Consider the following 115,343-nt stretch of genomic DNA (forward strand, 5'->3'; position numbering starts at 1 on the left):
CACAACAAGCGATCATAAATAACTCCCTCCCTTTACCAATGAAAAATACTTGGTATCAAGGTTTACAGCCAAGGGAGGGCGGGGGAGGGTTGATGCGAATAATTTATTGTTGCCTCAAAGTTGTTTAGTGTAATCAACCCCATCCAACTTCCCCTTATATCGACTTCTACTGCCAAGTGGCTTCATCTTTCAAGGGGAAGAGCTGATCTTTGGCGATTGTAGCTGTAATGCCTACTCAAAATTCACCGTTCATTATTAGATCGTCATTCCAGCCGAGCCTAAGCGAGAGCAGGAATCTACTTATCACGCGCTGAATATTTGAAGTGTATTTCTTTAGGCAGATACCATTAAACAACAAGCGATCACAAATTACTCCCTCCCTTTACCAACAAAAAATACTTGGCATCAAGATTTACAGCCAAGGGAGGGCGGGGGAGGGTTGATGCCGAAAAGCTAAGTTATCCAGAAACCTTACAACTTCTACAACGGTTATCTTTTATCATGTTAAATATTACCAATGCTGCATAGTTTGAAATTAGAGTCATTGGATTTTTAGTTAGAAAATTAGTTATGTATTAGAGATATAGTTTCGGTTTTTGATAAATATGAGGTGAATTCATACTTTATTAATAAATTTAGTTATTTAGCTTGCTGTTAAAAAAAGTGGCTGAGAAGATAGATGGAAAGACTATACAGATTTTTTCCACCTATTAAATTGTTATATTTTTTCAACTTTTGAGGTAATAATGAAAATAAGTGAAATACAAATATCAAATTGGCGTTCTATCAAAGATGTTAGCATTAATTTTCAAGACTTGATGATTCTCATTGGTCAAAATAATCACGGCAAGTCGAATGTTTTAAATGCAATCTTATTCTTCTTTGGTGAGATAAAGCCTCAAGATTTGGACTTCAATGATGGTTCAGATGAACTTTATGTGGAAGTGACTTTTGATGACTTGGTTGCAAGCGAATTATCTACATTTACGAAGTATGTGACCGCAGACCAAAAAATTAAAGTTAGAAGAACTGCAACAAAAGGTGGTTCATTAACTTACCAAGGTTACACACAATCACCAGTCTTTGAGTGGTTAAAGGATGAAAATGCTTCTTCATATACGACGCGCAGCGTTGCCGAAGGGCTAGAGTTTTATAATTTACTCCCTCCAAGTGGAAGAATTACTAAAGCTAATATACAAGACGCTCAAGCACAGTATATAGAAGCAAATCAGGCAGATTTAGAGTTCAACTATGAATTAGAATCTACTAACTTTATGGGTGCTAAGAATGTTGCAAAGGGCATATTTGGAGATGTTTTCTATATACCTGCAGTAAAAGTTGCATCAGATGATTACTCAAACAATAGCAGTAGTCTATTTAGCAAATTATACGGTAGGATCATTTCTGATATTTCAGCTAATAGTACTGGGTGGGTTGAGGCTAAGGAAACCGTTGCTTCATTGTTTAGTTTACTAAATAAACAGGATACCGATGGTAATCCAAATACTCAGAGACCAACACAGTTAGGAGAATTTGAAACCAAGTTAAATGAACAATTGGCTAGCTGGGGTTCTGAAGTAGAGCTAGAAGTATTGCCACCAAACGTAGAAGATGTTTTCAAAGCAAACACGCAGGTCTGGGTTAATGATGGTTGCAAGACGGACGTTTCCAGAAAGGGTAATGGTTTACAGAGAGCTTTAAGTTTCGCACTAATTAAGATGTTAGCCGATATCTTGAGAAATGAACAAGAGAATGGTGAAACAACTAGCCGCTCTTCTTCGCTGTCGATGTTCTTTATCCTTGAAGAACCAGAACTCTATTTACATCCACAGGCGCAGAGAGCGCTGTTAGAATCACTAACCTTATTGTCTAACTCAACAGGAGTGCAAGTTGTTCTTTGCACACATTCTGCTTCGTTAATAGATCTAAGCAAATACAAATCGATTTGTATTATACGTAAAGAAAGTGTGGAAGTAGGCACTAAGGCATGCCAATGCGAAGAGGAATTATTCATTGGCAATGGTAAAAAAGATTTTAATCTTAGTTACTGGATAAACCCGGATCGTAGTGAGTTGTTTTTTGCAAAGAAAGTTATTCTCGCTGAAGGTGCAACTGAAAAGACGGTAATTCCATTTGTTGCTCAAACTTTGGGTTATTTTAAACATGATTATTCGGTTATCGATTGTGGTTCTAAGAACAATATCCCAATGTACTGTAACCTATTGAATAAGTTTAAAATCCCGTATGTTGCAGTCTATGATGTTGACCATCAGGCTCATAAAGATGCTAATGCAAGAGCAACGTCCGATGCTGCTTCTCAAGCAATTGAAGATGCAATTAATGTTACTTATGGCTCCTCAGTAACATTTGTAAATGATATTGAAGAAGAATTAGGTATGCCTAGAGGTTTTGGCGGTAAGCCTTATGCTGCATTAGAGCATATATCAACTGAAACATATTCACTTCCAGACCAAATTAGAGATAAGGTCATTAATATATACGAATAAAAATATAACAAGCGTATAAGACTTCAAGATACTTTTACTAATCTGCTATAAGTGACTTAGCATGACTTTACTAAGTGTTCTCTGCCCACAAAACCAGCCAACATGCACGCATTACCCACCAACATCAAACACAAAAACGCCCTGAACTTCAAAGCTCAGGGCGTTGTTTCATATACGGATTTACCAACTAACAATTAATAGTGATACGGGAACTTAGAGAAGTCCTTTGGACGTTTTTCTAAGAATGAATCACGGCCTTCGCGCGCTTCATCAGTACCGTAGGCGAGGCGAGTGGCTTCACCGGCGAAGAGTTGTTGCCCTACCATGCCATCGTCAGTCATGTTTAAACCAAATTTCATCATGCGTAGTGCGGTTGGTGATTTTTGGCAAATGATCTTACCCCACTCAAGTGCTTCTTTTTCAAGATCAGCATGTGGAACCACTTTGTTAACCATGCCCATTTCAAAAGCATCTTGTGCGCTGTAGTCTAAACCTAGGAAGAAGATTTCACGGGCTTTCTTTTGGCCAACCATTTTCGCTAGGTAAGCTGAACCGTAGCCAGAGTCAAAGCTCGCCACATCGAGATCAGTTTGTTTAAATACCGCGTGTTCTTCTGAGGCCATTGTCATATCACATACGACATGCAATGAGTGACCACCACCAGCAGCCCAACCCGGTACGACTGCGATCACGGCTTTTGGCATAAAGCGGATCAAACGTTGTACTTCTAGAATGTGTAGTCTGCCTAGTTTTGCAGGGTCGATTTGGTCTTGTGGCATGCCTTCGTATTTGTAGCCATCTTTGCCACGAATACGTTGATCGCCACCTGAACAGAATGCCCAGCCGCCATCGCGAGGACTAGGGCCGTTACCGGTCAGCAATACACAACCTACATCGCTCCACATGCGTGCATGTTCAAGTGCGCAAAAAAGCTCATCGACGGTTTTTGGACGAAATGCGTTGCGACATTCTGGGCGGTTAAAGGCGATACGGACTACTCCGGCATCTACTGCACGGTGGTAGGTAATATCTTCAAATGAAAAACCTTCAACTTCTTGCCAATCTTCAGGGTTAAAAATATCTGAAACTTTATTCATGCTGACAGACCTTTATTTGGTTTAGTTCGATGCGAGACATTAAGCCTCGCACTATTAATCTTGTGTTATCTCAGTGGCTAATGTTTGTTTCTTTAACGCGACCAGTGTGATTAGCATAGAAACCACAGCCATGATCGCCATTAATAAGTAAATTGCAGTAAAGCCAGAAGCTAAGGCTTGAGGGCTATATTCCGCAAGGCTATTTTGTTTGGCGATGCCATCATGATTTAGGCTCAATTGGAATACGGTTGAACATGCGGCAACGCCGATAGCTCCGCCTAATTCACGACCAAAGTTAAATAATGACATGCCAATACCGCGATCTTTTGCTGGTAATACGTTTTGCACCATTACGCCAATCGCGGGCAGGGTAAAGCCGATACCTAGACCTGCTAAACCGAGCGCTACCGCTGGATAAAAATGTTGTTGGATCATCGCAAAGCTAATTGCCGCCAGTAAAAAGCCAAACAATGCATAGCGTTTGGTTTCACCCGATTTATTGACTAGCTTGCCACCAATATAAGCGCCAATAGTGATGCTAAACATGAAGATCACCATGATTTCGCCACTGGCCGAAGCGGATAAACCACGTTGCCACTGCATTTGCATTGGTAGGTACACCAAAATGGCAAACATTAATAACTGTGAGCATAAAATCAGTAAGATGCAAACCAAATAGTTGGGCAGCTTAGCTAAGCGAGCTGGCAGCATAGGATCGGAAACGCGTCGTTCAACCAAAATTAATATTAAGATTGAGGCAATAAACGCACCACCGGTCCAGCTAATAGGGAGTTCGGCTTCGGGAGAGAGTAAAAGCAGTAAGCTGGTGGAGCAGATCATCAGCATCATTGCGCCTAACCAATCAAATTTCGAATCACGCTTTTTATTTAAATGTGAAAGGTTGCGACGAATCAAAAATACCGCCAGTAAACCGAGCGGGATATTTATCCAGAATACCCAACGCCAAGATAAGTGCTCGGCAAAATAGCCACCAAGTAATGGGCCTGCGATACTGGAAACCGCGTAGACCATCGAGATGAAGCCTTGGTATTTACCTACTTCACGTGCCGGAATACAGTCGGCAATCACGGTAAAGGCGAGGGCAATTAAGCCACCACCACCGATGCCTTGAATGACACGAGCAATGATTAAGGTTGGTAAATCTTGCGCGAAGCCACAAGCTGCCGAGCCAAGAATAAAGAGCGTAATGCCGATATACAGCATTTTTACTCGGCCCAAGATATCACTGAGTTTGCCATAAACCGGTAACACAGCGGTCGCCGCTAATAGATAGGCAGTGACTACCCAAGTGAGTGCATTACCTGCATTGAGTTGCTCACCAATGATAGGCAGTGGGGTGGTGACGATACTCTTTTCTAGCGAGCCTAGCGCGATAACGAGTGCAACACTCATGAATATTTTTTGTGGTGAAACCGATTTTTGTTCAGTCACAATTTTTCCTCAACACAACGCTTATCAAAATTATTTTTTATTAAAGATATGCTTGTTCAAAATTGATATTAGCCTGGTGCTTAATAAACCTGAGCCACGGTATTGAGAGTTTAGTCTGTTATCCGCAGATCAGGCTGATTGATTACACCTTTAGCCATTAACCAATAAACGATAAGTAACCTTGAATAATGATTAAGTTAACAATATCAATGAAAAATGCGCCGACAATTGGCACGACCATAAAGGCTTGAGGAGAAGGGCCATAATGTGTCACGATTGAACCCATGTTCATTACCGCTGTTGGTGTGGCACCAAGACCAAAGCCACAATGACCACCGGTGATCACTGCAGCATCATAGTTTGAGCCCATCACACGGAAAGTTATATTGTAAGCAAATACCGACAAAATAATGGTTTGCACACATAAAATGATCAGTAGTGGAATCGCGAGTGAAAAGATTTCCCACAGCTGTAAACTCATCAAGGCCATGGCTAAGAATAGAGATAAGGATACGGTTCCGAGAATATCAACCGTATCTGTATTGAGTTTGTATGTGCCTGACACTTCAAAAACATTAGTGATGATCACACCTAAGAATAGGGCATATACAAAGTCTGGGATCTTTAGCCAACTGATTTCAAAGGTATTTACCCATTGCTCAACATAGACCGCACCCACCACACAGATCAGCATAGTAAATAAGGTTTCAATCACCCGGTAAGCTGAGACTTTATCTTCTTCACGGTCGTTGTAAGTTACGACATCTGGGAAGTTATCGTGGTGTTTATCGCCTGCGCCGTATTCCGATACTAGGTTGTGCTTTTGAATGCGTCGTTGTGCAACGGGTCCGCCAATAATACCACCGACAATTAAGCCAAAGGTCGCGGCAGCCATCGCAAATTCAAGTGTATTAATGCCATAGGTATTTTGGAAAGTGCTTGCCCAAGCCGCACCAGTACCGTGTCCGCCAGATAGCGTAATAGAGCCGGCTACTAAACCAAGTAGTGGGTTGATCCCCAAGGCTTCCGCTAAGCCAACGCCTACCGCATTTTGAATAATGATATAGACCGATGCGACCCCAAGGAAAATGAAGACTTTCTTGCCGCCTTTTAGCAGCTGAGTGTAGCTTGCGGATAGACCCACCGTAGTAAAGAACAGCAACATCAAGGTGTGTTCAAGCGGTAAGTCGAATTCTAAAGTGATATTTTGAAAATGTAGAATCGTACTAATAATGGCTACGATCAAGCCACCGACAATTGGCTCTGGTACTTTATATTTGGATAAAAAAGGTACTTTGGTATTGATGAAGTGACCGAGTAGCAACACGAAGATCGCGAGCAAAAAAGACTCGATAGAATCCACAGGATAAACTGTATTCATATACTGCCTCTAAAAAGTAAATCTTAAGGAGTGAAAATGTAGACCGCGTTATTGAGCATAGACAATCAATGATGCGGATATACATCATTTAGATCAATTAGGAAGAATGACCATATTGTCTGTCACTTGCTTTTGGAATTAGCAGGAGTTTTGCATCAATCACTTGCTCTAACACAAGTAAAGTTTGATCTTGATTGAATTATTGACATGGAGCTTTCAATTTTATGACGTCAGAACATAAGTAGGATTTAGTATGTTAAATAATTGTTTCGTATTTTGTTCTAGAGTCCGATTACTGGAGATTTTATGCCTGTTTTATTTTGCCAATCATGTTGCCGCGATACTCAACATAAAGCGGTATTACGCAAGCGAGCGGAAGATGATGTGTCATTAAAAAACAAATTCCAAAAATTCAATGAGTTGATCAATCAGCTTTTCAGCGGCGTACCTTACCACAAAATGGACCGTGTGTGTTTATGCCGTTATTGTAATAATCAAAATGCCGTATATTCGTTAGATTCTACTCATTGAAGACTTTAGTTATCCAGACGATTTTTTATATACCAATACTTTTCTTTCGCTAGCTCTTACTCGCAAGTAAAAACTCAAGTACAGTAAGTCATTGGTTCTATCGAATATGGAAGTGAACAATGACACGTTATTACGATCATGCTTTATCGATTTGGCAGTATTTAAAACTCGATCAATCTCTTCAAAAAACCGACGCTCTATTACTTCTTGGCAGTTCGGACTTACGCGTTGGTGAACGAGCCGCCGAACTGTACCACCAAGGCATTGCCCCGTTATTGATTATTTCTGGTGGAGAAGGGCGAATGACTTGTGACTTATTCGAGCATTCCGAAGCCGAAACATTTGCCAAAATAGCCATGGATTGCGGCGTTCCTCATCACGCCATTTTGCTAGAAGACCAATCGACTAATACCGGCGAAAACTTTCGTTTCACACTGCAATTATTAGAATCTAAAGGACTTACTCTCAGCAGTGTGACTTTAGTGCAAAAGCCTTATATGGAACGTCGTGCACTGGCGACTTGTCAGCAACTATGGCCACAGGTTCAAGCGCAAGTCAGTTCTCCTCAACTTGAATTCCTCGATTATTGCAGCGCGTTGCATCCTTCTTCCGAAGTGATAAACCTGATGGTAGGTGAAATTCAGCGTCTTAAAACCTATCCCAAACAAGGCTTCTTTGCCGCTCAAGATATTCCTGAATCGGTTGAACAAGCATTTTCTGCCTTATGCAATATTGGTTATGACGAGCATATCGGTGTGTAATATGAAAATGACGATCTCTACTCAATCATGGCCAATCAATGGTGCGTTTACCATTTCTCGCGGTTCGAAAACTCATGCTGATGTAGTGGTCGTCACTTTAGAACAACAAGGATATGTTGGGCGAGGGGAATGTGTTCCTTATGCGCGCTATGGCGAGTCGATTGAACAAGTGATGGCTGATTTGGAAACTATTTCTGAGCAGTTATCCCAAGTCGATTCAGCGCAAGATATTCAACAGTTACTACCCGCAGGCGCTGCACGTAATGCCCTAGATTGTGCTTGGTGGGATTTACACTGTAAACAGCAACAACAAACCATTTGGCAGTTGCTTGAGATTGAACCTCATGAATTAACCACCGCGTTTACTTTATCTTTAGCCAACCCTGAAAAAATGGCCGCGGATGCCAAAGCCAATCAAGATCGTCCAGTGTTGAAATTAAAATTAGCCGGAGAAGGCGATATTGAGCGTGTAACGGCAGTAAGGCGTCATTCACCTAATGCGAAGATTATTGTTGATGCCAATGAAGGTTGGGATGTTGAATTGTATAACGCGATGATCCCTCAGCTTAAAGCATTGAACGTGTCGATGATAGAACAACCGTTTCCTGCTGATAAAGACCACTGGCTTGATGGATTAGCGCGCCCAATCACCTTGTGTGCCGATGAGTCATGTCATGGCGTTTCAAGTTTAACTAAGCTGGTGGGGCGCTATGATATGGTCAATATCAAGCTCGATAAAACCGGTGGATTAACCGAAGCGCTTCAACTGAAACAAGCGGCTATAGAACAAGGCATGCAAGTTATGGTCGGTTGCATGGTCGGTTCTTCATTGGGTATGGCACCAGCTTTTGTAGTGGCTCAAGGCGCACAAATCGTTGATCTCGATGGCCCATTATTATTAGCTCAAGATCATCCGCAAGGCTTTGAATTTGATATCTCTACAATGAAGGTGATGAGCCCTGAGTTGTGGGGGTAGAGGTCAGCAACTCCATCAACATATCCAAATAATGCTCACAGGCATAGTCTGCAGAAACTGGCGGCAATTCTACTGTCACGCACAATAAATCACGTTCGGCACACCAAGAACCAAATGAACCTGGTGTGTCGTAGCCAACATCTTTCACCATCGGCAAATTCATTTTCTGAGATAACCAATGCGCTAAAGGTGAAAAGCTAGGATCGTCAATGCAGGCTAAAGGTTCATGAAATGAGGTTACCCATGCAGGGTTGAGCGCTTCAATTAGCTGGCATAATGCTGCGGTTTCTGGTTCTGAATTGCCTGTTTCACCTGTTCCTACTGCAACATCGCGCTCGGGCTCTTGAGTACTCCAACGATATACCGTGCCACCTGTTTGCCAATTTTGACTAGCAAAGTTGCGGTTTAAATCCACTCCATTGGCATTGGTGCGAGTCCCCAATTGATTACCATCTGGGTTCATACTAAGCACAACATGGTGACGAAGTTGGCCAGCTTCTATTGAACGAAGCGCGCAAGAAAGACTAACAATCGAAGCGGTCTCGTCACCGTGAGTACCGGCGATAATCAGTCCGGTATCTTCATCTTGAATTTGCGCAGGAAAATATACCAGTGGCGCACCGAGTACTGAATGACCATAGGTAGTGGGTTTGAATTGAAATTGAGCGCGTTGCTCACGAGGTCGAAGAGTGACAGCCATACGATCTTCCTAATCTAGATTTATAAATCCATTATTTAGAAGTATTACCGAATTAGGCTCACATAGAAAGTATAAAATCGTAATAAAAATATGGGTTAAAACGGTAGTTAACGTTATAGTTATTATTATCTTTTCTACCATTACTTCTTCATTAACAAGGAAGTCTCATGCTCTCTTTTAAACCTTCAGTTTTAGCGTTAACCCTTTCCGCGCTTCTTTTACCTACTTCAAGTTTTGCTGCTCAAGTACCTGATGATGTCACACTAGCCAAAAAACAAGAATTGGTGCGTGGTAACGATGCAGAATCGGCAACGTTAAATCCGTTAAAAGCAGAAGGCATTCCTGAGATGCATATTCTGCGTGACTTGTTTGAAGGGTTAGTGATTCAAAATCAAGATGGTAGTGTAGTTCCTGGTGTGGCAGAAAGCTGGGAAACCAAAGATAACCAAACTTACACTTTCCATTTACGCCAAGATGCCAAATGGTCGAATGGCGAACCAGTTACTGCGCAAGACTTTGTTTATAGCCTACATACTGCGGTCGATCCAAAATTTGCATCACCCAACGCTTGGTACTTAAAACTGACTGGCATTAACAATGCAGAAGCGATCATTGATGGTAAACAACCTGTTGAAAAGCTTGGCGTTAAAGCGCTAGACGAACATACATTACAATTTCAATTAGATAAGCCTGTCCCGTATTTTGTGGCTATGACAGCGCATACCGTGATGATGCCGATTAATCAAAAGTCGGTTGAAAAGTATGGTGATAATTGGACTAAGCCTGAAAATATGGTTTCCAATGGTGCTTATAAGCTGACCAATTGGGTGATCAATGAACGCTTGGAAATGGAACGTAATCCTAATTACTGGGATAACAAAGATACCGTTATTAACAAAGTGACTTACATTCCATTTGAAAGCCAAACTGCGGCGATGAACCGTTATATGACGGGTGAAGTGGATATCACGTCTGATGTTCCAGTCGCAATGGTAGACAAGTTAAAACAAGAACACCCAGATGCTTATAAAATCACACCGCTGTTGTGTACTTATTACTACGCTTTAAATACCAAGCGTAAGCCGTTTGATGATCCTCGAGTACGTAAAGCGATTTCATACACAATTATGCGTGATGTAATTGCTAACGGCGTGACCAAAGGCAATGTGCCCGCTTATACTTTTGCCCACCAAGATGTTGCGAATTTCAAAGCGACACAGCCGGAATACAGCCAGTGGACCCAACAACAACGCGATCAAGAAGCGGCTAAATTGTTAAAAGAAGCCGGCTATGACCACAATAATCCGCTAAAAGCCGACTTACTTTACAACACCAGTGAAAACCATAAAGCGATTGCGGTGGCGATTGCTTCTATGTTGAAAAAGAATTTAGGTATGGAAGTGACGCTCGATAACCAAGAGTGGAAATCTTACCTAGCCGCACGTCAAGAACGTAACTTCGATATCATGCGCGCTTCTTGGTGTGGGGATTACAATGAAGCTTCGACGTTCTTAACTTTATTAGGCTCTGATAATGATAAAAACTTCCCATCTTATGTGAACCCTAAATACGATGAAGCCTTGTCTAAAGCTCAATCTGCTGTTGATGTGAAAGAGCGAAATCAATACTACGATCAGGCGGAGCAAATGCTGGCGCAAGATATGCCGATTGCACCGATTTACTACTTTATGCAATCACGTTTAGTCGATCCAAAACTCGGTGGCTACCCAATGCATAATGCGGAAGGGCGTATCTACTCGAAGGATTTGTACTTCGCTCAGTAAGTACTCTCTAAGTTCAACAAGCTTTAATAAACCCGATCATGTATCGGGTTTATTTTTGGCCTTAAGATAGCTTTTGCCCTGAAATCGCAGGGTGATAAATAGGTTGAACCACGTTACCCGCCGGATCGGTACAGTGGAAACTACGAGCACCATCGGAGTGATCGTGAGGGGTATCGATCAACGGAACCCCTTGGGATTGTAAAAATTCATACCATTGTTGCAGCTCTTGTTTGCTGTCTACCACAAAGCCAAAGTGATCAAGGTTATGGTGACCGCTTTCTTGCTCTGAATGGGAGCGAGACAGTGATAAGTTATCGTTGCCACAGCTTAGGTAGACTAGGTTGTCATTCGCTCTACGGAGTATCTCCATTCCCATAATCTCATGATAAAAATGGACACATTCCTCAAAAGCGTAGACCTGTAAAGCCAAATGTCTTAATCCATTAAATGGTTTTGGTCGCTGCATATATCCTCCTTAAATGACTTTGTATTATTTATTGTATACAATTTTGGTGGTTTTGCTAATCATGGAGGAAAATATGTTTTGTATCATTGTGAAAAATGAAGTGAAGAATGGATGTCGTGAGCAGTATTTATCGATTATGCAAGAGAATGCAAAAGCCTCAGTTTTAAGCGAATCAGGCTGCCATGCTTTCGATGTGCTGGTGGATCAAACCAATGACCATCATTTTTATCTATATGAAATCTATCAAGATGAAAGTGCGTTAGCGGAGCATAAAAAGACCGAGCATTATTTAGAAAGCCGAAAATATCTGGCGGATATTGTTGAAAATGTCTCGGTCATTCGTTGTGATGTAGCTCAGCGAAATAAATAGTTTGAGAATAGAAAGGAGTAAATATATGAGTTGGAATGTCTACTTGTCAGGTGAAATTCACACCGATTGGCGTGAGCAGATCATTAAAGGTTGCGAAGCAAAAGGTCTAGATATTAACTTTAGTTCTGCGGTCACCGACCATGACAGTAGTGATGCGGCTGGCGATGGGCTAGGTGAGGAGCCCAATTCTTTTTGGCGCGACCATAAATCGGCCAAAGTGAACGCGATTCGAATTCAAAAGCAAATTAAGCAATGCGATCTAGCGATTATTCGTTTTGGTGATAAGTACAAACAATGGAATGCCGCCTTTGATGCGGGTTATTGTGCAGCGTTGGATAAGCCTTATATTACCTTGCACAGCGAAGATATTATCCATCCACTAAAAGAAGTCGATGCCAGCGCACAAGCCTGGGCGACGAACCCTCAACAAGTCGTGGATATTTTGGCGTATTTGTTATTGCAGAAGTAGATTGTTGTTTAAATAAAAAAACTCTCGCCGATACGAGAGTTTTTTATTTAGTAAGCTTGCCTTATCTACGGGTTAAGCTGCATTTGAGCTTTGCTCGAAGCTTTGATAATTGCCCAATAAAGCATTATAAAACTCGCTGTCGTTCAATACTCCAACTAGCTTGCCATGCTCAACCATTAAAACGGGGTGAGCGGTGCGATTTTTGAGTTCAATGGCATCACGCATACTAATTTCAGGGCTTGCCATGACCAGCATGTTGGGCTCAATTGCTGCTAAATCTTGAATTTTTTCCCACTCTACCAAGGTCAAAGACTCAGTACTGTTGATGACTAGATTATCTAAACTCGATGCAGAGGTCGGTTTTTCTATCCAGATCCCGGTATTCGCGCATAGCTGAATGCGATTATCATCTGATCTAAGATCGTGAGTCGGTTGCATTAAAGATCGACCTTTTAGTACGTTGAGTGGGTTTGTGTGCGCCACAAAATCTTTAACGTATTGGGTTTTAGGCGCGAGTACAATTTCTTCTGGCGTGCCGTGTTGGATCAAACGACCTGACTCCATAATCGCAATATTGTTACCGATTTTAAGCGCTTCATCTAAATCATGGCTGACAAACAAAATAGTCTTGTTCAATTTTTTCTGCAGTTCGAGTAACTCATCTTGCAGTTGAGCGCGGATTAATGGATCGAGCGCTGAAAACGGTTCATCCATCAGTAGGATATCGGTATCCATTGCGAAAGCACGTGCAAGACCGACACGTTGCTGCATACCACCAGACAACTCGTGTGGGTGTTTATCTGCCCATTCTGCTAGGCTCACCATTTCCAATTGTTCGAGTGCTTTTTTACGGCGATCGGATTTGCTCATTCCCTTCATTTCTAAGCCAAAGGCAACGTTATCAAGTACCGTCAGCCAAGGCATTAAGGCAAATTTTTGGAAAACCATGGATACTCGATGAGTTCGTAAATGGCGTAGAGTTGCGCTATCGCAGCTTGCAAGATCAACTAGGTTATCACCATCTTTGATTTCTAATGAACCACGAGAAATGGTATTCAGGCCATTGACCGCACGTAGTAAGCTTGATTTACCTGAGCCAGATAAACCCATCAGTACACAAATTTCCCCTTCTTTGACACTGATATTGACGCCATCAACCCCAACGACTTGACCAGTTTGGTCAATAATATTTTGGCGAGATTCACCTTTGTCGAGCAGTTCGATCGCTTTGTCTGGGTTGTCACCAAATACCACATCAAGGTTGTTAATTGTAATTGCGTCCATAATTATCCCTCTTTAGCTTGGTTTGGTGTTTTGCATAAACGATCAAGAATGATGGCGACCAGAACAATCGCGAGTCCTGCTTCGAATCCTTGAGAAATATTGACGGTGTTTAATGCTCGGATCACCGGTTTACCTAAGCCATCCGCACCAACGAGTGCCGCGACGACAACCATAGAAAGCGATAACATAATGCATTGAGTGACACCCGCCATAATGCTTGGTAGTGCCGCAGGTAACTCGACTTTAAACAATAGCTTCATTCGGCTGGCTCCAAATGCTTTACCGGCTTCAACCAGCTCGTCCGGTACTTTAATAATACCGAGATAGGTCAAACGGATCGGGGCGGCGATAGCAAAAATTATGGTCGAAATCAGTCCCGGTACGATCCCCAATCCAAACAATACTAAGGTTGGGATTAAGTAAACAAAGGTTGGTACGGTTTGCATTAAATCTAAAATAGGGCGCATTAAGGTATACAGCCAAGGGCGATGTGCCGCCATGATGCCTAGTGGGACGCCAATTAATACGGAAATCGTTGTCGCCGCGAAGACGAGAACAAAGGTTTCCAGCATTTCTTGCCAATAGCCCATATTTAAAATCAGTAGTAATGAGGCAATGATGAACACCACTAAAGATAATTTACGGTGTAAATACCAAGCCAGTGCGGCGGTAACGATGATAGGAACGGCTGGTGGTAGCCATTGAAACACACTGACTAGGCTCATTATGATGGTTTCAAGAAAGATAGAAATTGCATCGAAAAGTGTTGCTGCATTGATCGTGAGCCAATCGACAACAATTTCCATCCAATGTCCGAGTGGGATTTTATGATCGGTAATAAAATTCACAGTACTGCCTTATCTGGCGAGCTTACACCCGCCAGTCCAATTGAAAATATAAAAAAGAGTGTTGCGTTTGCTAATTACTTAACGGGTTGCTTGAGATAAGCAATTACTGCTGGTGCTGCAGCTTGACCATCAAGGGTTTTGACATTTTTGAGCCAAGTTTGGATTTGTTCAGGGTGTTGGTTTAACCATTCACGAGCCGCGATAGCAGGCTTTTTGTTTTGGTTTAAGATTGAATTCATGATCTGGTTTTCCATTTCCAGGCTGAATTTAAGATCGGTTAAAAGGTTGCCGACATTCGGACACTGGGTTAAATAATCTTGGCGTACGTTGGTGTGTACACTTGCCCCACCATAGTTAGGGCCAAAGAAGTCATCGCCACCGGCAAGGTACTTCATTTCAACTTTGCTGTTCATCGGGTGTGGAGCCCAACCTAGGTAAACAATCCATTGATTACGGCGTACCGCACGAGTGACTTGAGAAACCATGCCAGCTTCACTAGATTCGACTAGGCGGAAGTCTTTTAGGCCAAAGGCATCTTGATCAATCATACTTTGCAGTAGGCGGTTACCATCGTTACCTGGTTCGATACCGTAAATTCGGTCATTAAATTTGTCGGCATTTTTAGCGATATCCGCGAAGGTTTTCACTCCTGCGTCATACACATACTTAGGCACTGCCAATGTGTATTTAGCGCCTTCTAGATTGGCACGAACCGTTTCTACTTTGCCTGATTCGCGGTATTTTTTGATGTCATTTTCCATGGTTGGCATCCAGTTACCGAGAAAGACATCAATATCGCCATTGGCCATAGAAGAGTAGGTCACGGGAACCGAAAGTAATTCAGTTTCGGTTTGGTAACCCATGCCTTTTAATAGTTGGCTGGTCACCGCAGTCGTGGCGGTAATATCGGTCCAGCCAACATCCGAGAAACGAACGGTTTCACATTGATTCGCGTAGGCGTTAAAAGTGGCTAGGCTAGTAAGGCCTAACGTGAATAGCGCTGTTTTTTTAAGTGACATAATCATTCCTTGTAATCAGTGACTTGCTATTAATTATTCGGCCAGTGGTAACGCGCGTACTGGCTGTTGGCTGCGTTGGTTATGCTGCCAATTTGGGTCAATCCAAACTTCAACATTATCGGGAGTCAGTAAAGGTCGACCTAAGATCATATCGGCGGCACGTTCTGCCACCATGATGGTTGGTGCATTTAAGTTGCCATTTGGGATAACGGGGAAAACAGAGGAGTCGACGACTCGTAGGTTGTTAATGCCTAGTACGCGGCACTTTTCATCAACTACCGCCATAGGATCATTCTCTGCGCCCATTTTGCAGGTACAAGATGGGTGATAGGCACTTTCTACGTTCTCTTTCACCCATTGATCGATCGCCTGATCGGATTCAACCTCAATGCCGGGTTGGATCTCTGTGCCTCGGAAACTATCCATCGCAGGCTGAGCTAAAATTTCACGAGTAAGGCGAATACAGTCACGCCAGTCTTGGCGATCTTGCTCGGTTGAAATGTAATTAAATTCGATGCTGGGTTTAGCATGTGGATCGTTAGATTCAATCGCGACGCGACCACGGCTTTCTGGTTTATTTGGCCCAACATGAACTTGGAAACCATGACCATCAAATGCGGCTTGGCCATCATAACGCATGGCAGCCGGTAAGAAGTGGTATTGAATATTCGGCCATTTCAAGCCTTTACGTGAGCGGATAAAAGCGCAGGATTCAAAGTGATTGGTGGCACCTAATCCGGTACGTTTTAAGATCCACTCAGTGCCAATTAAGCCTTTGCTGACTAAACCAAGCTTGCTATTTAACGTAATGGGTTGTTTACACTCATATTGAAAGTAAACTTCTAAGTGGTCTTGCAGGTTTTCACCCACACCAGGTAAGTCATGTTTTAATTCTACGCCAGCTTGTTTTAATGTTTCGCGTTCGCCGATACCTGATAGCTGAAGCAGTTGCACCGAACCAATAGAGCCAGCGCTAGAAATCACTTCATGATCCGCATAAACCTGAACGATTTTCCCAGATTTTTCGAATTCAATCCCACGGGCGGTCTTGCCTTCAAGTAAGACTTTATGAGCGACGATGCCGGTTAATAACGTTAGATTAGAGCGTTTAAGGGCTCGACGTAGATAAGCGTTGGAAGTGGAAGCGCGCACGCCACCATCAACCGTCATGTGCATTGGGCCAAAGCCTTCTTGTTGGTAGGCGTTGTAGTCTTGGGTCTCTGGATAACCCGCTTCTTTTCCAGCATCAATAAAAGCTTGGTATAAAGGATTACGTTCCATGTTATTGCCGTTACAGGTACCAACTGGGCCGTTGCCACCACGATAATCATTAGCGCCTTCGAACCAGCTTTCCGCTTTACGAAAGTAAGGTAAACAGTTTTGATAATTCCAGCCTTGTGCGCCGGACTCTTCCCACTGGTCAAAATCACAAGCATGGCCACGTACATAAACCATACCGTTAATCGAGGAACTACCACCAAGCACTTTTCCGCGAGGGCAGTGTAATTGACGGCCATCAAGACCTGATTCTGCTTTGGTTTCAAATTGCCAAGCGTACTTATCACTGTTCATCGGATAAGAAAGTGCGGTGGGCATTTGAATGAAAATGCTTTTATCACTGCCGCCAGCTTCTAATAGTAAAACGTTATGTTCACCAGATTCGCTGAGTCGGTCGGCTAATACGCAGCCGGCCGAACCCGCGCCGACGATAATATAATCGTAGCGTTGTTGCATAAGATTGATTCTCCGCTTCCGTTTAAGAACGTATCGGTTTAAAGACTCGTGAGGGATTTCTCAACGATAGATAAATGATTCGCCTTTATTCATAAGGGCTTTCGAAGTCACCAAGATGGACAAATACACTTTTGGTTTGCGTATAGTGACGTAGGGTTTCGGTACCATTTTCGCGGCCAATACCGGAGTGCTTATAACCACCGACCGGCATTTCTGCGGGGGAATCTCCCCAGGTATTTATCCAACAAATACCGGCTTCTAGTTGATGAATAACGCGATGAGCGCGTGATAGGTTTTGTGTGAACACACCGGCGGCAAGCCCGTAGTCGGTTGCATTGGCGCGAGTGATCACTTCGTCTTCATCACTAAAGGGGAGAACGGACATAACAGGGCCGAAGATCTCTTGTTGAACATGCGCCATGTCGTCCTCACAATCGATAAACACTGTTGGTGCGACAAAGTTACCTTTATCTAATCCATTTTCGGTCACTTGGTGGCCGCCCGTGAGCAATTTAGCGCCACTGTGTTTGGCGGTTTCAATTGCGCCCAGTACTTTGTCTATATGCTGTTTAGAGATCAACGCACCAACTTGAGTATTGATGTCCATAGGATCACCAATGGTCATTTTCTCGGTGCGATGTTTTAATTGTGTAATGAAATCTTGGTAGATAGCTTGATGCACAAAGACTCGGGTACCATTGGTACACACTTCACCTTGAGTATAAAAGTTCGCCACCATGGCAGCGGATACCGCTTGATCAAGTTTGGCATCGTCAAAAACAACTAAAGGTGATTTGCCACCTAGCTCCATAGTGACCGATTTCAAAGTCTTGGCACTGTCACCCATAACGGCTTTACCTGTGCCAGATTCACCTGTGAAGGAAACTTTCGCGATATCTGGGTGAGCGGTTAGCATTTGACCTGCGCGGTAATCGCCTTGAATAACATTAAATACGCCATCCGGTACGCCTGCTTGGGTAAATATTTCAGCCAGCTTTAGAGCGGAAAGTGGTGTTTCTTCTGAAGGCTTGAAGACCATCGCGTTACCTGCGGCTAGTGCAGGAGCTGATTTCCACATGGCGATTTGAATTGGATAGTTCCAAGCGCCAATGCCAGCACAAATGCCTAAAGGTTCACGGCGAGTATAGAAAAATTGTTCATCACTAAGGGGCTGTTGTTCACCTTGTAAGCTTGGAACGAGGTTAGCGTAATATTCAATCACGTCAGCACCGGTGACAATATCGACTTCTAGTGCTTCTTGCAGCGGTTTACCAGTATCAGCTACTTCTAAAGCCGCCAATTCATCGTTTCGTGCTCTAAGGATTTCAACCGCTTTTAATAAAATTCGACTACGTTCCACGGCGCTCATTTTGGACCATACTTGAAAGCCTTGCTTTGCTGATGCTATCGCTTTATTGAGATCATCCTGTGAGGCTTGGCCGATTTCAGCGATCACTTCACCATTGGCAGGGTTAATACTGTGGAAGGTTTCACCAGATGTTGCGGCAGTCAATTGGCCGTGGATGTATAGAGTTTCTGTGGTCATATAAAAGCCTAATGATGTAATTTAAAGTGAAGATTGATTGTAAAAAGCGAGCTGTTTATCGAGGTAGTCATTGATGATTTCTCGCGCTTTTTCGGCATCAATACCCTCTGGGTTTAAGGTGCCACGCAGCCAAATACCATCGATGAGAGATGCAATACCATGTGCCACTAAGCTGGCTTGTTCATCGGGGAGTAGCGCTTTTAATTCAATTCTTAAATGTGAAAGTAAACGCTGTTCATTGACGCGTTGAAGCCTTTTTAATTGCGCGTCATGCATCGAATAAGACCAGAATGCCAACCATGTTTTGGCTACTTTGTTTTCAGCCTGAAAGCCTTCAAAGTTAGCGTTCACAATGCCAATAATGCGTTGTTGGTGAGCATCGCTTGGTAAACCATTGAGTTTGATTTTTACCGTGTCTGAGAGCTCTCTTAAAATCGCTCGCATTGTCTCTTCTAATAAACCGTGTTTACCGCCGAAATAATGGTTAATGATACCGGTGGATACGCCCGCTTCTTTACTGATGAGCGAAATGCTTGCGCCATGCAAACCTACTCTTTCAATGACCGCCATAGTGGCTTTTACAAGCTGCGGTTTTCTAATATCAGGCATTCCAACTTTTGGCATATTTCGAATCCATTTATTTTTTATTGAACGGTTAATTAACAATAATGCTACACACAAAATGTTTAGACCTCAAATCAATATTTAGGGTTTGATAGGGTTTTCGGTGGGAGGTTGTAAGTTATTTATTTAACTTTCATAGCTTTACGTGATGTTAAAAAAATTAACAAATAGAACATTTCATTATGGATGTAATGAGTTTTTGGGGGGAAGAATATAAAAAATGCCAACCTATTTTAAAAAGTAGGTTGGCATGATTTTATCTGTAAATAGTTTATCGCGGGTGGATTAGAACCCTACATTCATTCCTACCCAGTAACGACGTCCATCTTCTACATAACCATATTCATCATAAGTGACTTCTTGATCTAGTAGGTTATAAACCGCCGCATTCACTGACACATTGCTGGTTAAGTGATAGCTGACGCCCATATCCCAGAATGTATATGAAGGTGCTTCTAAGCTGCTTGATGAAGGACCGGAAACGGGTTCCATTTCTTCGCCGTGATAAGTCACTTGAGTCCATGCTTCTAAATCAGAGGTGGCTTGCCAAGAAAGATCGGTACTAAATAAGTGTTTTGGCAGTTGAACTAAAGGTTGGCCTTTGTAATCACCAGATTTTTGCTCAGAATCATTGAAGGTGTAGCTTGCATTCCAGAATAAGCTGTCACCCAATGGTGTCCCTAGAGCAAATTCAACCCCTTGTGTCGTTGCCTTATCGATATTGACACGTTTGGTTGCCACACTGCCACTGCTATTGACCGGGCCACAGCTTGGGCACTCTATACGCGAAATTTTATCTTTAAAGTCATTGTGGAAAACCGTAACAGAAGAACTTAACCCAAAGTCAGATTGGTAGTTTAAGCTGATTTCTTGGTTTACTGAGGTTTCAGGTTTTAGATCAGGATCGCCGTAAATATCACCGCCTCGGCTGCCTTGCGCCCAATCTGCCGATGTCTCCCTTAGCGTTGGTGCGCGGTAACCAGTTGATACCCCGCCTTTTAATACCCAGTTTGGTGTTAGGCTCCAAACACCATAAGCACGGGGGCTCACATGAGTGCCGTAGTTTTCATCGTCGTCCAAACGAGCACCAACCGTTAAGCTGAATGAGTCGACGATAGCCCACTCATCTTCTAAAAAGAACGCATAACGATAGCTATCTAATTCAGTTAAATTCGATGCGCTATTTGAGGTGTAATCTTCAAGTTTTTCATAAGTATATTCAAAGCCGGATGTCAAAGTATGAGAATAGATTGGTGTGACAAGGCTGGTTTTGAACACTGTGTTCATGCTTTCCATTTCTCGGGTTTTGTTTTCCGAGTCTTCATATTGTAGATAGGTATTGGATTGTCCAACGACGCCCCAATTACCGTCATGGGTGATGGCATAATTGGTGCGTTTATATTCATCTAAGCTATCGACACAAGCGCCACGACAACCAGATGTTGGTACCGATTTTCCTACTGTGCCAGCACGTGTTTGTTCGCTGATACCTGCTTCTAACGAAACATTATGATCGTCATTTAATTGATAAATGAGTTTAGAGTTAAAGCTATTTAAATCTTTATCTTCATAGCCATTGGTAATGTCATCTTCATCACGAACGGTAGTTTGACCATTAAATTGAGCGGTCAAGTTGTCAGTCAGCGGGCCAGTTAAGTAGAAGTTAGCACTGCGCTCATTGCCTGAATCACGGTTTTCTTGAATGGTGGTGCCGAGTTGAACATTACCATGCCATTGCTGAGCATCTTTACGGGTGATCACGTTGATAACACCACCAATTGCATCGGAGCCATAAAGGGTCGACATTGGCCCGCGAATCACTTCGATACGTTCAATCGCTTCTAAAGGTGGTAGCCAGCCTTGTTCGATACCTGGGCCATCACTGTTGGGACGTGTTTGACGCGAGGATTGACGTTTACCATCAACCAGAATCAAGGTATAGGCCGATCCCATGCCACGAATACTAATGTCTTTGTTATCGCCACCACCAGTAATGGTGACGCCAGGAACGGTTTTCAGCGCATCGGTCACATCGCGATAGTATTTGTTATCTAATTCATCCCGAGTGATCACACTGATACTTGCTGGAGCGGTGATTTCTGCTTGTTCATGACCCGATGCGGTCACAACCATAGTTTCAGTTGAAGACGTAGGTTGTGCTGCGTAAGCGTTAGTGGCCAGTAAAATTGATCCCGCTAAAGTGGAAAGCGGTAAACGATAGCTAGACATTATTATTCCTTTAAATGATAATGATTCTTAAATTCATTTGCGATTATTGCCATCTTGGCAGCTATTGAATAGATCAATGAGTGGAACAGGCTGTTCCAAATATGGGATATGAGTTGGGGAGTTATGAAAACTGAATTACAAGGAATTCGAGCCTTTGCCGCGTTAAGTCGTTATCACAGTGTGACCGCTGCCGCCAAAGCATTAAACCAACCCAAATCGACGATCAGTCGCCGCTTAGCTCAATTAGAAACGGAACTAGGACAAGCGCTATTCATCAAACAAGGTTCCCGTTTAATGCTGACTCGGGCTGGGGAAGTATTTGCGGAGTATTGTGAGCGCTTACTTACTATGGCGGAAGAGTCACAGAACGCTTTACAATCATTAAAGCAAAGCGTCAGTGGTGAAGTAACCATGATTGCTCCGCCTAGTTTGATTCGTGGCTGGTTACGCGCACAGTGTCATCAATTTCTCGATGTTCATCCACAAGTGAACATTCGTTTGTTTACTGAAGCGCGTGATGAATATTTTCAAAATGAACCGGATATTGTGCTGTCAATTGGTGAGCAAGATTTACCTGGGACATGGCGTAAGAAGACCTTGGGATATTGGCAATTTGGTTTATATGCTTCGCCCGACTACATTGAGCAGCATGGCGCACCGACACACCCCAATCACCTTAGTGCTCATCAATGGCTGCCATTTGAATGCGATAGCAGTAACACTATTTATTTATCTAATGGTCAAGAGCACTGCATGGCGATGCCACCAATTAGCCGTTTAACCAGTGATAACTTATTACTACAGATTGATTCTATTGCTTCAGGGTACGGCATTGGTTTGTTGCCAACCTGGATTGCGGATAATTACTCACAAGCACACCCAGGGAACATCGAATTATGCATGTCTGATTGGTATAGCGCGGCGCGCCCAGTGGTGTGTTATTTTGCCGCAGGGGTATTGCCATTAAGAGTACAAACTTTGATTAAAGCGCTTAATGACAATGCCCCTAAGGAATGGTTAGCACCTAGAAGTGTTAATAAAAGCACAGACTCAGATCATGAAAAATACAAGCACATGCGATTACCGTCGACTTCAATGACATTAAACGGCGTCTCATAGATCTCAGATAACACTGAGCCATCAATGACTTGCTTTACTGTTCCTTTTGCGACAATTTCACCTTTTTTCAGTGCGATAATGGTGTCGGAATAGCAAGAAGCAAAGTTGATATCATGGATCACTATCACCACCGCTTTATTGAGTTCATGGGCCAGTCGACGAATGGTTGCCATAATTTGCAATGAATGTTTGATATCCAGATTATTCAACGGCTCATCTAAAAAGATATAGTCAGTATCTTGCGCTATCACCATGGCAATAAAAGCTAATTGTCGCTGACCACCACTGAGTTCATCAAGGTATTTATCTTGAATTGGAGTCAGTTCTAGGTACTCGATTGCTTTATTTATCGCTTGGTTATCTTCCGCTTTCAAATTGCCCTGACAGTAAGGAAAACGACCAAAGGAAATCAGTTCTCGAACTGTAAAACGTAAGCTAAAGCTATTGGCTTGGCGTAGTACTGATAAACGCTTGGCGAGGGCTTTAGTATCCCATTCCACCAGTTCTTTACCATCAATCCAAACTTCACCTTCATCACGTTTCAGTAGTCTTCCTGCCATCGAAAGTAGGGTACTTTTCCCTGCGCCATTAGGGCCAATAATCGCGGTGACTTTTCCTTTGGCAAATTCTGCACTGGCATTTTGTACCACAGGATGTTCGCCAAAGCGTTTGGTTAGTTGTTTTAATTCAATCATCAGGGTTACACCACTTTATTGCGTAATAACAGGAATAAGAAATAGATCCCGCCAACAAAATTAATCACCACACTTAAGGTGGTTTCGAAGCCGAATACTTTTTCAATAATCCATTGGCCTGTCAGCAAGGTCGCTACAGACATCAATCCACAGGCAGTAAGTAAGTACTTATGTTGGTAAGTTTTTAGCCATTCACGTGTTAAGTTGGTAATCAATAGACCAAAGAACATTATCGGCCCAATTAAGGCAGTAGAAATGGCAATTAATATCGATGACAGTAGCAGCACCGTTCGTGTGGTTCGTTTGATGTCGACGCCTAAGCTGGTGGCATTATCTTGGTCGAGCAAATAGACATCCAGCGTACGATGTAGCCTAAATAACCAAACGGATACGATGACGAGCATCGGAAGTGTCCAGTAAACCAACTCGGTATCAATATTATTGAAGCTGGCAAACATGCTGGCTTGAACATTGGCAAACTCGTCTGGGTCCATCAGCATGGTTAAAAATGAAGATCCGCTTTGGAATAGCTGTCCGAAAATCACCCCTAATAGCAATAGTGAAATAATATTGCTGGCGGAATAGCGGAAATACAGCAGAAATAAGACCAAGGAAAAGCCCATCATCATGACGACTGATATCGAAAAGTTGATCACATGGTTAGTCATCATCACGCTTAAGCCGCCAAATAAGGTAACTACTAAAACTTGAATCAGTAAATAAAGTGAATCAAACCCCATAATACTTGGTGTTAAGATGCGGTTATTAGTGATGGTTTGAAAACAAAACGACGCAATGCCAATCGCAAAGCCGGCAATGACGATGGCGAGTACTTTAGGGATTCGTCGCGATAGGAAATATTGATAATTATCAGCGGTGAGGCCATAACCAATAAATAAAGCGGCCATCACTAAGCTTAGCAGTAACAAGGCGATGATTTTTTGCTTATCACCTGACCATGAAGTCTTATTGCTAAGAGATTGGGGAAAGGGTTTGGTTTTATTTTTAAGCACAGGTTTATTTAATAATTTAGCGCTCATGTTTCATACCTTTCAACACTAAGAAAATAAACACGCTGCCACCTAATAAGCTAATCACCATCGAAATTGGGATCTCGTAAGGGAAGATAAGAATACGGCCAACCACATCACAAGCCAGTACTAAAATAGCGCCTAATATGGCGGTGCGAGGGATGTTTTTACGTAGATTATCACCATAAAACCGGTTAACTAAGTTCGGTACGATTAAGCCAAGAAAGGGCAGTTGACCGACGATCATCACCACAGAAGCCGACATGATCGAAACCAGAGCGACACCAATTGTCATCACTTGCTGATAATTTAAACCTAGGTTAATCGCAAAATCTTTACCCATGCCAACTGCCGAGATTCGGGTGGCGTAGAGGTAGCTAAAAATAGACACCGGTATGGCGATGTAAAGCAGTTCAAAATTGCCAGATAAAATGTTGGCAAAGTTAGCTACCGCCCAGCCAGATAGGTTTTGTAGCGCATCGTATTTATAGGCAATAAAGGTCGCCATTGAAGAGACAATGTTACCGAAAATAATGCCAATGAGAGGCACAAACACGGCATTTTTAAATTGAATGCGTTGAATCAGTTGAACAAAAAAGAGGGTGCCAATCATTGAAGTGGCAAAAATCAGCCACAGCTGATCGCCATTACCAAAAATCACTAGACTCAAAACGAAACCCAGCATGGCACATTCAATGGTGCCGGATGTGGAAGGCGCAGCAAACCGGTTTTGGCTGATTTGCTGCATGATAAGACCGGCAATACTCAAGCCACCACCGGCAAGTAAGATCGCCAGTAAGCGAGGGACTCGGCTATAGATAAACAATTGCCAGGTATTGGCATCACCTGCAAGAAGGTGGGCTAACGATACGTTACCCACCCCAATGAAGAGTGAAGACAGACTTAGGCAGACTAAAACAATCAGCAATTTAGCCACAACAACCTCAAGCTTTCATTCTTAATAACGAGTATTTACTGAGTCTTGGTCAAAGATTCGATGTCACTGACCATGGTTTCCGTTGCAGTAATGCCCGAGCTTGCAACATACCAAGCCGGGATATCAAGGTAGATCATACGGTGATTTTTATAGGCTTGAGTCGATTTTACTAGGTCATTGTCAAAGTCTTGGCGAGTGGTGCTTTTACCTTTATTGACCAATTTATCTCGGTCTAAAATCAGTAATGTGGATGGATTTTCTTGGCTGACCAATTCGTAAGAAACCAATTGACCATGACCACCGGTTTTTTCAGATTTCTTGTCTTTAACTGCGATAGTTGGTTTAAATCCGAAATCTTTGTACAGCACAGAAAAACGCGAACCTTCACCAAATGAAGTCACATTACCGCCAGAACTCATCAGCATTAATGCGTCTATGTCATGACTTTGGTTATAAGATTTAATTGCTGCAAAACGTTGGTTTAATGCGTCAATTTTTTGGTTTACTAAGTCTTGTTTATCAAAAATGACGCCTAGATCATGCCAAAGGACTTGAGTGTTTTTCCAGTAATCGCTGCCATTTTCAACTGCAAAAACAAAGGTAGGGGCGATTTTAGACAGTTCTTTGAAATGTTTAGAACTGCGTGGACCCACAATAATCAGGTCAGGCTTCTGGGTATAAATGGTTTCAAAATCAGGTTCAAAAATGGTGCCAGAAGAAGCAATGTTGTCTGCGTTATATTGCTCGAGATAATTGGGTAAAGCCGTCCCTTTTGAAACCGCAACGGGCTTAATATCAAGCGCATCTACAGCATCAAGCGCACCAGTACCAATGACGACTACGCGCTGTGGCGATGATTCAAGAGTCGTTGAGCCCATCATGTGCTCAAGCGTGACCGATTTAGCATGAGCTGAAATCGAGCTTATTGCCGCGACAGAGAGTAAAGCGGAGGCAATCACTCTAGATTTCTTAAAACATTTCATTCTTATTCCTTTATGTAATCGATAATTATTATCATTCCGATTACTATATAGGGCGGCAGTAAGAAATCAATAGTAAGAAGTGTAAATTTAGTTAAATAAGAGTGAGCGTGTTAGTTTAAATCTTTAATCACCTTATCAAGCAGTTGTACTAATAGTTGTGCTTCTCCGTCATCTAAACTCGGAAATTGGCAACGGATGTGTTCTGGGATTTTTGCCGCTTTTGATTGTAGTTTTTGTCCTTCCCCCGTTAGCTTCACCACACGTTTCCGTTTGTCTTGTTCATCTTTCACTATATTTAATAGTTGCTTATCGCCCATCTTTTTGAGGATTTGCGTCATAGCACTGCCATCAATTGAGGTTTTCTCAAGTAAAGCGGTAATGCTGATGCCATCTTTTTCCCACAGCGCCATCATCACAACATATTGAGGGTAGGTTAAATTGAGATCGGCTAACGAATCACGATAAGTTCGAGTGAGTCCGTTAGAGGCCATGTATAAACGGTGGCAGATTTGGTTGTCGAGTTTGAGTTGGGGATGTTTCATGTCTATTCTCATTTTGTGCTTAGTGCTATTTTAGTTTGCACACAAAGTATTTGCAATTAACGTTTTTACGATCTAGTATTTTGCATGCAAAGTATTTTTTCGCTAACCAGAAAGGAATAAACATGAAAGAACTACAAAGTGTTGCCTACACCGCTAAAGCGACTGCAACAGGTGGACGTGAAGGTTCAGCAAAATCAGATGATGGTCGTTTGGATGTTGCTCTTTCAACACCAAAAGGTTTAGGTGGTGATGACGGTCAAGGCACAAACCCTGAGCAACTGTTTGCCGCAGGTTACGCAGCATGCTTCATCGGTGCACTGAAACTAGTAGCAGGCCAGGCAAAAGTAGCGCTACCACAAGATACGCACATTAACTCTGAAGTATCGATTGGCCCAATTGAAGGCGGATTTGGTATTGCAGTGAAATTAGAAGTGAATGTTGGCGATCTTGATAAAGCAACCGCTCAAGATCTCGTAAACAAAGCACACGAAGTTTGCCCGTATTCAAACGCGACTCGCGGTAATATCGCAATTGAACTATCGGTTGCTTAAGTCATTTAGGCTCACGTTTAGATAAAGCGTTCAGATAAAATAAAGGCCTCACGTATTGATATAGCGTGAGGCCTTTTTGTATCTCAATCTTAAACTAGTCGAACTGGCTAGTCTGCAAAGGCGATATCTCTTAAAAATAGTGCAATGCTTGGGAAGAAAATGAGCAAAGACGCTGACAACAACAGAATAAAGATAAACGGCCCTGTGCCTCTTATTACTTCCCAATATGGCCGTTTAAAGATGGCAATCGCGGTAAAGATGTCACAGCCAAACGGTGGGGTGGCCGAACCAATCGCAACTTGCAGGGTAATAATGATACCGACGTGAACCGGATCAAGCCCGGTGGCGGCAATCGCTGGCGCAAAGATAGGTGTTAATACCAAGATCACCACGATAGGATCAACAAACATACATGCCACAAAGAAAGCGATAGAAATTGAAGCTAATACTCCGAGTGGCCCCATTTGATCAATGCCAATCGCATCTAAAATGGTTTGCGGTACTTGAGCGAAAGAAATGATCCAAGAAAAGCCATTACCCACCCCAACTAAGATAAATACCACTGCGGTGATTAAACCGGTAGATTTGGCTATTACATAGATATCTTGAGTGCTAAGGGAGCGGAAAATCACAAACTCTAAAATGATGGCATAAAGCACACACACTGCTGCCGCTTCAGTTGGGCTAAAGATCCCGCCATAAATACCACCAACGATAATCACAGGGAACATCAATGGCCAAATTGCTCGCTTGGAGGCAGTGATCCGTTCACTCCAACTGGCTTTCTCTTCGGTTGGAACCTTTTTGATGGTAGCGTAGATGTAGCAGTAAATAGAGAAGAACAACAAGATCATTAAGCCTGGGCCAATCCCGGCAATAAATAATTCGGCAATTGAGGTTTCAGAAATTACGCCATAGATGATCATGCCGATACTGGGTGGAATTAAAAATGCAATGTCACTGGCGTTAATGATCAGGGCTAAGGAAAAGGAATCACTGTAGCCTGCTTTCAATAACTTAGGGCGCAACGCCGAACCGACGGCGACTACGGTTGCTTGGGTTGAGCCTGAAACCGCACCAAATAAGGTACAAGATGTCGCGGTACTGATGGCTAACCCGCCTTTAATGTGGCCAATAAAGGTCATCACCATGTTGATCAAACGGTTAGCCGACTGGCCGCGGGTCATGATATCGGCAGCGAGAATAAACATTGGAACCGCAATAAGAGAAGCGGGGCGAATACCACCAAGTACCTGCTGAATGAAGGTATCCATTTGGCTCATGCCGCCAAACATCATATAAAAACCGGTGAGGGCTGCTGCGGTCAGAGGGATCATCATCGGAAAGCCGATAAGCAGCAATACCAACATGATGAGCATTAATGTAAGTGCCATAAATAATGCCCTTTATAAATCGTGTTCATGATCAGCGTAGCCATCGACTACACCACTAGAAAGATAAACTTCTTTACTAATCAAGTTTTTATAAGCAGTAAGAAGGTATTGTAGGCCGGTGATCGCAAAGCCGAGTGGAACCCAGATATAAATCCACCAAATCTCAAACCCTAGTGCGGGTAGGATGCGTCCTCGTTCATAAACACTAACGACGTATTGGAATGAAAAGTAGGCTAAGGCGAACATAATGACGGCGGTCACGATAGAGACGACGATCATGACAAATTTGCGTCCTTTATCTGGCAGCATATCGAAAAAAGCCGACATGCGAATATGCCGTCCAAGTCGGGCAGCGAAGCCAATGCCAGCAAAAGTGATGAGAATAATAAGTATGCGGTTGATCTCGCCGGCAAAGAATAGGCCTTCACCGAAAACAAAGCGGGCAACGACGTTGATACAGGTATTTAACGCCATTAGGAGGACGCCCGTTGCGAGCATAATGGCTTCAATTTTACTGAATAGGTTATCGATACTACCTAAAAAACCAGGCAGTTCGGAGTGATAGTCTAATCTATCGGAGTTGGGCATAGTGCTTCCCTTCAATAATGAGCACCGAATACTCGTTTGTGACTCTTAAGTATGTCGGTGCTCAGTCCTGCTATTGATTATTTTTGTGAAGCTTCTAGATCGGCTTTAAATTGATCAAGTAGGGCTTTACCGCCTTTACCTGTCATTTCAATAAACGTCTTCTCTACTTGAGGTGCTCTTGCTTTAAACTTATCTAGCTGTTCATCGGTTAGACGCGTCACTGTTACTTTGTCGCTCTTAGACTGGATTTGCTTAAGTGATTTTTCCGCTAAGCCCGTAATGTGCTCAATGGTTTCTTCGTAAGCAAAGTCAGAGGCTTTTTGGATAAGCTCTTTATCTTTAGCTGGTAAGCCATCGTAGAACTTTTTATTCGCCATAGAAGCAGTGGTAAACCAACCGTGGTGAGTAAAGATAAGGTTTGGAGACACTTCGTATAAACCGCCTGATTCAATCCAGAAAATTGGGTTTTCTTGACCTTGGATCATATTGGTTTGTAGTGCGCCATATACCTCACCCCATGGAAGCGGCGTCGGCGTTGCACCAAACGCTTCGTAGGTTGATGAAAGTAATGGGTTAGTCATTACACGGATTTTTTTACCTTTTAGTTCATCCGGTGAAGTCACTGGCTCATCGGTTGTTAAGACCATTTCGCCTTCTGGATACATTTTCAATAGCTCTAGGCCTTGTTCTGCATACAGTTTAGGGAAGTCTTCATTGATGGCTTTACTTGAACCGAAGAATTTAATCACCGCTTGAATATCAGTAGGCATTAGGTAAGGAATGAAGAAAATTTGTGCCTCTGGAATCAATGAACCAGTAAAACCAGGTGATTGGTTTACAAACTGCAAAATACCACTTTGAGTTTGTTCCATAATATCGTCGGATTCACCGAGCTCACCGAAGCGGTAAACTTGTAAAGTGTGATCGGAATTATCTTCAATGTACTTTTTGAATTGTTGTGCATACACATCTTGCACATCATTCTCATATTCTTCGTGGGCGTAACGCCAGGTATCGGCACTTGCGAAGCTTGAAAACCCAATACTTGCGGCAATACAAGATACAGTGGCAAGCTTCTTGAAGCTATTTCGAGTAAACATCTGCTCTCCTTTCCTTGGTGATATCATCATTAACGATGTTGTAAAACGTATTATCAATAACTTATCTTTTCACAAACACTTTTCTGTAAACACATGATAAAAATGTGGGTTCTTTTTGCGTGTGATGTTTATCACGTTTTTATTGGTTTTTTATCCTTAAATGTTGATCGGGTTAACAAAAAATAAAATCTGATTTGGCACTGATTTTTACTCATTGGTGGGTGAAATCATTAGTGGTCTATTGATTTTTATGGTTATAAAATGGATGTGTCTCTTCCATATAGCCTGATAAATGTGTTTTTTGAGTGCTTTGTAAAAAAATAATGCCTAAATAAAACTTAGAACACTATGAATAGAAATCAAGGAATTTGAATGAGATAGCTGAATGCCAGATCGTCTAATTTAATGACCAGCATATAAGTGGTGACTGTCGCTAAGAGTTGAAGGGATATTTGGGATAAATTAAGATTTGGCAGCAGTAAAGGAAAGGGGATGTTAGCCTTCTTTCTCTGAGATTACCGATCCAGAAGGCTAATAACTAAACTAAACTGTTTAACAGTGGAGCTTAAAGTTGAGTCATGAAAGTCCCTTGAGGAGTAACCGGAAGGTACTTTTTATAAAATGCTTGATAAGACTGTTTTGGGTTTAAGTCTTTAAATAAATCTGGATACATGGCTTTGGCGTAAAACTCAATCATTGCCGCATCAATAATGGTTCGGCAAGCGCCGTGATAGGCAGCATACATGCGGTTGTTTTGTACCGCAGTCAGTGTCGACCAACCGTTACGCTGTTTGAATCCTTGCAAAAGTTTTTTCGCGACGTCTTCGCTTACCCCTTCTCCCATAATCATCGCACTATCAGTACTGCCCGTTTCATAGCCTGTCATCACAATAATATCTGGGTTACTGACTAAGATCTGTTCTGGGTTGAGTTTGCCCCACCATTCAACATAAGGTGCGGAAATGTTATCGCCACCGGCCATAGTTGAGATGGCACCCCACATGTTTTTGCCAAAAGTGTAACCAATTTCATTGATGCCCGACGCACCATATTCAGTGTAAACCGTAGGTTTCGGTAAATTTGCTTCTTTTAAGCGGCTTTCGATAGTCTCAACGGTCTTTTTATACTCTTGAGCAATGGTTTTCGCACGTTCGTTTTGACCTGTAATTTTACCAATCAGTAGGGTGCTTTGCACATGGCGTTCGACAGTTTGCGCATTGTAGTCGACCACTACAACGGGAATGCCGGCTGCTTCGATTCGCTTTACTTGACTCTCTAGGGCTTTGTATTGCCAATCTGCCAACATCAATAAGTCGGGGTTTAAACTGATCACTTTTTCAACGGAAAAGGTGTTGGTATCTACTCGACCAATTTCAGGGATATTGTTTAAAGCAGGCACTTGTTTTACATACTCTTGCCAACTTGCCTCTCTTGCTTGCCAAATGTATTTCGACATACCAACCACATGGTCATAAGCCTTCACTGTGCCAATAGCCATGTAATCTTCAGGATAAAAACCGACGATCACTCTTTTTGCGGGTGCATCAAACGTGACTTTACGATCCAACACATCGGTCACGGTAGTGGTGGCCGCTTGTGCCGTCACACTGATTGTGGCGAGTGCGATAAGAATATATTTCAACATGACTTTTTATAATTCCTTGTAATGGGTAGGTCTTTTTGCGCGAAATGGTTTTCACAATTTGGTATAATAGTAATTGATGTTGATATTAATTATCAATACTATTCGTCTTTGTGTGTAATTTAGTCATTTTTGTCGATATTCATCAAATGATAACCGCTCTATTGCACATAGGTTGTGAAGGTATTTAGGTAAGGTAAAAATAGATGCAAGCCGATTTGTTATTACAAGCTGTTGCACAACAAAGAAAAAGCGAGCGTCGCCGAGTGACCACGATTTTGTTGTTTGTGGCGATATTATTAGGTTCATTTATCTTTGATATTATGACCGGCCCATCGATGCTCAATGCGTCGAAAGTGTTGTATGCACTACTTGAATTTATCGGGTTACCTTTCCAAGTCGAGCCGTCTACACAAATTATTGTGACTAACCTTCGCTTGCCGATTGCTTTAATGGCCATCGTAGTTGGTGGCGCGCTAGGTGTCGGTGGTGCTGAAATGCAAACCTTATTGAATAATTCAATGGCAAGCCCTTATACGTTAGGCATGGCGGCGGCTGCAGGGTTTGGCGCCGCGTTAATGCTTTATATTGGTTCACTCGGTTTAAACAGTGATTACGCCGTGCCAATTGGTGCATTTGTGTGTTGTATGCTGTCGGCCTGTTTCTTATTTGCATTAGCGTCAATGAGGCATATTAGCTCTGGTCAGTTGATCTTAGCCGGTATCGCTCTGTTGTTTTTGTTCCAATCTTTACTGTCCCTTGTGCAGTTCATCTCTTCGCCTGAGTTAAGTCAGCAAATCTTATTTTGGCTGTTTGGCAGTTTGTCTAAATCAACCTGGTCTAATTTAGCGCTTGTGACGTCGGTTGTGATTGGCGGAACCTACTTCCTGCTACAAGATGCTTGGAAGTTAACGTCATTAAGGCTCGGAGAAGAGCGGGCGAAAAGTGTTGGTGTGAATGTCGCTAGGTTGAGATTGAAAACCTTATTCATTGTCGCATTGATGACCGCTACCGTGACCAGTTTCGTTGGTATTATTGGTTTTATCGGTATTGTGGCGCCTAACATTGCCAAAATATTGGTCGGTGAAGATCAACGTTTCTTTCTGCCATTATCTTTCTTAATCGGTGCCTTTTTATTATCGACAGCATCGGTATTATCCAAAATCATCGTTCCCGGAGCGCTTTTCCCGATCGGGATTGTGACCGCCATTATTGGGGTTCCTTTTTTCTTCTGGCTGATTATTTTCAAAAGAGGTTAAGCATGCTTTCGGTACAGTCTTTAACGACATCCATTGGTGATTTAACCTTAGCTAATGGTTTAAGTTTTGATTTAAAACCAGGTCAAGTGACGGCTATTTTAGGCCCGAATGGCACGGGTAAAAGTTCGTTATTAAAAACTTTATTTGGTGATATTAAACCGACGAGTGGTGATATTTCCTTTAACGGTGATCATCTTTCAGGGCAAGCATTATCCAAGTGGCGTAATCGCTTTGGTTACATGCCACAAGACATTCATTTAGATGTCAATTTAACGGTTATCGAAGTGGTGTTACTCGGGCGGCTTGATGCGCTCAGTTTATCGTTGAGCGAAGACGTATTAAAAGAAGCGATTGCTATTTTGGATAATATTGGCCTCGCAGAGTTAGCCAACCGTGATGTTCGCACCCTCAGTGGTGGGCAACGCCAGATGATTTTGTTTGCCCAAGCCTTAATGCGTAAGCCTGAAATTATGATGCTCGATGAGCCGGTCAGCGCCCTTGATTTACACTACCAGCATGTCTTACTTGAGCATTTGTCGTATGAAACCGTGAAGCAGAAATACGTGACGGTAATGGTGTTACATGACCTGAATCTAGCGGCTCAATATGCGGATAACCTGTTAGTGTTAAAAGGTGGGGAGCTAGTCAGTGTTGGGCACCCAACCCAAGTGCTAACTTCATCGTTAATCAAAGATATTTATGATGTGGACGCTAATGTGATTGTCGATGATAGCGGTAGACCTTTTGTGAGAACGTTACGTTCAAAAGTTCAACGTGTTGCGTAACCTTAAGAGTCTAGCGAATTTATGAAATCGACACAGTTTTTAAAAGATTGGGCTTTGCTATCGCCGGCTAGCCGTGTGCTAGTTTTTAATGCCTTTAGTTTTAATTTGGGCTTTTATATGTTGCTGCCGTATTTAGCGCAGCACTTACAAGATCTTGGTTACAGCAGTTGGTATGTCGGCTTAATTATCGGGTTGCGAGTGTTAAGCCAGCAAGGTTTGTTTCTGGTTGGAGGCACACTAGGCGATAAATTTGGCTATAAACGCCTTATTCTAATTGGCTGTTTGGTTCGTATTGCTGGCTTTTTATTATTGGCCGTTAGTGATGACTTTTCTTTGATTGTATTTGGCGCTTTCCTGACAGGATTTGCTGGCGCGTTATTTACTCCGAGTAGTCAGGCTTATTTGTCGATTGAATACCCTGATCATGCTGAGCGAAACCGCGTGTTTGCGCTGCAAAATTTATGTACTGAAATCGGCAAATTAACTGGACCTGTGATTGGCTTAGCGCTGTTCACTATTAGCTTTAGTGCCGTTGGTTATTGCTCTGCTTTTCTGTTTTCTATTCTTTTTATTCTGCAATGGTATTACCTGCCTAAAGAGCAACAACATGTCCAAGAAACCGCACCTCAAGCATTTTGGGTGGAGTGGCTAATGATGTTAAAACATCGAGCTTTTATGCGCTTTGTGTTGGCAGCCTCGGTATTTCAAATACTTTTCCACCAATTGTATTTATCGATTCCCAATGAAGTGAAAGTTCAAACTGGCGATCCTTCTTATACTACCCTGGTATTTTTAACCTCTTCGATATTGGGCGTGTTATTACAATTGCCGATTAGTCGTTGGATTGAAAAGCATTTAGGTATCGCAAAAGGTATGGGCTATGGCATGGCGATCATGGGGTGCTCCTTCCTTGCACTGAGTGTACATATTGAGGGTTATCCTGCTTTTTCTTTTATCCTGTGTGCTAGCTTATTGAGTATCGGTTCGATGATGGTGTACCCATTAATTGGAGCACATATTCCACGTTACGCTGAATCCAAAAACATCGCCAGCTACTACGGTTTATACTCTTGTATTGGTGGTTTTTTTGCCTTTATTGGCAACTGGGGTGCGGGCTGGTTACTGGGCTTGAATGGCTTTTCATCGATCTGGTTATGGGCAGTGTTTGCTCTATTAGGCATATTTTCTGGCTTGAGTTTATTTAATCAAGTGAAGCATACTCCAACTGCAACAGTAGCCACCGCTGAGTTGAAATAAAGATCAAAGAATATTATTACGCACTAAGCCACGTTTAACGTTTTTGCACAACTTGCCAAAGCGGCGGATTTCATCAAACTGAGGAGTCACGCCGCGTTTTAACGCACTCTCCCAATAACAAAGCTCTGAATCAACGAGTTCCATCAGCTTCTTCGGACAACCAATACAATTGCCTTCTGTGCCACAAACAAAAGTCTCTTCTTCATAAAGTGGGAATGTTTTTTTCGCTTCGTCAATGATGAGTTGCATAGCTTCTGTTCGGTCTGGTTTTTGCTTCATAACCCCTCCAATTTTTAAGGTTATATTACTCCTTGAGCCAGCAAGGCAACATTGAACTTTGTGGGTAGATTGAGGTTAATCATCAATATCTTAATCATGATGTCATTTCCACATTCATCATTTAACCGCAAACTTACCTTAAACCATTATGCTTTTCCTTCCCGTGATGTATTCTCGTTAAACGTTCATCAGAAACGCCTTAGCTAGATTGGAGTGAAAGCATGGTTACCATTGAACAATACACACCACAAAAATCAGAGCAAGTTGCCACTCTTCAAGTCAAACCTGAACAGACTCAATATACCATCAGCGATGTTCTTAGCGTGATTACAAAGCTTAAAGCACACGAACATCCACATTTGATTTTGGACGATGGTATCGTGGTCGGATTTTTCCTTTTAGATATTAATTATCTCTCAAGTCTAAATCTTGGTATTGAAACGGTTTCATTATCTTCGGCACTTGGGATTTGCGCTTTATTAATTGGGGGTGAATTTCAAGGTAGGGGGCTAGCAACCCAAATGTTAAGGGCATTACCGAGTTACCTAAATGAGTCATATCCAGAAAGATCAGCTGTTTATCTTACCGTTAATTGTCGCAACGTGGCGGCATATCAGTGCTATTTAAAAGCAGGGTTTCAAGATACTGGTAACCTCTATCACGGTGGTCCCGCTGGGCCGCAGCATATTATGATGTTGCATGTAAGCGATGTTTAACATTAGCTAGATGGGAGTGTTTAATGAAAAAGATCATCGATTACCTCAAGCTCGCAGTGCTGATATTGGGTGTGCTAATCGGGGTGCAAATTCCCGGTTTTGTTAGTCAATATGGGCAGAATTTAGATGCAAGGGTGGATGAGTCCTCTCAAGGTTTATCGCAGTTTCAGCAAGACGCCGATCAATATTTTAACGGCAGCTTAGATAAACTACTCAAACATTACGCTCGTAATCAAGATCCGGTGATTGTTTCTGGTGGACAAAGCATTAAAGCTCTTGTTGCCAGAAATCAAATACTCACTCAAGCACAAAGCGATTTTCACCAGTCACTCTATAGCCCTTACTTACAGGTTTTCGTTAGCCCTATTTCCGAGATCCGCCAAGATGTTTGGAATCATTATGAATACAAAGTCATTCTCAATGCAGAAGCGATCAGTATTGGCGCAATATTTGGGCTAATGGTTTTAGCTCTATCTGAGTTTGTACTATTTATCTTACTTTCACTGTTAAAAAGCCTGTTTGGTCAGCCGAATAAATCACTTAGATGAGTTGAATGGCGATCTTATTCGCCTCATGTTGTGAGGCGAATAGTTAAACTGCTCACCGTGATATAACCATTTGTTATACCTAGCGTACTTAAATCATTATGTTTTCTGCTTCGGTTAAGGTAGTCTCTTTATAGAAGTCTATACGGCTATTTTCATTTAAAGGGATATTTATGACAATTAAGAAAACCATTACCAAGCTAGCACTACTTTTTCCTTTGGCATTAGGGTTAACCGCTTGCGGACAAGAAGAAAAAACCGAAGTGATTCGAGTCGGCGCAACCGTTGGGCCACATGCCCAAGTGGTTGAAGCTGTTGCAGAAGAAGCGGCTAAACATGGGCTGAAAGTAGAGGTGGTGACCTTTTCTGATTACATCACACCGGATGCCGCGCTAGTCGATGGCAGCATTGATTTAAACAGTTATCAGCACCAACCTTTTTTGAATAACTTTAATGATAACAACAGCAAGGCGCATTTAGTTTCAATCGGTCGATCTATTCTGATGCGTATGGGCGTGTATTCCGATAAGTATCAAAACTTGGCTGATTTACCGCAAAATGCCACCATTACTATTCCTAATGATCCTACCAATAGTGGCCGTGCTTTATTGTTACTAGCAGAAGCGAAGCTTATTACGCTAAAACCGGGTTTAGGCTCGAAAGCGACAGTGTTTGATATTGTCGATAACCCAAAGCAGTTTGATTTTATCGAGATGGATGCCGCGCAATTACCAAGAACGTTAACTGATGCTGATGCGTCTGTGATCACTATGAATTACGTAATGTCTGCTGGTCTAGATCCAAAAACACAAGGCATCTACTTTGAAGCAAAAGACGCGGAATTAGCCGTTATGATCATTGCCTCACGAGAAGCAGATAAAGATAACGAAACGTATAAAAAGTTTGTCGAGATTTATCAATCACAACCGGTTCGTGACTTCATCCAAACCACTTTTAAAGGCACGATTGAGCCAGCGTTTTAATCGAGTATTTAATTTAGAATAAAACAAAAACGAGTACTTCAAATGAGGTGCTCGTTTTTATATTTAAAGTCATTAAGATATTTTATTTTACTGTTAGAACAATTTTACCTACATGGCTTTTTTCTTGGAATGCTTGTTGCGCTTGATGTATTTCAGCCAAAGGAAAAGTTTTAGCGACTAATGGTTTGATGTTTCCTTGTTCAATATGATGAATAAGGTTAGCAAACACTTCAGGCTCTAGTACGGTACAACCAAAGAAGCTTAAATCTTTAAGGTAGAGTGTGCGAATATCTAAGTTCACCATAGCCCCTCCTATTGCACCAGAAACTGCATAACGACCTTTTGGACGTAGAACATCTAAAAATTGAGGCCATTGTTCACCGGCTACTAAATCAATGACCACATCAATACTGTTTGCACCCAAATTTTCGACAAGATTAGTGTGTCTACTGACGACTTGATCGGCACCAAGTTCGAGTAATAGCGCATTTTTCTCTGGGTTTGTGATGGCGATTACCGTTGCGCCACGTGCTTTTGCTAACTGAATAGCCGCCGAACCTACGCCTCCAGATGCTCCGGAAATTAATACTCGATCACCTTTAATGACTGCCGCACGAGTAAGCATATTTTCCGCGGTGGAGTATGAGCAAGGAAAGGAAGCCAATTCGATATCTGTGAGTGATGAATTTAATGAGTGGGCATGTTTTGATGAGACGACGGTGTATTCGGCAAACCCACCATCACATTCTGATCCAAAATACCAAGGTGGATTAATTGTCTCACCATTCACATCATTGATGCAGGGTTCAATCAATACTCGCTGGCCGATGCGAGATGAATTGACACCATTACCTACCGCAACGATTTCGCCACAGACATCTGCACCTTGAATACGTGGAAACTGGAGTGCATTGCCGCTCCAGCTTGCATCGTCACTGTCGTTGTCACCTTTGGAATACCAACCAATGCGCGTGTTAATGTCAGTATTGTTGACTCCAGCTGCTGATACACGGATCAATACTTCATTTTCTTGTGGCGTTGGTATTGTAATATCGTCGCGATATTCCAGCATTTCTGTGTCGCCATGTCCTTTGAGTAATACGGCGCTCATGGTGATAGGTAATGTAATCATGGCTGTTCTCCCGATAATAATGTTAAAACGCTGAATTGAGCTGAGTGGAGCGCATCGTCTCCGACAATCGGCCAAGCGCTTGAAAGGCCTTCATGCAATAGAAAGAGTGCGGTAGCTAAATCCTCACGTAAACTTTGCTTACCTAAAAAACACCGAACATCATCTTTATGTGCTTTGACGGTTTGCTTAATGACATCGTTATCGGGAAAAGCAGCTAACGCATTCATCGACATACAACCATGAGGAGCAAAGGTTTCCATCCACAATCTTAATTTATTAAAGATATGCTGCACGGAATCAATCCCTGCTTCTGGTGAGTCTTCTAACAAAAAGTTTAGGTAGCGCTGATGGCGATGCTCTAAGGCGGCAACGATCATCTCTTCTTTTGAAGGGTAGTGTTTATATAAAGTTCTTAAGCTAACACCACAGGCTGATTTCAGTTGAGCAACACTAGGCTCAGCAAAACCTAATTCGCTGAATGCTTGTTCTAAACTAGCTGCGATTTGTTCTTTTAACATGAAATAGCCCCGGTTAGATGTGAATCGGATAAATTAGGTAGAATGAACGCTCTACCTTTAGGGTAGAGTGTTTGTTCTACCTATGTCAAGAAAATTGATAAAATGACGAAATAGTTCACCCTACAAGTGAAACGATTTACGATAGAATAAAACCATGATTAGCCCTGAATGGACGGCATTGAATTTACTATGAACATAGAACACCTAAAATTGCTTGTTCGCTTGGCATCAAGTCAAAGCATTAGCATGGCTGGTCATGAGCTAGGGTTATCTCCGGCTATGCCAAGTTAACACCTGCACAATTTCCCACTTGGTTTTACATTACCCCCTCTTTTTTGTTAAGGTGCGCGGCATCAAATTTGTGAGAGGGATAAATGAAATTACTGTATAAGCTGGATGAATGGGTATCCCTTCCCGAAAATGAACAGCAATCCGGTCTTCCTCTCTCTGGAAGTAGTCAACTTGATGATGTATTTGTCCGCTATCAGCTGGTGGATTTAAACAAGCCGCTATTGTTTACTTTCTCTCCTTCTGGTACGGATGTGAAAGAGCGAGATCTGCATGACAACTTCTCTCCTTGGGGCTATGAACTTGCTCAACAACATCAAGTGAATGTGATTGCTTTTCAGCACCTTGGCATCAGTAACTGGTTCCGTAGCCCTAATTTGATTTATTTCCTTGAACAACTTTCGATGTTGCTAACGCCTTTCAAGCTTCGACTAGGTTATGGCCTAAGCCGTGGTGGTTTTGCGATTGGGGCCTTTGCTAACTTGCTTAAACTGGATCATGTTTTGTTGTTCTACCCAGTCAGTACCAAAAATCAATCACTGGTGCCGTGGGATGATCGTCCTAGTACTAAGCTCGCTCAACAGTTTGATTGGCAAGGCGCTTATCATGATCGCGACCTTGGGAATGCTCAGGGTTATATCATTTATGATCCAACCAATGACATCGATAGGCTTCATGCTGAACGTTACCCAGAACTGACCCATTTTACCGTGGTAGGAATGGGGCATGGCATCCACCCGAATAACTTAGACAGACGAGATTTTTATAATCAGATGGTCGAGCAATTTATTCATCATCAGACAATAGATATTTCTCAATTTAATGAACAAGTCAAAATCCAGTTTTTAAAAGAGGACTGAATTTCCTTATTGCGATTAGTATTAGATGGGAAATACGACACAAATAAATTTAAAACAATTGCTTAAGGCAGTTTAGATGGAGGATAAATGAAGTTACTGTATTGGTTGGATGAATGGTCTTCGCTTGATAAACAAGAGCAACAAGCGAGGCTACCAATAACAGGGGAAGACTTACTAGACGATGTTTTTGTTAAATATGAGTTTGTCGACTTAAACAAGCCACTGCTGTTCACCTTCTCGCCTGCTGGCACCAATCTACAGCAACAAGATTTACACTCAGACTTTGCACCTTGGGGTTACAACCTCGCCCAAAAGCAAAATGTGAATATCATCTCTTTTCAGCATCTAGGTAAAAGTAATTGGTTTCGTAGCCGTAATTTAATTTTCTTCCTAGAGCAATTATCTATCTTGTTAGCGCCGTTTGAGTCTCGTCTAGGTTATGGGTTAAGCCGCGGTGGTTTTGCTATCGGTGCATTCGCAAAATTGTTGCAACTGGATCAAGTGTTGTTGTTTCATCCTGTCAGTACCAAAAATAAAGATCTCGTGCCTTGGGATGATAGAAGCAGTACCGACCTCGCCCAACAATTTGATTGGCAAGGGGACTACCACGATTTAGATCTTGGTGATGCACAAGGTTACATCATTTATGATCCAACCAATAAAATTGACCGCCTACACGCCAAGCGTTACCCACAACTGACGCATTTAAGAGTATTCGGTATGGGTCACGGCACCCACGCTACTTACCTAAATAAGTTTGGCTTTTATAAGCAAGTTGCGGTGGATTTTATTCGCTACCAACAGATCGATATTGCCCAATTTCGCCATCAAACCAAAACACTACGCCTAAAAGAGGACTACTACGATTGCCTCAATAAAGCCAATGCAAACTCTGCCCATCGTCTAGGTTTATTGAGCACCGCGCATAATGTGTTAATTGATGAGAAAAAAGCGCATGTCAAAGAACATAAGAAGACCATTGATATTCAACCACTGATAGAGATTGCGACTAAGCATCAGCAAGACAACCCACATGATGCGTTAAAGCTTTTAGAAGTCGCTAAGAAGATCGCACCAGATAATTTGTTGGTTGAGCATAAGTTGCAGCAGTTGTCTTAAATTGGCTATATGGAGAGTCCCTTCTCTAGAGTAATTTACAATACAAACCCCAACAAAAAAGCGAGCACTTCACAGTACTCGCTTTTCTCATTTCAGATTTTTTAGGTGACTCATTTAGGGGGGCTTTCGTGACCGATACTGATCAGGAACATATGCATCACCAACGATAGTTGAGGGAAAGAGTTTGTATAATAAGTATATGCATTTATTTAGGTTTAAGTCGCAAATAGTATATTTCATACATAGTAGACTCAGTATTCTTACATTAAAAAATAGAGGTAATAATGCCAGGTGCTTTTGCTCACATCGCAGCAGTAAACGTGGCCTCTGCAAACAATGCTTTGCGCCATTTAAATATGCCCCGAAATGCTAAAAAGGCCTTAGCCCAAAATAAAAAGTACTTAGAGCTCGGTTGTGTAAGCCCTGACTACCCTTATTTAGCCATTATGGACTCTGCACAAAATAAGTGGGCAGATGAAATGCACTACAACGACGTTGGCAAGTTGATAGATGCTCTAGTTGCTCAAGTAAAGTCTGTAGATAGCGAACACCTAGAAAAAGCCTTTGCTTGGCTATGTGGTTTTGTTGCACATGTAGCTGCTGATATTACTATTCATCCAGTCGTTGAAATGAAAGTTGGGCCTTATGCCGAAAATGCAAAGGATCATAGGGTCTGTGAAATGAATCAGGATGCCTATATCTGGACCTCCAGAATGCAGCTTGGCGATATTGGTTTCGCTGATCGAATAAAGGAAAATATTGGAAGCTGTGTAGATAGTAATGATGATGATTTGATAGATCCGATTATTCAAAATATTTGGAATAATGCCCTCTCAGTCGTTTATCCTGTTTATGAAGAAGAGTGCCAGCCAGACATTAATGCATGGCATAGCGGTTTCCAATTGGTTGTAGATAATGCTGAAGAGTCACATCGCTTATTTCCTTGGGCAAGGCATGTTGCATCAAATCAAGGGCTAACATATCCACTTCAAAATGAGGTGAATACTGTATTTATTCAAAATCTAGAAACACCACATGGTCTTAAGCATTATGACGAGATTTTTGATAAAGCAATTGAAACTATCCAATTGTTCTGGGAACAAACTGCAAGTTCTGTCTATGAAAATCAGTCAACAGGCTTTTTCAAGAATTGGAATTTAGATACAGGCCGTTGTGAACGCGGATTGCTTACTGCTTGGGGAAACCAATGAGATTATTTACCACTATAGCGTTTATACTAACGTTGACCTCGTGCGTGACTCATGCAAGATACTCAGAAGAAGTAATGTATGATATAGCTTCTATTTTAAAGGATGCTACCCAAGCTATTGATGGTGAACTAAAGTTTGGTGATACCATAGGTCTAACTAGCGAAGAGATCATAGAAAATGCGACCTCTTCAAACTCCGAGAAACTAGCTAAACTCCCAGAACTGGCGAAACAGGCGAACATTTCTGATTATCGAATTATTTCAGAATTCCAAGATGATAATGCAGTAATGCTGATATGTGATGGCAACATCGCACTAATGGAGGATGTCGGTTGTAACGCTGCATTTGACAAAATTTACTGGAACTCCCCACAGCCAAACACCTGTAAAATCAAACTTAATGCAGCCGCAATTTGCTCCAACTAATTACTGCTTAGATACATGATTTCGTTCTGTAGGGGATAAGTAAAACAGGTCATCAGATGATGATATCACTTCTAATTAGGTGGCCAAAACCACTCTGCAACAACACTGTCAGCCTAATCATGTTTAATTATATAAACTAGGCTTTCCATTATGACGCTTGATTAACGATAACCCGTAGTTTGACACCTGATATTTCATCAATATAAGCCTCAGTGGATCCTAAAACTGATAGAATATCTTTATAAATCATCTGCTTAGGAAATGGCAGGTTGAACAATTGCTACGCCAACTCTAAATGAGGAATATCTAGCAACATTTGACAGATGGATAAGCTGCTCTAGTGTTCCTTTGTCTATACGTGACGCCTTCTCTTGACTTAATCTAACTCGCTCTCTATCGATTAATCTGTTGATCAGAGCTTCTTTGTTAGCGAACCACTTAATACTTTTCACAGCTTGCCCTGCCACTTGATAGATATCGTCTACTCGTGCTCCAGGCTTCGCTACGCCTTTCTTTTTAGTACAATATTTGCAGTGGTATAAATCTATAATTAGCTCGGAATCATCGTTATTTTTGATGGCTACAATATCAGCGATCTCTCCGCTACCATCGTCATCGAAAACTAGGTCGTAATTATCTTTGATTTGCTGGATTGTAGTGGATAGGTGAAATTGACCACTACATTAGAGGTTTTGCTATACCCCAAACAATCCGCAATTTGCTAAATTAGTAAACACGGTAACTCTGAATTGTCCAAAGATGAGTTTTAATTCCGACGCATAAGAGTTTGCTCTGTTTCATCGATGTCTTTCATTTTCAATTCGATCTAAAAGAAAAAGCGAACCATCCGGTTCGCTTTTCTTTTGTAAAGTTTAAGTCACAAACTTAATTGTGATGTGACATTTTTATAAACCTTACTGATAATTCTCAATACTCGGGCATGAGCAAATCAAGTTACGGTCGCCGTAGACATTATCGACACGGTTGACGGTTGGCCAGTATTTGGCATCTTTGGCTTGGGCAGATGGGAAGCAAGCTTCTTCACGAGTGTACGGATGATCCCATGTGTCGCTCATTAAGTCTGCTTGAGTGTGTGGCGCATTGACTAACGGGTTGTTGTCTAGCGGCCATTCACCTTGCTGTACTTTGTCCATTTCTTGACGGATGGCGATCATCGCATCACAGAAACGGTCCAGTTCAGCTTTACCTTCGGATTCGGTTGGCTCGACCATTAACGTACCCGCTACAGGGAATGACATGGTTGGCGCGTGGAAGCCGTAGTCCATCAAGCGTTTGGCAATGTCTTCTTCGCTAATGCCGGTTGCGTCTTTAAGCGGACGAATATCAATAATACATTCGTGCGCGACACGACCATTGTGACCACGGTAAAGTACCGGGTAGTGTGGACGTAGACGCTCCATGATGTAGTTAGCGTTTAATATCGCAACCTTAGTGGCTTCGGTTAAGCCTGTGCCGCCCATCATGGTGATATAAGCCCATGAGATTGGCAGAATAGAAGCACTACCTAGTGCCGCAGCTGATACCGCATAATCTTTACCTGACTGTCCTATTCCGAGATGACCATTTTCAATGTGACCTGGTAAGAATGGCGCAAGGTGCGATTTCACACCAATAGGACCCATACCCGGACCGCCACCACCGTGTGGAATGCAGAAGGTTTTATGTAGGTTCAAGTGCGAAACGTCACCACCAATTACACCCGGATTGGTTAAGCCAACCTGTGCGTTCATATTCGCGCCATCAAGGTAAACCTGACCGCCAGCTGCATGTACCATGTCACAGACTTTTTGCACTTGTTCTTCATACACACCGTGAGTCGATGGGTAAGTGATCATAATGCTTGAAAGCTCGCTGTGGTGTTTGTCTATTTTGGCTGCAAGATCTTGCATATCGATGTTGCCGTATTCATCACACATCACCACGACCACTTTCATGGAAACCATAGAAGCAGTAGCTGGGTTAGTACCGTGTGCAGAACTTGGGATCAAGCAAACATTACGATGACCTTCACCACGGCTTTGGTGGTAGCGTTGAATGGCGATTAAGCCTGCATATTCACCAGAAGCACCGGAGTTAGGCTGTAGAGAAAACTCATCATAGCCTGTGATTTCACACAATTGCTTTTTCAGAGAATCGGCAAGGGCTGTGTATCCGGCCGCTTGCTCTAATGGTGCGAATGGATGGATTGCGCCAAACTCAGGCCAAGTGATTGGGAGCATTTCAGCGGCAGCATTGAGTTTCATGGTACAGCTACCCAGTGGGATCATGCCGTGTGTTAATGAGAAGTCTTTGTTTTCCTGTTTCTTCAAATAACGCATCATTTGAGTTTCGCTGCGATGAGTATTGAATACTGGGTGAGTTAAGAACTCAGAGGTACGTTGGCAAGCGGTCGGAATCGCACCGAACTCATTGGCAGCAATATCATTAGAGAACGTTTCAACGTTACCTTCTACCGAGAACACAGCAAATAGCGCTTCGATATCTTGTGCTTTAGTGGTTTCATCTAGGCTGATACCAATTTGAGATGGCAGCTTGCGTAGGTTAATACCGGCATGTTGTGCCGATTGATATAAACGCTCGGTTTGTTCTTGGCTGTCGACTGTAATGGTATCGAAGAAAGTATCGTGTACTAGTTTATGACCAGCTGATTGTAAGCCTGCCGCAAGGATCGCGGTAAAGTGGTGAGTACGACGCGCGATAGTACGTAAACCTTCTGCACCATGATAGACCGCGTAGAAAGAAGCCATGTTGGCAAGTAGTGCTTGAGCGGTACAAATATTCGAAGTCGCTTTTTCGCGGCGAATATGTTGCTCACGAGTTTGCATCGCCATACGTAATGCTTGCTTGCCTTTGCTATCGATAGAAACCCCAATCACACGACCTGGCATAGTACGTTTGTGTTTTTCACGAGTTGCCATAAAGGCTGCGTGTGGGCCGCCGTAGCCAACTGGCACGCCGAAACGTTGTGCGCTACCAATTACCACATCTGCACCCATTTCACCTGCAGGTTTTAATAGGGTTGAAGCCAGTAGATCAGTGGCAACTGTCACCAGTGTTTTATTGGTTTGCGCTGCTGCGATCACATCAGTTAAATCGCGAACTTCACCGGTAGTATTTGGGTATTGCAGTAGCGCGCCAAACACATCTTGTTGAGGTAGGCTATCAACATTGCCAATCATCACTTCAAAGCCAATAAATTCAGCGCGTGTTTTGACGACTTCGATAGTTTGAGGATGAACGTCATCGGCCACGAAGAACACGTTACTTTTGCTCTTGCCGGCACGTTTACAAAGAGTCAGCGCTTCGCCGGCTGCGGTAGCTTCATCGAGTAGAGATGCGTTGGCGATATCCATGCCCGTTAGGTCGATCACCATTTGTTGGTAGTTGAGTAGAGACTCTAAACGACCTTGAGATATTTCTGGTTGGTAAGGCGTATAAGCGGTGTACCAACCTGGATTTTCAAGCACATTACGTAGGATAACGTTAGGCGTGAAAGTGTTGTAATAACCTTGGCCGATGAAAGTACGTTGCACTTTGTTGAGCTGTGCAATACCTTTTATTTTTGTCAGCATGTCCGCTTCACTCATTGGCGCATCTAAATTCATAGGTGCTTGCAAACGAATGTGAGCGGGAACGGTTTGTTCGATTAATTGATCAAGAGAATCTGCCTTGCTATCACTGAGTGAATTAATGATGTCGAGCATGGCTTGTTGATCGTTAGAGTTAGGCCCATTATGGCGACCAATAAACTCTTGGCTGTTACATAAATCATTGATTAGATTAGTCATGGTGTTACCTGAATTAAAGTAAAAGCCAGCGAATAAAGGCTGACTTTATAGAAATTTGAAGAGCGGTTTCTAGTAGAAAGTCCCTAGTTCCTAGGAAAAGCGAAACAGAACGTCGTCAGTCCGCACATAGAGCCTAGGCGAATAAGGTACGGATATTTCCTAAAACGTATGTGCACTCAATAGGTGAGTTACTCGCTGTCGGAGATCCAGAACTGCGCTCCTACGTCGCTTTTCAGGATGACGTTTCTTTTGCTTTTCCTCGCAACTCGAAGCGAAGCGCACTCGGCTCTCGTAACCATCTTTTCCAAGCCCCGAGCAGCACAGCGCCCGAGACTCGAGAAACGCAACTATCTTTTAGTCTTCTTCAATACTCGCCAGATAATCTTCCGCACTTTGCAAGTTATCTAATTCAGAAGCGTCATCTAGCTTCACTTTAACAATCCAGCCGCCTTCATAAGATTCGCTGTTGATAAGCTCAGGGCTGTCTTCTAGTTCTTCATTGATTTCAACGATCTCACCGGTCACAGGAGCATAAATATCAGACGCCGCTTTCACCGATTCCACTAGAGAAAAGCTTTCGCCTGCATCAACAGTGTCACCAACTTCTGGTAGATCAACAAAAACCACATCGCCTAGCATTTCTTGAGCGTGTTCAGAAATACCGATGGTTACTGTACCGTCACCATTATCACGAACCCATTCGTGGCTTTCGGTAAATTTTAGTGTCATGTCCATTTTATTTGCTCCTAAAAATAGAAAGTTTTTCTAATCAATGATTTATTGCGCAATCGTTTGCCTTTAGGTTTGCAAAACGAAAACGATAATTAGTGTAGTCATTGAATGTGTATTTAAAAAGAACGGAAGTTGGCTGGAAATATTTCCTTTCAAGCCTTTACCATTCTTGCATGCGATTACCCATAACATACTTTTCACAAGTAGATTATTCAACCAAAAGTTTCCTATAAGAAACAAGATTTCCATTTTTGTTACCTACCGCACCTTTTAGGAAATAGTTTCCCTTTAATCTGATATTTTGAATCGGTAGACTGTTTAAGCAATCGTTTGCTTTGAGCCCTAGTAACTTGGGTATATCTAGTGGAGTTCTAGATTTTAAGGCTGCGAAAAAGGGATAGCACACGATAGGGGACATCGGTGAGTGTAAAAAGTGAATTAATAAATAAGCAGATGACGTTTCAGTCAGACGATCCAGAGCAAACCTTAACACCATTGAATCTAGGGCAGCGTTTGAAAGATATCCGTTTGCAGATGGGGCTAACGCTAGAAGAAGCCAGTAAGCGCACAGGGTTGGCGCGTTCGACGTTATCTAAAATCGAAAACGAGCAAATTTCCCCGACTTTTCAGGCTTTGCAAAAACTCGCCATTGGATTGGATATGCCGATCCCGCAAATTTTTGAGCCACCAAAACAAGCGAGTGCCGTTGGTCGACGTGACGTGACTTTAGCCGGTGAAGGTAAGCCTCATCCAACTACGACTTATGAGCACGAATTATTGGCGACTCAACTTTCTAATAAGAAAATGGTGCCGTTCAAAAGCCGAATTCGCTCACGCAGTTTCGATGATTATCAAGAATGGATCCGTCACGATGGCGAAGAGTTCTTACTCGTGTTGGAAGGGGAAGTGCGCTTTTATTGTGAGTTTTATGAACCGGTTGAGTTAAAACAAGGCGATAGCGTGTACTACGATGCCAGTATGGGGCATACCTTAATTTCAGTCAGTGATGACGATGCATTAATACTATGGGTCACCGCTAAATAAGCATAATGTTGTTTATTTGTTACAAAAATGAGTGTTTTTTCACACTTTTATGATTCTTACTAGGTACGATCGTTTTTCATGATTATGATGAACTCATTCAGAGCATGCTCTATGGAGTGGTTTTTGCGTGGCCCTGGTTCGATTTGTGTTCTTATATCCCCAAGTCATGTGGATATAAGCGGACATAAGTGAATAATCATAAGAGAAAGGACTTCACATGGAAGCGTTAACCAATTTTATTTCTACTGTTAATGGGGTCGTTTGGGGCGTCCCAATGTTGGTGATGATTTTAGGTGTCGGGCTATTTTTAATGCTCGGTCTAAGATTCATGCCAATTTTAAAACTGCCGCAAGGTTTTAAGTTGTTATGGAATGGGCGTACCAGCTCATCGGAAGGGGACATTACGCCATTTAATGCCTTAATGACTTCTCTTTCTGCCACCATTGGTACTGGTAATATTGCTGGTGTGGCAACTGCAATTGCACTCGGTGGTCCGGGCGCTTTGTTTTGGATGTGGTGTACCGCATTAGTGGGTATGGCAACCAAATATTCGGAAGCGGTATGTGCGGTGACCTATCGTGAAAAAGATGAGCATGGTAATTATGTCGGTGGCCCGATGTATTACATCAAAAACGGTTTGTCGAAAAAATGGGCATGGTTAGGCACCTTATTTGCCATCTTTGGTGCGATTGCCGGTTTTGGTATTGGTAACGGTGTACAAGCAAACTCGGTGGCAGACGCATTAGATAGCAACTTTGGCGTCTCCCCTGTGGTCACTGGTGTGGTGCTGATGCTGCTGGTTGGTTTGGTTCTGATTGGTGGTATTAAACGTATTTCTGAAGTGGCAGGTAAACTGGTTCCTCTAATGGCGCTGTGTTATATCGTTGCTGGTTTAGGGGTGATGATTGCTCATATTTCAGATATTCCAGCTGCGTTTTCTTTAATCATCGAAAGTGCGTTTAGCCCAGTGGCAGCGCAAGGCGGCTTTGCTGGTGCAGCAGTGTGGGCAGCAATTCGTTTTGGTGTGGCTCGTGGTGTGTTTTCCAATGAAGCCGGTCTAGGTTCTGCGCCGATTGCTCACGCAGCCGCGAAAACTAAGAACCCAGTGAAACAAGGTTTGGTTGCGATGCTTGGTACTTTCATTGATACCATCATCGTATGTTCAATTACCGGTTTTGCGATCATTTTGTCTGGCGAATGGATGTCGGGTGAAACAGGCGCATCGCTAACCTCAAGCGCATTTGGTAGCACCTTCTCATTTGGTAATGTGATTGTGGCTATCGCGTTGGCGATTTTTGCTTTCACCACCATTTTAGGTTGGAGCTTTTATTGTGAAAAGTGTGTCCAATTCTTATTTGGCACTAAAGCGATTAAACCGTTCCGTATAGTATGGGTTCTTGCCGTGCCAGTCGGTGCGATGAGCTCATTAAACTTTATTTGGCTTCTGGCCGATACCATGAACGCAATGATGGCGATTCCAAACTTAATTGCCTTGGTGTTACTAAGCCCAGTGGTATTTAAATTAACTCGTGACTATTTCTCAGGGAAAGATGTCACTATCAAAGAAACCACTGATTAATCGATCAGAGGTTGCAGTAGGCGAAAGCCCGATGGAGGATAAATGACCGATCAAGATACATGTTTGAAAACGCCGTTACATGCGGCTCACCTTGAAGCTGGTGCCAAAATGGTGCCATTTGCAGGTTACGATATGCCTGTTCAGTATCCGCTTGGCGTAAAAAAGGAACATTTGCATACTCGTGATGCAGCGGGTCTTTTTGATGTATCCCATATGGGGCAACTACGCTTAAAAGGACAAGGTGCTGCAGCGGCGTTAGAAGCATTAGTACCGGTTGATATTATCGATCTTCCATCGGGTAAACAGCGCTATGCGTTCTTTACCAATGAACAAGGCGGCATCATGGATGATCTCATGGTAGCAAACCTTGGCGATCATCTTTTTGTGGTAGTCAATGCGGCGTGTAAAGCGCAAGACATTGCTCACCTACAAGCGCATCTTCCGCAAGATGTTGAAATTGAAGTGATTGAAGACCGCGCATTGTTAGCTTTGCAAGGCCCGAAAGCGGCAGAGGTGTTAGCGCGTTTTCAACCGCAAGTTGCCGATATGCTGTTTATGGATGTGCAAGTGATCGATATCGATGGCGTGGAATGCATTGTCAGTCGTTCAGGTTACACCGGTGAAGATGGTTACGAAATTTCGGTTCCTAGTGATAAAGCGGCTGAGTTGGCGAATAAGCTGACGGCTTGTGAAGAAGTAGAATGGATTGGCCTCGGTGCGCGTGACTCACTACGTTTAGAGTGTGGTTTGTGCCTTTATGGGCATGACCTTGATACAACCACCACACCGGTTGAGGCGAGTTTGTTGTGGGGCATCAGTAAACCACGTCGCGCTGATGGTGAGCGTGCGGGTGGTTTCCCGGGGGCAGATATCATCTTAAAACAAATCGAAACTAAAGACGTTGCTCGTAAGCGTGTTGGTTTAGTGGGGCAAACCAAAGCGCCCGTTCGTGAAGGTTGTAAGCTGTTTGATGCGCAAGATAATGAAATCGGTATTGTCACCAGCGGTACTGCCGGACCAACTGCCGGCAAGCCAGTATCGATGGCTTATGTTGCCACTGAGTTTGCTGCAATTGGCACTGAGATCTTTGCTGATGTACGTGGTAAGAAATTACCAATGACAGTAGAAAAAATGCCGTTCGTACCACAGCGTTATTATCGCGGTTAATACTTCATTTGTAAGTTAAAAATACAACCAGTAGCCACAAAGGTTACTGGTTTTTTTATTATCATTTATTAATTATTTCGTTATTCTAATACTACCTACCCTGCAAAATGAGAATGATCATGACAGAATTTGAAAAAATGCTGCAAGGAGAGGATTTTGATGGCATGGATGCCAGTGTTTCAGAGGTACGCACCAAAACTGCTCAATTGAAGCTACAACTAAATCAATCGATTACCATTACAGAGCAACAAGCTATTCTTGGTCAAATGCTCGGCCAACTTGGTGAAGAAAGTATTATTACCCCGCCATTTCAGTGTGAGTTTGGTAAGCCGATTTCTATAGGTAAGAATACTTTTCTTAACATGAATGTCATCATGCTAGATAACGCACCGATCATCATTGGCGATCATGTTCTGATTGGGCCTAACGTTCAGTTTTACACTGCTAGTCATTCCCTTGATTTTGAAAGTCGCCGCCGTTGGGAAACCTTTAGTAAACCGATTGTGGTGGAAGATGATGTATGGATTGGTGGAAATAGTGTAATTTTGCAAGGAGTGACGATTGGTGCTCGTGCTGTGATTGCGGCAAACTCAGTGGTGAATAAAGATATCCCACCGGATAGCTTATACGGCGGAACACCAGTGAAGTTAATTCGCATGCTTGATTCTGATTCTTAAAGAAGGAATCAGTGTTTAGCGTTGAATTGGCTTAATAAATTCATACCGAAAGAGGCAAATGGATAAAAGAGTTTAACCTTTTTTCGATACTTAACCATGATGATGCTAGTTAAAGCCAATCCGATGCTGAGTTGGAAAGGATTATTTTTTGAATAAGCGGTGAGCGTTTTTAAGCATAAGCCAAGTGCCAATTGGCTTTCACGACTCGCCTGCATACCTTCCATTCTCTTTAATTTAATCGCGCGATTGAGTTGCTTTAGAGATGACATCGATGCCCTCCTTTAATTGAGACATCGTTTCTTGGAAGCCAAAGAATCGTATCAAGCGTTTTTGCCAAAATATCAAACCGATTAAAATAACGCCCATCGAAAATAAGAACGCCGCTATCCCGATTAATAGATTTTGGGTTAGAGCATAGGATGCTATGCCAACACACACGCACGCACTGAAGATAAACATAATAAGCAAAGGAATAAGCAAAAGTTGGCAAATGATGGATTGCTTTGCGGCAGCTAGGTTTCTTTGCACTTCGAGATAGAAAAGTTGAGCCGTAGATTCAGACCATTGCCCAACTTCTGCTATCACGCTAGAGGCTTGATTCAGTAGAGTTTTTATCTCGTCTAGTTTTTCGGTTATTCCTTGAGAGTTCGATGGTGCATCCGCTTGAAAGTCATCAGAAGGCTCGTTTTCATGCAACACTTTTTTGGTGTCTTTCATAACAAGAAATCTCTACTGATAGCTTTATTTGATAATTTTAGAAATAGCCCAGCCTGCCAAAAATGCACAGCCGACACTTAATAGTGGGTGTTCTTTGATGATATTTTCCGCTTGAGAGGCTTTATTTTTGATTTTTTCTGAACCTTCATTCAGTGATTCTTCTACTTGGTCTTTGACTGAGTCGATGGCTTCTGCGGTGGCTGCTTCAATTTTTTCTTTTGGGGTTTGATTTTTTGCTGTGACCATGTTCTAGCTCCTTTATTACATGAGATAACACTATTTAACATACAACGTTATTGATGCAATTGCGAGGCGAAAATCTATGTTACGCCATACTATTATGCTGATTATGAGGGCATTGTTAGGAGCCGTAAGGTGCAAACCAATGGCGGTTCACCTCTACGAGATACCTACTAAAATAAAGATAAGCCAAAAGAAGATACTTACGTGATTACTGCCCTTAATGGTCAAACTCTGTCTCAGTAAGTTTGAGTATTAATTGCTCTTAATATAGTTAAACAAACAATATAGTTAAACAAACGTCCAGCAGAGTTAGATTGATGGACGTTTTTATTTCTATAGCAGGTAATTAAAACCCAGCCTCTACCTCAAATACCATTCTCTCTTTGGTGTATGGATGATCAAAAGCCAACTGTTGCGCATGTAAATGCAGACGGTTGGCTTTTTCTCCATATAGGTCATCACCTGTGATTGGCATATTTAAACCATTTTGATGGGCACAATGGACTCGCAATTGATGGGTTCGACCAGTTTTAGGGTAGAGATAAACTTTACTTTTTTCTAGGCCGTCAATGGTCATTGTTTCGATTAATTGCCAATGGGTTTGCGCTGGTTTACCATGTTCGAAACACACCATTTGTCTTGGTCTATCTTCTAAATCGCCACGTAGTGGTAAATCAATATCGCCACTTTCTTCTGTTAATTTCCCATCGAGTAGGGCGACATATCTTTTTTCAACACCACGGGTAATAAATTGCTTTTGTAGGCTTTTATTGGCGCGCTTGGTGAGTGCAAAAACCAGTAAGCCAGAAGTCGACATATCCAAGCGGTGCAGCACAAACGGGCCTTCTACATCAGGGTAGAGAGCTTGCAAGCGAGTGTAGACAGAGTCTTTTACATTAACGCCGGGTACTGATAAAAACTCTGCTGGTTTGTTGACGACCACTATCGCTTCATCTTGATAAATGATGTCGATTTCTTGGCCTTCCGCGTGATTCTTAAGCAGAGGATTTTCGTCCAGCTCAATACCTTCTAGCATGTGAGAAAGAATAGGCTGGCATTTACTTTGGCAAGCAGGGTAGTACTTCTTATGTTGACGAATTTCTGATTTCGGTGAGGCTCCCCACCAAAATTCAGCTAAACAAATAGGCGCAAAGTGATGCGCGAAAGCATATTGTAGAAGCTTGGGCGCGGCACATTCTCCGGAGCCGGCTGGTGGTGTTGGATTGGCGGTAGTCTTGAAAATATCCAGTAGCGATTTGGATTGTTGGTCTCGGTTAAGAAATTGGTACTGAGCAAATAATTCTCGTTGTAGTTTGGCGGATTGTTGTTTGCGATCTTGTTTTAATTGTTCGATCACAGCCACTTTTTGTTGTAGTTGTTGTTCTGCTTCTTCTATTTGCTGTTGCCAATGGGCTTTTAAGTGCTTTTGTTGCGCTTTTTCGGCCACGCTTTGTTTGCCTAAATCCGCAAGTAAAGCTTGTATTTCATTATCTTGTAGGCTGGATTCAGCTTGTTGTCTTAATGTTTTTCTACGTTTGCGGTTTTCGACAATAGAAAGGCGCAATGCTTCGATTTCTTGTTGTGCTTGCTGGTTAAAATCACGGATAGTTTGTTGCAATAAAGCGAGTTCAGGCTCTGCTTCAAGTTGTTTGATTGTATTATTTATCACATTAATCGGCGCAGTGCCTTCAAGGAAGAAGCTGCCTTCGGTGAGCATGTCAAAAACCGGTGGTACAAAATGAGGGAGGTGATTTTTATCAGCCAGTTTTCCTGAAAATGCCGATAAAAAACCAAGCTCTCCTTGAGCGTTTTTTACTACTAGAACCCCAAACATTTTACCGGCTTCCTTGCTGCTTTCTTCAAAGCCAAAGTCATGTTGCCAATCGGTTTGAGACTCTAAATACTGCTGTAGTTGTTTGGCGGCAATTTGGCTTAACGGATGTGGCTCATAGCAAAATGGAAAGGTGAACTTTTCTGGTAAGTCGATATCAGAAACGTCAGTAGTAAAAGCGGTGAAACAAGACATAGCAGCGACTCGAATTAAATAAACGGAGTAATTGTACTGGTTTCATATTGGAATACCAATTTATACCCTTGGTGTTGGAGGATATTAAAGCTTACAAATGACAATAAAGTTCAAAACGTTTTGACGCTGTTGTGACAACTTACCTTTTGTTCTAGCAAGTTTATGCCTCAAAGTTGGCTAGGTAAGAAAAAGCAACTGTTATGCATTTAGCAATTTTGTTCTATCTTCACTATCACTTGCTCTCTATACTTTCATTATGTTTCCACTAAATAGGTTGAGTCTGTAAGCATGCAAGAACAATTTAGTTATCAAAAAAGTGCGCACACTCAAGGATTGTGTTCATTTTCTGCAAAGATCAAAGACTTTAGCTACGGTAAACATGCTCATGAAGAGTTCAGTATCGGTGTGACATGCCGTGGCCGTCAGGACTTTTTTAGTAATGGAATTTTTCATAAAAGTCAGGCAGGAAACGTGATCTTTTTTAATCCAGAACAGGTTCATGATGGGCATGCTGGAGGTGGAAAAGATATGGAGTATGAAATGGTCTACATACCTGAATCGACAATGATGAGTTTGATGCAAAGCATAGGCAATGTATCTAAAGACCAGTCTCTATTGAAAGTATCATCTTTCCATGACGCGGTTTTGCAAAAACAGATCATTTCAATTGCACGCTTGATGAACTTAGAGCAGCCACTTTCTTCACTAGAAGAAGAGCACCTGTTACTCGGCATCGCTCATTCGATTGTTCGTCTTGGAGATGGCTCTTTTATTGATAAGGTAGCTTATAGGCGAACAGATAAACTATTGGAGCAAGCAAAGGAGTTTATTCACTTTAACCTTAATCGAAAACTAGGTATTGAAGAGATTTCAAGCGCTGCCAATATGTCTAAATATCATTTCATTCGACTGTTTAACAAACAGTTTGGCATGACGCCACACCAGTATGTACTTAGCTATAAAATCAATCGTGTAAAATGCGAATTAGAATTAGGAGACAATGCAACGAATATTGCTTTTAAGTACGGTTTTTCCGATTTAAGTCATCTTAATCGTAACTTTAAGAATACGTTTGGCATCACGCCGACACAATACCAAAAACAACTCTCGCTTTAGCCTCAACTAAAGCATCTACCAAAAGATAGAACCTATGCTGGACATAATTATTTATGCTCTAGGGGTCATGTACACCCCAGGGCCAGTCAATGCTATCTGCTTAAACAGTGGCATACAGAAACAAAATTCGATATTTGGTTTTAGTCTCGGTGTCTCGATCGCCATGTTTGCATTATTCAGTGCTGTTTCGCTGATTGGTGAGACATTAATGAATAATGCTTTCTTACAATGGACAGCAATACTGGGTGCTATTTACATTCTTTGGTTGGCATACAAAATATTCTTAAGCCAAGTGGGTAAGGTTGAATTAAAGCCAAGCCAAAGCATGAATCTGCGAGACGGCTTGATGCTTCAGCTTCTTAACCCGAAAGGCATTACGGTTGTATTGCCTATTGCAACAGTTCAATTTCCATCAGCAGGTATTACAGGCGGGTACATCTTTTTATGGTGCGCTATTTTGGCACTACTTGCGTTTGGTGCTCCTACTGTTTACTACATCGCTGGACGTCTTATTGGCAAAAAGATAAACGAAACTGACTATTTAGTTGTAATGAATAAGCTAATGGCAGTGTTGTTACTGTTTGTTGGCTTAAAGATGGGTGTACCGCCCGTCATTGATTTAGTGTTCTGATTAATAAGAGGTTATATGCAATTTGATTCTAAGTTTGTCATTGTTGTGGCAGAGGACTTACCAGTATGGCAGAAATTGAATGTTGTAAGTTTTTTATCTGGTGGCATCACTTCGACATCAGCGGTTAAGACTGGAGAACGATATGTGGATGGGAGTAACAGCACCTACCTACCGCTTTGTATTCAGCCAGCAATTGTACTTAAAGTGAAGAGAAGTAAACTGCCTACTTTTATTCAACGCGCTAATCGTGCAAACATTGAAACCGCAATATTCATCGAAGATATGTTCGCAACGGGTCATGATGAAGCTAATCGAAGCACCGTTCGTTACTATGATACGGAAAGCTTACCCCTAGTCGGGATTGCTATGTGTGCAGAGAAAAAATTAGTGGATAAAGTGGTCAAAGGTGCGAAGCTTCACGATTAGGGTTGAAGTAGATTATATCTGTAATAACACTAATCTAGGATAACGAGCCAGAAAAAAGTCTGGCTCATTTTTGTCCGGCGCTAATTAAGCGGAATCATTGCTCCAAAATTGTTAAAAATAATTGTATCTTACGGCCTTTATAGTACGCATTTAACTTACGAAAATTTATCAAAAACTAACAGCTAGTAGTGTGTAATGGAGAATTGATTGTGAAACAAAATAAATATGACGATCCTGCTTTTTTTGAGGCTTACTCCAAGATGCCGCGATCGATAGACGGCCTAAAATCAGCTGGTGAATGGGAGATATTTCGTACTAATTTACCTGAATTGTCTGAAAAAAAAGTGCTCGATTTAGGTTGTGGTTACGGATGGCACTGTCAATATGCAGTTGAACAAGGAGCTGACATTGTTGTAGGTATCGATTTATCAAAAAAAATGTTGATGAAAGCCCGTGAATTAACGGACAAAGGAAAAGTTACTTTCGAGCAATGTGCGATAGAAGATTTTGAGGCAGATGAAGCATCATTTGACGTAATATTGAGTTCCCTTGCTTTGCATTACGTTGAAGACATTAGTTCGGTTTTCCATAAAGCATCAAAGTTATTAAAATCTAAAGGTGTTCTCTGTTATTCGGTTGAACATCCAATTTTTACTTCAAATAGCTCTCAAGATTGGCATTACGAAAATAGCAAAGTTCAACATTGGCCTTTGGATAACTATTTTCATGAGGGGCAAAGAGTAACTGAATTTCTAGGAAGCGAAGTCATTAAATATCATCGTACAATAGAACATAATATATCTGCTTTGTTGTCAGAAGGATTTGAAATTCTAGCGGTACTAGAGCCTAAACCATCGGATGAAATGGTGGCAAAAATGGGTTGGCATGATGAATTGAGAAGACCAATGATGTTAATAATAAAAGCTATGAAAAAGTGAATCCATACAAATACTTAAGATACTTGATAATGCTTTTTTTAATCGGACAAAAGCCATTTAATAAATGGCTTTTGTCCAAAAATGAGCTTCAAACTTTAATGTCTTTTTATCCTTAGAACTTGAAGCAGCAGCTTTGTTACCGGCGTTAGGTAGGGACTTCATTCACTTGTTGCCTTACTACAACCTCAATTATTTTAGTTATATTTATTTAGAAACGAAAAAAACCGCGAGCCATACAATATGATTCGCGGTTTACACTGTAAAGTAATGCTTAGAATTTAAGCTAAGCAGTTAAGCGATAACCGCCTTAGCTTCAGCCTTGGTTTTCAAGAAGGCATAAGTCACGCCTGTTACTACCGTACCGGCAATAATTGCTACAAGGTATAAAAGCACTGGTGAAATCGCATTTGGAATTAGCAGTACAAACAAGCCGCCGTGTGGTGCCATTAGTTTTGCACCAAATAGCATAGAGAGTGCGCCGGTTAATGCGCCGCCCGCCATACAGCTTGGGATAACACGCATTGGATCTTTCGCGGCAAATGGAATCGCACCTTCTGAGATAAAGCACAGACCAAGAACAAATGATGCTTTACCTGCTTCACGTTCGGATTGAGCAAATTTATCTTTGGCTAAGAATGTCGCTAGACCCATACCCAGCGCTGGAACCATACCAGCCGCCATTACCGCCGCCATTGGCGCGTAAGTTTGCGATGCTAATAGACCAACCCCAAATGTGTAAGCCGCTTTGTTGATTGGACCACCTAGGTCGAAACACATCATGCAGCCTAGGATAATACCAAGCAGTACCGCGTTAGCTGAACCCATGTTGTTTAGGAACTCAGTCATTGCAGTCATGATGCCTGAAACCGGGCCACCAACGACGTAGATCATCACAAGACCAGTAAACAAGCTCGCTAATAATGGAATGATCAGAATTGGTTTTAACGCTTCCATTGATTGCGGAAGTTTCACTTTCTCAGCAATAAATTTAGCTGCGTAACCCGCTAGGAAACCGGCAATGATACCGCCGATGAAGCCTGCGCCGGTTGAGCTAGCAAGCATACCGCCAATTAAACCAGGAGCTAAACCTGGGCGATCGGCAATGGAGAACGCAATGAAACCAGCGAGAACCGGGATCATTAATGCAAAGGCTGAACCACCACCAATTGTCATTAAGGCTGCGGCTAGTGTGCCTTCTTCTTTAAAGGCCTCGATACCGAACACAAATGAAAGCGCGATAGCCAAACCACCGGCAACTACTAATGGCAGCATGTGAGAAACACCGGTCATTAAGTGTTTGTAGACGCCAGCTTTTTCTTCTGAAGAAGAACTAGAAGCGCTTGATTGTTGACCGGCTTGATGTGGTGTAGCTTGCTCAAAGGCTTTGGCAAACTCTTGCTCAGTTTTCTTTAGGGCTAGGCCGGTACTGGTTTTATACAGAGGCTTGCCTGCGAAACGATCCAGTGGAACTTCTATATCTGCTGCAATGATCACGAGATCCGCTTCTGCGATATCTTGCTCTGTTAGTTGGTTTTTTGCACCAACTGAACCACGGGTTTCTACTTTAATTTGGTGACCGAGTTTGGCGCCAGTTTCTTCTAGTGCTTCGGCCGCCATAAAGGTATGAGCAACACCTGTTGGGCAAGCAGTAATCGCAACGATTTTGGTTGTTTTTGAGTTTGATACAGATTCCGCTACTGGGGCTGAACCTTGCTCTAAAAGCGAGGCTTTCTTAACGGCGCTTTCTAGCCAAGCTTGAGTGTCAGTTAGGCTCGAATTAATGTCGCCTTGATAAACTTTTTTACCCGTAAAGCGAGTCGTATCAACAGCAGTATTCGCTGCGATGACAATCACTTCTGCATCATCAATTTGTTGTTGCGTCAGAGATTGATGTGGAATAACACTCGACTGGCATTCCACTGTGGCATTCCAGTTTAGATCTTTCGCGGCTTGTTCTAATAAACCTGCGGCGATAATGCTGTTGGCAACGCCACTTGGGCATGCAGTTATAATGGCAATATTCATAGGTAATTCCCTTATATCGCTTTAATGCGAATTTTTTGTTGTAGGTTGTTCACGGGAGTAAGATCAGTTACTCCAACACCAATTTGAGTGACAGCGAGTGCCGACAGTGCCGTGGCAAAGCTTAAAACTTTTTCTTGTGGCCAATTGTCTTTGTCCAAATCTTGATTCAGGTGGCCCCACGTAAGTCCGGCAACCAAGGTGTCACCCGCGCCAACGGTGCTCACTACTTCCATTCGAGGCGGTTCCGCTTGTAGCCATTGACCTTGGTTTAACCACATCACGCCTTTTTCACCCATCGACACCACAATGTTATCGATGCCTTTTGATTCCAAAGTTTGCGCGGCTTGTTGGCAATCTTCGATACTGTGTAGCTCTTTTCCAATCAGTTCTGAAAGCTCTTCATCATTGGGCTTAATGAGCCACGGATGAGAGTTCAGCCCTGCTTTTAATGCTTGACGACTACTATCAAAAATCACTTTTTTGCCTTTTTGGTGTAGCGATTCAATCCACTCGGCACAAAGCTCTGGGCTAATACCACGGGGTAGGCTACCAGCCATCACAAAGTAATCATGATCTTGGGCGAGCTCATCAAGGGTGGCTTCGAAGGCTTCAATTGCGGTTTGATCGACTTCGACCCCCGGGAAGTTAATGTCACTTACCTCACTGGCTTGATCGACCAATTTGACATTGATGCGAGTGGCACCAGAAACGCGAATAAAACGGTCGCTAGCATTAATCTCTTTAAATAACTGACAAAATGCTTCTTGATTATCGGCACCTAAAAAGCCAGTAACCGTGACATCGGCACCTAAATCAGAAAGCACTTTCGCGACATTTACGCCCTTACCAGCAGGGTGCAATGTGCTGCTCGATACTAAGCTAACGCTACCTACATTGAGGTTATCGGCTAAGTGACCCGTCAAATCGAGTGCTGGGTTTAGGGTAATGGTGACCACTTTTTTGGATGACGTGTTTTTGATAGACATAGTTACTTCCTTAACCTTCACCAAGGCCTGATTCAATTGCTTTACCAATTGAAGTAAGTGCTAACTCTGCATCAGCGCCATCGGCAGTAAATTGTAGGCGGTGGCCATGTTTTACGCCTAACGCGATAACCTTCATTAAGCTTTTAGCATTTACACTGCCGCCTTCGCCATCTAAGTTTTCAACGCGAATCGCAGATTCAAACTTCTTAGCTTCGGCTACTAACATCGCGCCAGGGCGAGCGTGTAAACCGTGGGTGTTTTTGATTTTAAATGTCGCGCTATTGGCGGCTTCTTCGCTCATTTCTGGTGCTTTTTCAGATAGGTCGAATAGCTCAAGTAGTTGATTGCTATCGCCCTCTAAAATCTCATTTTGACGCTTAGATAAGATTAATTGAGTCAGTTTATAAAGCAGTGGCTTATGGCTGGCATTACAAGCGGCAAAAGCAATTAACCCTTTGACTGGTTTGCCTTCAAATTCACAATCATTAGCGGTTGAAACAAATGACATCGCAGAGCGATTAACGCCGGCACCACCACTGATTAACCATAGGCCGTTACCTAGATCGGTTGGCGTTTTGGTGATGATCTCTGAAATGTATTCATCAGTCGTGCAACCTGTATTACGAAGTAGGCCACCGGCGACAGCAGTCATTTGCAGCATATCACTGGCTGGAAATTTCAACTGAATTAATGAAGCGTCAAAATCTGCCATTAACTGAGTTTGGCCATTTAACACATTGATGATGTCTTGCTCGGTTTTGGCATCTTTCAGCGCGGTTTCAACACCATCGGCAGAAAGTACTTTGGTCAGTTGTTTTAAGATGCCCAAGTGCTCGTCAGATTTTGCAGCAATACCAATCGCCACATAAACCGTACCATTTCCCCAATCCACACCTTCTGGGAAGTGATGCACACTCACGCCGGTTTTTTGCACTAGGCCACGTGTATCGGTAGTGCCGTGTGGAATGGCGATACCATTGCCTAAAAAGGTTGAAGATTGTCCTTCACGAGTCAGCATGCCTTCGACATAGCCGGATTCCACATAACCTTGTTGAGTTAATGTGGCGGCAATATTTTTAATGGCTGCAGTCTTGTCTGATGCCGTTTGAGCAAGCGTCACTTCTTGAGGTGTTAAAATAAGCATTGTCGTGCCTCTGTTTGTTTGGGAGCCGATATCTATACCCGTCGTACTTGAAGCTGCAGCTTTGTTGCCGGCGTTCATTCGCCCCAATCACATAGGCGAGCTATGCTCATGGGGCCTCATTCACTTGTCGCCTCACTGCAACTTCAATTACTTTGGGTAATTTATCAATGGTAGTAGTTCAGCTCTCTAATTATGTATGGCTGAATCGATTCAGCTGTTTAGTAAAAAAATTCAGCGAATCATGTCTTGTCTTCAATTAGGGTTAAAAATTCTTATTTATACAGCTTAGTAGATAAGAGATTTTTTAGTTAATGTGACCAGACTTCAAATTTGCTGAATTCTTTCAGCTTTTATACTGAATCGATTCAGCTTATAATTCAAATAACATAATGATCGGAACGATAGATTTTTGATCCAGTGCACAGAACCGTGAGTGAAAGGGGTTAACCAGATGACACTTGATGAAATAGCCAAACTGGCAGGCGTGTCAAAAACCACCGCCAGTTATGTCATTAATGGCAAGGCAACCAAATACCGGATTAGCCAGAAAACTCAGCAAAAAGTAATGGCGGTAGTAGAAGAACATCAATATCAACCGGATCATGCCGCTTCTTCTTTACGTGCCGGGCAAAGCCGTTCATTTGGGCTTGTGATCCCTGATTTAGAAAACAACAGTTATGCGCGTCTTGCTAAATTATTGGAATTTAATTCTCGTCAGGCGGGCTATCAAATTTTGATTGGCAGTTCTGATGACGATCCGGAAACTGAAAAGTCAGTGGTCAATGCTTTAGTTAGTCGTCGAATCGATGCGTTGTTTGTCGCAAGTTCTATTCCAGATGCCAATGAGTTTTACACTAGCATTCAAAAGCGCGGAATTCCTGTGATTGCGCTCGACCGACCATTAGATGATGAATATTTTAGCTGCGTGATCAGTGAAGATTTTGAGGGTGCTCTGAGCTTAACCTCTTCGGTATTGTTTGATGGTGTTGCCTCGGTGGGGTTGATTGGTGCGTTGCCCGATTTGAATATATCGAAAGAGCGTCAACTTGGCTTTGAAGCGGCTGTTCGTCAACATGATAAGCCTTTAGAGATCCATATCGAGTATGGCGCGCTGTTTAATTCTCAAACTGGTCGAGCAGCGATGCAAAAATGGCTAGATCAAGGCACTATGCCAGACGCGATCATTACCACCTCGTACACTTTGCTTGAAGGTGTGCTTGATGTGTTATTCGAACACCCAGAACTGATGAGTAAAATTAACGTTGCCACTTATGGTGACAATCGCTTGTTGGATTTCTTACCGATAAAAATCAACTCGTTATCCCAACGTTTTGAAACCATTGCTGACAGCGCGTTAGAGCTTGCCCTTAATGCTTCCGCGAAACGCTATAAGCCCGGAGTAGAGCTGGTGGCACGTAGGTTGAAGGTCAGAAATAGAGTGGTCTGAATGGATTGAAATACTATTCTGAAGTTACTTGAGGATAAAAGTATGAGGGAGCCACGGAAGCCTTATGCTATTATGCACATGAGTTTATTTTTATTTCTTTTGGAGCACCCCTTTGCAGTTTAAAGATCTTGGTTTAGATAATCGTCTACTGAAAAACCTACAACACTACAATTTTGCACAAGCAACGGATATTCAGCGTCAAGCGATTCCGGTTGCGATTGCAGGTAAAGACTTATTGGCTTCATCCAAGACGGGTTCGGGTAAAACATTAGCCTTTGTTTTGCCTATGCTACATAAAGCGTTAAAAACAAAATCCCTTTCAGCGAAAGATCCGCGTGGTGTGATTTTAGCTCCAACTCGTGAGCTAGCGAAACAAGTATTCGGTGAGCTGAAAGCCATGTTAGGTGGTCTTTCTTACACTGGCACTTTGATTGTTGGTGGCGAAAACTTTAATGACCAAGTGAAAGCACTGCGTAAATATCCGAAATTTATCGTGGCAACACCTGGCCGTTTAGCCGACCACCTTGAACATCGTTCTTTATATTTAGAAGGTGTTGAAACGCTGGTTCTTGATGAAGCAGACCGCATGCTAGACCTAGGTTTTGCTCCAGAATTACGCCGTATTCATAATGCTGCTAAACACCGTCGTCGTCAGACCTTAATGTTCTCAGCAACACTCGATCACGCTGAAGTAAGCGGCTTGTCTAATGAAATGCTAACGGATCCAAAGCGCATTTCAATTGGCTTATCAGCGGAAGAACATAAAGATATCGACCAATCATTTTATCTTTGTGATCATCTCGATCATAAAGAAGCGATTCTTGACCGACTTCTTGAAGAAGCGGAATACAAGCAAGTGATTATCTTCACCGCAACCCGTAGTGATACGGAGCGTTTAACCATTAAGCTGAATGAGAAAAAGCTCAAAGCGGTGGCGTTAAGTGGTGGGTTAAATCAGACTCAGCGTAATAACATCATGAGTCAGTTTGAGCGTGCCGTTCATAAGATTCTTGTAACGACCGATATAGCATCTCGTGGTCTTGATATTGCTAACGTAACCCACGTGATTAACTTTGATATGCCAAAACATACTGAAGAATACGTTCACCGTGTGGGGCGTACGGGGCGTGCTGGTAATAAAGGTACGGCGATCTCATTAGTTGGCCCGAAAGACTGGGTGAGCTTTAAGAATGTCGAAACCTACCTACAGCAAGATTTGACCTTCTCAGTACTTGAAGGCTTGAAAGGTAAATTTAAAGGCATTAAGCCACGCAAACCTTTTGTGAAGAAAGGCGCGGCGAGTGCGAAGAAAGTAACTAAGAAATCGAATACAGCTAAGAAGCCAGTGAAACGCGATAAGAGCTTCTATAAAAATGTCGATGTTGGTGAACAAGTCTTCATGATCAAGAAGAAAAAGAAACCAGTCGTTGATGACGAATAAGGTTTGAATTAGCCAAATAAAAGAAGGGCTTATCTACTTTAACTAGAAAGAGTAGATAAGCCCTTTTTATATCCTTGGTACTTGAAGTTACAGCTTTGTTGATGGCACTCATTCGCCTCGCTGTAACTTCAATGGCTGGTTGAAATAGGTATTACTTTGCTTGAATAATCGCTTGTAGGAAACGTTGCTTAGTTTCACTGTCGGCCTTTTCATACCAGTAGTGCAGCATTTGTTCTTCAGTAGTTTTGTACTGGCTGTTAGCCGGCATTTGTGGTGGAGCTGCGGCTGTTGTAGCTACTGCAGCGGTTGCTGGCGCGATGGCTGCTACGGCACCGGTTTTGTTGTAAGCAACTGATTCTTGATCGTAGTTACGACCAAGCTGCACACCCGGCTTTAACAACTTATCTTGTTTCACTTCGATAGCATTGCCATCTTCATCAACCAATTTCCAATCTGGGTTACGGTCAAAGTCTCGTGCGAGATCGGCATTACGGTATTTAGGAAGGTCAAAATTTAACTCAGTATCTGAGGCCGTAAATTTGGTGATGATGGCATCAGTAGTAACAGTTGTTTGATCGTTACCTTGTTTGAATACTGGGCTATAACGGAAGACTATTTGGTTTTCGCCATCCGGTAAAGTGATAGATTTAGTGCTTGAGAAAAAACCACCTTCAATCTCTGCTTCTTGGCCATTGGCTGCTAATACATCGACTTCAGAAGGGATATTAATGACAACATTAGCTAAAGCGGAAGAACTTAAGCCGAGTAGGACACAAAGTGTTATTGGTTTTAAAAGTACACGTTTCAGGGCCATTATTATTTCCTTGTAGATTTAAGTGATTTCACATAAAGCGCGGTAAAGTTAAATCTCTACTAACGAAACAAAGGCCTCATAGCAGAGGCCTTTTGTATATTAAAGAATCAGTTATTTTTTTGCGTTTGTGTGCTGTAGTTTGTCTGCTTCAGTCAGTTCGCGGATTTTACGGCTGATTTCACGACGTTGTTTAGAAATTTCAGCGCCTTTGATGATGTGATCATCAACACGGTCTTCATAATCAGCTTTCATGTTCTTGATGATTTCAACGATTTCTTCGTGAGTCATTCCTGCGTGAATGTAATCAAGTAGATTATCTAGCAGATCAACACGCTTGCGGTTATCACGAATTTTCTTTTCATTATCAAGAATTTCACGTTTTAGTTTATTCTTGCGACGAGCTTGGTTTACGATTTCAAATACGTTAGCCATAGTTTCTTCCTAATTCAGAGTTGTTAACTAAAATCCTATTTATCTCATCAAATTAAACCATATACCTAACAGACAAAACAGAGTTAAGATCAAAATATATAAGGATAAGTTTAAAAGCATAGTCTTACATTGTGATGAATTGAATTTAAGACGGTCGGTTTGCCTATAAATGCATCATTTATTATAGGGAGGATGCCCTTTTCCATTTTGGGAGCTGGTATTTGTCGGCTTGACCCTTGATTTACTTCTATAGAAAACCAATATCTTAATGACAGTATGTTGATCTAAATATAGATAATCTGATTAAGAATGACAGAGAATAATTCAACAGCAGGCAATAAAGCGCTAGCAGCGACGGAATCTTCTGACCAAGATACTACGCGGCAGCGTTTTCAGAAAGCCTACTTAAAGTCGCGTAAGATGATGCAACGAATCGATTTAGATTTGAATCGAAGCCAAATTGTCGTCGTGGCGGATAATGGCCGCCAGATTTATCGCCCTTATCGCTGGGATCACTGACTTTATGGGTAACAGGCCCAAGGAATAAATATTATGAATATAGAGCTCACCCCAGTTGAAGCCAGAATCATTGGCTGTTTAATTGAAAAAGAAGTGACGACTCCTGATTACTATCCACTAACGCTAAATAGCCTTACTACTGCTTGTAATCAAAAAAGCAACCGCGATCCTGTGATGGCGTTGAGCGAGGCGGAAGTGATGGATGCCGCGCAAGCTTTAATTGATCGTCGTTTAATGACGGATGAAAGTGGTTTCAATAGTCGCGTGTCTAAATTTCGTCATCGCTTTTGTAATACCGAATTTGGTTCATTGAAGTTAACTGACCAAGAGCGTGGCATTGTATGTTGCATGCTACTGCGTGGTGCGCAAACACCCGGTGAAATCCGTACTCGCACCAATCGTTTATGTGAATTTAGCGATGTGAAACAAGTTGAAGCGTTATTGGAGCAAATGGCATCGCGCGAAGAAGGGGCTTTAGTGGTGAAATTGCCGCGTGAACCGGGTAAACGTGAATCTCGCTATCAGCATTTGTTCTGTGGCGAGGTGGATGTTGAATCTTATGCTACCGCAACGCCAACAGCGGTCTCTTCTAGTCATAATCAGTATGAAGAACGTATCAGCACGTTAGAGCAACAAGTCGCTGAATTGAAAGTGCAAGTTGAAGTGCTGAAAGCCTTGATTGCTGATTAACGTATGCCAACCACTCCTTCTCAACCAATAGAAAAATCTTGGTTCGTGTATTTAATTCGTACTCGAACCAAGACGCTTTATTGTGGCATTACCAATGATCTTGAACGACGGTTTGAGCAGCATCAAACGGGCAAAGGCGCTAAGTATTTAAGAGGTAAAGGGCCGTTGTCACTAGTCTGGTCACAACAAGTGGCGGATAAAAGCGCGGCGCTTAAAGAAGAGATTCGTATTAAAAAATTGAGTAAAGCGGAGAAAGAAAGTCTGATTGTTTAATAGTGTCATCTCATATTATTGCTCAAACCACGCGAGTGACTGGTGTAGTGAAACCACGCTGCCGACAATGATAAGTGAAGGGCTGATGGCCTGTGTTGCTAATGACTCTAATTCTTTTAATGTGCCAGTTAAAACACGTTGTTGAGGGGTAGTACCTCGTTCCACAATGGCACATGGGGTTTCAACTGATAACCCATTTTCTATTAAGTTTTGGCGAATCACCGGTGCTTGTTTGAGCCCCATATAGAAGACTAGAGTGTGGTTATTCTGTGCCAAACTCGGCCATTGAATATCTTGGCCTTCTTTCTTTAAATGCCCAGTAATGAACTGTACACTTTGCGCATGATCGCGATGAGTTAGTGGAATTCCTGCATAAGCACTGCAACCCGATGCCGCCGTAATCCCCGGCACGACTTCAAATTCAACGCCATTTTCGACGAGAGTTTCTAGCTCTTCACCACCACGACCAAAGATAAATGGGTCACCGCCTTTCAAACGTACCACATGTTTATTTTCCAGCGCTTTATCGACCAAGATTTGGTTGATTTGATCTTGCGGCACACAATGATGATTCAGTTTCTTACCCACAAATAATAGCTCGGCATTAGGATTCACTAATGCCATGATTTCTTCAGAAACCAAGCGGTCATAAACCACTACATCCGCAGATTGAATCAAGCGGTAAGCTTTGATGGTCAGTAAATCCGGATCGCCAGGACCCGCGCCAACAAGGGAAACGAATGGACGAGCGTTAGAGTAGGTGGCCTGCATAGCGAACTCCGAAAACCGAATAAAGTAGGAGACAATGATTGAGTTTAGTGTAGCGATTCTCGTGACTCGTTGCTCGAACAAGATTTCATCAAAACCAGTGCCGAGTAACGAGTAACGAGCCACGAGTAGCCGAGGAACGTTTACGCTTTTACTTCCTGTACCTGTTCAACTTCTTCTTTATCAAAAACTGGACGTTCTGTTTTTGGAGTCGCTAACCAGTAACCCACCGCCATAAAGATAGCACCTGAAACGATATTACCTAATGATACCCATAATAGGTTATGCCAGATACCACCTAGAGTGAACGCATCTGAATGGTTGCCAAAATAAGAAAGTGCAAAGATAGTCATGTTAGCAATTGAGTGCTCAAACCCTGCGCCGATGAAAGCCAATAAACACCACCAGATCGCGATGAATTTACCAGTACCTTCAACACGTTGACACATCCAAATTGCTAGACACACTAACCAGTTACATAGAATGCCTTTAAAGAATAATACGCTAGCAGGCGCTGCTGTTTTACCTAGGGCTGCTGCGTGTAAGAAGCTTTTTGCATCAGGTAGAAGATTACCACCGCCAGCAAGGAAGAATAGGTAAGCGACTAATACTGAGCCGATTAAGTTACCTAGCCAAGTTTGTGGCAAGATGCGCGCATTATCTTTCCAAGACACTTGGCCGGTTAATGCGCCAAACGCCAAAAACATAGTGTGACCTGTGAACAGTTCAGAGCCTGCAATGATCACCAATGTTAATGCGATACCAAAAGTTGCGCCCATTACTAGCGAACGAATAGAAGGATCAACAAGGTTGCCGAAAGTGAAAATTAAAATAATGCCGATGCCGACATAAGCGCCCGCCATCGCTGAGCTAATCCAAAAACCCAGTGGGTTATTATCAGCAAGCTTGACGATACGAGCCGCGTTGTTCGAGCACTTTTTAATGGTGTCTGCGTACATAGTGATTTCCTACAAAAGTTAAAATTAAAGTTTGAATACTGATAGCGATTCGGGATTGAAAGAGAATCGCTATGAGTATGGAAACTTATTAACGGTGCTCGTTTATCGAATCTCGTTTCTCGAAAGGGCAGTCCGAGAAACGAGTCACGAGATTTCGAAAACCGTTTACGCTTTCACCTCAATCTCATTACCTTTCACACGAATCTCATAGGCTTGTACGCTCATGGTTTCATCTTCAAGGCAACGACCGGTTTCTAGGTTGAAGCGTTGTTTTTTCAGCGGGCTGGCCACCCAAAGCTCACCATCGTGTTCACAGATTAAACCGCGAGAGAGCACGTTCGATTGAGCAAACGGGTCCATGTTGTTGATGGCAAAAAGTTGCTCATCAAAACGTGGACGGAAGATCGCAACTTGCTTACCGTTGACTAGGGCACAAACCCCAGTTTTTGGCGTAATGTCGCTCAGCGCACAAACTTTTACCCAGCTAAGTTTATGACTTTTTTGCGGTGTATTTGGTTGACTAGTCATTACGCTTCCTCCGTTACTTTTTTATCGTTTAGGTCGGTGTGTAGGATGTCACCACGTAAGTGCGGGTGCTTCTCAGTAAATGTCGCAGGGCGGTGTTGTTCACGCTCTGGAACAAATACTACATTTTCATCGCGAGCATCACTGTTGATGAAGTGGGCAAAACGGGTTAGCTGGCTTTCATCATTAATCGTATCAGTCCACTCACAGGTGTAGCTGTCGACTAGTGTTTGAACGTCTTTCTCAAGTTGCTCATTGATGCCTAATGTGTCATCGACAATCACTTTACGTAGGTAGTCTACGCCGCCTTCTAGGTTTTCTAGCCATACTGAAGTACGTTGCAATTTATCCGCGGTACGGATGTAGAACATCATGAAACGGTCGATGTATTTGATTAGTGTTTCTTTATCTAAATCAGAAGCCAGTAGGTCACCGTGACGAGGGTTCATACCGCCGTTACCACACACATACATGTTCCAGCCTGCATCGGTGGCGATGATGCCTAAATCTTTACCTTGAGCTTCCGCACACTCACGAGTACAGCCAGACACACCGAACTTCATCTTGTGAGGGGTACGAATGCCTTTGTAACGGTTTTCTAAGTACGAACCTAGTCCAACACTATCTTGCACCCCGAAACGACACCAAGTGCTGCCTACGCAGGTTTTCGCCATACGCAGTGCTTTGGCATAGGCTTGACCGGTTTCATAACCTGCTTCGATGAGTTTTTTCCAGATGGCCGGAAGATCATCTTTTTGCGCGCCAAATAAACCAATACGCTGTGCGCCAGTGATTTTGGTGTAAAGATTGTATTCTGCTGCAACATCGGCCAGTGCTGCTAGCGCTTGAGGTGTCACTTCACCGCCAGCCATACGAGGGATAACAGAGTAAGTGCCATCTTTTTGCATGTTGCCAAGGAAGTTGTCATTGGTATCTTGCAGGCCAACGTGTTGTGGTTTTAATACGTGGTCGCCCCAGCAAGACGCTAAGATAGAGCCTACTGTTGGCTTACATACTTCACAGCCATAACCGTGACCGTGTTTTTCAAGTAGTTGATCGAATGAACGAATGCCTTCAATGCGGCATAGGTGGAATAGCTCTTGGCGAGAATATTCGAAATGCTCACAGATATGATTTTTAACTTCAATACCGGCTTTGGCTAATTCTGCGTTCAGCACTTGTGTGATCATTGGTACACAACCGCCACAACCTGTACCAGCTTTGGTGACCATTTTGATATCACCGAGTGTGGTGTGGCCTTCGGCAACCGCGGCAGCAATTTTGCCTTTCGTCACATCAAAACAAGAACAGATTACCGCTGAATCAGGTAGTGCATCGGCACCCATTGATGGTTTTTCTGCACCAGCATGAGCAGGCAGAATTAAGGTGTCTGGATGCTCAGGTAGATCCATATCATTCAAGTGCAGCTGTAGTAGGTTGCCATAATCAGACGTATCGCCAACTAATACTGCACCGAGAAGCTTCTTGTTGTCTGCAGATACGATCAAGCGCTTATACACGTCTTCTTCATCGTTTTGGTAAACAAAGCTCTTACAGTTTGGGGTACGGCCGTTTGCATCACCAATACTACCCACTTTTACGCCCAGTAATTTCAGCTTGGCACTCATGTCTGCACCAGTGAATTGGCTTTCTGTATTGCCTAGTAGATGGTCAACCGCCACTTGCGCCATTTTGTAACCTGGAGCCACTAAGCCAAAGAAGATGCCATTCCAAGAAGCACATTCACCAACTGCGTAGATATCTGGATCAGAGGTTTGGCAGTTATCGTTAATGGCGATTCCGCCGCGTGGGCCAATTTCTAATTCTGCTTGGCGAGATAGACGATCTTGTGGGCGAATACCCGCAGAGAACACGATAAAGTCGACTTCTAAATCGGTGCCATCTGCAAACTTCATGGTGTTACGGGCGCTGTCACCTTGAGGTAAGATCTCTAATGTATTTTTGCTGGTATGAACTTGTACGCCCATACGTTCAATTTTGTTGCGTAGCTTTAAGCCGCCTTGTAGATCAAGCTGCTCCGCCATTAATACTGGCGCAAATTCGATTACATGAGTTTCAACACCGAGTGCTTTTAATGCACCAGCCGCTTCAAGACCCAGTAAGCCACCACCGATTACTGCGCCGCTTTTGCTTTTCTTCGCAGTCGCTTCAATCGCTTTTAAATCTTCAATCGTACGGTATACAAAGCAGTCTTTACTTTCGTTGCCTTTAATTGGCGGCACGAATGGGTAAGAGCCGGTCGCCATGATCAACTTGTCATATTGCACTTCACGACCAGAGCTTGAGTACACGGTTTTGTTTTCACGACTAATATTAATGGCACGTTCACCAATTAAGACATTGATGCCATGTTTTTGATAAAAGCCTTCTTTAACAAGAGATAGCTCATCAGCCGTGTGATGGGAGAAGTATGAAGAGAGATGAACTCGGTCATAAGCAACACGTGGTTCTTCACAAAAGGCGGTGATTTCGTACTGGTTTAAGTCACCTTTTTCGACGATATCTTCGATAAAACGGTGGCCAACCATGCCGTTACCGATGACGACGAGTTTGATCTTATTCATATATATTTCGCCCATAAAAATAAATTAACTGAACTCATCATGGCGAAATCGTGACCAAGAATACTGATTCAAATCAATTCTGGGCTCAAACTACCCTAAAGTGGTAGCCCTAAAATGGTAGTACCAAAGAGTAGGTAAAAGTGTAAGGTGTAAATAGCTTTTGCAAGAAGATAATTAAGGAGTGATTTAGATGAATGTACATGACTTTAAAGTAAGAGCGGTGTCGGGTGATTTAGTTAGCTTGTCTAAGTATCACGGCAAGACATTATTGATTGTGAATATTGCAACCAAGTGTGGCCTAACGCCGCAGCTAGAAGGTTTAGAAAAGCTACATCAAGCCTATAAAGAGAAAGGATTTGAAGTGCTGGGCTTTCCTTGTAATCAGTTTTTGGAGCAATCGCCAGAAGATGATCAAGGCATTATGGATTTCTGTCAGGTGAATTATGGCGTGAGCTTTACCAACTTTTCCAAAATTGAAGTCAATGGTCCAGATGCCGATCCATTATTTAAGCATTTGAAAATGCAGCGCCATGACGATAAATCTAATGATGCCTCAGAAGGCCTACTTGAAAAGCTAACTTCAATTGGCCAAGTTTTTGATGATGGAGAACTCAAGTGGAACTTTACCAAGTTTCTTGTCGATGGAGAGGGTAAAGTGGTTGAGCGTTATTCGCCAACCTATTCGGCGGAAGAGCTTGCTGAAGATATTGAAAAGTTACTCTAAATCCTTCGTACTTGAAGATGCAGCTTTGTTTACTGCACTCATTCGCCTCACTGCAACTCCAATTACTTTGGCTATAGATAGTCTGAGGATGAATCCAATAAAAAAGCTTCCAATTAACTGGAAGCTTTTTTGTATGCGTTGCTTAATTATTATTGTGACTGCTACTGCTATTAATCACGATCAACTGCAAATGGCGACCAAGCTTGACGAGTTGGCATGACTTCTAATCGGTTGATGTTGATGTGATCAGGTAATGTCGCAACATAGAACATTTGCTCAGCAATATCTTCAGCGCTTAGCGGAGTGGTGGTTTTGTATAAATTATCAGAGGCAGTCTGATCGCCTTTGGTACGAACTAGTGTAAATTCGGTTTCCGCCATGCCTGGGGCAATATCCGTGACACGCACGCCGGTGCCTAATAAATCACAACGTAAGTTGTAGCTAAATTGTTTTACAAAGGCTTTGCTCGCACCGTAAACATGGCTACCAGGGTAAGGCCATTCGCCCGCAATGGAACCAATGTTAATTACGCTCGAACCAGCGCCGGTTTCAATTAAGGTAGGCAGTAAGGCATGAGTGACATTGACCAAACCAGTGATGTTGGTGTCAATCATAGTATGCCAATCTTTAAGATCGACCTTTTCAGCACTTTGTGGTGCAAGAGCAAGGCCAGCATTGTTAATCAATAATTTGATTTGGGCAAACTCGGCAGGCAGTTCGGCAACGGCCGTTTTCACCGCTTGATCATCACGAACATCGAGTTGAATAATATGTACCGGAACGCCGCTTAACTCTTCTTTCAATTCAATTAAACGTTCCATGCGACGGCCAGATAAAACTAACGACCAACCATCTTGAGCAAAACGACGCGCAGCGGCCCGGCCAAACCCAGAAGTTGCACCTGTGATAAAAGCGATATTTGTCATAAATCGTTCCTTGTTTGAAAGTGATAAAGAATGGCGGAGTAGCGAGAGGCTGTCCTATTGCAGTTAATCATACCGAGATAAATGAGGCATAACAAAGAAATAGATGAGTGAATTTATCATCTAGTAGAAGTTATTTGGGTACCATTTTAGATCGGATAAAAAAATCGCCTGAATAATTAACTATTCAGGCGATTTATATACACCCAGTTACTTCGGGTATAAAAGCTAGTAAACGACAGGCTAGTCGATTTGCTTATCTTTAGTGAAAGATAAAATAGCGATGCAAATGGCCGCCACAGCAGCAAATCCACCTAGGATAATCGCAGGCATGGCTGCGTAACCTAATATATGCCAGATAACGTATTCTAGAGTACCCATAAATCTTTCTCCTTTTTATCTGGTGGTTTATTGCCAGCCTTCCACATCTCTCATGTCAGGCAATTTATGTGCGATGCCTTTATGACAATCTACACAGGTTTTATCGCCATCAGCAAGTGCTGTCGAGTGCTGCTTGATGGCACGCGGACCTTGTTCTGAGAAATCCATGTAGTTAAATTGGTGACAGTTACGACATTCTTTCGAGTCGTTATCTTTCATCCTTTGCCACTCACGGTGAGCAAGATGGCCACGACGCTCTTTAAATTTCTCTTCGGTATCAATGGTACCGATAAAGTGGAAAAGTAGTTCTTTTGATGCTTGTACTTTACGTACAATTTTGTCTGTCCACTGATGTGGCACGTGACAGTCTGAACAAATGGCACGAACACCAGAGCGGTTAGAGTAGTGAATAGTTTCACGAATCTCTTTCACGATAGGCGCGTGACAACCAGAACAAAATTCTTCTGTGTTGGTCGCTTCCATACCGGTGTTAAATGCACCCCAGAAGAGTAGACCACCCATAAAGCCCATAAACAGGATAACGCCTGCAGCTGCTTTACTTGGGGTGGATAAACGCTTCCAAAAGTTTTTTAAGATTTTCATAATCGTCTCTCTTTTGGCCTAGGCTTACTCTTTCATCTCATTGATTTAAAGCTCACCTAGGCGCAGCGTTTATTTTAATGAGTCTACTGGCTCATATTTGTTTTCTACTAACGGTTTGGCATCTGCTTGAGGTACGTGACATTGCAAACAGAAGTAACGACGAGGTGATACGTCAGACAATACGGCATCTTGACGGTTTACGTAGTGCGTTACACTGATTTTTGTCGCGCCCATGTCTTTCGCATTTTTCCAGCTATGACAAGCAAGACATTTGTTCGCGTTTAGCGATACTTCGTAGTTACGAATAGTATGTGGAATCAATGGTGGTTGATATACATAGTTGCTATCGACTTTGTGGTCTTTTGGGAAACGTTTAAAGTCGTCGGCAGGGCGTGTTGCTTCAAGTTCAGCACTACCACGTAATGATTGAACACCACCGATACCACCTGGGTTAGTTTCAGCAGGGGTAATGATGTCACCATCTTCAGCTTGTACAGCACCCATGATCAATGTACTTGTAGCGATCAATGCCATGATGATTTTTTTCATAATCTTCTCCGATTCTTTGTTGGTCACTCAGGTCTCTACTGAGTGACCTTCATTTCTTATTGCTCGTGCTTAAACAGGTTTAAACACTGCCAACTTTCGTGATCTTCACAGGACATTTCTTATAGTCAGTCTGCTTAGATAGTGGGTCGGTCGCATCTAAAATCAATTTATTGACTAGGATGCGAGCATCAAAGAACGGTACGAAAACCAAGCCTTGTGGCGGACGGTTACGACCACGAGTTTCAACACGGGCGCGCACTTCACCACGTGGTGATGCAATCAGTACTTCATCACCACGACGTAAGTTACGAGCTTCTGCATCATCTGGGTGGATGAAACAGTGTGCATCCGGTACGGCTTTGTATAGCTCAGGTACACGACGTGTCATGGTGCCGGTGTGCCAGTGCTCAAGAACACGACCAGTACATAGCCATAAATCGAACTCTTCATTTGGCACTTCTGGTGGCGCTTCGTAAGGCGCTGAAATGATCAGAGCTTTACCATCTGGCTTACCGTAGAAGTCACGACCAGCACGTTTTGCGTATGGGTCATATTCTGGGTTAAAGCGCCATAGCGTTTCTTTGCCATCGACAACCGGCCAACGTAGACCACGTACAGTGTGGTAAACATCGTAAGGCGCTAAGTCATGACCGTGACCACGACCAAATTCAGCGTATTCTTCAAACAGGCCTTTTTGTACGTAGAAACCAGCAGCTTTCGCATCATCGTTAAGCTCTTGCGCTTCTTCTAACGGGAACTTATCAACATTACCGTTGCGGAATAAGATGTCGTACATGGTTTTTCCGCGAAGCTCTGGTGCTTTCGCCATCAGCTCTTCAGGCCACACTTCTTCAATCTTGAAGCGTTTTGAGAACTCCATGATTTGCCAAAGGTCAGATCTTGCCCCTTCAACAGGTGATACTTGTTGGTACCAAGCTTGAGTACGGCGTTCTGCGTTACCGTAAGCGCCTTCTTTTTCAATCCACATTGCGGTTGGAAGAATAAGGTCAGAGGCTTGCGCGGTGACTGTTGGGTATGGGTCTGAACATACAATGAAGTTATCAGGGTTACGGTAACCCGGTAGACGTTCAGTGTTGATGTTCGGACCGGCTTGCATGTTGTTGTTACACATTACCCAGTAAGCATTTAGTACGCCGTCATTCAACATGCGATCTTGCTGTACTGCGTGGAAGCCTGGTTTTGGTGGAATAGTACCTTCAGGTAGTTTCCAAATTTTCTCAGCAATCGCACGGTGTTTAGGGTTTGCGACAACCATATCTGCTGGTAGGCGGTGTGAGAATGTACCTACTTCACGAGCAGTACCACATGCAGATGGCTGGCCGGTTAATGAGAACGGGCTGTTGCCTGGTTCTGAGATTTTACCGGTTAGTAAGTGTAGGTTGTACACTAGGCTTTGCATCCAAACGCCACGAGTATGTTGGTTCATACCCATCGTCCAAAGTGACATCACTTTACGGTTTGGATCCGCATATTGCTTGGCTAGTTCAATCAGATCTTCCGGTAGTACACCTGACATTTCAGAAGCTTTTTCTACCGTGTATGGCGCCACTGATTTTTTGTAGGCTTCAAAGCTGATATCAGCCATATCGCCTGAGTTCGGGTTTTTCGCTTTTAGCTGTAGAGGATCGTCATCACGCAAGCCATAACCGATATCGGTTGTTGCTTGTTTAAAGTGGGTGTGCTTATTTACGAAATCCCAGTTTACCGCATCGTTTTGGATGATGTAGTTAGCAATGAAGTTAGCAATCGCAAGGTCTGATTGAGGGTGGAAAACCATGCCGCGATCAGCTAATTCAAAAGAACGGTGATAGTAAGTTGAAAGAACGTTTACTTTCACATGTGGGTGACTTAAACGACGGTCAGTAATGCGAGTCCAAAGTACTGGGTGCATTTCTGCCATGTTTGAACCCCAAAGCACGAAAGAATCCGCGTGTTCGAAGTCATCATAACAACCCATTGGCTCATCAATACCGAAAGTACGCATGAAACCCACTACCGCAGAAGCCATACAGTGACGAGCATTCGGGTCGATATTGTTAGAACGGAAGCCAGCCTTCATTAATTTAGAAGCCGCGTAACCTTCCATCACCGTCCATTGACCAGAGCCGAACATACCGACGCTAGTAGGACCTTTTTCTTTGATGGCTTTTTTGAATTTCTCAGCCATTACATCGAAAGCTTGATCCCAAGAAACCGGTGCAAACTCACCATTCTTATCGAACTTACCATCTTTCATACGCAGCAATGGCGTATTCAAACGGTCTTTACCGTACATGATTTTCGATAAGAAGTAGCCTTTAATGCAGTTCAGACCTTTGTTTACTGGCGCCTCAGGGTCACCTTGTGTTGCCACAACGCGGCCATTTTGAGTACCAACTAAAACCGAACAACCAGTACCACAAAAGCGGCATGGAGCTTTATCCCATTTGATGGCCGTTTCGTCTGAGCTTACAATCAGGTTAGTAGCAGAAGCGGGGAGGGTTATCCCTGCGACGGCGGCGGCGGAAGCGGCTGCGTTTGCTTTAACAAACGCACGTCTTGTCATTTTCATACATCACCCTCGGGTTTTTAATCCAGTGTTTTACTTAAAATAATTAAGTACTTAATTGTTATTATTCCGTTATTTCCGTTTCATCATCGAGATTGTCTTCGATTTGATGAAAAACTAATGCGGTGCTTAAGACGTGATCAAGTTGGTTGATCGCATCAATGGTGTCGGTGATGTAACCTTGATTTTCGGTTTCAATCACCACCACTAATTTCCCTTCTTCACTTTCGCCGTATATTTCGGTTCCATCAAAAGACTCAATAGTCGTTTTTGTGGAAGCTAAATGCTCTGGCATAACATGAACGACTAAACTTGAGATATGAACTTCGTTAAGCGACATTGTGCTCTCTATAATATTTTAGTGTATTGCTATAAGTTTTTGATTGTAATCGCATTGGTCGGACAAACCGAAACACATGCGCCACAACCGGTACAACTATCTATGTCTATCTGCGGTTGAGCGACCGAGCCTACTGCTAACTTGAAGCGAATGGCTTGAGGATCACAACTATCACCACAACTGCGACAGTCCACATTTCTTTTGGCTAGGCAAGCGTCGCTAATATCCGCTTTCACTTGCCATGCTGGTTCGGTTTTCGGGTGAAATAATGGCTCAGGACAAACCTCAGCACACTGGTAACAAAAAGTGCATTCACCTTGATTGAAATCGACTCTTGGAAAGCCACCATCCGAAGATTTAATGATCTTTTCCGGACAAGCATTGCTACATTTGCCACACTGAGTACACACATCGGTAAAAAGGTGATTTTTGACCCAAGGTAAGTTGGGCTTATCGGCATCTTTTCGGCGAGTAAAGAGTTGTCGTCTAGATATGTTAATTTGAGAATTAGACACGCCAATTACCTTTGTAAAATACGAATAGCCTGACTTATAAAACAAACAGCGCTAAATGTTTATTTCACCACATAAAATTGTAGTTTTTATAGGTCAAGCTGAAATACCCCCAAAGGGGTAATTAGGGGTGTAAGTTGTTTTAGATCAATTTTAGTCCTGTATAAACTTCACACATTTTTAAGGATTCAAGTAAAATCAAAAAATTCCTACATTAGTTCTTCGTTACTAATTTAAAACTAACTCATCAAAAATCATCATTTATTTGATTGTTAATCATAGGATAAAGTGTGAATCGGGCTCGTCATTCTGAACATTATTTTGCTCCACAAAAGCCAATTGCTTCGACGATCGCAAAAGGGCTTATTTCCATTTTAATTTTTGTCATCGTGGCTATCATTGTGGCGACTTTTACCATTACTTATAGCTTGAAAGATGCCGAAATGATTAATGTGGCGGGTTCACTACGTATGCAAAGTTATCGCTTAGCCTACGACATAAAAACCGATTCTGATAAGTTGCAGCAGCACAGAAAAATGCTAGAGAAATCATTAAATTCACCAGTTATGAAATCGTTGGATAATCCTGTAGTTCCAAATGATATCAAGTATCAATATCTTTCGATTCAAAATCGCTGGCACGGTCTTTCGATTGATATAAATACGGGCAGAGAAGCTGATTATCTGAGTGAAGTGGAAGCTCTCGTTGAGCAACTTGATACTTTTGTTCTGAACTTACAGCGATTTTCTGAAAATAAACTTAAAGCATTTGCGTTCGCGGGAGCTGGATGTTTATTACTTATTTTTATTGTCACCATGCTGATCATGCGTTTTGTGCGCAATAAAATTGTCAAACCGTTGGAAGACTTAGTGATCGCCAGTCAATCTATCCAAGATAAAAACTTTACCATTCAACTTGATATTAATTCCGACACTGAGCTCGATGTTTTAGGGCATTGTTATCAATCAATGGCCAGAGAATTAGCATTACTTTACCGAGGTTTAGAAGCTGCGGTTGATAAAAAAACTCATGAATTACAACAAGCAAATGACGCTTTGAAGATTTTATACGATAGTTCGGAAGCTTTATCGAGCTCTCGATTAACTCTTCAAGATTTTCAATCAGTACTGGATGCTTTTGAAAAAGTGGATGGTATTCAAGCATGCCGCTTACTGATTGATGAAAAAGAAGGCGGTGGCATTGAGTTGCTCGCGGGCCAGCAACAAGACAATATTGAATGGAGAAGCTTTCCACTAGAAGAGCAAGCTATGTCATTAGGGCTGCTGGAGTGGCAGCAAACATCGGGTCAGCTCGATCATTTATTAATGGAAAACTTGGGTCGCATTATGGCGCGTGCTTTGTACTTTAGCCACAACCAAAAACAGACTGAGCAATTTATCTTGATGCAAGAGCGTGCCACTATTGCGCGAGAGTTACATGATTCATTGGCACAATCACTGTCTTATCTGAAAATCCAAATAACCTTATTAAAGCGCAACTTAAACCAAGATTTATGTGCCAAACGTTGTGAAGCTGCCACCGGTATTATCCAAGAAGTTGATGAGGTGCTTGCTCAGGCTTACACACAACTTCGAGAATTACTCAGTACCTTCCGCCTAAAAATTGAAGATGCGCATTTTGGCGAGGCTTTAAAGCAATTATTGCAGCCACTGCAAGCACAAACCAAAGCCTCTTTGAATGTAGACAATCAACTGCTTTCAATGGAATTAGATGCCCAGCAGCAGGTCCATCTTCTACAATATATACGTGAAGCGGTACTGAATGCGATTAAACACTCTCACGCCAGTCAGGTAAATGTGTATTGCTATCAAGAGAACAGCGATATTTATGTCAAAATTGAAGATGATGGGCAGGGCTTTGATGTTAATCATCCCAAACTGAATCATTATGGGTTAAGTATTATGCAAGAACGAGCCTCTAGACTCGGTGCTGAACATCATATTGACTCGATGTTAGGCAAAGGTTGCCTAGTGCGTTTAAAAATGACGCTAGGGGCGGCTTAGAATTTGTAATAATAAATGCAGCACTGGTGCATTAACCTCAAATAATAACAATATGTAGGTAACCGATGACAAACACAGTATCAAAAGTTTTATTAGTCGATGATCACCCATTAATGCGTCGTGGTATTGGCCAACTACTGAATTTAGAAAGCTGCTTTGAAGTAGTAGGGGAAGCCAGTAATGGGGTGGATGCTATCGCGCTTGCCAATGAACTCGACCCCGACATTATTTTGTTGGACTTAAATATGAAAGGCATGTCAGGTTTAGATACCTTAAAAGCGATGCGCAAAGAAAATATCGATAGTCAGATTATTATTTTAACCGTATCGGATAACCCTGCGGATATTGACGCACTAGTCAAAGCGCAAGCGGATGGTTATTTATTAAAAGATAGTGAGCCTGAAGAACTGATCGAGCTATTAAAGCAAGCACAGCAAGGTGAGCCGGTTTATAGCCACCTAGTAAAAGAACATTTAGAAACGCGTAGTGAAGGCGATAATTTGATGGATCAGCTCACTGACCGTGAAATGCAAATCTTGCAAGAAGTCGCTAAAGGTTATCGTAATAAGCAAATAGCCGATCACCTTTTTATCTCAGAATCGACAGTAAAAGTGCACATGAAAAGCCTATTGAAAAAGCTCAATGTTGCATCACGAACGGCTGCGACTGTGTTGTACCTAGATACTTATGGCCGAGACTAATAACTTCTTTGTCTTGGTATCAAGCCACAATTTTGACAATATATACATACCCAAGTGACTTCAAGATGCAGAATTCAGAGCTCTCATCCAAACCTTTAGACAAGGAAGATTGGTGAAGGAATGTGAACACCTTTTAAACCAATCTGACGCTGCATAAAGGTTTGAATGAAGCTCCCGAAGGGCAAGTTAAAACAAGCTTTATGCTGTGTTAAATTGAACAGAGATAGAATAACTATGATCATATTCAATTTGCCTTGCCTAAAGCTTGTTTTATTCTTGCTGAAACTCGCTTCTTGAAGTTACTTGGGTATTTCCCCTTTCGTTTAATGCTGGATGTTTTATGTTTACAGGTATTGTTCAAGCTGTTGCAACACTGAAAAAAGTTACCGATCACCAAGGTATTCGTAGCTTTGATATTGCTTTCCCTGAAGGCTTTTGTCACGAGATTGAAATTGGCGCTAGTGTTGCCATTGATGGAGTTTGCTTAACGGTGACTGAAATAGTAAGCGCTCACATTCTACGTTTTGATGTGATGTTAAAAAGCCTGCAAATTACTACACTCAGTGAAGTGGCAGAAAATGATACAGTGAATGCAGAACGTGCCGCGAAAGATGGTGCTGAGATCGGCGGACATCCACTTTCTGGCCATGTCGACTTTTGCGCTCAAGTCGTCAGTGTTGAGCATATTGAAGAAAACTACCGCATCCGAATTGGGGTAGAGCCTCAGTGGTTACGTTATATCTTCCCAAAAGGTTATATTGCGATTAATGGCGCGAGCTTAACTATCTCCGATGTTGATAAAAAACAAGGTTGGTTTGATGTTTGGCTAATCCCTGAAACTCGCCGAATGACGACTTTTGAATTGAAGCAAGCTGGTTCAAAGTTGAACATCGAAATTGAACGCAGTACCCAAGTGCTAGTTGATACCGTACGTGAAACCTTGGAAGAGAATCTAGGTGAATTATTCCCTGCTTTAGAGCAATTATTAGAGAAAAATAATATTCACTTAGACCAATTAGCAAAAACGAAAAACAAATAAGAATTATTTTTCTTTGGCTAACTTTGGGTTTTTATTTATTAGTAAAATACGCATGTAAATAAATTGTTTCCTATAATTGATTAGCCGATATTGTTTGTTTTTTATTATTTTCCTGTTAAATGGGAAGTAATTATAGGACTAAATAATATTATAATTTAACCTAAGCTTGACTGGAAAATACAAATAATGAGCGTATTATCTGTGCGGTTAATAATATTCCGACAAAACTTATGGTAGATAAGACTTTGGCAAGAAATGCTGTGGTATTTATTTAGTAAGTTTATTGCTCTTTATTAGGCTTAACTCTCATGTTGCAAAAAGATAAAGCACTTAGAAATCAAACGATTATTCTAAGTGTGTTTGTGTCCCTCTTTATTACTGCAGGCTTTGCTCTTCATGAGTATCGTAATTTAAAAAACCGTATTAACACTGATATTTTGCCAAGTATCGTGATGGAATTAAATTCTGTTGCCAGTCACACTCAAAGTCAGTTTGAGTTTTTGCGATTTACCGCTTTGCAACATACACCGGGGCAGAACCCTTCCCTCACGGATAAAACTCAATCTGATTTTGTGAAAGAGTGTCTAAGCCTCATTGATAATGACCTTGAAACTAAGGAATATAGCAATCGAGCTGCTCAAGCATTAAATAAAGGAACGGATACCCGTAGTGGTATATTGCTAGGTAAGGGGGATATTCAGCAATATTCAGATGAAACAATGAAGTTGTTGTGTACTGTACTAACAAGCTCAAGCGCCAACTCAGAAATGGTGCGGTTAGTTAAATCTCACCCATCCCTTCCTGCACTGTTTTATTTTGTGGCGAAAGATGCGGATTTTATGTTTTTATTTGATCGTGCTTATTCAGAGGTCTCGGCAAGTGAGTACTTTTCGCCAGAGATTAAAGAACAATATGAATCTTTTGGTAATCAATATTCGGGTTTATGGATTTCTAATCCGTATTCAGATGGGGTAACGGATAAGCAGACCATTACTTTCGTACAAAATATTAAAAACTATCGCAGTCAAACCGTAGGCTTTTTGGCAAGAGACCTTTATGTCGATGATTTATTGAATTTACTCGATAATTCGTTAGAAGAACGTAGTAGCCATATCCATATAATGCGTTATGGCCAACTTGATATCTTAGATCAGGGTAGAGTGTTACTCAGTCATACCGTTAAAGGTATGGATTTGAACAGTAGAAAGCTTTTAACATTTGAATCCGTTAATTCGGAACAGAATCAATCGGCTTTTGGTCAGCTGAACGTGAATCTATCGGTACCATTATTGGGGATGATTCATTGGGTTTTAGATGAGCAGTCTTACCTATTCTTTATGCCATTTTTTGTGTTCTTGTTTAGCTACACTATTTTGCAACAAATGCTGCGTGGTATTAGAGAAAGTGATAAGCAATATTTTGACTCACTAACTCAAGTTTATAACCGCCACGGTTTATACCAAAAAGTGTATAAGAAAATTGATAAGGCTATCGCCAATGATAAAGATGCGCATATCTTTTCAATTGATGCCAATAAGTTTAAACAAATCAATGATAAATATGGTCATGATACCGGCGATAAAGCGATCGCTTTAATTGCCAATGCGGCCAAGCACATCTGCCAACCCCATGATGATATCGTACGCTTAGGTGGTGATGAGTTTTTAATCGTGCTTTACATCGGCACAAAGCATGAGTTCGATCCTAGTCAGTTTATGACCCGCTTAAATCAAAAGCTGGCGTATGACTGTAAAGCGACTTCGATTCCAGTCTTCTCTGTGAGCGGCGGCTATATATTATTTGGTGCGCAAAGTCATCAAAGCTTACCTCAAGCGATTAAAGATGCAGATTCTATTTTGATGAGTAAAAAGTCGGTCGATAAAATTGATACGATTTGTCATGAATTCGATAGTTTTGATATTAACCTATCAGAAGACGAACAGGATATTAAGCTACAAATGGTTGATAAACTTAACTTTGTCGAAGCGGAACATTTACTGCAAAGTGAGTTAAATGAAGCGGTTCTATCCGCTTATCATGGTAAGTTGAACTACTTGATCAGCAATTATTTCAAGATGATCTACTCATGTACCCGTGATAACGATAATTTGCATAACTATCGCTTGAAAATCGCAGAGAGCCATTATAACGCTGGGATCCCAATGTCGGTGTTCTATTTCCTTTTTATTAAGTACGGTAACTTTTTATTCCGCGACGTTGAAATTAACCATGATGAGTTTGTAATCAATAACCGACTGCATTCTTATGAGCTGCACTTTATGTCTAGCTTAAAAGGCTAAATTAGTCTGATATCTCAAGTCACTGGGTATAAACGATATTGAATAATAAGAGGGTAGGCTGAGGCTTACCCTTTTTTTATACCTATGAAATTGCCTTACTTAAAATTTTTAGCTACTCCTGAACTTAACTACTTCGTTTGTTTGAGTCACTCACAATTATACTTTCGCCCAGCGAGAACCAAATAAACACAAAAAAGCCCCTCAGTAAGGGGTTTTTATTTGATTTAACTTATTGTTATAATTTGTTTTTATTTATTTTGTGACCACATTTTGACCCAGTGGTTTGTATGGTGTGCTTAATTCCACTATTGTTTTATCGTAAGTTTCTTCTTCCATCTCAATTCCAATAAACCGTCTATTAAGTTTCAAACAAGCCTTTCCGGTTGAGCCTGAACCCATAAATGCATCGAGCACAACGGCACCTTCACGGCTACTAGTTGATATGATGTGTTCGAGTAAATCAGCCGGCTTTTCACAGGGATGCTTACCCGGGTAATATTGCACCGGCGCAAACGTCCAAACGTCAGTATAGGGAACGTCACTACTTACGCTAAACGGGCGACGCAAGGTTTCATATTCTGCCTTTAGTTCGTCATAGTCTTTTAGTAAATGTGCATATTGGCGGCTTAGTGATTGGTATTCATCAGCAAGCTCAGAGTGAGGACGAGAGAGCGCATTGCTCTTTGTTGCAAATAAGGTTTGAAGCTTTTGGTATTGCTCTTCGGTTGGTAACTTCCATTGACTGTATGAAAACCAATGCGAACACATTTGTGTACCCGTGATTCCATTAATTTCTTTTGCGGATACCTGCAGCGTTTCTTTGGCATTTTTAAAGTAATCAATCAGTGGTTTGAATACCGCCTGTTTGAGTTCGGTACATTTGGTGGCGTATTGGCAACTGCCTTTTGCAAAACCTTCTGATCCATAATGACCCGCAAAAATGATTCGCTCTGTAGATGGAAAGAAAGAACGTAAACTTGGTTTATGAGTGCGTTTCCATGGCCCTGATGGTTTCGCCCATACAATATGGTTGAACACTTCAAAGCGCGAGCGTATGAGCATTTCAGTATCAGAGGCGAGCTTCGAGCCGCAGAAAAGGTATAAGTTACCTGACGGCTTTAATACGCGCCAAAACTCAACAAGCACTTCATCTAGCCACGCAAGGAAGCTTTCCACATCTGGCCACTGATTATCCCAAGCATTGTTTTTAACTTGGAAATAGGGCGGGTCGGTGAGAACAAGATCAATAGAATTGGTTGGTAAGGTTTTTAGATAAGGTAGGCAATCGGCTTGAATAAGCTGTAGTTGCCCATTGTGTAATGCGGTAGTTTTCATTCTTTGCTCCAATAAAATAGAGCCTTGAATACGAAAAAGAAACTCAGCCACGCAATGGTGGCCGAGTCGGTTTATATGCTTCCTCTCCAAAAAATGATTTGGGTCTCAGGTACTCAAGGCATAAAACAAAATGATTCTACCAATAAAAATAAATACTGTATGTTTACACAGTTCTATATGCGCTATTTAATACGAGGTGGTTGATATTAATAGCTCATGACCATGTTGCCGGTGTTCACGTTTAAATTAGTTCTATTATCACTTTTGGCTTTATCTACCGTGACCGGCTTATCTGATTTAATCGTAAGCGCGACCTCCGATTGGCTTTTTACTGTGTGGGCATTTAAAGGCTGATACGCTGATAATGCAGGGTTATTTGATAAGCCTTTATCTTGTCCCGCGGCAGCATCACGAGTAGTGCGATTGATGGTTTCATCGGTGGTAATACCAAGTTTGGCATTGGTGTCTTTTACTTGTTTCAACTTGTTATTGAGGGTATCAACCTCAGTACCTGCATTTTCAACCGATTTTTGCCAACTGTCCGGCACAAGTGCATCCGGTAACATGCTGATGAGAGACTTGATGCCTTCCCATAAAAAACCAATCGCATCGGTTACCGCTTTGATGATCACATCAAAGCCGATAAATTTATCAATTAAGTAAGTGATCGCAATAATTGCCGCACCAATAGCAGCCACCATTAATCCGATAGGGTTCATCATAATCACAGCATTTACAGCAATCATGGCGACCTTAAAAATAGCAAGCGCGGCGATAACACCTTTGATATTTTGAGTAACAAAGATGGCCACTTTCGCTATGAGCTTGAAAGCATCACAAAGCCCGATCACGGTTTTTGTGATTTTTTCGATTAGGTCGGTGCGAAATTGCTCATTTTTAAATTTGTTTGAAAATTCAGTAAAGAGTTTGGTGACTTTTTCCATGACCGGCGCGAGTGCGGCAAATTTTATCGAGCGAATGCTTTCTTGTACCTTTTGCATTGCATCGTTATAGGCCTCCGCTTTTTGTGCGTCGTCCGTTTTCACGCCTCCGCCAGTTTCGTTGAATTCCTTTCTTGCGGCGGTGAGTCCTTCCGTTCCTTGGCGCAGCATAATAAGCATTTTTCGGCCATCATTGCCAAATGCAGCATCAGCAAAGGCCATTTGTTCTTGGTTCGTTTTAAGTTTGGAGAATGCCGCTAGTACCTTATCGTAGGCTTCTTGAGTATTTTGGGCGTGTTTAAGCTCGGCAAATAGTGGATTTTTAGATTTCTTTAAATAGGCACCGAGTGCGCCAGAGCCTGTTGATTGCAATGAGCCAAGTCGCTTCGTAAAGCGCGTCATTGAGCCTGTCATTTTATCGGCGCTAACACCGGCATGTTCGGCTTGAGATTGCATCGCTTGCAGCTCTTCGACCGGCATATTGAGGTTTTGAGCCGATTTCGAGAGATGATCCATTTCACCTGCAGCGCTATTGATTTGCTGAAAGAGACCGGCAAAGCTAAGACCACCCAATAACGCGGCACCTTTACCCATCGCAGCTCCTTTGATATTGGGGAGCCGAATAGACTTACTGATTTTTTGAACCGGTGCCATTGCCGCTCTCAGAGTTTTATAGCGACGGCTCACTTTATCTAAGCTTTTAGAGTGGGCTTCCTGTTCTTTCGATAACCGGGCAAATTCATGATCAAGCTTGTTGACGTTCACGCCAGCTTTTTTCATCTGGTTGCTCGTTTGTTTCAGGCTGCTATCGTATTTCTGGTTTTTAGCCGTAAGTAGTGAGACTTTCTCTTCTTGTTTTGCGAGCTTATTGGTTAAGGCGGCGCTCGGGGTTTCTGTTGCGGCCATTTGGGTTTTTAATTTGGCAAGCTTCTCATTGGCTTCATTGGTTTCAAGCGCGTTTTTGTCGAGCTCTTTTTGTATCTTCTGATAAGAGGCGATCATAGTGAGGGCACTGGAATCATCCGCCTGTGCTTTTTGAATCGCCTTTATCTTTTTTGCATAATAATCAGAGTCACTGGCCATGCTTTGGAGTGGTTCGCTGACTTTATCAACCACGCCCATCACTACCGATAAATTCATTTTCATAGTTCATCTTCTCTTTAGATAAAAAGCCTTGATATAAAAAAGAGCGCTAAGTGCGCTCTGGTGGTTGATGACGGATACGCGCTTCTTCCCGAAACAGCATCAAATCATCTAGGCTGAGTAAATCCATTTCACTAGGCGGCCAATGAAACACTAATGCGATATCAGCATAGAAATATTCAACACGCTCAATCAGTGTTTCGTATCCACGAAAAAACCAGCGATTTCCGTTTGCAGTGGTGCCCAGTTTGCAGGATCCATATTGAGTAAATCCCGCTCGTTGAGCGATGAAATTCGCGGCAACAACGTGCTGTGAGCATCAAAGTCCATTTGGCATACATCGACAAGATTTAAGCCACGTAAATCACCGGCGCAGGGCTTGCGTATTTCAATGGTGGTGAGTTCTTTTCCGTCCTTTTCAATGGGGACCGCTAATTCAATAGGGATAAATACTTTATTCATAACCAAGAGCCTCTTTGAGTTCGTTTACTTTTGTTTTTCGGCCGCCTTTGTTGGGGTCAATCATCATGACTCTTTCAAAGAGTGCCAGTGCTTCAGCTTGTTTTCCTTCGCTTTCAAACCAATCTCCGACCAGGCGAAACATTTTCACTTTTAATGGCGCATTGGTAGCAATGGCGCCGCTTAATAAATCCTGTACCGCATCCATTAAATATTGACGGTTGAAAGGCGTCTTGGCTTTGTGTGCTTTGTGCGAATATTGAAAAACAATATCGCAGTAGGCGGTTTCACCGTTGGACTTCCAACCGCGAGGCGTATCAAGGCCACGAAGAATTAAGGCTTTAAAAGAATCATGAAACTCTTCGAATTGGCCACAATCAATTTGCCATTGATACCACCACCAAATAACATCCAGCCCTTCTAAGTTTTCATGGGTTTGAAGTAGCGCCATTACGTGAGGTTTATATTTTTTAATAAGCTCAAGTTTAAAAGGGATTTTATCTTCTGAGCCGGCTAGCGTTCTCGCGTACTCCAAGTCCATTTTTAACTTATGCTGCATCTCACTCCATGAGTTATCCGCTACCTGATTGTGTGCTTTATCAATGGCGTCACTAAGTGAGTCTTCGGCATATCCCGCCGCTTCAATAATGTCATTAAGTGTCTCGGTAGCTTCTTGTGCATTATGAGTGGCATCTTGCGCCTCAATGGTCGCTTGTTCGGCTAACTCAATTGCTGCTTGGATTTCATCTAGGTTGCTTTCATCCACTTGCTTAAGGTTCGTTTCCGCTTCCTTTTTGGCTTTATCCGCTTGTTGTTGAATGACTAAGGCTTTAGCGACTTTCTCTTTGGCCTGAGCAATAGTTTGCTTTACCGCGTGATGGGCTTTTTGTTCGGCCTGAATTTTTCGTTTTCGCAATAGTGTGAGCATGGTTGTCGCCTTACTGTGGTATTAATTCCGTGCCAAGAAACATCACTTCAAGCTGTCCATCTTTGACGGTGAGCTCTAGTGGTTCGCTTACCCAAGCGCCCATTAATGTATAGCTTTTTCCACTGTTGGTATTGAGCGTGACATTCTCACCGGTGAAGTTACGAATGGCGGTTTCATCGGTGGTGCTTGCGTGTACGATGGTGGCTTTAATACTTGGCGCGCCATCGAATGTTTCGCTAAACCCTAAGACCCCAGCATCGCCCATCACAGCATCGCGTTTGACGCCGCCAAAGTTGACGGTTGCACCTTCTTTGGTTGGCAGGCGACCTAGGGAGCCTGCATCTAAAAAACCACGGCTGGTAATAGTGGTACTCATAACAAACTCTCTTATTTTCTAAATTGAATTTTACCCGCAACGATAATTAAACCGTTCACGAACTGAGGGCTATCAAGGTAGTTAATGCGCGTCTTGTCGGTTGCATCAAGTTCAACCGTGAGCGATTTCTTATACCCTTCAAAATCTTGCACAATGCCGTCGAGCTCTAATTGTTTGTAAAGCGATAGCAAGTCACCAGCAATGATACTTGGCGTCACAATCGCTTGACCGGTCGCAAAACTGGTACCATCTTTCGCTAATTTGTGGCGGCCATATTTACTTAAAATTAATGAGCGCTGTTTTTCACGAAAATACATCGCGGTGGCTGGCGTCATGACATCGAGATAGCTGTCATCGGCCACGCCGGCAGCATTTTCAGTGTAAGCGGTGACAGGGCGTTCAACTTGAACTTCGCCGGTACTGGTGACGGTGTAGGTCCCAATGCCTTCATGAAGTAATAGGTTTCGTTCCGTCCAATTGAATTCACGATCAGCAATGGAGTACACCCCATTCATTTTTAAGGTTTGGAGGGGGCGACATGGGTCGGTTGCCAATGATGGGGCAATTTGACCTGCCCAAGCCGCGACCGCTTCGGCTTCACTAATGGCTTTATTGCTGGAATCACCGAGTGCATTAATTGGCATAAAGCTGATTAATGGACAGTTGCACGTTGAGCCAAAAGTGATGAGTTCCGCATGAGTGCCTTTTTTGGGTAAATAGGCAATGCCGGGGATCATTTCTAAGGCTTTGTAGCGCTCTTCTAAAAACTCGCTTAAATCACGAATACTGATTTCGTCATTCAGGGCGCATACAATGTGGTGGTATTGAGTGTCGCCCAATGAGGCCAGTGCGCTCATCAAATCAGCATCGGCCACACTGATAGCGTAAATCGGCAGCGTTTCATCTTGCTTGGTGAAGTAGGTCACCATTTTGGTGATGTCCGAATCCCCAAATTGCTCTAATGCTGAATCTTTATTAAGACACAATACGGCCTTATTGGGTGGCACGCTGGCACCTTCAATGGCGTTGCCGATAATTAAAACTAACTGCTGAGCTTCTGCACTATTGGCGAGACTATTATCAATTTCAATATAAACACCGGGTACGCGTGCATTGCTTGGGACTTCCGAAAAGCTGATACTCATACGTTATCCTTTTTTGTTTCGGCTTTTACTTTTGTTGCCGTCGCCGTTGGTTGCTTGGTGATAAGCTCACATGAGCCATCTTGAATTCTACGTAGCCAGTAGGTATTACGCGGTTTGGTTTCGCCTACTTTGTTGAGGGGAGACCGCGTTATCGGATCTCGTACGAGTAGTCCTTGTTTGGGTTTAATTAATATTTCACGCATGCTTTCTCTCCCATGCTGTCAGTGATTGTTATTGGCGCTATTTTTTTGCGCCATTGACAAAGTTTTCCGCAATCATGGCGAGTAACTCCCGCTCAATTTTTGGCGTCCAACCAATGAAGGTGCGCTTGGTCATTTTGTAATTGCCTTTCACGCCAGTGCCGCCTTCCCAACGATGGGTTTTTGAGTTGTAAAACCCATTCACGCGAGTGGTAAATGAAATCCCTAACCCTTCGTTATGCTCTCTTGCCATGTTGCCGGCAACACCTGAAATACCCACTTCAAAGCTTTGTTTGTCCACGCGAGTGGTCAGCGCGCGGCTAAAACCGGTTAGCATGTTTTTATTGTCTTTGGCTCGCTTGGTTTTACTGTCTAATGTGATTTTTCGTTTTTTGCGAGATTGATAAGGTTTGTCGTCCACATCTCGCTGCTTGCGAATTTGCTCACGAAAATATTGTCGTGTTCGGTTGGCCAGCTTGCGATTTAAGTCAAACCTTTCATCATCGGTTAAAGCGAGCGCATTCAATGCCCGAGTGAGTTGGTCGGGATTAGTCAGTTTCATGCGGATATATCCGGTTTAACTAGGCTGAGATATTGAAATGGAGGCGCAGTTTGCTCGGTTGGCGCTTGGGTAAAGTGGCTGACACACTCAAAGCGAGTGTCGTCTTGTCGCCAATTTCCTTGGTCGTTTTCTTCCAGCCCATAACTTTCTTGAATGTCGATAGTGAGCTTAATGTCGCATAGCCCTTTATCGAGTAATTGAACGGCGAAGGCTGGCGGTGGCAGTCCTTTTTCCGCTCGGTCAACATCGTATTGATTGAGCCAGTTCACGAGGTGCATCATCAGGATATGAGGCTGAACATCAACGGCGCTCATTGATATGATCACGGTGTAGGCAATATCAAACCCATCAACACTAAGACCTTGAGTACATTTCAATTCGCCATCTTCAGCCCACACTTCTAAGTTGCCGGCGTCGGTGACTTGGTTGGTGAAAAGGGTGGTTAAACTTTGCAGCGCTTTCATGTTTTCTCCTTACACCACTTCAAAACAATAGGTCTCGACACCATTGCCAAGTAAGTCCATCGCGCGTCGGTATTGCACTAGGCAGTTTTCCGCTTTTTGTTGCAACGCCTCTTGCCTGTCACTGGCTTCACTGGTGGCGTTCGTGCTGAGTTGATTGCCGACAATAAAGTTTGCCGCCAATGAAAACACCGCTTGTTTGTAAAGCGTGGTGCCAGTTTGCGTTTCTCCAAATTGCTGCTGTGAAAATTCATCTAAGGTGACATTAGCGGGAAACACATCGAGCAATTCACGGTTTACCGTCACTCTGGCGATTGTGGTTTGGTGCAAAATGCCAGCCTCTGTTTCATTGCTTAAAAAATGGAACAGAGACTGAAACTCTGAGACCTTAAGTTCAGGGTATTGAGTGGTCGCTGGCAGTGTTGAGTCGTAAATTTCATCTTTGTTGCCGACAAATTCCATGCTCACAATATTGATTCCCAATAAAAAAGTGTGGGGAGTAGGCTAAACACTTGTGCATCAATTCGCGGTTAATCACCGGCTTTGATAAACAATTGATAGCCTACTGAGGGGTTGTTCTTATTTAACTAATGAACAAACGTTTGGGTTATACCCATTCACCGTTAATCCATAATTTGACGTTATCAAATTCAAGGGCTGCCGCTTTTTCAAGATGCTCGACCACATACGCCATGTTCATTGATTCAAAGTTTTCAATCTGATCAAGTTTGTCATTCTTAGTCGCAACAGAGCGGCGGACCGAACCTTCTTGAATATAAATCGATAGATTGCTGTAGCTTGTGACTAAGATGCCGGTTGCTGGAAAACCGGGTACCGAAACCGCCGGTAGGCCGCCATAAGTGCCGATCACTTGCATATCTTCAATACGCGCTTTTTCACTTGGTTTATTGCCATTGGCAGCGTAAAACTTCGCTTTGTCATACGACAATAAATCCGTACCAATAATGGAGATTAAATCTGCTGAATTGATGCAAGCATCACCGAGTAGACCTTTCACATTCATTACGGCTAAATCTAGGTTGATGAAGTCACCTAGACCCGCACCAACTAAGGTATCGGTGCCTGTACCATCATCGACCAGTGGTTCACCTTCACCGATACGGATTTCACCTGGTGTTGCACCTTCTTTAAGCATGCCGTCAGGGTTGTGCTCACGTATTGCTTGGAACCAACCTTTGTTGACATCTTCACCGTTTGGATTTGCTTCGGCGTCGGTGTTGGCCTCGCATGATTTACCATAAAAACCAATGGTGATTTTGTTAGCGTCAATCTGCTCACGGGTTTGGTTTGAGATGATTTGATTAAAGTTTTTTAGATGCGCAAAGGCATCTAATTGAGCGTAACGAATATGGGAATCAAAGTTAGTCTGTTCACACATATAAGGCATCGGCTTCATATTGTAGACAGCCTTGGTTTTGCGCTCTTTGCCTGAGCTTGTATCTGTGCGGCTTGCAATCATGCCAGTGACGCCAAGCCCCAACGCTTCACCTTTTTGATTTTTTACGCTTAGGATATTAATTTTCTTTAAAAACTCATTACTTTCACGAATTTGAGCAATGATTTTTTGAGTGGCAGCCGGTGTGACATTAAATCGCTCTGTCGCATCGTCTACACCGTTTTGTTTTGCGACCGTTGCGGTATACAGAGCAACGGCTTTTTTAGTGGTTTCTAACATAGAAATACCTTAACAATTGAAAATGAATTGAGGGAATAAAGCGCCTTTTATCGCTTTGTTATAGATAACCGCCTTCGTTACCACCGCCGGCAAGTTCACGTTCTTGTTCATCCGTCACCTTGCTTAGCTTTTCGGTGAGTGTATCGAACTTGGCTGCAAGGTCGTCCACTTTGGCGCTTAGCTTGGTGGTATCGCCTTGTTCGGCTTCGGGCTCTGCGGCTGGCGGCGTTTCTGGCTCTTGGGGTGTTAATCCAGCGACCGCTGCAGTTAATAGTGTTACGGCAGAAGTTAATGCGACCGTTTGCTCTGCTTGCTTTTCAAATAACGCTTTTGTTTCTTTATCCATTTCAACGTCCTCGACATCATCTTGAGTTGCGGCATCTTGTTTGATGCCCAGTAATTCTTTTAACCGGCTTAAAAACTTCCGATCATCGTGTTCTAGGTTCGGCTCGTCTGCTGCCATCCAGTTATCTAAGCTCAATGTTGCACCTGAGCTAAGGAAATCACGGCTTTTACTTATTTTCGTACTGGCTGATAAGTGCATTTCGGTGGTGCCAATAGAGGCAGGTTCGTCGGTTAACGCAAGACCAGTTAAATAGGAACGACCGGTTTTTAGATAATCGTGTTCAATTTCACAAGATGTATGCAGTAATTGCCCTTGTTCAATAGTTTTGAGTAATAAAGAGTTGGGCTTGAGAACGGCAAATAGTTGATCGTCACGTTTTTCGATTGATAAAACTGAACCGTATTTCGGACCCCATTGAAAATGCTCAGGGTTGATACGAGCATTGTATTTTTTAGGGTCGTAAAGCTCGGCCATATCATCAATGACTTTTTGCTCAATGAAGCGACCGTCAATGGTTGGTCCTGCTGTTAATATGCAAATGGGTTCGGATTGAAACATACTTTTGCCTCTTGTGATTTCTGAGTTTAATTTAGCGAAAAGCACCGACCTTTTATATTCATCTTGATCCTAAAAACGTTATCGAGAAGTTGGATAAGCTGAGGAAAAATAAAGCTTATTGCACACTGCTAACATGAACGATAAATGCCAATCCATTGACGAACCGCTTTACACCAGTGCGCAAACTTACGCGCTGGGGTATTACTTGCGTCAGTACAAACCTGCAGAAATTGCGGAAAACTTAAACGTGGCCACACGAACCATTCAGCAATGGATTGCTAAGTTTGGTTGGAAAGCCATGCGTGATGACGCACCGGTTGAATTGATGATGAGGCAACGTATTGCCTATTTGATGTGGGTTGAGAAAAAGCACGAATCGCAACTTAAAGAATTAGAGTTATTACTTGAGCAAAAACGCAAACGGGACCAGGCATTAAAACCCAAAGAAACGTCGAGTCCTGGTACTCAATCCGGCCAGCAAAAACGAGGGCGACCATCCAATAAAACCAAGAATGATATTTCAGGTATCACGGCTGAAATGCTGGCCGATTTTCGAGAGAAAACCTTTTTTCAATATCAAAAAGATATTCATGGACATAAGCTCAATAATGACATTAATGAATTCCGCTTCTATCTAAAATCTCGCCAAATTGGACTGACTTACTACTTCGCATTTGAAGCTTTTGAAGATGCCATTCTTAACGGCGACAACCAAATATTCTTATCGGCCTCACGCAAGCAAAGTGAAATATTTAAAAACTACATTCGCCGCTTTGCGCTTGAAATTGGTGATGTGGAATTAAAGGGCAAGGACGAGCTGTGGCTTTCAAACGGTGCCTGTTTAAATTTCTTATCGACCAATGCGCGAACCAGCCAAGGCTTCAATGGCCACTTGTATTTTGATGAAGTCTTTTGGATACCAAAATTTAAAGAGTTAGATGATTTTGCCGGCGGCATGTCTATTCAGTCTCAATACCGCACGACGTATCTTTCTACGCCATCGAGCACCGCACATGAAGCTTATTCAAAGTGGGCGGGCAAGAAAGAGCACAACATCGATGTGAGTCATAAAGGTTTAAAAAATGGCTCAATGGGTGTGGATGGCATTTTCCGTCAGGTGATCACCGTTGATGATGCCATTGCCGGTGGGGCGAACTTCTTTAACCTAGATAAGCTTCATCGCAAATACCCTGATAAATCGGTGTTTGATAACTTGCTGCGTTGTGTGTTCCTCGATGATGCGAGCTCATTTTTCAGTATCAAAGCGCTGTTGATGTGTAAAACCGATACGTCGCTATGGGAAGATGTGGCATTAGATAGTTTGCATCCAGTGGGGCGGCGTGATGTGTTGGTGGGTTACGATCCCCGTGGTGGCGGGCAAGGTGAAGGCTCGGATGATGCCGGCTTAATCGTCGCCTTAAAACCGGAAAAGAAAGGCGGCGTATTCCGATTGCTTGAGCGTATTCGCTTAAAAGGCGCGAGTTATGAAGCGCAAGCCACGGCGATTGAAGCGATCACCAAGAAATACAACGTTGTGCATCTTGAAATGGATGTGGGCGGTGTTGGTTCTGCGGTGGCGGAATTGGTTCGTAAATTCTACCCAGCACTGATTGAAGTGGATTACTCGCCAGAAATGAAACGCATGATGGCATATAAGGCGCGAGAAATTATCAATGCTGGGCGTCTTCAGTTTGATGATGAATGGGACGACCTTGTGCACTCATTTTTGATGATAAGACAGCACACCACTAAAGCCAGTAACCAAATAACCTTTATTTCTAATCGTAGCAAAGTGGGCTCTCATGCGGATTTAGCGTGGGCAGCGATGCACGTTTTACATTGGGAGCCGATTGATATTTTACGCGATGACTCTACAACAGTTTCATTCCTATAGCGCGTTAACCTTACCATTTTATAAGAGGCACATTGTGATCACATTTGATTCCCCTGAAAGCGTCATGAGCACCGATATTTTAAGTTACATGGAAGTGGCTTTGGTTGATGGATTATACGAGCCGCCCATCGCACTCGATACATTGGCGAAAGCGGTGCGCGCCAACCCAATGCATGGGTCGGCGCTATATGTAAAAAGTAATATGGCATCGAGTTCGGCGGAACTGTCGCCTTTAATTAAGCGCCGTGAGTTTAAACGTTTTATGGGCGACTTTTTAACTTTTGGTAATGGCTACCTTTCGATTGTGCGCAACCGGCTTGGCGATGTGGTGGAAATTAAGCATTTGCCGGCGCTGTATATGCGTCGCAAACAAAACATTAACGAATATGTGTATAAACCTCGCGAATACAGCGATGAAGGGCGAGTGGATTATCGCGCTGGCCAAGTATTCCACTTAGGTGAATACGATGTATGCCAAGAAATCTACGGCCTGCCGCAATATATCGGGGCGCTGAGTTCAATTTGGCTCAATGAAGATGCGACCTTGTTTCGCCGTAAGTATTACTTAAACGGCTCTCATGCTGGTTACTTGCTGTATATGAACGATCCCAATTTAACTGGCGAACAAGAAAAGGATATTAAGGAAAAGTTATCGAAGAAAATCGCCTTTAAAAATCTGTTTATTAACGGCAAGGGCAAAGATGGAAAGCCGCCAACCTTAACCCCCATCGGGCAGGTAGAAGCAAAAGACGAATTTAAAAACATCAAGAGTAAAACCACTGAAGATGTGCTCGCCAGTCACCGCATCCCACTCGATTTAATGAGCATCGTACGCGAAGGTTTCGCTTCCAGTTCTGACCTTAACAAAGTTGATCGCGTGTTCTACAAAAATGAACTGGTACCGCTACTTGAGCAAGTATGCGAACTGAATGAGTTTGTGGGGCTTGAGGTTGTGAAGATTAAAGAATATGCGAGTTTGGAATCAGAAGTTTAGTTTTTTAAGTACTTTTCCGATTATTTTCGTTAAATTAAAGTAGTTAAGGCTTTTTTAAATCTCAAGAAGTAATAGCATAATCCTAGGTCTTAGTTTTATCATAGATAATATTAAGGCCTAGGATCTGCAGTTCTAATGATTGTTTTTAATGTTTTGTAGGTATTCAACAAGAGTATGTATCTGTGTGGATGGATTATCACACTCATTTTTTTCTGCTGAATTTTGCGCATTCGTAGCATTTATTTTTGCAGTTTCTAATTTATCTAATAATTTTATAAAAATTCCTTTTTCACCTTTTTCATAACTTCCCATTCCTGGTTTATTTTTTAAGTCTCTAATTACTTGAGTACCAACACTGTTACCTGTTTGAGATACATAAGCACGTGTTGTGTATTCAAAATGTAACAGTAGCCAGTATTCAAAACATGGTATAGATTGGACACTTTTAAATACATCACCTTTTTGAGCTTTTATTTTATCTAGTGCTTCAAAATAACAAGTATGATTATCTTTATCTATAACACAAAAGACTTTATCAAAAGGAGAACCTAACTTCTCTTCTTTTTTTGCTAAGGCTTTTGCATGATTGACAACACAAATGGGACTTGACCCACAGTCGCCATCTATAATGATATTTAATGATGATATCTCATATAGATTTTTTATTTCATTAAAATAATTAGGTTCGGTTTTTGATCCTTCGGAAACAATAAGAATTTTATCATAAGGATCTTTTTTATTTGAAGTTCGTTTCGAACCTTTCGGTTGTCTAGCCATTATTTATCATCCATGAAAATCTTTTTAATGAATGGAAGAGCACCATATTTTCCAGATAAATAGTTGCGTTCAATATTTTCAATGCCTTTTCTAACATGGAAATCGCTCAATGAATATATTGATGTGGATTGTTCTTTATTTTTTTCACAGAACCAAATTTGATCTCGCCTAAATACTTCTTGGCTCAAAATTGATGTTTCATGTGTAGTAAAAATCAATTGAGCATTGTTTTTATTTTTAATTGGATCATTAAACAGTGAAACCAAAAACTTCACCATTGATGGGTGGAGGCTATTGTGTAATTCATCTATAAATACAACCAAACCTTCTTCGAGACTTTCAACTAATGGAGCAGCAAGAGAAAATATTCTTTGAGTTCCATCAGATTCATCATTTAGATCTAAATAATGAATACCACCATTTAGTGACTTATGCCCAGTTTTTACTGTTAGTGTTTTTGTATCTTTTAGTTTTTCGGCTACTGCTTTTTTTAATTCAGTAGGAAGGCCATCGGGTAATTCGGATAAGTTGAACTCTTTAGCTTCAACTTGGATATCATCTATACCGAGATCGCCAGCTTTGAGGAAGTCCAATACATCTTTGATATCTTTATTTTCGTGTATTTTCTTTGCTGTATAAGTAGGGTCTATACCATCAAAACCAACGGCATTTAACTTTTGTGTAAACCATGTATAGATTGGTTCCAGTTGCTTACTATTTAGCTGTATAGCTGTAGATAGAAATAAGGCGTTATCTCTAGTTGCCTCTTTCCATACAGATTTAGTGCCAGTTAAGTAGCTATCTTTAGACCAAATGTATGCGTGGCTTTCTTCATTATATTCACGATTAAACCATGTTTGAGCTCTACCATTTGGATAAGCAAATAACCACTCTTCAATAATCCTTTGTTTGGTCGCACTAAAGCCATACTGGTATCGTGTGCCATCAATTATAAAATCAATGTCAAATTCAGTAGGTTGGCTGATTGAATCAGATGCAAACATAAAAGGTTCCACATCAAGAGTATCTTCTGACTGGAGCTTACTTGCAGAAGAACTTACTAACCATTTCATCTCGGCTAATGCTTTGATTATATTTGATTTTCCAGCAGCATTTGCACCATATATAACAGCGCTTCTTACTAACCCCATGTTTGCCGCACCTTTAGCATCTACATCAAAGGTGTTTGTTTTTGATAGTTCGTTACCTGAACCTTTGATGAGCTGAAGGGTGATTTCATCTTTTATTGAACGGAAATTCTTTACTGAAAACTGTATTAGCATCTTCTTTAAGCTCTTTTTTTGACTTATTTTGTTAAATTTAACTTCTTTAGCCTGAAAATGAAAGGTATGAATGATAATTTCTGTTTAATGTGAAAATGGAGGGGGGGCAGTTGGTAGAGTTATATGAATGATTTGATTTAAGTAAAGTCGCTCGCGTATTTTAAAAAAATGAATTAGTACGACTACCAGAACAATGCGTGAACTAAATGATTTTGCAGAATGGAAGTAATGATGATTAAGTAATATGCAAATTTTGAGTTAGAACCTTCAAGCGTATTTCCATAAATATATATTAGCTTCCTGTAATACATTCGACTGGTAGGTTATCAATGTAACCTTGTAGTCCCTTTATTTGGGTGTTGACGGTGACGATTTCTCGTCTGAGACGAATATAATTTTGTCTAAGCTGTTCTGCAGATTTGGCGGCTGCTGCATCAACCACGCTGGCGGTGGCGGCGTGGTTGGGCACTGGACAATTGGCGTCGGTGATGCGCAACCTGCTAGGGTCACGCTCAATGTCGCTATTGATAGCGTCGATTTTATTCCTTTCATTACTTAATTCCTGCTGTAAGCGTTCATCTAATTTTTTGTTTTTGGCAATTTGTGCATTCATGCCATTGATCGTAATCAACTGTGCACTAACTTGGCGTTGAGCCTCATTCAAGTCAATTTCCAACTGATTATTTTTAAGATGCAAAAAAGCCAATATGGACACCAAGACGATAAGCCCAATAGATTTAACGTTCGCTAAAATGTTCATGGTTTATCTTCTTCTTTTTTGATTGCAGGTTGTGTGCCGTTGATATCATTTCCGCTGCCAAATTTGATGTTGATACCTTGCAGTTGTCGGTTAAGAACATTCTCTAAAACCTGTACCGTTTTACCCCCGGCATGCCCCGATACCCCCACGAACACGGCAGTGATTAAAGGCTCTATTTGGTAGTGCACGCACAGATAGAATGTGAGTAATCCAGAAAAACCAGAAATGCACAATTCACCCAGAAGGGTAAGAAATCGAAATGAAGGCTCATTACCGCTTTTTATACGGCTAATATAGTTCGCAGCGCCGCCCCAACAAGCAATGAGCAACATCCAAATGTAAGTGATTAATGAATAGTTACCGGGCTCTTTATATGGCATTACTTGTGTCCTTGATGTTCAAGTGAAAAGTGATTAGCGTCATTAAAACGACCGCCCCAACTGCCACCTAGCGATTCCCAGTATTGGCCTAAATCAAGATAGGCTGGGTGTTCGCCAGTGGTGATGTATTCGCCGTTAACGAACAGGTTAAAATCGACCGCTAAGCGGATTTTGTGGTTGCTGTTGATAGCGCTGTAACCTTTTTTGACTCCTTGTTCACCAAATACGCGAGGGTCGCGATAAGCATCCCCAAAAGTGAGTTCATAACCTGCGTTGTAGGCGTATTGAATAAGTTCGCCAATCATGCGAGTAAAGGCACGTTGTTTTTTAGATAAGCTCATAGGGTGCTCGTGTTTGGTTATTTAATTTGAGCTTTAGCTTATCGCGCGAAGAAGGGAGGATATATCGGTGATCGTTCTATATGTAATAGATAGGAAAAAGCCTCTAAGGTATGAATCAATAGAGGCTAATAATGTTTGATTTAGAGTGAGTTATATCATTCTGATGGTGAGATTGGCCACGGGTTCTCATCACGAATCTTTAGATATAAATCTTTGGCTTGTTGTTCGTAGTCTAGGGCTTTAGCTTCATCACCTTCGGTTAGCCGTATCATGGCTGCCTCATTACGTAAGGCATCAACGTTGGTATAAAGCGCGCGACGTGTGGATTCGACTTCTTGTATTTGCAGCTCGTAATATTTTTGGTCGTTTGTTATCCATTTCCCATTAATCCATTCATCACACTGGGTTTGAGGTTGCTCAAGAGTGTATTCATCAGGAATTTCACCTAGTACCCCCATTATAAAGCGAGTACCTGTCGCTTTTTCCCAAATAGGTTTATCTCGATGATCTTCTTTTTGAACCCAGTCTCCATCTATGAGAACAAAATCAAACCCTTTCACTATTTCGGGTTTAGGGTTCCAGCTACAATTTTGAGGTAATTCAAAATTAATATCTGTTACGTATACCTTCTCACCGTTTTCCATGTAATACGGTGTGCCAATGAGAATGTCATAGGTAAGCCACTTATTATCTTTAAATAAAATGGTTTGATTTTTACTATCATAAATCGGTGGTTGCGTTGTAATCGCCCATTCTGGTAATTCAATGGCGTCACCAATTGGAAACTCATATCCATGTTCATTCCAAAATATATTGGTAAGAACATGCCATGCGTTACCATCAAAACGTAGAGCTTCATTAGCTTCGCATTTTGGTGGCGCTATAGTTACGCCCCAATCTGGTATGTCACCGTTCACGACTTGGATAACATAGCTATTTCCTTGTATGTCCCAAAATGGAGTGCCACGCATATCGTTTATTTCACTCCATTTACCATTTTCGCTGTTAAATACTCCCCACTTACCTTCATTGCTTGGCGTGTATAAAATATCGGTACAATAAGGTGGTAATTTAGTTCCAGCCGCTACTGATTCTTCACCGTTCCCTTCCCATATACCATTGGCATTAAAAAACGATACATTTATAACTTGAGTTGTCTTATAGAATTCTCTCATTATGCAAGCCTTACAATATAATTAAATTTACGGTTACGAATAGTGTTGTGGTTATTACCAAAAGGCGAAGCAGTAGCGGCATGATTGTGGGAGCCAATAACAACAGAATGAACATGGCTATCGCTTGATGTTGTACCAGACCATGCTCTTGAGGCTTTAAAATCAAGAATATTGCTATCGTTTAGTTTTTGAGCTTCAGTTGTTTGACTGTCTGGTAATCCAAATTCGCCATTACCACCTGTTTTGTAAAAAGCGCCACTCGATGTAATGCCATATTTACCAGCCCCACCTTGAGCCGCTAATTCACTCACACGGCCAGTAATCTCCATTGAACCTCGACTATGCGTGTGAGAATCTGAACTGGTTGATTTTGAACCTAAATCTTTATTAGAGACGGTAATGTTGTGCGTATGAGATTTAACCCCATCAGCTTCATAAGCGAGAATTATGTCATTATCACCTTTACCTACAATGGCAAGTTCACGCATGTCAGGAAGGATGCCATTGGTGTAAATGTTGGCTAGTGTTTTATAGGTTTCAGTGTCAAATTCTTGCCCTTTCATGAATGCCCAATAGCCCTCGACAGGTAAAACATCACTTGGCCAAGGAATGGGGGAGCCTACAGGGTAAGCTACAAGTTTGAGCTTCTTAGCCGTCACTATCTTTTCATCATCCACCCCAGCCGCGACTTCTGCCTCAGTTGCGATTTTCGCTATGCCGGCAACGGTTTCGGTTGCATACGGCGTTCCCATTATTTCAACGGTGATATTGCTAATTTCAGAGCCGGCAAGGTTGAGCTCAAAGGCTTCGGTGATGATGGTATTTGAGCGCTTTAGCGATAGGATTTCACCATCACGGCTATCGACCGCAAAGAGCGTTCCATCCTCTAAAAAGTAGCCAATCTCTTTACCTTCAAAAGCAGAGTTATCATCAAATACCGCTTCAAAATGCAATTGACCAGGAGCGATAATCGCGCCTCGGCTTAATGGCTTTCGTATGAATTCTTGCTTCAATTCGGTTTGGTCTACGGTAGGTAAATAACCCTCAAGACCAATCGCAATATGAGTAATTTTATATTCTACGCCTAGCGTTTGGGCGTTAATTGATGCGGCAATACCAGCATCGGTAATGACGAGACTCATGATGTGACCTCATGTTTAGTAATATTTCGAATGTGGTGAGCATTGGCCGCTTGTACGTATTCTGTCGCTAGAGTTTTGGCTATCCACTGAATTTCAGTGTGGGGAAGCCGAACGCGCTCAAAATCATAAAAAGCGGTTTCACTTCGACTGTTTGCGACCAATGCCACCATGATTAAGTTCGGTTGCGCTTTATCGTCAAACACCAACCCCGTTGTGCTTTGGTTGAGAAGGCTTTGATAATCTGCAATTTTCCAACCAAATAAGCTTTCAGAAAAATCAGAGAGTAGGGCTAATTGAATTTCATCGTGTGTGATCTTGAAATCAATGGCCATGCCAGCAATGACATTGTTTAGCTCGACATTGGTTGATTCTTGCCAATATTGTCCTTGAGGTAATAAGTGCCGGATGGCTTGTTCAAAATCTTGGGCGGTGCAATCAATGACTAAGTCAGAGGTGTCCATATCACCTCCCCAAGCACATGAATTTCACTATCGGTAATAAATTGCTCTTCAGTCGGTTGCTTCACAATGTAATTACTGGTGATAGGGGCAATGGCAAGGACGATTTCAGTCGGGGTGATACTGACTTGCACCGGTGGATTGACCGATTCGTCACGTTGTCCCATCTTATCTTTAAATAGCCCTTCTAATGCGACGATGATGTCGGCGCGAGTGGCTTCGTCTTGCACGTTTTGAATTTCAATATCAATGGGCTTATGAGTCGGAATATCCACTGTTGGGTGGCAACCGGCTAGGCGTTCTTTATCAATAAATTGCTGAACAGCATCGATGACTTCTGGGCCAAGTGTTGGGTCGTTTTCTCTTGCACCAATATACACCTGAACAAGCCCACGCTCTGGTGTGTTATCCAGCGCCCACGCGTAATCGACATCAGCATGAGCGGACAGCGCCCAGCTTTCGTAATCTTCACGACGTCCGATTTCCTCGCCTTGATTAGAAGCGGTGCAAATACGCTCTCGCCAGTGTTCAGTGTCTTCAATCGGCGCGCCGCCATCAAACCCTAAACAAAGCACATTGTCAGGACTCACACCACTAATGGCTTTAGCCAACGATAAAAGACTACCTGCAGGTAAATTGCCATCCACACCAGAAAGTAGGGCGAAAGTGGCCACGTCTTCATTTGACATTTGAGCGTCTAGCGTTTGATATTCATTCCCAGCTTTGTCGATCAAAAGAGTAAATTGAGGGATAAGAACCGGCTCGCTTAATGATTCAAATTGCACAAAGCCTTGGGCGCAAGAAGGTTGCAATCTTTCCACATCGTTACGCTGAGCATGCAGATACAGCCAAGGCTCAGAGGCTGTTTCGGGCTGCATTTCTCGAAAGAGTTGATCTTGATACCCATACTGGCCATAACTCACGCCAGCAATGGCACAAGCGATAGCATGAATCGCGGGGTTATTTTGCCCTGTGGTTGCAATTAGCGTTGAAGTTGCTCGGTTTATTAAGGCTTGCAGGCTACGTTGTGTGCTCATAAAGGTACCTCAAATTGAGAGCCGTCGTTTAATGTCAATGTGACGCTTCGAGCCAGTGTGGTATCGGATAGCCTTTGAACATCTACCTTAAGCGCCGCGATATATTCACCATCGACGAGCCATTGCAGCGCTTCTTCATAAAAGCGCTTTGCTCTGATTGCCGTTTGCTCGGTATTTTTCTCACGCTGCAGTGTCCAATCTCGCGAGCCGACACTGGTAACATATTGCTCAAACCATACGCCGCCACGCTCGTGATTATTCATGCGAGCGCGGTCGTTCTTGGTCGATTCGGCATGGTTTAAAATGCTTTGCAGAACCGCATGTTTGAGACCATCTTGGCTGCTTATTGGGGAGGTTAATGAAGATAACGTAAAATGATTCATGTGACTTTATAACTCCCGGCTGAACTGCCTTTGTTCACGACTACAACGGCATTGGATGTGATTTCGTCTACGACTGCGTTCGCTATGGCTTCGGCTAAATCAGCGGACTTGGCAAATTCACCTTCGGTCACAAATCCTTTCCCTTTCATCTGTGTCACGATTTTGGCTTTTAATGAGCTGTTTGAAATTGGCATGGTCACTCTCTAGGGTTATTTTTCAGCGGTCACGGTTTTTGAACCATCGACGTGGCCACTACCGGTGAAAGGGCAAATGCTTGCGCAAGTGATAACGCCGGTACCGTTATTTAATTTGATGTTTTTGGCATTCACCGTCACATCACCAAGAGAGGTGATGGATATGCCATTACTGGTAAAGTGAACGAGGTTGCCTTTGTCATCGAGCATCGCCACTTCGCCTTCTTTTAATTCCATTTCATGACGTTCATCTTCGGTACATACCGAAACGCCTCGGCTCAATACACCGCCAAGAAATAAGACATAACTACGAGCGCCCACTTTTGGCCGGCTCATGAATCCGTAATTGTGCAGGCGTTTAATGCGGTCGTTGGTTCGATTTGTTGAGGTTTGGATTTGTAGCATTTTGGTTTCCGCCCCCGTGACAGAGCCGATCACAATCATGTTCTTTATGCGGCTCATTAATCGGTTAAACATGCTTTGATTAGACATTGGCTTGCTCGGCAAAAGGACGGAATAGGGTTAATGATGTTTTTACCGCGGAATCATCAACGGATAAGGCAATGGACTTGATCAAGAGCGTTTCATTAAAGCGTTGATATGTATCACTCACTCGAATGGTGCGATTGATGGCATTGCCAGTTAGTTCATAAATGAGGTTGTCAATGGAAGCAGAGGCATTGAGCCCTTTTGCTATTGCAAGAGAGCGCTCATAAACCGCGCGTGATTGACAAGCTTCTGTGCTTTGTAATTGGTCGCAAACAAACACCGTTTTTCGCGTGGTGTTGGCGGGTGCATAAGTGACCACCGCATGCGCATCATCCCATTGGCCTTGCACTTCGATGTGATAGAACTGATTAGTGAAGTTGCGCTCTAGGTTTAAGGATTCAATGTTAAGACCGACTTCTAAGGCATCCGTATTGATTGCGGCATGTGCTGGCTTTTCAAGCGTTAATACACTGTCTCTTTCCACTAAGATAAAGCCTTGCTCTTTGACGAGCTGCGCAAGGTTATCAACGGGAGATTCAGCGTTAATTTGAAACTCTTCGACGATTTGAGTTTCGACCAGGCTTGTGACATCGAGTCCAAATTCTCTCGCAACATTGCGCAATAGCGTTTCCAAGGTTTGGCCGTATTGAGCATCCATCGTAATCCGTGAATCAATCATGTTGGCACTTTTTGAACGACCTGAAATTTCCATCGAGTAGGAACTGGTTTGCGTCGATGTGGATGCGGTATCAATCGCGCCTGAAAAGATGCGTTTATCACCTAATTTAAATTCAACCGGTAGTGGTCGGGTAATCGTCATCGGCTCAATACTGCAGCGAAAGGTATGCGCCAATTGTTCTATGTCGTAGTTCAATTCAGCGCTGAGAAAGACCGTCGGTTTTTTATCAATCAATATCGTGAGCTGACTCATTGGCTAACCTCCACGGCAACATGGCCACGAATGAACAAGGGGTGCTGTTGCGGATTAAGCGCGGTAATTAATGCTTCATCACTGTCGGTGCTGTGACCAATGGTAAGAGCGGGTTGAAAGCGGGCGAGTTCTATATAGTTTTTGGGCGTACTTCCTTTTTCGACTTTGTTGCTTTGAGCACTGACGTTTTCTTTTAATGACGTTAATGCATCAAATAATTCTAGGCTTTCTAACGTTGAGACGGTGGTGACATCGGTAATACACGCATCAAGCTGGACGGTAATGTGGTTTATATCACTGATGGTGATCGCCGGTTGTGTCGTGGCATCAACCAAATTAAAAGAAGGCATTTCTTCCAAATGCACAATGTCTTTACTCATTTTGACCGCCGCCACGGTCGTCTGAATATTGTAATGGGCGCTCGGTGTGCTTGGGTTGATATTGTCTAACATGATCGCTTGTGCCATGCGTGAGTGATCAACCGCTTCATTGGCAGTGTTATCTTCTGATTGCACTGCATCGGCGACACTGTCAATGGTTCGACTGAGCTGCTCGGCAAATTGTGCCGGCGCATTGGCTATGCTTGAAATGGCGACCATTGCGCTGTTTATCTCTTGGTTTAATGAGGACAATACTTGGCTTGGTACATTGAGCTGGGTGGCGATACCGGTGAGGTCTCCCACCAGTTCGGTGAAATCAGTTTGCAAGCTGCGGATGTCGCTAATACTCATACCATCGACGTCATTAACAAAGCTTTGAGTCGAAAGGCTTTCAACGGCGTCGGTTTGTTCTTTGAGGGTAGTGGTTACGGTTTGGGTGCTTATCGTTGAAACGCGGTTAGCATCTCGAATGAACGACAGGCTTAATGTGACCACACCTAATGTGGTGCTGATTTTTTGTGAATAGGTTTTAAAGACTAAAGACAGCTCGCCAAGCCAAGGGTGTTCAAGCTCGCCGCGAGGGGTTTTATTGAAGTTGTCGAGTAAAGCATTGGCGTCATTAAGTGAATGGTTTCCCACAAACACGACATCAATATCAATCTTATTGGCAGCGCTGCCCATGACCTTAATGTTCGGCAAATCGGCATAAGGGATTTCGGAAACTTGAAGACGCTTTCCGCCATCTAGCGCAGTGCTCAGTATATTAAGCGTGAGCCCATTCCAGCGGCCTTGTTCGTATTTCCTTTCCCACATACGCCACAACCTTTAAAGCTCGCTCAGAGCGGCAGAAAATAGCATCGGGGTGGGTGCCATATTGGCTTATTCGGACTCACCCCCTCCTCCCCACCAAAATTCAGACCTATAAAAAAACGAAAAATAGGCGCAATTGGTTAGGTTATGGATATTATGGGCAAGTCTTTGTGTGACGGGAACTTAGGGCTGTTTTAGATGAGGGTTTTAGAGATCCTTAGAGATCGCAAACGTGCGTTTTTTAAATCTTTCAGACGAGTATTTTAAAAAGAGGTTAATGGAAATTACAATTAGCCTCTTTCGGATAATAAGTATGAGTAAAATACAAAATTTAGGTGAGTAGTTGAATTAGACATTCGCCAAGCTTTAAGCCTAATAATGGCGGGACCGCATTCCCAACTTGGGTATATTGAGGTACTTCAAACTTTCTCATTTGTCCTCCTGTTGTTACTTTAGAACGGAAAACAAAGTTGTCTGGAAACGACTGAATCCTAGCCATTTCGCGAACAGTTAAGACTCGTAATTCATGTTCATCATAATGACAAGCATCATCAGGAATGGATAATGCAGCAGGAGCTGGAGCATTCGCTACCAGAGCTCTTTGAGTTTGTTTTTTTGTTGGATGAGCTAGAAGGTAATCAATAAACCCTTGTTTAGTCGCAAATGGCAACAACTCTCCATTTTTGTGAAGGTACTTATATGTGCGGCAGATCTCCCATACATCATCAGCTAACTCAGTCGAGTTACCTTTTAGGATACTGAAAACCTGCTTGGTTATTGAACTGTCATTAATTGATTGCAGGATTTGGTATAACCTAAATCTGCGTTGAACGATTTCTCCATTATTGCGAAAGTCATGGTTAAACAGTTCGGTTCTTTGAGGCAGATGTTCAAATGTTGTATTAAGAGTTGTAATAAACTCCGAAGGCCCCGATGGAGAATTTTGTTTTAAATCGTCAAGTGCATCACGAACAGTAACATTATTTCCATTAACCAAAGGTGCTAAAAATGATTTTTCAAATAGTGGACGATGTAGTGGTTTTGTCGCATCAAAGTAGTCTAAGTGTCCAAATTCTAAGCCATCGCCAACTTGTTGAACTAGGTTATAAAAATTTAATGATGGGGCAAATAATTGTTTATTTGAACTGCCATTTTCAAAGTGTTTCGAAATAAAGTTGTAATGATCAAGCCTAACCGCGATCATTATAAATCGAGGTCTGTTTTGCGCTATTCCAGCTAATCTTGCATTGATGTGTAGGCATAGCGGCACATATCCAATAGAAGCAAATACCTTCGCAACTTCATACCAAGCATGAAAACTATTACCTTCTTCATCTTTGAAAGCACGCAGAATTCCAGTCACATTCTCAAGCATGGCAATTTTAGGTTGAGTATGTCGAACAAATTTGGCGAATTCCCAAGGGAGGGTATTTTTCTCACAATCTCGCTTACGGAGACCTGCCATGCTAAAACTTTGGCATGGTGGGCCTCCAGAAACTAAATCAAGTCCATTGGTCGAACCAAATGCCGTTCTTAATTGTGTTAGTAGCTCTTTATCTGAATCTAATAAACGGTTTAATTCAACGATACTACCAACAACTAATTTGCCTTGTAATTCTTCTGGACTATTAGGAATGTCGCTATTACCAACATCATCAAATGCAGGAAAAGTGAACGGGTTTTCACGTAGTCTTGGTTTCAATTCTGCAAAGTTACTGTTTAACCACAGTGTGTTTTGGGCTTTTTGCCCTTTTTTTGCGAGTTCTTCTAGGTTTTCATTAAAGAAGTTATAGGCAAATGATTCGGCTGCCATAGGAGAAAGTTCGTTTGCCATTGTTAGCTCAAAACCACTATGTTCAAGTCCTAGAGAAAGGCCACCGCAGCCGGAAAATAATTCTATATGATTCACAATAAACCCAGTATTTTAAATTTAGATGGAGGATTCTATTCAATCATTTAGCAAATGTCCAGGCCTAATTTATGCTGGTTATGTACATTGACATGTAATCTTTCACTAATGTATTGTTATTCAAGGCTAATGAGAGCAGCCAACCATCAAGTGTAAAGACCCCTTCTGGTCCTCTCTGTAGATAAATCGACATGTATGTTGGTGTCTATTTGCAGTTGTGACTGACTTCGATAAAACAACCCAATCGTTATTTATCTACTTAGACATCCGTTTAGGTGGTTCAACTGTGTCCCACCTCGCTGACGTCTATGTTGGGCTGAGAAGGGGAGCCTTAATAAAAAGCGCTAATGCGTACCCAATGTTGATTATTAATTCCAGACGTTGGGGCGACATCATGAGTACATCGAGTACTAACCTACCTACTATTGACCGAATCAAGCAACGAGCTAAAAAACTAAAGAAAGAACAAGGGATTACACATTCAGAGGCACTAGAAATAATCAGTGTTTCATTTGGGTTTAATGATTGGCCTTCTTTCCAAAAAGAATTAAAAAAAAATGAGCAGACTAATAGCCTTAGTCTATTAGTGGATACTATTCCACCAGATATGATAATTAATGACGAGACTGAGAATATAGCTCAAAATCGATCAGCAGACCTCGCCAATGATTTAAAAACACAAATAATTGATAATAAAAAACAGCTGACCAAAGTAGGGGCTGAGTTCTCAATATTTGAGCCTACGATTACGGGACTTAAAAAATCCATTTTAGATGCTACACAGCCTGTCCGGACTCATTTTGAGTTAGAAGATTTTCATTTTTATTATAATCAAGAACAAGGGCCTGAATTTAAGGTTCAAAAAGACGCTTATTTTGTAACAGATGAAGCGATAACAAAATCTATTGTTAGCCTCTATCGACCTAAAACTAAAAAGGGTGATCCTCGAATGTGGTTTAGAGGCTTACCTAACTTTGCAAAGCCAGAAGATAAAATTGCCATTGTCCTTAAGGAAGGTATACCACACCTTATAAATTTGAGTTCGACTCTACTTAAAAATTCATTAAAGAAAGATAATTCTTATATTAAGGACTTTTTAGCGAGCTTTATTGTTTTAGAAAATAGGGTTGCTGATGAGCTACTTTATAAAATTAAAATGTTAGCTAAAACTCCATTTCCAGCTTTACGTCAAGGTGATACTGCTATTGGTTACACATTAGAAACGATGTTAGGCATTGTTGCTAACTCAAGTAAAGAACCTGACTATCAGGGCATTGAAATAAAGTCAGGTAGAGGGGTTAAAACTCGAACAACTCTTTTTGCTCAAGTTGCAGACTGGGGAAAAAGCCCATGTAAAAAAAGTGCTGAAATATTAGATAAATATGGTTATGAGCGTGAAGGTGAGTTCAAACTGTATTGTACCATATCAACTCAGAGAGAAAATTCACAAGGTTTAAGCTTTATCTATGATCAGTCGAAGGATGAACTTCAAGAATGGCACAATAAGAATACTCTTGTTGCTGTTTGGCCGGGAGACTTATTACGAAAAAGATTAAAAGAGAAACATGCTGAAACGTTTTGGGTTGAAGCAATAAGTGAGTTAGTTGATGGTGTTGAGACTTTTCAGTTGTTAACTGTAACTCACACAAAATCTCCGATTGTCAGTCAATTAATGCCATTGATTGAATCTGGTGTTATTACCATGGATCATTTAATCAAGAGAAACGATAAAGGGCGTGTTAGTGAAAAAGGGCCATTATTTAAAATAAATAAAAGGGATTTAGATTTGTTGTTCCCAGAGCCCATTATATATCAATTAGTTTAATTGTATTTGATATCAGTTGTATTATGCATGCTCAAAGATCTCTAATTGACCATTGTCTTTCCGTAATTCTGGCTGTAAATCAAAGTCGGGCTTTTTTCCGGTCGATTGAATGAAGTGCGAAAACGAAATATGAGCCACAAAGGTCTTGCCACAATTTAGGTTTAGGCACTGACAATACAATTCTCTTGTTTCGTGCGAGATAGCGCGAGAGGTAGCAATACGTGTTTTGGTTAAGCATTGAGGGCAAGTAATTAACATAATGTGATCCTTTTATCGTGTTTGTGAGCTTGTTTACTTCTCACTTAACTGATTTTATCCAGTCAATTTCTTTTATTTTTTCTATCGTGCCAGCTACCTTTTCAAGGCGATTCATTGCCCGTTGAAAGTTCGGCTCAGTTATCTCGTTGAGTGAGGCGGATAAAGAAAAACTTAACCCATCAACCAGATACATTCTTAGCGCTTTAACTTGGCTATCACTGCGTATTTTTGTCAGCGATAGTAGAAGCAGGAAGCGTTCTTCGGTTTCTAAACCTTGTGATAAATAGTTCATTGGTCGCTTTCCATTCTTGATAAAGCTGCTGTTTGTTTTCCTGCATAAACATATTCACCTTTTTCATGTTTCTCCCTTAGAAAGTGGTGATAGCTTCGTTGTCGTTCGTATTCATCTTCATCTATGGCTATTGGTACAGAATCGTTAATGACGGCTTTCCAATAGCATTGTTTGTCTATGTGCCGGTTTCGTTCTTGTTGGTATTGTTGATCAGCCGCTTGTTTGATATCTGCCATGTCCATATCTCGGCATTTCATTCCCCAGCCGCGAGCACCCGCCGCCCAAAACATAAACTGGTCGACTTTCTCTGCAGCGTCTTTACCTTCAAAGGTAATGCAAAAGCGATTGTCGGCGCTAACGTGCACACCTCTTTCTTTGATGTTTTGATTGAGCTTTTCGGCTTGTTTTTCTAACCGAATAATCCGTGCTTGCATTTTCTTTAATTGCTCTTCTGGTTTACCTTGCTTTTGAGCAATAGCTTTCGCTTTGATGGTTTGATTTTTGGCAAAGTGCAGTTTGTTGACCTGCCTTTTTAGTGGCTTTTTCCACTGGTCTAGCTTGTAGCCCATTTCTTTGATGACAGCGATCATGTTGTCGGCTTCAAATGAGGTTAAACATTCCCATGCCGGAGCACGTGAGCATTTAGCAATGCTGTATCGATTGCCACGAATAAGACCTTGGCCACCGTTCTCGCCTTTAGCTGCATAACCCACGGCTTTGATAATGTATGAACCCGCAGCTTTCGGTTTTCTTAATTTTTCGACCTTTACCGTGCCATGTCCCCATAAGCTTTCGATTCTCTTTGCCCACGGGCTAAATTGATGGTGCGGTACAGACCAACGAATGAGGATGTGCACATGCGGGTTCGGCTCTCCATATTCATTGGCCGGGCATTCAGCAACCCAAATGTAATGAAAATCACCAGGCACATTTGTGGGACCAAATTCACTTGGGTTGGAGTGACCGGGAATTTTCTCATACGTTAAGTCACAATATGGTTGTCCCGTTTCAGAGTCATTTTGAATGGTGTGATCGGCTATCCAACCACGTTGGTACATTTTTTTGAGACCATCTAAAAATCGCGATACTTCTTTACCAATAGTGGTTTCTAATGTTTTTTCCATCGTGAATTCTTGCGGCGGCTTGAATCGTAAATCGCAATAATCCCCTGCAATTTCACCGCCTCGGTTCATGCACTTAGGAATGGGATTGTCTTTGCTTGGAATGGTCCAATATTCGCCGGCAATATCACAAACAGGGTCCATATATTTCTTCTCGCCTTTGCTTGCGCGTTTAGTCACCATGTTTCGTTTGTATTGGATAGGGTGGTGTGCACCTGCGCTGACATATTTTTCACCGTCAGTCA

At 42.3% G+C, this 115,343-nt stretch carries 117 protein-coding genes and 1 pseudogene (1 of these 118 running past the window's edge); 41 read left to right on the top strand and 77 right to left on the bottom strand.

What is annotated here, in order from left to right:
* Positions 1-746: 746 nt before the first annotated feature.
* Positions 747-2,507, top strand: coding sequence for an ATP-dependent nuclease (locus K358_RS18800; protein WP_051241266.1), 1,761 nt, complete (start codon positions 747-749; stop codon positions 2,505-2,507).
* A gap of 194 nt (positions 2,508-2,701) precedes the next feature.
* Here K358_RS18800 and K358_RS0109575 read toward each other — a convergent pair whose 3' ends face one another.
* The 3 genes from K358_RS0109575 to gltS form a co-directional block, all read right to left on the bottom strand.
* A complete protein-coding gene (locus K358_RS0109575) occupies positions 2,702-3,604 on the bottom strand; it encodes a 1,4-dihydroxy-2-naphthoyl-CoA synthase (RefSeq protein WP_027696610.1) in 903 nt (300 codons plus the stop codon).
* A gap of 54 nt (positions 3,605-3,658) precedes the next feature.
* The gene (locus tag K358_RS0109580; protein WP_038150073.1) at positions 3,659-5,017 is read right to left on the bottom strand and encodes an MDR family MFS transporter; all 1,359 of its coding nucleotides are present in this window, start codon (positions 5,015-5,017) and stop codon (positions 3,659-3,661) included.
* A 196-nt stretch (positions 5,018-5,213) separates the two neighbouring features.
* Positions 5,214-6,437: a sodium/glutamate symporter gene (gltS, locus tag K358_RS0109585; RefSeq protein ID WP_027696612.1), complete on the bottom strand. Its 1,224-nt coding sequence runs from the start codon at positions 6,435-6,437 to the stop codon at positions 5,214-5,216.
* A 306-nt stretch (positions 6,438-6,743) separates the two neighbouring features.
* Between gltS and K358_RS0109590 the strand changes: the two genes are divergently transcribed.
* The 3 genes from K358_RS0109590 to dgcA all read left to right on the top strand — a co-directional run bounded on the left by K358_RS0109590 (position 6,744) and on the right by dgcA (position 8,705).
* A complete protein-coding gene (locus K358_RS0109590) occupies positions 6,744-6,968 on the top strand; it encodes a hypothetical protein (RefSeq protein WP_027696613.1) in 225 nt (74 codons plus the stop codon).
* 119 nt (positions 6,969-7,087) lie between these two features.
* Positions 7,088-7,729, top strand: a complete 642-nt coding sequence (locus K358_RS0109595) for a YdcF family protein (protein ID WP_027696614.1) — start codon at positions 7,088-7,090, stop codon at positions 7,727-7,729.
* 1 nt (position 7,730) lies between these two features.
* Positions 7,731-8,705 (top strand): N-acetyl-D-Glu racemase DgcA, encoded by a 975-nt coding sequence (gene dgcA, locus K358_RS0109600; protein WP_027696615.1) that lies wholly within the window; start codon positions 7,731-7,733, stop codon positions 8,703-8,705.
* On the opposite strand, the gene mpaA is transcribed toward dgcA, so the two are convergent.
* On the bottom strand, positions 8,668-9,405 hold the full coding sequence (mpaA, locus tag K358_RS0109605) for a murein tripeptide amidase MpaA (protein ID WP_027696616.1): 738 nt from the start codon (positions 9,403-9,405) through the stop codon (positions 8,668-8,670). The two genes, dgcA and mpaA, sit on opposite strands and share 38 nt — an antisense overlap.
* A 167-nt stretch (positions 9,406-9,572) precedes the next feature.
* Here mpaA and K358_RS0109610 point away from each other — a divergent pair, with 167 nt between their 5' ends.
* A complete protein-coding gene (locus tag K358_RS0109610; RefSeq protein ID WP_027696617.1) occupies positions 9,573-11,189 on the top strand; it encodes a peptide ABC transporter substrate-binding protein in 1,617 nt (538 codons plus the stop codon).
* A 61-nt stretch (positions 11,190-11,250) separates the two neighbouring features.
* Here K358_RS0109610 and K358_RS0109615 read toward each other — a convergent pair whose 3' ends face one another.
* Positions 11,251-11,655 carry a VOC family protein gene (locus tag K358_RS0109615; protein ID WP_027696618.1) on the bottom strand — a complete coding sequence of 135 codons (405 nt, stop codon included), beginning with the start codon at positions 11,653-11,655 and terminating at the stop codon, positions 11,251-11,253.
* A gap of 73 nt (positions 11,656-11,728) precedes the next feature.
* Between K358_RS0109615 and K358_RS0109620 the strand changes: the two genes are divergently transcribed.
* Both K358_RS0109620 and K358_RS0109625 read left to right on the top strand, forming a co-directional pair.
* Positions 11,729-12,025 (top strand): putative quinol monooxygenase, encoded by a 297-nt coding sequence (locus K358_RS0109620; protein WP_027696619.1) that lies wholly within the window; start codon positions 11,729-11,731, stop codon positions 12,023-12,025.
* A 25-nt stretch (positions 12,026-12,050) separates the two neighbouring features.
* On the top strand, positions 12,051-12,494 hold the full coding sequence (locus K358_RS0109625) for a YtoQ family protein (protein WP_027696620.1): 444 nt from the start codon (positions 12,051-12,053) through the stop codon (positions 12,492-12,494).
* Between the two features lie 72 nt (positions 12,495-12,566).
* On the opposite strand, the gene choV is transcribed toward K358_RS0109625, so the two are convergent.
* The 7 genes from choV to K358_RS0109660 form a co-directional block, all read right to left on the bottom strand.
* Positions 12,567-13,778: a choline ABC transporter ATP-binding protein gene (gene choV, locus K358_RS0109630; protein WP_038150053.1), complete on the bottom strand. Its 1,212-nt coding sequence runs from the start codon at positions 13,776-13,778 to the stop codon at positions 12,567-12,569.
* A gap of 2 nt (positions 13,779-13,780) precedes the next feature.
* The gene (choW, locus tag K358_RS0109635; RefSeq protein ID WP_027696622.1) at positions 13,781-14,626 is read right to left on the bottom strand and encodes a choline ABC transporter permease subunit; all 846 of its coding nucleotides are present in this window, start codon (positions 14,624-14,626) and stop codon (positions 13,781-13,783) included.
* A gap of 74 nt (positions 14,627-14,700) precedes the next feature.
* The gene (locus tag K358_RS0109640) at positions 14,701-15,645 is read right to left on the bottom strand and encodes a choline ABC transporter substrate-binding protein (protein ID WP_027696623.1); all 945 of its coding nucleotides are present in this window, start codon (positions 15,643-15,645) and stop codon (positions 14,701-14,703) included.
* A gap of 33 nt (positions 15,646-15,678) precedes the next feature.
* Positions 15,679-17,379, bottom strand: coding sequence for a choline dehydrogenase (gene betA / locus K358_RS0109645; protein WP_027696624.1), 1,701 nt, complete (start codon positions 17,377-17,379; stop codon positions 15,679-15,681).
* Between the two features lie 85 nt (positions 17,380-17,464).
* Complete coding sequence (betB, locus tag K358_RS0109650) at positions 17,465-18,925, bottom strand: betaine-aldehyde dehydrogenase (RefSeq protein WP_027696625.1); 1,461 nt, start codon at positions 18,923-18,925, stop codon at positions 17,465-17,467.
* Positions 18,926-18,946: 21 nt separating this feature from the next.
* Positions 18,947-19,549, bottom strand: coding sequence for a transcriptional regulator BetI (gene betI / locus K358_RS0109655; RefSeq protein WP_027696626.1), 603 nt, complete (start codon positions 19,547-19,549; stop codon positions 18,947-18,949).
* 285 nt (positions 19,550-19,834) lie between these two features.
* Positions 19,835-21,778, bottom strand: a complete 1,944-nt coding sequence (locus K358_RS0109660) for a ligand-gated channel protein (RefSeq protein ID WP_027696627.1) — start codon at positions 21,776-21,778, stop codon at positions 19,835-19,837.
* A gap of 123 nt (positions 21,779-21,901) precedes the next feature.
* On the opposite strand from K358_RS0109660, the gene K358_RS18320 reads away from it, so the two are divergent.
* Positions 21,902-22,897 (top strand): LysR family transcriptional regulator, encoded by a 996-nt coding sequence (locus K358_RS18320; protein ID WP_051241267.1) that lies wholly within the window; start codon positions 21,902-21,904, stop codon positions 22,895-22,897.
* Here the strand turns inward: K358_RS18320 and vctC are convergent.
* The 5 genes from vctC to K358_RS0109690 form a co-directional block, all read right to left on the bottom strand.
* Positions 22,834-23,592, bottom strand: coding sequence for an iron chelate ABC transporter ATP-binding protein VctC (vctC, locus tag K358_RS0109670; RefSeq protein ID WP_027696628.1), 759 nt, complete (start codon positions 23,590-23,592; stop codon positions 22,834-22,836). The two genes, K358_RS18320 and vctC, sit on opposite strands and share 64 nt — an antisense overlap.
* A 5-nt stretch (positions 23,593-23,597) precedes the next feature.
* Positions 23,598-24,500 (bottom strand): iron chelate uptake ABC transporter family permease subunit, encoded by a 903-nt coding sequence (locus K358_RS0109675; protein ID WP_051241276.1) that lies wholly within the window; start codon positions 24,498-24,500, stop codon positions 23,598-23,600.
* Positions 24,501-24,621: 121 nt separating this feature from the next.
* Positions 24,622-25,560, bottom strand: coding sequence for an iron chelate uptake ABC transporter permease subunit VctD (gene vctD / locus K358_RS0109680; RefSeq protein ID WP_027696630.1), 939 nt, complete (start codon positions 25,558-25,560; stop codon positions 24,622-24,624).
* A gap of 35 nt (positions 25,561-25,595) precedes the next feature.
* The gene (locus K358_RS0109685) at positions 25,596-26,543 is read right to left on the bottom strand and encodes a siderophore ABC transporter substrate-binding protein (RefSeq protein ID WP_027696631.1); all 948 of its coding nucleotides are present in this window, start codon (positions 26,541-26,543) and stop codon (positions 25,596-25,598) included.
* A gap of 110 nt (positions 26,544-26,653) precedes the next feature.
* Positions 26,654-27,085, bottom strand: a complete 432-nt coding sequence (locus tag K358_RS0109690) for a MarR family winged helix-turn-helix transcriptional regulator (protein ID WP_027696632.1) — start codon at positions 27,083-27,085, stop codon at positions 26,654-26,656.
* A gap of 122 nt (positions 27,086-27,207) precedes the next feature.
* Here K358_RS0109690 and K358_RS0109695 point away from each other — a divergent pair, with 122 nt between their 5' ends.
* On the top strand, positions 27,208-27,636 hold the full coding sequence (locus K358_RS0109695) for an organic hydroperoxide resistance protein (protein WP_027696633.1): 429 nt from the start codon (positions 27,208-27,210) through the stop codon (positions 27,634-27,636).
* A 107-nt stretch (positions 27,637-27,743) separates the two neighbouring features.
* Here K358_RS0109695 and K358_RS0109700 read toward each other — a convergent pair whose 3' ends face one another.
* The 4 genes from K358_RS0109700 to K358_RS0109715 form a co-directional block, all read right to left on the bottom strand.
* Complete coding sequence (locus tag K358_RS0109700) at positions 27,744-29,030, bottom strand: TRAP transporter large permease (protein WP_027696634.1); 1,287 nt, start codon at positions 29,028-29,030, stop codon at positions 27,744-27,746.
* Between the two features lie 12 nt (positions 29,031-29,042).
* Positions 29,043-29,618, bottom strand: a complete 576-nt coding sequence (locus K358_RS0109705; RefSeq protein WP_027696635.1) for a TRAP transporter small permease — start codon at positions 29,616-29,618, stop codon at positions 29,043-29,045.
* Between the two features lie 77 nt (positions 29,619-29,695).
* Entirely contained in the window at positions 29,696-30,718 is a 1,023-nt protein-coding gene (locus K358_RS0109710; RefSeq protein ID WP_027696636.1) for a TRAP transporter substrate-binding protein, read from the bottom strand.
* A 565-nt stretch (positions 30,719-31,283) separates the two neighbouring features.
* Positions 31,284-32,363 (bottom strand): ABC transporter substrate-binding protein, encoded by a 1,080-nt coding sequence (locus K358_RS0109715; RefSeq protein WP_027696637.1) that lies wholly within the window; start codon positions 32,361-32,363, stop codon positions 31,284-31,286.
* 203 nt (positions 32,364-32,566) lie between these two features.
* Between K358_RS0109715 and K358_RS0109720 the strand changes: the two genes are divergently transcribed.
* The 3 genes from K358_RS0109720 to K358_RS18325 are packed head-to-tail and all read left to right on the top strand — an operon-like array spanning position 32,567 to position 35,661.
* Complete coding sequence (locus K358_RS0109720) at positions 32,567-33,619, top strand: FecCD family ABC transporter permease (protein ID WP_027696638.1); 1,053 nt, start codon at positions 32,567-32,569, stop codon at positions 33,617-33,619.
* 2 nt (positions 33,620-33,621) lie between these two features.
* Entirely contained in the window at positions 33,622-34,404 is a 783-nt protein-coding gene (locus K358_RS0109725) for an ABC transporter ATP-binding protein (RefSeq protein ID WP_027696639.1), read from the top strand.
* A 21-nt stretch (positions 34,405-34,425) separates the two neighbouring features.
* Positions 34,426-35,661, top strand: a complete 1,236-nt coding sequence (locus K358_RS18325) for an MFS transporter (RefSeq protein ID WP_051241268.1) — start codon at positions 34,426-34,428, stop codon at positions 35,659-35,661.
* 3 nt (positions 35,662-35,664) lie between these two features.
* Here the strand turns inward: K358_RS18325 and K358_RS0109735 are convergent, their stop codons facing one another.
* Positions 35,665-35,940, bottom strand: a complete 276-nt coding sequence (locus tag K358_RS0109735; RefSeq protein ID WP_027696640.1) for a hypothetical protein — start codon at positions 35,938-35,940, stop codon at positions 35,665-35,667.
* A gap of 221 nt (positions 35,941-36,161) precedes the next feature.
* Here K358_RS0109735 and K358_RS0109740 point away from each other — a divergent pair, with 221 nt between their 5' ends.
* The 3 genes from K358_RS0109740 (at position 36,162) to K358_RS0109750 (ending at position 38,184) form a co-directional block, all read left to right on the top strand.
* Entirely contained in the window at positions 36,162-36,656 is a 495-nt protein-coding gene (locus K358_RS0109740; RefSeq protein ID WP_027696641.1) for a GNAT family N-acetyltransferase, read from the top strand.
* 23 nt (positions 36,657-36,679) lie between these two features.
* Positions 36,680-37,204 (top strand): DUF2937 family protein, encoded by a 525-nt coding sequence (locus K358_RS18330; protein ID WP_051241269.1) that lies wholly within the window; start codon positions 36,680-36,682, stop codon positions 37,202-37,204.
* 170 nt (positions 37,205-37,374) lie between these two features.
* A complete protein-coding gene (locus K358_RS0109750; RefSeq protein WP_027696642.1) occupies positions 37,375-38,184 on the top strand; it encodes a MetQ/NlpA family ABC transporter substrate-binding protein in 810 nt (269 codons plus the stop codon).
* A gap of 82 nt (positions 38,185-38,266) precedes the next feature.
* On the opposite strand, the gene K358_RS0109755 is transcribed toward K358_RS0109750, so the two are convergent.
* Both K358_RS0109755 and K358_RS0109760 read right to left on the bottom strand, forming a co-directional pair.
* Positions 38,267-39,316, bottom strand: a complete 1,050-nt coding sequence (locus K358_RS0109755; protein WP_027696643.1) for an alcohol dehydrogenase family protein — start codon at positions 39,314-39,316, stop codon at positions 38,267-38,269.
* Positions 39,313-39,834, bottom strand: a complete 522-nt coding sequence (locus tag K358_RS0109760; protein WP_027696644.1) for a TetR/AcrR family transcriptional regulator — start codon at positions 39,832-39,834, stop codon at positions 39,313-39,315. Before K358_RS0109760 ends, K358_RS0109755 begins: the two co-directional genes overlap by 4 nt.
* Before the next feature lie 189 nt (positions 39,835-40,023).
* Here K358_RS0109760 and K358_RS19250 point away from each other — a divergent pair.
* The 5 genes and pseudogenes from K358_RS19250 to K358_RS0109780 form a co-directional block, all read left to right on the top strand.
* A pseudogene (locus tag K358_RS19250) lies at positions 40,024-40,122 on the top strand (LysR family transcriptional regulator); the annotation flags it as partial.
* 86 nt (positions 40,123-40,208) lie between these two features.
* A complete protein-coding gene (locus K358_RS0109765) occupies positions 40,209-40,982 on the top strand; it encodes a hypothetical protein (protein WP_027696645.1) in 774 nt (257 codons plus the stop codon).
* Between the two features lie 87 nt (positions 40,983-41,069).
* The gene (locus K358_RS0109770) at positions 41,070-42,101 is read left to right on the top strand and encodes a hypothetical protein (RefSeq protein WP_027696646.1); all 1,032 of its coding nucleotides are present in this window, start codon (positions 41,070-41,072) and stop codon (positions 42,099-42,101) included.
* Between the two features lie 284 nt (positions 42,102-42,385).
* The gene (locus tag K358_RS0109775) at positions 42,386-43,312 is read left to right on the top strand and encodes a zinc dependent phospholipase C family protein (RefSeq protein WP_027696647.1); all 927 of its coding nucleotides are present in this window, start codon (positions 42,386-42,388) and stop codon (positions 43,310-43,312) included.
* Between the two features lie 74 nt (positions 43,313-43,386).
* Complete coding sequence (locus K358_RS0109780) at positions 43,387-43,737, top strand: hypothetical protein (protein ID WP_244875248.1); 351 nt, start codon at positions 43,387-43,389, stop codon at positions 43,735-43,737.
* A 914-nt stretch (positions 43,738-44,651) separates the two neighbouring features.
* Here K358_RS0109780 and gcvP read toward each other — a convergent pair.
* A complete protein-coding gene (gcvP, locus tag K358_RS0109790; protein WP_027696650.1) occupies positions 44,652-47,546 on the bottom strand; it encodes an aminomethyl-transferring glycine dehydrogenase in 2,895 nt (964 codons plus the stop codon).
* 354 nt (positions 47,547-47,900) lie between these two features.
* A complete protein-coding gene (gene gcvH, locus K358_RS0109795) occupies positions 47,901-48,281 on the bottom strand; it encodes a glycine cleavage system protein GcvH (protein ID WP_027696651.1) in 381 nt (126 codons plus the stop codon).
* Between the two features lie 450 nt (positions 48,282-48,731).
* Here gcvH and K358_RS0109805 point away from each other — a divergent pair, with 450 nt between their 5' ends.
* The 4 genes from K358_RS0109805 to K358_RS0109820 all read left to right on the top strand — a co-directional run bounded on the left by K358_RS0109805 (position 48,732) and on the right by K358_RS0109820 (position 52,745).
* Positions 48,732-49,322 carry a helix-turn-helix domain-containing protein gene (locus tag K358_RS0109805; RefSeq protein ID WP_038150079.1) on the top strand — a complete coding sequence of 197 codons (591 nt, stop codon included), beginning with the start codon at positions 48,732-48,734 and terminating at the stop codon, positions 49,320-49,322.
* Positions 49,323-49,539: 217 nt separating this feature from the next.
* Positions 49,540-50,901, top strand: a complete 1,362-nt coding sequence (locus K358_RS0109810) for an alanine/glycine:cation symporter family protein (protein WP_027696654.1) — start codon at positions 49,540-49,542, stop codon at positions 50,899-50,901.
* Between the two features lie 42 nt (positions 50,902-50,943).
* Positions 50,944-52,068: a glycine cleavage system aminomethyltransferase GcvT gene (gene gcvT, locus K358_RS0109815; RefSeq protein WP_027696655.1), complete on the top strand. Its 1,125-nt coding sequence runs from the start codon at positions 50,944-50,946 to the stop codon at positions 52,066-52,068.
* A 119-nt stretch (positions 52,069-52,187) separates the two neighbouring features.
* A complete protein-coding gene (locus tag K358_RS0109820; RefSeq protein ID WP_027696656.1) occupies positions 52,188-52,745 on the top strand; it encodes a sugar O-acetyltransferase in 558 nt (185 codons plus the stop codon).
* An 8-nt stretch (positions 52,746-52,753) separates the two neighbouring features.
* Here the strand turns inward: K358_RS0109820 and K358_RS0109825 are convergent, their stop codons facing one another.
* From K358_RS0109825 to K358_RS0109840, 4 genes are all read right to left on the bottom strand, one after another.
* The gene (locus K358_RS0109825) at positions 52,754-53,014 is read right to left on the bottom strand and encodes a hypothetical protein (protein ID WP_027696657.1); all 261 of its coding nucleotides are present in this window, start codon (positions 53,012-53,014) and stop codon (positions 52,754-52,756) included.
* Positions 52,980-53,462, bottom strand: coding sequence for a hypothetical protein (locus K358_RS18335; protein WP_027696658.1), 483 nt, complete (start codon positions 53,460-53,462; stop codon positions 52,980-52,982). Before K358_RS18335 ends, K358_RS0109825 begins: the two co-directional genes overlap by 35 nt.
* A gap of 24 nt (positions 53,463-53,486) precedes the next feature.
* The gene (locus K358_RS0109835; protein ID WP_027696659.1) at positions 53,487-53,708 is read right to left on the bottom strand and encodes a hypothetical protein; all 222 of its coding nucleotides are present in this window, start codon (positions 53,706-53,708) and stop codon (positions 53,487-53,489) included.
* 343 nt (positions 53,709-54,051) lie between these two features.
* Positions 54,052-55,731 carry an RluA family pseudouridine synthase gene (locus tag K358_RS0109840; RefSeq protein ID WP_027696660.1) on the bottom strand — a complete coding sequence of 560 codons (1,680 nt, stop codon included), beginning with the start codon at positions 55,729-55,731 and terminating at the stop codon, positions 54,052-54,054.
* 288 nt (positions 55,732-56,019) lie between these two features.
* Here K358_RS0109840 and K358_RS0109845 point away from each other — a divergent pair, with 288 nt between their 5' ends.
* The 4 genes from K358_RS0109845 (at position 56,020) to K358_RS0109860 (ending at position 58,842) form a co-directional block, all read left to right on the top strand.
* On the top strand, positions 56,020-56,847 hold the full coding sequence (locus K358_RS0109845; protein ID WP_027696661.1) for a helix-turn-helix domain-containing protein: 828 nt from the start codon (positions 56,020-56,022) through the stop codon (positions 56,845-56,847).
* A gap of 34 nt (positions 56,848-56,881) precedes the next feature.
* The gene (locus tag K358_RS0109850; RefSeq protein ID WP_027696662.1) at positions 56,882-57,478 is read left to right on the top strand and encodes a LysE family translocator; all 597 of its coding nucleotides are present in this window, start codon (positions 56,882-56,884) and stop codon (positions 57,476-57,478) included.
* A gap of 15 nt (positions 57,479-57,493) precedes the next feature.
* A complete protein-coding gene (locus K358_RS0109855) occupies positions 57,494-57,904 on the top strand; it encodes a DUF2000 family protein (protein WP_027696663.1) in 411 nt (136 codons plus the stop codon).
* A gap of 209 nt (positions 57,905-58,113) precedes the next feature.
* Positions 58,114-58,842 (top strand): class I SAM-dependent methyltransferase, encoded by a 729-nt coding sequence (locus K358_RS0109860; RefSeq protein ID WP_027696664.1) that lies wholly within the window; start codon positions 58,114-58,116, stop codon positions 58,840-58,842.
* 291 nt (positions 58,843-59,133) lie between these two features.
* Here K358_RS0109860 and fruA read toward each other — a convergent pair whose 3' ends face one another.
* From fruA to fruB, 3 genes are read right to left on the bottom strand one after another with little or no spacing between them, the layout of a single operon-like run.
* The gene (gene fruA, locus K358_RS0109870) at positions 59,134-60,867 is read right to left on the bottom strand and encodes a PTS fructose transporter subunit IIBC (RefSeq protein WP_027696665.1); all 1,734 of its coding nucleotides are present in this window, start codon (positions 60,865-60,867) and stop codon (positions 59,134-59,136) included.
* Between the two features lie 11 nt (positions 60,868-60,878).
* The gene (pfkB, locus tag K358_RS0109875) at positions 60,879-61,853 is read right to left on the bottom strand and encodes a 1-phosphofructokinase (protein ID WP_038150059.1); all 975 of its coding nucleotides are present in this window, start codon (positions 61,851-61,853) and stop codon (positions 60,879-60,881) included.
* Between the two features lie 10 nt (positions 61,854-61,863).
* Positions 61,864-62,997 (bottom strand): fused PTS fructose transporter subunit IIA/HPr protein, encoded by a 1,134-nt coding sequence (fruB, locus tag K358_RS0109880; protein WP_027696667.1) that lies wholly within the window; start codon positions 62,995-62,997, stop codon positions 61,864-61,866.
* Between the two features lie 451 nt (positions 62,998-63,448).
* Here fruB and cra point away from each other — a divergent pair, with 451 nt between their 5' ends.
* On the top strand, positions 63,449-64,444 hold the full coding sequence (gene cra / locus K358_RS0109885; protein ID WP_027696668.1) for a catabolite repressor/activator: 996 nt from the start codon (positions 63,449-63,451) through the stop codon (positions 64,442-64,444).
* Between the two features lie 112 nt (positions 64,445-64,556).
* Complete coding sequence (locus K358_RS0109890) at positions 64,557-65,885, top strand: DEAD/DEAH box helicase (RefSeq protein ID WP_027696669.1); 1,329 nt, start codon at positions 64,557-64,559, stop codon at positions 65,883-65,885.
* Positions 65,886-66,036: 151 nt separating this feature from the next.
* On the opposite strand, the gene K358_RS0109895 is transcribed toward K358_RS0109890, so the two are convergent.
* Both K358_RS0109895 and K358_RS0109900 read right to left on the bottom strand, forming a co-directional pair.
* Entirely contained in the window at positions 66,037-66,699 is a 663-nt protein-coding gene (locus K358_RS0109895; protein ID WP_027696670.1) for a DUF2057 family protein, read from the bottom strand.
* A gap of 111 nt (positions 66,700-66,810) precedes the next feature.
* Positions 66,811-67,131, bottom strand: a complete 321-nt coding sequence (locus K358_RS0109900; protein WP_027696671.1) for a DUF496 family protein — start codon at positions 67,129-67,131, stop codon at positions 66,811-66,813.
* Between the two features lie 309 nt (positions 67,132-67,440).
* Between K358_RS0109900 and K358_RS0109905 the strand changes: the two genes are divergently transcribed.
* Genes K358_RS0109905 through K358_RS0109915 form a run of 3 tightly spaced genes read left to right on the top strand, consistent with a single transcriptional unit; the run spans position 67,441 to position 68,613 of the window.
* Positions 67,441-67,650 (top strand): hypothetical protein, encoded by a 210-nt coding sequence (locus K358_RS0109905; RefSeq protein ID WP_027696672.1) that lies wholly within the window; start codon positions 67,441-67,443, stop codon positions 67,648-67,650.
* 33 nt (positions 67,651-67,683) lie between these two features.
* A complete protein-coding gene (locus K358_RS0109910; RefSeq protein WP_027696673.1) occupies positions 67,684-68,340 on the top strand; it encodes a YceH family protein in 657 nt (218 codons plus the stop codon).
* A gap of 3 nt (positions 68,341-68,343) precedes the next feature.
* On the top strand, positions 68,344-68,613 hold the full coding sequence (locus K358_RS0109915) for a GIY-YIG nuclease family protein (RefSeq protein ID WP_038150061.1): 270 nt from the start codon (positions 68,344-68,346) through the stop codon (positions 68,611-68,613).
* 15 nt (positions 68,614-68,628) lie between these two features.
* Here K358_RS0109915 and cobA read toward each other — a convergent pair whose 3' ends face one another.
* From cobA to nirB, 4 genes are all read right to left on the bottom strand, one after another.
* On the bottom strand, positions 68,629-69,384 hold the full coding sequence (cobA, locus tag K358_RS0109920; RefSeq protein ID WP_027696675.1) for a uroporphyrinogen-III C-methyltransferase: 756 nt from the start codon (positions 69,382-69,384) through the stop codon (positions 68,629-68,631).
* 140 nt (positions 69,385-69,524) lie between these two features.
* Positions 69,525-70,340, bottom strand: coding sequence for a nitrite transporter NirC (nirC, locus tag K358_RS0109925; protein WP_027696676.1), 816 nt, complete (start codon positions 70,338-70,340; stop codon positions 69,525-69,527).
* Between the two features lie 165 nt (positions 70,341-70,505).
* Entirely contained in the window at positions 70,506-70,868 is a 363-nt protein-coding gene (nirD, locus tag K358_RS0109930) for a nitrite reductase small subunit NirD (protein WP_051241270.1), read from the bottom strand.
* Positions 70,868-73,450 carry a nitrite reductase large subunit NirB gene (gene nirB / locus K358_RS0109935; protein WP_027696678.1) on the bottom strand — a complete coding sequence of 861 codons (2,583 nt, stop codon included), beginning with the start codon at positions 73,448-73,450 and terminating at the stop codon, positions 70,868-70,870. Before nirB ends, nirD begins: the two co-directional genes overlap by 1 nt.
* A 190-nt stretch (positions 73,451-73,640) precedes the next feature.
* Here nirB and K358_RS0109940 point away from each other — a divergent pair, with 190 nt between their 5' ends.
* Entirely contained in the window at positions 73,641-74,174 is a 534-nt protein-coding gene (locus K358_RS0109940) for a glutathione peroxidase (protein WP_027696679.1), read from the top strand.
* A gap of 170 nt (positions 74,175-74,344) precedes the next feature.
* Here the strand turns inward: K358_RS0109940 and K358_RS0109945 are convergent, their stop codons facing one another.
* The 7 genes from K358_RS0109945 to napF all read right to left on the bottom strand — a co-directional run bounded on the left by K358_RS0109945 (position 74,345) and on the right by napF (position 80,054).
* The gene (locus K358_RS0109945; protein WP_027696680.1) at positions 74,345-75,100 is read right to left on the bottom strand and encodes an SDR family NAD(P)-dependent oxidoreductase; all 756 of its coding nucleotides are present in this window, start codon (positions 75,098-75,100) and stop codon (positions 74,345-74,347) included.
* Positions 75,101-75,340: 240 nt separating this feature from the next.
* On the bottom strand, positions 75,341-75,478 hold the full coding sequence (locus K358_RS19035) for a TIGR02808 family protein (RefSeq protein ID WP_083962801.1): 138 nt from the start codon (positions 75,476-75,478) through the stop codon (positions 75,341-75,343).
* A 27-nt stretch (positions 75,479-75,505) separates the two neighbouring features.
* Entirely contained in the window at positions 75,506-76,081 is a 576-nt protein-coding gene (locus K358_RS0109955; RefSeq protein ID WP_027696681.1) for a NapC/NirT family cytochrome c, read from the bottom strand.
* 69 nt (positions 76,082-76,150) lie between these two features.
* Complete coding sequence (locus K358_RS0109960; protein ID WP_027696682.1) at positions 76,151-76,630, bottom strand: nitrate reductase cytochrome c-type subunit; 480 nt, start codon at positions 76,628-76,630, stop codon at positions 76,151-76,153.
* Positions 76,631-76,709: 79 nt separating this feature from the next.
* Entirely contained in the window at positions 76,710-79,202 is a 2,493-nt protein-coding gene (napA, locus tag K358_RS0109965; RefSeq protein WP_027696683.1) for a periplasmic nitrate reductase subunit alpha, read from the bottom strand.
* 61 nt (positions 79,203-79,263) lie between these two features.
* Positions 79,264-79,539, bottom strand: a complete 276-nt coding sequence (locus tag K358_RS0109970) for a chaperone NapD (protein WP_027696684.1) — start codon at positions 79,537-79,539, stop codon at positions 79,264-79,266.
* Between the two features lie 29 nt (positions 79,540-79,568).
* Positions 79,569-80,054: a ferredoxin-type protein NapF gene (napF, locus tag K358_RS0109975; protein WP_027696685.1), complete on the bottom strand. Its 486-nt coding sequence runs from the start codon at positions 80,052-80,054 to the stop codon at positions 79,569-79,571.
* Positions 80,055-80,341: 287 nt separating this feature from the next.
* Here napF and narQ point away from each other — a divergent pair, with 287 nt between their 5' ends.
* The 4 genes from narQ (at position 80,342) to K358_RS0109995 (ending at position 86,115) form a co-directional block, all read left to right on the top strand.
* A complete protein-coding gene (gene narQ / locus K358_RS0109980) occupies positions 80,342-82,075 on the top strand; it encodes a nitrate/nitrite two-component system sensor histidine kinase NarQ (protein ID WP_051241271.1) in 1,734 nt (577 codons plus the stop codon).
* A 65-nt stretch (positions 82,076-82,140) separates the two neighbouring features.
* Positions 82,141-82,776 carry a response regulator gene (locus K358_RS0109985; RefSeq protein WP_027696687.1) on the top strand — a complete coding sequence of 212 codons (636 nt, stop codon included), beginning with the start codon at positions 82,141-82,143 and terminating at the stop codon, positions 82,774-82,776.
* A gap of 340 nt (positions 82,777-83,116) precedes the next feature.
* The gene (locus K358_RS0109990; protein WP_027696688.1) at positions 83,117-83,815 is read left to right on the top strand and encodes a riboflavin synthase; all 699 of its coding nucleotides are present in this window, start codon (positions 83,117-83,119) and stop codon (positions 83,813-83,815) included.
* Between the two features lie 308 nt (positions 83,816-84,123).
* Entirely contained in the window at positions 84,124-86,115 is a 1,992-nt protein-coding gene (locus tag K358_RS0109995) for a GGDEF domain-containing protein (RefSeq protein ID WP_027696689.1), read from the top strand.
* A 252-nt stretch (positions 86,116-86,367) separates the two neighbouring features.
* Here the strand turns inward: K358_RS0109995 and K358_RS18340 are convergent, their stop codons facing one another.
* From K358_RS18340 to K358_RS0110055, 13 genes are all read right to left on the bottom strand, one after another.
* Entirely contained in the window at positions 86,368-87,450 is a 1,083-nt protein-coding gene (locus tag K358_RS18340; protein ID WP_051241272.1) for a DNA-methyltransferase, read from the bottom strand.
* Positions 87,451-87,656: 206 nt separating this feature from the next.
* Entirely contained in the window at positions 87,657-89,537 is a 1,881-nt protein-coding gene (locus K358_RS0110005; protein WP_027696690.1) for a phage tail tape measure protein, read from the bottom strand.
* A gap of 46 nt (positions 89,538-89,583) precedes the next feature.
* Positions 89,584-89,823, bottom strand: a complete 240-nt coding sequence (locus tag K358_RS19580; RefSeq protein WP_425315036.1) for a GpE family phage tail protein — start codon at positions 89,821-89,823, stop codon at positions 89,584-89,586.
* Positions 89,727-89,996, bottom strand: coding sequence for a phage tail assembly protein (locus K358_RS0110010; protein ID WP_027696691.1), 270 nt, complete (start codon positions 89,994-89,996; stop codon positions 89,727-89,729). The genes K358_RS19580 and K358_RS0110010 overlap by 97 nt, the downstream gene beginning before the upstream one ends.
* Positions 89,989-90,921, bottom strand: a complete 933-nt coding sequence (gene gpM / locus K358_RS0110015) for a phage terminase small subunit (RefSeq protein ID WP_083962803.1) — start codon at positions 90,919-90,921, stop codon at positions 89,989-89,991. The genes K358_RS0110010 and gpM overlap by 8 nt, the downstream gene beginning before the upstream one ends.
* 10 nt (positions 90,922-90,931) lie before the next feature.
* Positions 90,932-91,297: a phage tail tube protein gene (locus tag K358_RS0110020; RefSeq protein ID WP_027696693.1), complete on the bottom strand. Its 366-nt coding sequence runs from the start codon at positions 91,295-91,297 to the stop codon at positions 90,932-90,934.
* Positions 91,298-91,308: 11 nt separating this feature from the next.
* Positions 91,309-92,442 (bottom strand): phage tail sheath subtilisin-like domain-containing protein, encoded by a 1,134-nt coding sequence (locus tag K358_RS0110025; RefSeq protein WP_027696694.1) that lies wholly within the window; start codon positions 92,440-92,442, stop codon positions 91,309-91,311.
* Positions 92,439-92,645, bottom strand: coding sequence for a DUF2635 domain-containing protein (locus tag K358_RS0110030; protein ID WP_027696695.1), 207 nt, complete (start codon positions 92,643-92,645; stop codon positions 92,439-92,441). Before K358_RS0110030 ends, K358_RS0110025 begins: the two co-directional genes overlap by 4 nt.
* 37 nt (positions 92,646-92,682) lie before the next feature.
* On the bottom strand, positions 92,683-93,204 hold the full coding sequence (locus tag K358_RS0110035) for a phage virion morphogenesis family protein (protein ID WP_027696696.1): 522 nt from the start codon (positions 93,202-93,204) through the stop codon (positions 92,683-92,685).
* Positions 93,201-93,668, bottom strand: coding sequence for a phage tail protein (locus tag K358_RS0110040; protein ID WP_027696697.1), 468 nt, complete (start codon positions 93,666-93,668; stop codon positions 93,201-93,203). The genes K358_RS0110035 and K358_RS0110040 overlap by 4 nt, the downstream gene beginning before the upstream one ends.
* A 9-nt stretch (positions 93,669-93,677) precedes the next feature.
* On the bottom strand, positions 93,678-94,127 hold the full coding sequence (locus K358_RS0110045) for a head completion/stabilization protein (protein ID WP_027696698.1): 450 nt from the start codon (positions 94,125-94,127) through the stop codon (positions 93,678-93,680).
* 145 nt (positions 94,128-94,272) lie between these two features.
* Positions 94,273-95,361, bottom strand: coding sequence for a phage major capsid protein, P2 family (locus K358_RS0110050; RefSeq protein ID WP_027696699.1), 1,089 nt, complete (start codon positions 95,359-95,361; stop codon positions 94,273-94,275).
* A 58-nt stretch (positions 95,362-95,419) separates the two neighbouring features.
* The gene (locus K358_RS0110055; RefSeq protein ID WP_027696700.1) at positions 95,420-96,265 is read right to left on the bottom strand and encodes a GPO family capsid scaffolding protein; all 846 of its coding nucleotides are present in this window, start codon (positions 96,263-96,265) and stop codon (positions 95,420-95,422) included.
* Positions 96,266-96,398: 133 nt separating this feature from the next.
* Here K358_RS0110055 and K358_RS0110060 point away from each other — a divergent pair, with 133 nt between their 5' ends.
* Together K358_RS0110060 and K358_RS0110065 are read left to right on the top strand one after the other, a co-directional pair.
* A complete protein-coding gene (locus tag K358_RS0110060; protein ID WP_027696701.1) occupies positions 96,399-98,159 on the top strand; it encodes a terminase large subunit domain-containing protein in 1,761 nt (586 codons plus the stop codon).
* A 64-nt stretch (positions 98,160-98,223) separates the two neighbouring features.
* Positions 98,224-99,153, top strand: a complete 930-nt coding sequence (locus K358_RS0110065) for a phage portal protein (protein WP_051241277.1) — start codon at positions 98,224-98,226, stop codon at positions 99,151-99,153.
* Between the two features lie 132 nt (positions 99,154-99,285).
* On the opposite strand, the gene K358_RS0110070 is transcribed toward K358_RS0110065, so the two are convergent.
* The 15 genes from K358_RS0110070 to K358_RS0110140 all read right to left on the bottom strand — a co-directional run bounded on the left by K358_RS0110070 (position 99,286) and on the right by K358_RS0110140 (position 111,602).
* Positions 99,286-99,930 carry an RloB family protein gene (locus tag K358_RS0110070; protein WP_038150065.1) on the bottom strand — a complete coding sequence of 215 codons (645 nt, stop codon included), beginning with the start codon at positions 99,928-99,930 and terminating at the stop codon, positions 99,286-99,288.
* Positions 99,930-101,213 (bottom strand): AAA family ATPase, encoded by a 1,284-nt coding sequence (locus tag K358_RS0110075; protein ID WP_027696704.1) that lies wholly within the window; start codon positions 101,211-101,213, stop codon positions 99,930-99,932. The genes K358_RS0110070 and K358_RS0110075 overlap by 1 nt, the downstream gene beginning before the upstream one ends.
* Positions 101,214-101,505: 292 nt before the next feature.
* On the bottom strand, positions 101,506-101,973 hold the full coding sequence (locus K358_RS18805; RefSeq protein ID WP_051241273.1) for a lysis system i-spanin subunit Rz: 468 nt from the start codon (positions 101,971-101,973) through the stop codon (positions 101,506-101,508).
* Complete coding sequence (locus K358_RS18350) at positions 101,970-102,353, bottom strand: phage holin family protein (RefSeq protein ID WP_051241274.1); 384 nt, start codon at positions 102,351-102,353, stop codon at positions 101,970-101,972. Before K358_RS18350 ends, K358_RS18805 begins: the two co-directional genes overlap by 4 nt.
* Positions 102,353-102,694, bottom strand: coding sequence for a M15 family metallopeptidase (locus tag K358_RS0110090; protein ID WP_027696705.1), 342 nt, complete (start codon positions 102,692-102,694; stop codon positions 102,353-102,355). The genes K358_RS18350 and K358_RS0110090 overlap by 1 nt, the downstream gene beginning before the upstream one ends.
* 155 nt (positions 102,695-102,849) lie before the next feature.
* Positions 102,850-103,869 (bottom strand): hypothetical protein, encoded by a 1,020-nt coding sequence (locus tag K358_RS0110095; protein WP_027696706.1) that lies wholly within the window; start codon positions 103,867-103,869, stop codon positions 102,850-102,852.
* Positions 103,869-105,011 (bottom strand): phage tail-collar fiber domain-containing protein, encoded by a 1,143-nt coding sequence (locus tag K358_RS0110100; RefSeq protein WP_027696707.1) that lies wholly within the window; start codon positions 105,009-105,011, stop codon positions 103,869-103,871. Before K358_RS0110100 ends, K358_RS0110095 begins: the two co-directional genes overlap by 1 nt.
* The gene (locus tag K358_RS0110105) at positions 105,008-105,472 is read right to left on the bottom strand and encodes a hypothetical protein (RefSeq protein WP_027696708.1); all 465 of its coding nucleotides are present in this window, start codon (positions 105,470-105,472) and stop codon (positions 105,008-105,010) included. Before K358_RS0110105 ends, K358_RS0110100 begins: the two co-directional genes overlap by 4 nt.
* Entirely contained in the window at positions 105,454-106,506 is a 1,053-nt protein-coding gene (locus tag K358_RS0110110) for a baseplate J/gp47 family protein (RefSeq protein WP_027696709.1), read from the bottom strand. Before K358_RS0110110 ends, K358_RS0110105 begins: the two co-directional genes overlap by 19 nt.
* Positions 106,503-106,889, bottom strand: coding sequence for a phage GP46 family protein (locus tag K358_RS0110115; protein WP_027696710.1), 387 nt, complete (start codon positions 106,887-106,889; stop codon positions 106,503-106,505). Before K358_RS0110115 ends, K358_RS0110110 begins: the two co-directional genes overlap by 4 nt.
* Entirely contained in the window at positions 106,886-107,083 is a 198-nt protein-coding gene (locus K358_RS0110120) for a hypothetical protein (RefSeq protein ID WP_027696711.1), read from the bottom strand. The genes K358_RS0110115 and K358_RS0110120 overlap by 4 nt, the downstream gene beginning before the upstream one ends.
* Before the next feature lie 15 nt (positions 107,084-107,098).
* Positions 107,099-107,575, bottom strand: a complete 477-nt coding sequence (locus K358_RS0110125; protein ID WP_244875249.1) for a phage baseplate assembly protein domain-containing protein — start codon at positions 107,573-107,575, stop codon at positions 107,099-107,101.
* A complete protein-coding gene (locus K358_RS0110130) occupies positions 107,568-108,503 on the bottom strand; it encodes a tail protein (RefSeq protein ID WP_027696713.1) in 936 nt (311 codons plus the stop codon). Before K358_RS0110130 ends, K358_RS0110125 begins: the two co-directional genes overlap by 8 nt.
* The gene (locus K358_RS0110135; protein ID WP_027696714.1) at positions 108,500-109,696 is read right to left on the bottom strand and encodes a DNA circularization N-terminal domain-containing protein; all 1,197 of its coding nucleotides are present in this window, start codon (positions 109,694-109,696) and stop codon (positions 108,500-108,502) included. The genes K358_RS0110130 and K358_RS0110135 overlap by 4 nt, the downstream gene beginning before the upstream one ends.
* Positions 109,697-110,024: 328 nt before the next feature.
* Positions 110,025-111,602, bottom strand: coding sequence for a DNA cytosine methyltransferase (locus K358_RS0110140; protein WP_027696715.1), 1,578 nt, complete (start codon positions 111,600-111,602; stop codon positions 110,025-110,027).
* A gap of 394 nt (positions 111,603-111,996) precedes the next feature.
* On the opposite strand from K358_RS0110140, the gene K358_RS0110145 reads away from it, so the two are divergent.
* Complete coding sequence (locus K358_RS0110145; protein ID WP_027696716.1) at positions 111,997-113,427, top strand: MvaI/BcnI family restriction endonuclease; 1,431 nt, start codon at positions 111,997-111,999, stop codon at positions 113,425-113,427.
* Positions 113,428-113,448: 21 nt separating this feature from the next.
* Here K358_RS0110145 and K358_RS0110150 read toward each other — a convergent pair whose 3' ends face one another.
* The 3 genes in view from K358_RS0110150 to K358_RS18355 are tightly spaced (at most 40 nt apart) and all read right to left on the bottom strand, a layout consistent with a single transcriptional unit that may run on beyond the window.
* Entirely contained in the window at positions 113,449-113,685 is a 237-nt protein-coding gene (locus K358_RS0110150) for an Ogr/Delta-like zinc finger protein (RefSeq protein WP_027696717.1), read from the bottom strand.
* A 40-nt stretch (positions 113,686-113,725) separates the two neighbouring features.
* Complete coding sequence (locus K358_RS0110155) at positions 113,726-113,977, bottom strand: PapB/FocB family fimbrial expression transcriptional regulator (protein ID WP_027696718.1); 252 nt, start codon at positions 113,975-113,977, stop codon at positions 113,726-113,728.
* A protein-coding gene (locus K358_RS18355) for a rolling circle replication-associated protein (RefSeq protein WP_051241275.1) crosses the window boundary here: on the bottom strand, positions 113,974-115,343 show its 3' portion. 781 nt of this gene lie beyond the right edge of the window; the window shows 1,370 of its 2,151 coding nt (coding positions 782-2,151); the start codon falls outside the window, past its right edge — the gene reads right to left on this strand; its stop codon occupies positions 113,974-113,976. The genes K358_RS0110155 and K358_RS18355 overlap by 4 nt, the downstream gene beginning before the upstream one ends.

Source organism: Vibrio litoralis DSM 17657 (genome assembly GCF_000426765.1).
Taxonomy (GTDB): Bacteria; Pseudomonadota; Gammaproteobacteria; order Enterobacterales; family Vibrionaceae; genus Vibrio; species Vibrio litoralis.

Excerpts from the sequence above, each read along its gene's own strand:
- K358_RS18800 (WP_051241266.1), top strand. The coding sequence starts at position 747 with ATGAAAATAAGTGAAATACAAATATCAAATTGGCGTTCTATCAAAGAT.
- K358_RS0109575 (WP_027696610.1), bottom strand. The coding sequence starts at position 3,604 with ATGAATAAAGTTTCAGATATTTTTAACCCTGAAGATTGGCAAGAAGTT.
- K358_RS0109580 (WP_038150073.1), bottom strand. The coding sequence starts at position 5,017 with ATGAGTGTTGCACTCGTTATCGCGCTAGGCTCGCTAGAAAAGAGTATC.
- gltS (WP_027696612.1), bottom strand. The coding sequence starts at position 6,437 with ATGAATACAGTTTATCCTGTGGATTCTATCGAGTCTTTTTTGCTCGCG.
- K358_RS0109590 (WP_027696613.1), top strand. The coding sequence starts at position 6,744 with ATGCCTGTTTTATTTTGCCAATCATGTTGCCGCGATACTCAACATAAA.
- K358_RS0109595 (WP_027696614.1), top strand. The coding sequence starts at position 7,088 with ATGACACGTTATTACGATCATGCTTTATCGATTTGGCAGTATTTAAAA.
- dgcA (WP_027696615.1), top strand. The coding sequence starts at position 7,731 with ATGAAAATGACGATCTCTACTCAATCATGGCCAATCAATGGTGCGTTT.
- mpaA (WP_027696616.1), bottom strand. The coding sequence starts at position 9,405 with ATGGCTGTCACTCTTCGACCTCGTGAGCAACGCGCTCAATTTCAATTC.
- K358_RS0109610 (WP_027696617.1), top strand. The coding sequence starts at position 9,573 with ATGCTCTCTTTTAAACCTTCAGTTTTAGCGTTAACCCTTTCCGCGCTT.
- K358_RS0109615 (WP_027696618.1), bottom strand. The coding sequence starts at position 11,655 with ATGCAGCGACCAAAACCATTTAATGGATTAAGACATTTGGCTTTACAG.
- K358_RS0109620 (WP_027696619.1), top strand. The coding sequence starts at position 11,729 with ATGTTTTGTATCATTGTGAAAAATGAAGTGAAGAATGGATGTCGTGAG.
- K358_RS0109625 (WP_027696620.1), top strand. The coding sequence starts at position 12,051 with ATGAGTTGGAATGTCTACTTGTCAGGTGAAATTCACACCGATTGGCGT.
- choV (WP_038150053.1), bottom strand. The coding sequence starts at position 13,778 with ATGGACGCAATTACAATTAACAACCTTGATGTGGTATTTGGTGACAAC.
- K358_RS0109640 (WP_027696623.1), bottom strand. The coding sequence starts at position 15,645 with ATGTCACTTAAAAAAACAGCGCTATTCACGTTAGGCCTTACTAGCCTA.
- betA (WP_027696624.1), bottom strand. The coding sequence starts at position 17,379 with ATGCAACAACGCTACGATTATATTATCGTCGGCGCGGGTTCGGCCGGC.
- betB (WP_027696625.1), bottom strand. The coding sequence starts at position 18,925 with ATGACCACAGAAACTCTATACATCCACGGCCAATTGACTGCCGCAACA.
- betI (WP_027696626.1), bottom strand. The coding sequence starts at position 19,549 with ATGCCAAAAGTTGGAATGCCTGATATTAGAAAACCGCAGCTTGTAAAA.
- K358_RS0109660 (WP_027696627.1), bottom strand. The coding sequence starts at position 21,778 with ATGTCTAGCTATCGTTTACCGCTTTCCACTTTAGCGGGATCAATTTTA.
- K358_RS18320 (WP_051241267.1), top strand. The coding sequence starts at position 21,902 with ATGAAAACTGAATTACAAGGAATTCGAGCCTTTGCCGCGTTAAGTCGT.
- vctC (WP_027696628.1), bottom strand. The coding sequence starts at position 23,592 with ATGATTGAATTAAAACAACTAACCAAACGCTTTGGCGAACATCCTGTG.
- K358_RS0109675 (WP_051241276.1), bottom strand. The coding sequence starts at position 24,500 with ATGGCCGCTTTATTTATTGGTTATGGCCTCACCGCTGATAATTATCAA.
- K358_RS0109685 (WP_027696631.1), bottom strand. The coding sequence starts at position 26,543 with ATGAAATGTTTTAAGAAATCTAGAGTGATTGCCTCCGCTTTACTCTCT.
- K358_RS0109690 (WP_027696632.1), bottom strand. The coding sequence starts at position 27,085 with ATGAAACATCCCCAACTCAAACTCGACAACCAAATCTGCCACCGTTTA.
- K358_RS0109695 (WP_027696633.1), top strand. The coding sequence starts at position 27,208 with ATGAAAGAACTACAAAGTGTTGCCTACACCGCTAAAGCGACTGCAACA.
- K358_RS0109700 (WP_027696634.1), bottom strand. The coding sequence starts at position 29,030 with ATGGCACTTACATTAATGCTCATCATGTTGGTATTGCTGCTTATCGGC.
- K358_RS0109705 (WP_027696635.1), bottom strand. The coding sequence starts at position 29,618 with ATGCCCAACTCCGATAGATTAGACTATCACTCCGAACTGCCTGGTTTT.
- K358_RS0109710 (WP_027696636.1), bottom strand. The coding sequence starts at position 30,718 with ATGTTTACTCGAAATAGCTTCAAGAAGCTTGCCACTGTATCTTGTATT.
- K358_RS0109715 (WP_027696637.1), bottom strand. The coding sequence starts at position 32,363 with ATGTTGAAATATATTCTTATCGCACTCGCCACAATCAGTGTGACGGCA.
- K358_RS0109720 (WP_027696638.1), top strand. The coding sequence starts at position 32,567 with ATGCAAGCCGATTTGTTATTACAAGCTGTTGCACAACAAAGAAAAAGC.
- K358_RS0109725 (WP_027696639.1), top strand. The coding sequence starts at position 33,622 with ATGCTTTCGGTACAGTCTTTAACGACATCCATTGGTGATTTAACCTTA.
- K358_RS18325 (WP_051241268.1), top strand. The coding sequence starts at position 34,426 with ATGAAATCGACACAGTTTTTAAAAGATTGGGCTTTGCTATCGCCGGCT.
- K358_RS0109735 (WP_027696640.1), bottom strand. The coding sequence starts at position 35,940 with ATGAAGCAAAAACCAGACCGAACAGAAGCTATGCAACTCATCATTGAC.
- K358_RS0109740 (WP_027696641.1), top strand. The coding sequence starts at position 36,162 with ATGGTTACCATTGAACAATACACACCACAAAAATCAGAGCAAGTTGCC.
- K358_RS18330 (WP_051241269.1), top strand. The coding sequence starts at position 36,680 with ATGAAAAAGATCATCGATTACCTCAAGCTCGCAGTGCTGATATTGGGT.
- K358_RS0109750 (WP_027696642.1), top strand. The coding sequence starts at position 37,375 with ATGACAATTAAGAAAACCATTACCAAGCTAGCACTACTTTTTCCTTTG.
- K358_RS0109755 (WP_027696643.1), bottom strand. The coding sequence starts at position 39,316 with ATGATTACATTACCTATCACCATGAGCGCCGTATTACTCAAAGGACAT.
- K358_RS0109760 (WP_027696644.1), bottom strand. The coding sequence starts at position 39,834 with ATGTTAAAAGAACAAATCGCAGCTAGTTTAGAACAAGCATTCAGCGAA.
- K358_RS0109765 (WP_027696645.1), top strand. The coding sequence starts at position 40,209 with ATGAAATTACTGTATAAGCTGGATGAATGGGTATCCCTTCCCGAAAAT.
- K358_RS0109770 (WP_027696646.1), top strand. The coding sequence starts at position 41,070 with ATGAAGTTACTGTATTGGTTGGATGAATGGTCTTCGCTTGATAAACAA.
- K358_RS0109775 (WP_027696647.1), top strand. The coding sequence starts at position 42,386 with ATGCCAGGTGCTTTTGCTCACATCGCAGCAGTAAACGTGGCCTCTGCA.
- K358_RS0109780 (WP_244875248.1), top strand. The coding sequence starts at position 43,387 with ATGTATGATATAGCTTCTATTTTAAAGGATGCTACCCAAGCTATTGAT.
- gcvP (WP_027696650.1), bottom strand. The coding sequence starts at position 47,546 with ATGACTAATCTAATCAATGATTTATGTAACAGCCAAGAGTTTATTGGT.
- gcvH (WP_027696651.1), bottom strand. The coding sequence starts at position 48,281 with ATGGACATGACACTAAAATTTACCGAAAGCCACGAATGGGTTCGTGAT.
- K358_RS0109805 (WP_038150079.1), top strand. The coding sequence starts at position 48,732 with ATGACGTTTCAGTCAGACGATCCAGAGCAAACCTTAACACCATTGAAT.
- K358_RS0109810 (WP_027696654.1), top strand. The coding sequence starts at position 49,540 with ATGGAAGCGTTAACCAATTTTATTTCTACTGTTAATGGGGTCGTTTGG.
- gcvT (WP_027696655.1), top strand. The coding sequence starts at position 50,944 with ATGACCGATCAAGATACATGTTTGAAAACGCCGTTACATGCGGCTCAC.
- K358_RS0109820 (WP_027696656.1), top strand. The coding sequence starts at position 52,188 with ATGACAGAATTTGAAAAAATGCTGCAAGGAGAGGATTTTGATGGCATG.
- K358_RS0109825 (WP_027696657.1), bottom strand. The coding sequence starts at position 53,014 with ATGTCATCTCTAAAGCAACTCAATCGCGCGATTAAATTAAAGAGAATG.
- K358_RS18335 (WP_027696658.1), bottom strand. The coding sequence starts at position 53,462 with ATGAAAGACACCAAAAAAGTGTTGCATGAAAACGAGCCTTCTGATGAC.
- K358_RS0109835 (WP_027696659.1), bottom strand. The coding sequence starts at position 53,708 with ATGGTCACAGCAAAAAATCAAACCCCAAAAGAAAAAATTGAAGCAGCC.
- K358_RS0109840 (WP_027696660.1), bottom strand. The coding sequence starts at position 55,731 with ATGTCTTGTTTCACCGCTTTTACTACTGACGTTTCTGATATCGACTTA.
- K358_RS0109845 (WP_027696661.1), top strand. The coding sequence starts at position 56,020 with ATGCAAGAACAATTTAGTTATCAAAAAAGTGCGCACACTCAAGGATTG.
- K358_RS0109850 (WP_027696662.1), top strand. The coding sequence starts at position 56,882 with ATGCTGGACATAATTATTTATGCTCTAGGGGTCATGTACACCCCAGGG.
- K358_RS0109855 (WP_027696663.1), top strand. The coding sequence starts at position 57,494 with ATGCAATTTGATTCTAAGTTTGTCATTGTTGTGGCAGAGGACTTACCA.
- fruA (WP_027696665.1), bottom strand. The coding sequence starts at position 60,867 with ATGAATATTGCCATTATAACTGCATGCCCAAGTGGCGTTGCCAACAGC.
- pfkB (WP_038150059.1), bottom strand. The coding sequence starts at position 61,853 with ATGTCTATCAAAAACACGTCATCCAAAAAAGTGGTCACCATTACCCTA.
- fruB (WP_027696667.1), bottom strand. The coding sequence starts at position 62,997 with ATGCTTATTTTAACACCTCAAGAAGTGACGCTTGCTCAAACGGCATCA.
- cra (WP_027696668.1), top strand. The coding sequence starts at position 63,449 with ATGACACTTGATGAAATAGCCAAACTGGCAGGCGTGTCAAAAACCACC.
- K358_RS0109895 (WP_027696670.1), bottom strand. The coding sequence starts at position 66,699 with ATGGCCCTGAAACGTGTACTTTTAAAACCAATAACACTTTGTGTCCTA.
- K358_RS0109900 (WP_027696671.1), bottom strand. The coding sequence starts at position 67,131 with ATGGCTAACGTATTTGAAATCGTAAACCAAGCTCGTCGCAAGAATAAA.
- K358_RS0109905 (WP_027696672.1), top strand. The coding sequence starts at position 67,441 with ATGACAGAGAATAATTCAACAGCAGGCAATAAAGCGCTAGCAGCGACG.
- K358_RS0109910 (WP_027696673.1), top strand. The coding sequence starts at position 67,684 with ATGAATATAGAGCTCACCCCAGTTGAAGCCAGAATCATTGGCTGTTTA.
- K358_RS0109915 (WP_038150061.1), top strand. The coding sequence starts at position 68,344 with ATGCCAACCACTCCTTCTCAACCAATAGAAAAATCTTGGTTCGTGTAT.
- cobA (WP_027696675.1), bottom strand. The coding sequence starts at position 69,384 with ATGCAGGCCACCTACTCTAACGCTCGTCCATTCGTTTCCCTTGTTGGC.
- nirC (WP_027696676.1), bottom strand. The coding sequence starts at position 70,340 with ATGTACGCAGACACCATTAAAAAGTGCTCGAACAACGCGGCTCGTATC.
- nirD (WP_051241270.1), bottom strand. The coding sequence starts at position 70,868 with ATGACTAGTCAACCAAATACACCGCAAAAAAGTCATAAACTTAGCTGG.
- nirB (WP_027696678.1), bottom strand. The coding sequence starts at position 73,450 with ATGAATAAGATCAAACTCGTCGTCATCGGTAACGGCATGGTTGGCCAC.
- K358_RS0109940 (WP_027696679.1), top strand. The coding sequence starts at position 73,641 with ATGAATGTACATGACTTTAAAGTAAGAGCGGTGTCGGGTGATTTAGTT.
- K358_RS0109945 (WP_027696680.1), bottom strand. The coding sequence starts at position 75,100 with ATGACAAATATCGCTTTTATCACAGGTGCAACTTCTGGGTTTGGCCGG.
- K358_RS19035 (WP_083962801.1), bottom strand. The coding sequence starts at position 75,478 with ATGGGTACTCTAGAATACGTTATCTGGCATATATTAGGTTACGCAGCC.
- K358_RS0109955 (WP_027696681.1), bottom strand. The coding sequence starts at position 76,081 with ATGAAAATCTTAAAAAACTTTTGGAAGCGTTTATCCACCCCAAGTAAA.
- K358_RS0109960 (WP_027696682.1), bottom strand. The coding sequence starts at position 76,630 with ATGAAAAAAATCATCATGGCATTGATCGCTACAAGTACATTGATCATG.
- napA (WP_027696683.1), bottom strand. The coding sequence starts at position 79,202 with ATGAAAATGACAAGACGTGCGTTTGTTAAAGCAAACGCAGCCGCTTCC.
- K358_RS0109970 (WP_027696684.1), bottom strand. The coding sequence starts at position 79,539 with ATGTCGCTTAACGAAGTTCATATCTCAAGTTTAGTCGTTCATGTTATG.
- K358_RS0109985 (WP_027696687.1), top strand. The coding sequence starts at position 82,141 with ATGACAAACACAGTATCAAAAGTTTTATTAGTCGATGATCACCCATTA.
- K358_RS0109990 (WP_027696688.1), top strand. The coding sequence starts at position 83,117 with ATGTTTACAGGTATTGTTCAAGCTGTTGCAACACTGAAAAAAGTTACC.
- K358_RS0109995 (WP_027696689.1), top strand. The coding sequence starts at position 84,124 with ATGTTGCAAAAAGATAAAGCACTTAGAAATCAAACGATTATTCTAAGT.
- K358_RS18340 (WP_051241272.1), bottom strand. The coding sequence starts at position 87,450 with ATGAAAACTACCGCATTACACAATGGGCAACTACAGCTTATTCAAGCC.
- K358_RS0110005 (WP_027696690.1), bottom strand. The coding sequence starts at position 89,537 with ATGAAAATGAATTTATCGGTAGTGATGGGCGTGGTTGATAAAGTCAGC.
- K358_RS0110010 (WP_027696691.1), bottom strand. The coding sequence starts at position 89,996 with ATGAATAAAGTATTTATCCCTATTGAATTAGCGGTCCCCATTGAAAAG.
- gpM (WP_083962803.1), bottom strand. The coding sequence starts at position 90,921 with ATGCTCACACTATTGCGAAAACGAAAAATTCAGGCCGAACAAAAAGCC.
- K358_RS0110020 (WP_027696693.1), bottom strand. The coding sequence starts at position 91,297 with ATGAGTACCACTATTACCAGCCGTGGTTTTTTAGATGCAGGCTCCCTA.
- K358_RS0110025 (WP_027696694.1), bottom strand. The coding sequence starts at position 92,442 with ATGAGTATCAGCTTTTCGGAAGTCCCAAGCAATGCACGCGTACCCGGT.
- K358_RS0110030 (WP_027696695.1), bottom strand. The coding sequence starts at position 92,645 with ATGCGTGAAATATTAATTAAACCCAAACAAGGACTACTCGTACGAGAT.
- K358_RS0110035 (WP_027696696.1), bottom strand. The coding sequence starts at position 93,204 with ATGAAACTGACTAATCCCGACCAACTCACTCGGGCATTGAATGCGCTC.
- K358_RS0110040 (WP_027696697.1), bottom strand. The coding sequence starts at position 93,668 with ATGAAAGCGCTGCAAAGTTTAACCACCCTTTTCACCAACCAAGTCACC.
- K358_RS0110045 (WP_027696698.1), bottom strand. The coding sequence starts at position 94,127 with ATGGAATTTGTCGGCAACAAAGATGAAATTTACGACTCAACACTGCCA.
- K358_RS0110050 (WP_027696699.1), bottom strand. The coding sequence starts at position 95,361 with ATGTTAGAAACCACTAAAAAAGCCGTTGCTCTGTATACCGCAACGGTC.
- K358_RS0110055 (WP_027696700.1), bottom strand. The coding sequence starts at position 96,265 with ATGTTTCAATCCGAACCCATTTGCATATTAACAGCAGGACCAACCATT.
- K358_RS0110060 (WP_027696701.1), top strand. The coding sequence starts at position 96,399 with ATGAACGATAAATGCCAATCCATTGACGAACCGCTTTACACCAGTGCG.
- K358_RS0110065 (WP_051241277.1), top strand. The coding sequence starts at position 98,224 with ATGAGCACCGATATTTTAAGTTACATGGAAGTGGCTTTGGTTGATGGA.
- K358_RS0110070 (WP_038150065.1), bottom strand. The coding sequence starts at position 99,930 with ATGGCTAGACAACCGAAAGGTTCGAAACGAACTTCAAATAAAAAAGAT.
- K358_RS0110075 (WP_027696704.1), bottom strand. The coding sequence starts at position 101,213 with ATGCTAATACAGTTTTCAGTAAAGAATTTCCGTTCAATAAAAGATGAA.
- K358_RS18805 (WP_051241273.1), bottom strand. The coding sequence starts at position 101,973 with ATGAACATTTTAGCGAACGTTAAATCTATTGGGCTTATCGTCTTGGTG.
- K358_RS18350 (WP_051241274.1), bottom strand. The coding sequence starts at position 102,353 with ATGCCATATAAAGAGCCCGGTAACTATTCATTAATCACTTACATTTGG.
- K358_RS0110090 (WP_027696705.1), bottom strand. The coding sequence starts at position 102,694 with ATGAGCTTATCTAAAAAACAACGTGCCTTTACTCGCATGATTGGCGAA.
- K358_RS0110095 (WP_027696706.1), bottom strand. The coding sequence starts at position 103,869 with ATGAGAGAATTCTATAAGACAACTCAAGTTATAAATGTATCGTTTTTT.
- K358_RS0110100 (WP_027696707.1), bottom strand. The coding sequence starts at position 105,011 with ATGAGTCTCGTCATTACCGATGCTGGTATTGCCGCATCAATTAACGCC.
- K358_RS0110105 (WP_027696708.1), bottom strand. The coding sequence starts at position 105,472 with ATGGACACCTCTGACTTAGTCATTGATTGCACCGCCCAAGATTTTGAA.
- K358_RS0110110 (WP_027696709.1), bottom strand. The coding sequence starts at position 106,506 with ATGAGCACACAACGTAGCCTGCAAGCCTTAATAAACCGAGCAACTTCA.
- K358_RS0110115 (WP_027696710.1), bottom strand. The coding sequence starts at position 106,889 with ATGAATCATTTTACGTTATCTTCATTAACCTCCCCAATAAGCAGCCAA.
- K358_RS0110120 (WP_027696711.1), bottom strand. The coding sequence starts at position 107,083 with ATGCCAATTTCAAACAGCTCATTAAAAGCCAAAATCGTGACACAGATG.
- K358_RS0110125 (WP_244875249.1), bottom strand. The coding sequence starts at position 107,575 with ATGTCTAATCAAAGCATGTTTAACCGATTAATGAGCCGCATAAAGAAC.
- K358_RS0110130 (WP_027696713.1), bottom strand. The coding sequence starts at position 108,503 with ATGAGTCAGCTCACGATATTGATTGATAAAAAACCGACGGTCTTTCTC.
- K358_RS0110135 (WP_027696714.1), bottom strand. The coding sequence starts at position 109,696 with ATGTGGGAAAGGAAATACGAACAAGGCCGCTGGAATGGGCTCACGCTT.
- K358_RS0110145 (WP_027696716.1), top strand. The coding sequence starts at position 111,997 with ATGAGTACATCGAGTACTAACCTACCTACTATTGACCGAATCAAGCAA.
- K358_RS0110150 (WP_027696717.1), bottom strand. The coding sequence starts at position 113,685 with ATGTTAATTACTTGCCCTCAATGCTTAACCAAAACACGTATTGCTACC.
- K358_RS0110155 (WP_027696718.1), bottom strand. The coding sequence starts at position 113,977 with ATGAACTATTTATCACAAGGTTTAGAAACCGAAGAACGCTTCCTGCTT.